Source organism: Ideonella sp., assembly GCF_041287625.1.
Taxonomy (GTDB): domain Bacteria; phylum Pseudomonadota; class Gammaproteobacteria; order Burkholderiales; family Burkholderiaceae_C; genus Ideonella.
Window position 1 is genome coordinate 225,870 of the sequence record NZ_JBGGNH010000015.1, and the last position, 99,184, is coordinate 325,053.

The 99,184-nt window shown below is 68.4% G+C and carries 103 protein-coding genes and 3 pseudogenes (1 of these 106 running past the window's edge); 52 read left to right on the forward strand and 54 right to left on the reverse strand.

Features of this window, described 5'->3' with window-relative positions:
- Window positions 1–168, forward strand: the 3' end of a protein-coding gene (locus tag ACAH41_RS05265) for a GNAT family N-acetyltransferase (protein ID WP_325652964.1). 291 nt of this gene lie to the left of the window's left edge; the window shows 168 of its 459 coding nt (coding positions 292–459); the start codon falls outside the window, past its left edge; its stop codon occupies window positions 166–168.
- A 139-nt stretch (window positions 169–307) separates the two neighbouring features.
- Here the strand turns inward: ACAH41_RS05265 and ACAH41_RS05270 are convergent, their stop codons facing one another.
- The 3 genes from ACAH41_RS05270 to ACAH41_RS05280 form a co-directional block, all read right to left on the reverse strand.
- Window positions 308–1,981 (reverse strand): thiamine pyrophosphate-binding protein, encoded by a 1,674-nt coding sequence (locus ACAH41_RS05270; RefSeq protein ID WP_325652962.1) that lies wholly within the window; start codon window positions 1,979–1,981, stop codon window positions 308–310.
- 3 nt (window positions 1,982–1,984) lie between these two features.
- The gene (locus ACAH41_RS05275; RefSeq protein ID WP_325652960.1) at window positions 1,985–3,139 is read right to left on the reverse strand and encodes a HAMP domain-containing sensor histidine kinase; all 1,155 of its coding nucleotides are present in this window, start codon (window positions 3,137–3,139) and stop codon (window positions 1,985–1,987) included.
- A gap of 182 nt (window positions 3,140–3,321) precedes the next feature.
- On the reverse strand, window positions 3,322–4,266 hold the full coding sequence (locus ACAH41_RS05280) for a Ku protein (RefSeq protein ID WP_325652958.1): 945 nt from the start codon (window positions 4,264–4,266) through the stop codon (window positions 3,322–3,324).
- A 198-nt stretch (window positions 4,267–4,464) separates the two neighbouring features.
- Between ACAH41_RS05280 and ACAH41_RS05285 the strand changes: the two genes are divergently transcribed.
- The 8 genes from ACAH41_RS05285 (at window position 4,465) to ACAH41_RS05320 (ending at window position 12,043) form a co-directional block, all read left to right on the forward strand.
- Entirely contained in the window at window positions 4,465–5,682 is a 1,218-nt protein-coding gene (locus ACAH41_RS05285; RefSeq protein ID WP_325652957.1) for a M23 family metallopeptidase, read from the forward strand.
- Between the two features lie 121 nt (window positions 5,683–5,803).
- Window positions 5,804–6,229, forward strand: a complete 426-nt coding sequence (locus ACAH41_RS05290; protein ID WP_325652956.1) for a response regulator — start codon at window positions 5,804–5,806, stop codon at window positions 6,227–6,229.
- Between the two features lie 105 nt (window positions 6,230–6,334).
- The gene (locus ACAH41_RS05295; protein ID WP_370538206.1) at window positions 6,335–7,228 is read left to right on the forward strand and encodes an STAS domain-containing protein; all 894 of its coding nucleotides are present in this window, start codon (window positions 6,335–6,337) and stop codon (window positions 7,226–7,228) included.
- Window positions 7,229–7,235: 7 nt separating this feature from the next.
- Window positions 7,236–7,658, forward strand: a complete 423-nt coding sequence (locus ACAH41_RS05300; RefSeq protein WP_325652952.1) for an STAS domain-containing protein — start codon at window positions 7,236–7,238, stop codon at window positions 7,656–7,658.
- Window positions 7,651–8,043: an anti-sigma regulatory factor gene (locus tag ACAH41_RS05305; protein ID WP_325652951.1), complete on the forward strand. Its 393-nt coding sequence runs from the start codon at window positions 7,651–7,653 to the stop codon at window positions 8,041–8,043. Before ACAH41_RS05300 ends, ACAH41_RS05305 begins: the two co-directional genes overlap by 8 nt.
- 19 nt (window positions 8,044–8,062) lie before the next feature.
- On the forward strand, window positions 8,063–9,085 hold the full coding sequence (locus tag ACAH41_RS05310; RefSeq protein WP_325652949.1) for an ATP-binding protein: 1,023 nt from the start codon (window positions 8,063–8,065) through the stop codon (window positions 9,083–9,085).
- Window positions 9,086–9,089: 4 nt separating this feature from the next.
- Window positions 9,090–10,838, forward strand: coding sequence for an ATP-binding protein (locus ACAH41_RS05315; protein WP_325652946.1), 1,749 nt, complete (start codon window positions 9,090–9,092; stop codon window positions 10,836–10,838).
- Window positions 10,835–12,043, forward strand: a complete 1,209-nt coding sequence (locus ACAH41_RS05320; RefSeq protein ID WP_325652945.1) for a response regulator — start codon at window positions 10,835–10,837, stop codon at window positions 12,041–12,043. Before ACAH41_RS05315 ends, ACAH41_RS05320 begins: the two co-directional genes overlap by 4 nt.
- Here ACAH41_RS05320 and ACAH41_RS05325 read toward each other — a convergent pair whose 3' ends face one another.
- The 4 genes from ACAH41_RS05325 to ACAH41_RS05340 all read right to left on the reverse strand — a co-directional run bounded on the left by ACAH41_RS05325 (window position 12,044) and on the right by ACAH41_RS05340 (window position 15,193).
- Complete coding sequence (locus ACAH41_RS05325) at window positions 12,044–12,895, reverse strand: anti-sigma factor (RefSeq protein WP_325652943.1); 852 nt, start codon at window positions 12,893–12,895, stop codon at window positions 12,044–12,046. It lies immediately after the preceding gene.
- Window positions 12,892–13,440 (reverse strand): RNA polymerase sigma factor, encoded by a 549-nt coding sequence (locus ACAH41_RS05330; RefSeq protein ID WP_325652941.1) that lies wholly within the window; start codon window positions 13,438–13,440, stop codon window positions 12,892–12,894. The genes ACAH41_RS05325 and ACAH41_RS05330 overlap by 4 nt, the downstream gene beginning before the upstream one ends.
- A gap of 18 nt (window positions 13,441–13,458) precedes the next feature.
- Window positions 13,459–13,857, reverse strand: coding sequence for a hypothetical protein (locus ACAH41_RS05335; protein WP_370538207.1), 399 nt, complete (start codon window positions 13,855–13,857; stop codon window positions 13,459–13,461).
- 88 nt (window positions 13,858–13,945) lie between these two features.
- Window positions 13,946–15,193 (reverse strand): catalase family protein, encoded by a 1,248-nt coding sequence (locus ACAH41_RS05340; RefSeq protein WP_325652940.1) that lies wholly within the window; start codon window positions 15,191–15,193, stop codon window positions 13,946–13,948.
- 300 nt (window positions 15,194–15,493) lie between these two features.
- Between ACAH41_RS05340 and ACAH41_RS05345 the strand changes: the two genes are divergently transcribed.
- On the forward strand, window positions 15,494–16,036 hold the full coding sequence (locus ACAH41_RS05345; protein ID WP_325652938.1) for a CAP domain-containing protein: 543 nt from the start codon (window positions 15,494–15,496) through the stop codon (window positions 16,034–16,036).
- A gap of 24 nt (window positions 16,037–16,060) precedes the next feature.
- Here the strand turns inward: ACAH41_RS05345 and ACAH41_RS05350 are convergent, their stop codons facing one another.
- From ACAH41_RS05350 to ACAH41_RS05365, 4 genes are all read right to left on the reverse strand, one after another.
- Entirely contained in the window at window positions 16,061–16,564 is a 504-nt protein-coding gene (locus ACAH41_RS05350) for a hypothetical protein (protein WP_325652936.1), read from the reverse strand.
- A 24-nt stretch (window positions 16,565–16,588) separates the two neighbouring features.
- Window positions 16,589–16,909, reverse strand: coding sequence for a hypothetical protein (locus ACAH41_RS05355; RefSeq protein WP_325652934.1), 321 nt, complete (start codon window positions 16,907–16,909; stop codon window positions 16,589–16,591).
- A 311-nt stretch (window positions 16,910–17,220) separates the two neighbouring features.
- Window positions 17,221–17,520 carry a hypothetical protein gene (locus tag ACAH41_RS05360; protein ID WP_325652932.1) on the reverse strand — a complete coding sequence of 100 codons (300 nt, stop codon included), beginning with the start codon at window positions 17,518–17,520 and terminating at the stop codon, window positions 17,221–17,223.
- 59 nt (window positions 17,521–17,579) lie between these two features.
- A complete protein-coding gene (locus ACAH41_RS05365) occupies window positions 17,580–17,912 on the reverse strand; it encodes a hypothetical protein (protein WP_325652930.1) in 333 nt (110 codons plus the stop codon).
- Between the two features lie 111 nt (window positions 17,913–18,023).
- Here ACAH41_RS05365 and aqpZ point away from each other — a divergent pair, with 111 nt between their 5' ends.
- A complete protein-coding gene (gene aqpZ, locus ACAH41_RS05370) occupies window positions 18,024–18,707 on the forward strand; it encodes an aquaporin Z (protein ID WP_325652928.1) in 684 nt (227 codons plus the stop codon).
- Window positions 18,708–18,771: 64 nt separating this feature from the next.
- On the opposite strand, the gene ACAH41_RS05375 is transcribed toward aqpZ, so the two are convergent.
- The 4 genes from ACAH41_RS05375 to ACAH41_RS05390 all read right to left on the reverse strand — a co-directional run bounded on the left by ACAH41_RS05375 (window position 18,772) and on the right by ACAH41_RS05390 (window position 21,197).
- Window positions 18,772–18,903, reverse strand: a complete 132-nt coding sequence (locus tag ACAH41_RS05375) for a hypothetical protein (RefSeq protein ID WP_325652926.1) — start codon at window positions 18,901–18,903, stop codon at window positions 18,772–18,774.
- Complete coding sequence (locus tag ACAH41_RS05380; RefSeq protein WP_325652924.1) at window positions 18,900–19,343, reverse strand: VOC family protein; 444 nt, start codon at window positions 19,341–19,343, stop codon at window positions 18,900–18,902. The genes ACAH41_RS05375 and ACAH41_RS05380 overlap by 4 nt, the downstream gene beginning before the upstream one ends.
- A 171-nt stretch (window positions 19,344–19,514) precedes the next feature.
- Window positions 19,515–20,270, reverse strand: coding sequence for a GNAT family N-acetyltransferase (locus ACAH41_RS05385; protein ID WP_325652923.1), 756 nt, complete (start codon window positions 20,268–20,270; stop codon window positions 19,515–19,517).
- Between the two features lie 33 nt (window positions 20,271–20,303).
- Window positions 20,304–21,197, reverse strand: coding sequence for a LysR family transcriptional regulator (locus tag ACAH41_RS05390; RefSeq protein WP_325652921.1), 894 nt, complete (start codon window positions 21,195–21,197; stop codon window positions 20,304–20,306).
- Between the two features lie 95 nt (window positions 21,198–21,292).
- Here ACAH41_RS05390 and ACAH41_RS05395 point away from each other — a divergent pair, with 95 nt between their 5' ends.
- Window positions 21,293–21,724, forward strand: a complete 432-nt coding sequence (locus ACAH41_RS05395; RefSeq protein WP_325652919.1) for a PACE efflux transporter — start codon at window positions 21,293–21,295, stop codon at window positions 21,722–21,724.
- A gap of 110 nt (window positions 21,725–21,834) precedes the next feature.
- On the forward strand, window positions 21,835–23,535 hold the full coding sequence (locus ACAH41_RS05400; protein ID WP_325652917.1) for a methyl-accepting chemotaxis protein: 1,701 nt from the start codon (window positions 21,835–21,837) through the stop codon (window positions 23,533–23,535).
- Here ACAH41_RS05400 and ACAH41_RS05405 read toward each other — a convergent pair.
- Window positions 23,519–24,193 (reverse strand): hypothetical protein, encoded by a 675-nt coding sequence (locus tag ACAH41_RS05405; RefSeq protein WP_325652915.1) that lies wholly within the window; start codon window positions 24,191–24,193, stop codon window positions 23,519–23,521. The genes ACAH41_RS05400 and ACAH41_RS05405 overlap by 17 nt on opposite strands.
- 302 nt (window positions 24,194–24,495) lie before the next feature.
- Here ACAH41_RS05405 and ACAH41_RS05410 point away from each other — a divergent pair, with 302 nt between their 5' ends.
- The 5 genes from ACAH41_RS05410 to ACAH41_RS05430 all read left to right on the forward strand — a co-directional run bounded on the left by ACAH41_RS05410 (window position 24,496) and on the right by ACAH41_RS05430 (window position 32,152).
- Window positions 24,496–24,714 carry a hypothetical protein gene (locus ACAH41_RS05410; protein WP_325652913.1) on the forward strand — a complete coding sequence of 73 codons (219 nt, stop codon included), beginning with the start codon at window positions 24,496–24,498 and terminating at the stop codon, window positions 24,712–24,714.
- Window positions 24,715–24,846: 132 nt separating this feature from the next.
- Window positions 24,847–25,257 carry a hypothetical protein gene (locus tag ACAH41_RS05415; RefSeq protein ID WP_325652912.1) on the forward strand — a complete coding sequence of 137 codons (411 nt, stop codon included), beginning with the start codon at window positions 24,847–24,849 and terminating at the stop codon, window positions 25,255–25,257.
- Between the two features lie 68 nt (window positions 25,258–25,325).
- The gene (locus ACAH41_RS05420) at window positions 25,326–27,401 is read left to right on the forward strand and encodes a maltotransferase domain-containing protein (protein WP_370538208.1); all 2,076 of its coding nucleotides are present in this window, start codon (window positions 25,326–25,328) and stop codon (window positions 27,399–27,401) included.
- Between the two features lie 82 nt (window positions 27,402–27,483).
- The gene (gene treS / locus ACAH41_RS05425) at window positions 27,484–30,891 is read left to right on the forward strand and encodes a maltose alpha-D-glucosyltransferase (protein ID WP_370538211.1); all 3,408 of its coding nucleotides are present in this window, start codon (window positions 27,484–27,486) and stop codon (window positions 30,889–30,891) included.
- Window positions 30,892–30,919: 28 nt separating this feature from the next.
- A complete protein-coding gene (locus ACAH41_RS05430) occupies window positions 30,920–32,152 on the forward strand; it encodes a glycoside hydrolase 100 family protein (RefSeq protein ID WP_325653721.1) in 1,233 nt (410 codons plus the stop codon).
- 18 nt (window positions 32,153–32,170) lie between these two features.
- On the opposite strand, the gene ACAH41_RS05435 is transcribed toward ACAH41_RS05430, so the two are convergent.
- Together ACAH41_RS05435 and ACAH41_RS05440 are read right to left on the reverse strand one after the other, a co-directional pair.
- Window positions 32,171–32,584 carry a DUF86 domain-containing protein gene (locus tag ACAH41_RS05435; RefSeq protein ID WP_370538209.1) on the reverse strand — a complete coding sequence of 138 codons (414 nt, stop codon included), beginning with the start codon at window positions 32,582–32,584 and terminating at the stop codon, window positions 32,171–32,173.
- Complete coding sequence (locus ACAH41_RS05440; protein WP_325653714.1) at window positions 32,581–32,883, reverse strand: nucleotidyltransferase family protein; 303 nt, start codon at window positions 32,881–32,883, stop codon at window positions 32,581–32,583. Before ACAH41_RS05440 ends, ACAH41_RS05435 begins: the two co-directional genes overlap by 4 nt.
- Before the next feature lie 123 nt (window positions 32,884–33,006).
- On the opposite strand from ACAH41_RS05440, the pseudogene ACAH41_RS05445 reads away from it, so the two are divergent.
- The 3 genes and pseudogenes from ACAH41_RS05445 to treY form a co-directional block, all read left to right on the forward strand.
- Window positions 33,007–34,212 (forward strand): annotated as a pseudogene (locus ACAH41_RS05445) (glucose-1-phosphate adenylyltransferase); the annotation flags it as partial.
- 8 nt (window positions 34,213–34,220) lie between these two features.
- Window positions 34,221–36,155, forward strand: coding sequence for a malto-oligosyltrehalose trehalohydrolase (gene treZ / locus ACAH41_RS05450; RefSeq protein ID WP_370538210.1), 1,935 nt, complete (start codon window positions 34,221–34,223; stop codon window positions 36,153–36,155).
- A gap of 112 nt (window positions 36,156–36,267) precedes the next feature.
- A complete protein-coding gene (gene treY, locus ACAH41_RS05455; protein WP_325653710.1) occupies window positions 36,268–41,358 on the forward strand; it encodes a malto-oligosyltrehalose synthase in 5,091 nt (1,696 codons plus the stop codon).
- 19 nt (window positions 41,359–41,377) lie between these two features.
- Here treY and ACAH41_RS05460 read toward each other — a convergent pair whose 3' ends face one another.
- Entirely contained in the window at window positions 41,378–42,484 is a 1,107-nt protein-coding gene (locus tag ACAH41_RS05460; RefSeq protein WP_325653708.1) for a serine hydrolase domain-containing protein, read from the reverse strand.
- 81 nt (window positions 42,485–42,565) lie between these two features.
- Here ACAH41_RS05460 and ACAH41_RS05465 point away from each other — a divergent pair, with 81 nt between their 5' ends.
- Complete coding sequence (locus ACAH41_RS05465) at window positions 42,566–43,366, forward strand: nucleotidyltransferase domain-containing protein (protein WP_325653706.1); 801 nt, start codon at window positions 42,566–42,568, stop codon at window positions 43,364–43,366.
- A 75-nt stretch (window positions 43,367–43,441) separates the two neighbouring features.
- Here the strand turns inward: ACAH41_RS05465 and ACAH41_RS05470 are convergent, their stop codons facing one another.
- Window positions 43,442–44,467, reverse strand: coding sequence for a hypothetical protein (locus ACAH41_RS05470; RefSeq protein WP_325653704.1), 1,026 nt, complete (start codon window positions 44,465–44,467; stop codon window positions 43,442–43,444).
- A gap of 226 nt (window positions 44,468–44,693) precedes the next feature.
- Between ACAH41_RS05470 and ACAH41_RS05475 the strand changes: the two genes are divergently transcribed.
- From ACAH41_RS05475 to infA, 3 genes are all read left to right on the forward strand, one after another.
- Window positions 44,694–46,874, forward strand: a complete 2,181-nt coding sequence (locus ACAH41_RS05475; RefSeq protein WP_325653702.1) for a TonB-dependent receptor — start codon at window positions 44,694–44,696, stop codon at window positions 46,872–46,874.
- Window positions 46,875–47,420: 546 nt separating this feature from the next.
- Window positions 47,421–47,549: a hypothetical protein gene (locus tag ACAH41_RS05480; RefSeq protein WP_325653700.1), complete on the forward strand. Its 129-nt coding sequence runs from the start codon at window positions 47,421–47,423 to the stop codon at window positions 47,547–47,549.
- 11 nt (window positions 47,550–47,560) lie between these two features.
- Window positions 47,561–47,821 carry a translation initiation factor IF-1 gene (infA, locus tag ACAH41_RS05485; RefSeq protein WP_141289654.1) on the forward strand — a complete coding sequence of 87 codons (261 nt, stop codon included), beginning with the start codon at window positions 47,561–47,563 and terminating at the stop codon, window positions 47,819–47,821.
- A gap of 32 nt (window positions 47,822–47,853) precedes the next feature.
- Here the strand turns inward: infA and ACAH41_RS05490 are convergent, their stop codons facing one another.
- A complete protein-coding gene (locus ACAH41_RS05490; RefSeq protein WP_325653697.1) occupies window positions 47,854–48,558 on the reverse strand; it encodes a hypothetical protein in 705 nt (234 codons plus the stop codon).
- Here ACAH41_RS05490 and ACAH41_RS05495 point away from each other — a divergent pair.
- Window positions 48,551–48,757: a hypothetical protein gene (locus tag ACAH41_RS05495; protein WP_325653695.1), complete on the forward strand. Its 207-nt coding sequence runs from the start codon at window positions 48,551–48,553 to the stop codon at window positions 48,755–48,757. The genes ACAH41_RS05490 and ACAH41_RS05495 overlap by 8 nt on opposite strands.
- A gap of 158 nt (window positions 48,758–48,915) precedes the next feature.
- Here the strand turns inward: ACAH41_RS05495 and ACAH41_RS05500 are convergent, their stop codons facing one another.
- The 3 genes from ACAH41_RS05500 to ACAH41_RS05510 form a co-directional block, all read right to left on the reverse strand.
- Window positions 48,916–50,181 carry a cytochrome c gene (locus ACAH41_RS05500; RefSeq protein WP_325653694.1) on the reverse strand — a complete coding sequence of 422 codons (1,266 nt, stop codon included), beginning with the start codon at window positions 50,179–50,181 and terminating at the stop codon, window positions 48,916–48,918.
- A complete protein-coding gene (locus ACAH41_RS05505; protein ID WP_325653692.1) occupies window positions 50,178–50,870 on the reverse strand; it encodes a c-type cytochrome in 693 nt (230 codons plus the stop codon). The genes ACAH41_RS05500 and ACAH41_RS05505 overlap by 4 nt, the downstream gene beginning before the upstream one ends.
- 98 nt (window positions 50,871–50,968) lie before the next feature.
- Window positions 50,969–51,679, reverse strand: a complete 711-nt coding sequence (locus tag ACAH41_RS05510) for a glutathione binding-like protein (RefSeq protein WP_325653690.1) — start codon at window positions 51,677–51,679, stop codon at window positions 50,969–50,971.
- A gap of 243 nt (window positions 51,680–51,922) precedes the next feature.
- On the opposite strand from ACAH41_RS05510, the gene ACAH41_RS05515 reads away from it, so the two are divergent.
- The 6 genes from ACAH41_RS05515 to ACAH41_RS05540 all read left to right on the forward strand — a co-directional run bounded on the left by ACAH41_RS05515 (window position 51,923) and on the right by ACAH41_RS05540 (window position 55,570).
- Window positions 51,923–52,591, forward strand: coding sequence for a phosphoribosyltransferase (locus ACAH41_RS05515; protein ID WP_325653689.1), 669 nt, complete (start codon window positions 51,923–51,925; stop codon window positions 52,589–52,591).
- A gap of 79 nt (window positions 52,592–52,670) precedes the next feature.
- Complete coding sequence (locus ACAH41_RS05520) at window positions 52,671–52,844, forward strand: AbrB family transcriptional regulator (RefSeq protein WP_325653686.1); 174 nt, start codon at window positions 52,671–52,673, stop codon at window positions 52,842–52,844.
- Window positions 52,841–53,236 (forward strand): PIN domain-containing protein, encoded by a 396-nt coding sequence (locus ACAH41_RS05525; protein ID WP_325653684.1) that lies wholly within the window; start codon window positions 52,841–52,843, stop codon window positions 53,234–53,236. The genes ACAH41_RS05520 and ACAH41_RS05525 overlap by 4 nt, the downstream gene beginning before the upstream one ends.
- 46 nt (window positions 53,237–53,282) lie before the next feature.
- Window positions 53,283–53,642, forward strand: coding sequence for a hypothetical protein (locus tag ACAH41_RS05530; RefSeq protein ID WP_325653682.1), 360 nt, complete (start codon window positions 53,283–53,285; stop codon window positions 53,640–53,642).
- 191 nt (window positions 53,643–53,833) lie between these two features.
- Window positions 53,834–54,502: a glutathione S-transferase gene (locus ACAH41_RS05535; protein WP_325653680.1), complete on the forward strand. Its 669-nt coding sequence runs from the start codon at window positions 53,834–53,836 to the stop codon at window positions 54,500–54,502.
- A gap of 54 nt (window positions 54,503–54,556) precedes the next feature.
- The gene (locus ACAH41_RS05540) at window positions 54,557–55,570 is read left to right on the forward strand and encodes a DUF72 domain-containing protein (RefSeq protein ID WP_325653678.1); all 1,014 of its coding nucleotides are present in this window, start codon (window positions 54,557–54,559) and stop codon (window positions 55,568–55,570) included.
- Between the two features lie 20 nt (window positions 55,571–55,590).
- Here the strand turns inward: ACAH41_RS05540 and ACAH41_RS05545 are convergent, their stop codons facing one another.
- Entirely contained in the window at window positions 55,591–56,520 is a 930-nt protein-coding gene (locus tag ACAH41_RS05545) for a LysR family transcriptional regulator (RefSeq protein WP_325653676.1), read from the reverse strand.
- 90 nt (window positions 56,521–56,610) lie between these two features.
- Here ACAH41_RS05545 and ACAH41_RS05550 point away from each other — a divergent pair, with 90 nt between their 5' ends.
- A complete protein-coding gene (locus ACAH41_RS05550; protein ID WP_325653674.1) occupies window positions 56,611–57,414 on the forward strand; it encodes an NAD(P)H-dependent oxidoreductase in 804 nt (267 codons plus the stop codon).
- Window positions 57,415–57,548: 134 nt separating this feature from the next.
- Entirely contained in the window at window positions 57,549–58,109 is a 561-nt protein-coding gene (locus tag ACAH41_RS05555) for a flavodoxin family protein (RefSeq protein WP_325653672.1), read from the forward strand.
- A gap of 70 nt (window positions 58,110–58,179) precedes the next feature.
- On the opposite strand, the gene ACAH41_RS05560 is transcribed toward ACAH41_RS05555, so the two are convergent.
- The gene (locus ACAH41_RS05560) at window positions 58,180–58,893 is read right to left on the reverse strand and encodes an NUDIX domain-containing protein (RefSeq protein WP_325653671.1); all 714 of its coding nucleotides are present in this window, start codon (window positions 58,891–58,893) and stop codon (window positions 58,180–58,182) included.
- 142 nt (window positions 58,894–59,035) lie between these two features.
- Here ACAH41_RS05560 and ACAH41_RS05565 point away from each other — a divergent pair, with 142 nt between their 5' ends.
- The 7 genes from ACAH41_RS05565 (at window position 59,036) to ACAH41_RS05595 (ending at window position 65,750) form a co-directional block, all read left to right on the forward strand.
- Window positions 59,036–59,902 (forward strand): cysteine hydrolase, encoded by an 867-nt coding sequence (locus tag ACAH41_RS05565; protein ID WP_325653670.1) that lies wholly within the window; start codon window positions 59,036–59,038, stop codon window positions 59,900–59,902.
- A 12-nt stretch (window positions 59,903–59,914) separates the two neighbouring features.
- Complete coding sequence (pncB, locus tag ACAH41_RS05570) at window positions 59,915–61,114, forward strand: nicotinate phosphoribosyltransferase (RefSeq protein WP_325653669.1); 1,200 nt, start codon at window positions 59,915–59,917, stop codon at window positions 61,112–61,114.
- Window positions 61,114–62,814, forward strand: a complete 1,701-nt coding sequence (locus ACAH41_RS05575; RefSeq protein WP_325653748.1) for an NAD+ synthase — start codon at window positions 61,114–61,116, stop codon at window positions 62,812–62,814. Before pncB ends, ACAH41_RS05575 begins: the two co-directional genes overlap by 1 nt.
- 4 nt (window positions 62,815–62,818) lie before the next feature.
- Window positions 62,819–63,922: a bifunctional nicotinamide-nucleotide adenylyltransferase/Nudix hydroxylase gene (locus ACAH41_RS05580; RefSeq protein ID WP_325653667.1), complete on the forward strand. Its 1,104-nt coding sequence runs from the start codon at window positions 62,819–62,821 to the stop codon at window positions 63,920–63,922.
- Window positions 63,923–64,077: 155 nt separating this feature from the next.
- On the forward strand, window positions 64,078–64,398 hold the full coding sequence (locus tag ACAH41_RS05585; RefSeq protein ID WP_325653665.1) for a YbjQ family protein: 321 nt from the start codon (window positions 64,078–64,080) through the stop codon (window positions 64,396–64,398).
- A 4-nt stretch (window positions 64,399–64,402) separates the two neighbouring features.
- Window positions 64,403–64,861, forward strand: coding sequence for a heavy metal-binding domain-containing protein (locus tag ACAH41_RS05590; RefSeq protein ID WP_325653663.1), 459 nt, complete (start codon window positions 64,403–64,405; stop codon window positions 64,859–64,861).
- Window positions 64,862–64,868: 7 nt separating this feature from the next.
- A complete protein-coding gene (locus ACAH41_RS05595) occupies window positions 64,869–65,750 on the forward strand; it encodes a M48 family metallopeptidase (RefSeq protein ID WP_325653662.1) in 882 nt (293 codons plus the stop codon).
- Window positions 65,751–65,874: 124 nt separating this feature from the next.
- Here ACAH41_RS05595 and ACAH41_RS05600 read toward each other — a convergent pair whose 3' ends face one another.
- From ACAH41_RS05600 to ACAH41_RS05610, 3 genes and pseudogenes are all read right to left on the reverse strand, one after another.
- Window positions 65,875–66,786 (reverse strand): bestrophin family ion channel, encoded by a 912-nt coding sequence (locus ACAH41_RS05600; protein ID WP_325653661.1) that lies wholly within the window; start codon window positions 66,784–66,786, stop codon window positions 65,875–65,877.
- A 37-nt stretch (window positions 66,787–66,823) separates the two neighbouring features.
- Window positions 66,824–67,074: pseudogene (locus ACAH41_RS05605) on the reverse strand (acetyl-CoA hydrolase/transferase C-terminal domain-containing protein); the annotation flags it as partial.
- A 6-nt stretch (window positions 67,075–67,080) separates the two neighbouring features.
- A complete protein-coding gene (locus tag ACAH41_RS05610; protein ID WP_325653746.1) occupies window positions 67,081–67,689 on the reverse strand; it encodes an NUDIX domain-containing protein in 609 nt (202 codons plus the stop codon).
- A 93-nt stretch (window positions 67,690–67,782) separates the two neighbouring features.
- On the opposite strand from ACAH41_RS05610, the gene ACAH41_RS05615 reads away from it, so the two are divergent.
- On the forward strand, window positions 67,783–68,541 hold the full coding sequence (locus ACAH41_RS05615; RefSeq protein WP_325653660.1) for a DeoR/GlpR family DNA-binding transcription regulator: 759 nt from the start codon (window positions 67,783–67,785) through the stop codon (window positions 68,539–68,541).
- A gap of 37 nt (window positions 68,542–68,578) precedes the next feature.
- On the opposite strand, the gene ACAH41_RS05620 is transcribed toward ACAH41_RS05615, so the two are convergent.
- The 4 genes from ACAH41_RS05620 to ACAH41_RS05635 all read right to left on the reverse strand — a co-directional run bounded on the left by ACAH41_RS05620 (window position 68,579) and on the right by ACAH41_RS05635 (window position 71,298).
- Window positions 68,579–68,851, reverse strand: a complete 273-nt coding sequence (locus tag ACAH41_RS05620) for a hypothetical protein (RefSeq protein WP_325653658.1) — start codon at window positions 68,849–68,851, stop codon at window positions 68,579–68,581.
- Between the two features lie 99 nt (window positions 68,852–68,950).
- Window positions 68,951–69,811 (reverse strand): helix-turn-helix transcriptional regulator, encoded by an 861-nt coding sequence (locus ACAH41_RS05625; protein WP_325653656.1) that lies wholly within the window; start codon window positions 69,809–69,811, stop codon window positions 68,951–68,953.
- 66 nt (window positions 69,812–69,877) lie between these two features.
- Window positions 69,878–70,531 (reverse strand): peroxiredoxin, encoded by a 654-nt coding sequence (locus tag ACAH41_RS05630; protein WP_325653654.1) that lies wholly within the window; start codon window positions 70,529–70,531, stop codon window positions 69,878–69,880.
- 101 nt (window positions 70,532–70,632) lie between these two features.
- Window positions 70,633–71,298 carry a Crp/Fnr family transcriptional regulator gene (locus ACAH41_RS05635; protein WP_325653652.1) on the reverse strand — a complete coding sequence of 222 codons (666 nt, stop codon included), beginning with the start codon at window positions 71,296–71,298 and terminating at the stop codon, window positions 70,633–70,635.
- Between the two features lie 315 nt (window positions 71,299–71,613).
- Between ACAH41_RS05635 and ACAH41_RS05640 the strand changes: the two genes are divergently transcribed.
- The 4 genes from ACAH41_RS05640 to ACAH41_RS05655 all read left to right on the forward strand — a co-directional run bounded on the left by ACAH41_RS05640 (window position 71,614) and on the right by ACAH41_RS05655 (window position 76,125).
- On the forward strand, window positions 71,614–72,513 hold the full coding sequence (locus ACAH41_RS05640; protein WP_325653651.1) for a restriction endonuclease: 900 nt from the start codon (window positions 71,614–71,616) through the stop codon (window positions 72,511–72,513).
- Between the two features lie 111 nt (window positions 72,514–72,624).
- Window positions 72,625–73,182 (forward strand): DUF805 domain-containing protein, encoded by a 558-nt coding sequence (locus ACAH41_RS05645; protein ID WP_325653649.1) that lies wholly within the window; start codon window positions 72,625–72,627, stop codon window positions 73,180–73,182.
- 46 nt (window positions 73,183–73,228) lie between these two features.
- Window positions 73,229–74,512 carry a hypothetical protein gene (locus ACAH41_RS05650; protein ID WP_325653647.1) on the forward strand — a complete coding sequence of 428 codons (1,284 nt, stop codon included), beginning with the start codon at window positions 73,229–73,231 and terminating at the stop codon, window positions 74,510–74,512.
- Between the two features lie 74 nt (window positions 74,513–74,586).
- Window positions 74,587–76,125, forward strand: a complete 1,539-nt coding sequence (locus tag ACAH41_RS05655; protein WP_325653646.1) for an alpha/beta hydrolase — start codon at window positions 74,587–74,589, stop codon at window positions 76,123–76,125.
- Between the two features lie 98 nt (window positions 76,126–76,223).
- Here the strand turns inward: ACAH41_RS05655 and ACAH41_RS05660 are convergent, their stop codons facing one another.
- The 5 genes from ACAH41_RS05660 to ACAH41_RS05680 form a co-directional block, all read right to left on the reverse strand.
- Window positions 76,224–77,234, reverse strand: a complete 1,011-nt coding sequence (locus ACAH41_RS05660; protein ID WP_325653645.1) for a hypothetical protein — start codon at window positions 77,232–77,234, stop codon at window positions 76,224–76,226.
- A gap of 268 nt (window positions 77,235–77,502) precedes the next feature.
- Window positions 77,503–77,655: a hypothetical protein gene (locus ACAH41_RS05665; RefSeq protein WP_325653643.1), complete on the reverse strand. Its 153-nt coding sequence runs from the start codon at window positions 77,653–77,655 to the stop codon at window positions 77,503–77,505.
- Between the two features lie 5 nt (window positions 77,656–77,660).
- Entirely contained in the window at window positions 77,661–77,927 is a 267-nt protein-coding gene (locus ACAH41_RS05670) for a zf-TFIIB domain-containing protein (protein ID WP_325653641.1), read from the reverse strand.
- A 40-nt stretch (window positions 77,928–77,967) separates the two neighbouring features.
- Complete coding sequence (locus ACAH41_RS05675) at window positions 77,968–78,327, reverse strand: HPF/RaiA family ribosome-associated protein (protein ID WP_325653639.1); 360 nt, start codon at window positions 78,325–78,327, stop codon at window positions 77,968–77,970.
- A 107-nt stretch (window positions 78,328–78,434) separates the two neighbouring features.
- Window positions 78,435–79,316 carry a LysR family transcriptional regulator gene (locus ACAH41_RS05680; RefSeq protein ID WP_325653637.1) on the reverse strand — a complete coding sequence of 294 codons (882 nt, stop codon included), beginning with the start codon at window positions 79,314–79,316 and terminating at the stop codon, window positions 78,435–78,437.
- Between the two features lie 279 nt (window positions 79,317–79,595).
- On the opposite strand from ACAH41_RS05680, the gene ACAH41_RS05685 reads away from it, so the two are divergent.
- Window positions 79,596–82,133 (forward strand): winged helix-turn-helix domain-containing protein, encoded by a 2,538-nt coding sequence (locus ACAH41_RS05685; protein WP_325653635.1) that lies wholly within the window; start codon window positions 79,596–79,598, stop codon window positions 82,131–82,133.
- Window positions 82,134–82,153: 20 nt separating this feature from the next.
- Here ACAH41_RS05685 and ACAH41_RS05690 read toward each other — a convergent pair whose 3' ends face one another.
- The 9 genes from ACAH41_RS05690 to ACAH41_RS05730 all read right to left on the reverse strand — a co-directional run bounded on the left by ACAH41_RS05690 (window position 82,154) and on the right by ACAH41_RS05730 (window position 92,182).
- Window positions 82,154–82,780, reverse strand: a complete 627-nt coding sequence (locus ACAH41_RS05690; protein ID WP_325653633.1) for a LysE family translocator — start codon at window positions 82,778–82,780, stop codon at window positions 82,154–82,156.
- A 26-nt stretch (window positions 82,781–82,806) separates the two neighbouring features.
- Complete coding sequence (locus tag ACAH41_RS05695) at window positions 82,807–83,247, reverse strand: DsrE family protein (protein ID WP_325653631.1); 441 nt, start codon at window positions 83,245–83,247, stop codon at window positions 82,807–82,809.
- A gap of 419 nt (window positions 83,248–83,666) precedes the next feature.
- Window positions 83,667–84,020, reverse strand: coding sequence for a hypothetical protein (locus ACAH41_RS05700; protein WP_325653630.1), 354 nt, complete (start codon window positions 84,018–84,020; stop codon window positions 83,667–83,669).
- A gap of 226 nt (window positions 84,021–84,246) precedes the next feature.
- Window positions 84,247–85,164, reverse strand: coding sequence for a proline iminopeptidase-family hydrolase (locus ACAH41_RS05705; RefSeq protein ID WP_325653628.1), 918 nt, complete (start codon window positions 85,162–85,164; stop codon window positions 84,247–84,249).
- Window positions 85,165–85,178: 14 nt separating this feature from the next.
- Complete coding sequence (locus ACAH41_RS05710) at window positions 85,179–85,337, reverse strand: hypothetical protein (protein WP_325653626.1); 159 nt, start codon at window positions 85,335–85,337, stop codon at window positions 85,179–85,181.
- A 367-nt stretch (window positions 85,338–85,704) separates the two neighbouring features.
- Window positions 85,705–86,472, reverse strand: coding sequence for a MipA/OmpV family protein (locus ACAH41_RS05715; protein WP_325653624.1), 768 nt, complete (start codon window positions 86,470–86,472; stop codon window positions 85,705–85,707).
- The gene (locus ACAH41_RS05720) at window positions 86,469–89,594 is read right to left on the reverse strand and encodes an efflux RND transporter permease subunit (RefSeq protein WP_325653623.1); all 3,126 of its coding nucleotides are present in this window, start codon (window positions 89,592–89,594) and stop codon (window positions 86,469–86,471) included. The genes ACAH41_RS05715 and ACAH41_RS05720 overlap by 4 nt, the downstream gene beginning before the upstream one ends.
- Window positions 89,591–90,751: an efflux RND transporter periplasmic adaptor subunit gene (locus ACAH41_RS05725; protein ID WP_325653622.1), complete on the reverse strand. Its 1,161-nt coding sequence runs from the start codon at window positions 90,749–90,751 to the stop codon at window positions 89,591–89,593. Before ACAH41_RS05725 ends, ACAH41_RS05720 begins: the two co-directional genes overlap by 4 nt.
- 9 nt (window positions 90,752–90,760) lie before the next feature.
- Complete coding sequence (locus ACAH41_RS05730) at window positions 90,761–92,182, reverse strand: efflux transporter outer membrane subunit (RefSeq protein ID WP_325653620.1); 1,422 nt, start codon at window positions 92,180–92,182, stop codon at window positions 90,761–90,763.
- Between the two features lie 264 nt (window positions 92,183–92,446).
- On the opposite strand from ACAH41_RS05730, the gene ACAH41_RS05735 reads away from it, so the two are divergent.
- From ACAH41_RS05735 to ACAH41_RS05745, 3 genes are read left to right on the forward strand one after another with little or no spacing between them, the layout of a single operon-like run.
- Complete coding sequence (locus ACAH41_RS05735; RefSeq protein ID WP_325653618.1) at window positions 92,447–93,139, forward strand: response regulator transcription factor; 693 nt, start codon at window positions 92,447–92,449, stop codon at window positions 93,137–93,139.
- Window positions 93,140–93,143: 4 nt separating this feature from the next.
- Window positions 93,144–94,538 carry an ATP-binding protein gene (locus ACAH41_RS05740; protein ID WP_325653617.1) on the forward strand — a complete coding sequence of 465 codons (1,395 nt, stop codon included), beginning with the start codon at window positions 93,144–93,146 and terminating at the stop codon, window positions 94,536–94,538.
- 51 nt (window positions 94,539–94,589) lie between these two features.
- Entirely contained in the window at window positions 94,590–95,126 is a 537-nt protein-coding gene (locus tag ACAH41_RS05745; RefSeq protein WP_325653615.1) for a GrpB family protein, read from the forward strand.
- A gap of 180 nt (window positions 95,127–95,306) precedes the next feature.
- Here the strand turns inward: ACAH41_RS05745 and ACAH41_RS05750 are convergent, their stop codons facing one another.
- The 3 genes from ACAH41_RS05750 to ACAH41_RS05760 form a co-directional block, all read right to left on the reverse strand.
- On the reverse strand, window positions 95,307–95,519 hold the full coding sequence (locus ACAH41_RS05750) for a hypothetical protein (protein WP_325653614.1): 213 nt from the start codon (window positions 95,517–95,519) through the stop codon (window positions 95,307–95,309).
- 127 nt (window positions 95,520–95,646) lie between these two features.
- Entirely contained in the window at window positions 95,647–96,048 is a 402-nt protein-coding gene (locus ACAH41_RS05755; RefSeq protein ID WP_325653612.1) for a PIN domain nuclease, read from the reverse strand.
- Window positions 96,045–96,239, reverse strand: coding sequence for a type II toxin-antitoxin system VapB family antitoxin (locus ACAH41_RS05760; RefSeq protein WP_325653610.1), 195 nt, complete (start codon window positions 96,237–96,239; stop codon window positions 96,045–96,047). Before ACAH41_RS05760 ends, ACAH41_RS05755 begins: the two co-directional genes overlap by 4 nt.
- Window positions 96,240–96,438: 199 nt before the next feature.
- Between ACAH41_RS05760 and ACAH41_RS05765 the strand changes: the two genes are divergently transcribed.
- Window positions 96,439–97,020 (forward strand): TetR/AcrR family transcriptional regulator, encoded by a 582-nt coding sequence (locus ACAH41_RS05765; RefSeq protein WP_325653608.1) that lies wholly within the window; start codon window positions 96,439–96,441, stop codon window positions 97,018–97,020.
- A 27-nt stretch (window positions 97,021–97,047) separates the two neighbouring features.
- Entirely contained in the window at window positions 97,048–97,626 is a 579-nt protein-coding gene (locus ACAH41_RS05770) for a DUF308 domain-containing protein (RefSeq protein ID WP_325653606.1), read from the forward strand.
- A 17-nt stretch (window positions 97,627–97,643) separates the two neighbouring features.
- Here ACAH41_RS05770 and ACAH41_RS05775 read toward each other — a convergent pair whose 3' ends face one another.
- From ACAH41_RS05775 to ACAH41_RS05790, 4 genes and pseudogenes are all read right to left on the reverse strand, one after another.
- A complete protein-coding gene (locus ACAH41_RS05775; protein ID WP_325653603.1) occupies window positions 97,644–97,784 on the reverse strand; it encodes a hypothetical protein in 141 nt (46 codons plus the stop codon).
- A gap of 1 nt (window position 97,785) precedes the next feature.
- Window positions 97,786–98,157: an SRPBCC domain-containing protein gene (locus ACAH41_RS05780; RefSeq protein WP_325653744.1), complete on the reverse strand. Its 372-nt coding sequence runs from the start codon at window positions 98,155–98,157 to the stop codon at window positions 97,786–97,788.
- Window positions 98,154–98,657, reverse strand: a complete 504-nt coding sequence (locus tag ACAH41_RS05785) for a helix-turn-helix transcriptional regulator (protein WP_325653742.1) — start codon at window positions 98,655–98,657, stop codon at window positions 98,154–98,156. The genes ACAH41_RS05780 and ACAH41_RS05785 overlap by 4 nt, the downstream gene beginning before the upstream one ends.
- Before the next feature lie 62 nt (window positions 98,658–98,719).
- Window positions 98,720–99,184, reverse strand: a pseudogene (locus tag ACAH41_RS05790) (TetR/AcrR family transcriptional regulator); the annotation flags it as partial.

Below are 99,184 nucleotides of genomic sequence, written 5' to 3' on the forward strand. Positions count from 1 at the left end.
CTGGAAGCGCAAGCCAGCCGGCACGGCCTGGATCGACTCGTCATCGACGCCACGCTGAATGCCGTGCCGTTCTATGCGCATGCCGGCTACCGGGTGCAGGCCCGCGTGGTTCATCGCCTGGCGGGTGGCATCGACTTCACCTGCATGGCCATGGAGAAAGTCCTTTGACCGTCAGCCCTCGCGATCCCCACGCTTGAATCGCAAACACCGCGAAAACACTGGTGCCGTCCACGCACAGCGCGGTGCCGGCGCGGGCACTTCGACGGGCTCAGTGCGAACGGATCGAAAACCGTCCCGACCCGCGACCTCAGCCCTGAGCCTGCATGCGTGACTGCGGCCCGAGTTGCAGCGGGTCGGTCACCAGCTCGATCACCGCAGCCTTGCCCGAGGCCCTGGCGCGCTCGAACGCCGCGGGGAAATCCGCCTCGTGCTCGACGCGTTCGGCGTGCGCGCCAAAGGCGTGGGCGAAGGCCACGAAGTCCGGGTTGACCAGCTGGGTGCCGGACACCCTTCCGGGGTATTCGCGCTCCTGGTGCATGCGGATCGTGCCCAGCATGCCGTTGTTGACCAACAGCACGATGACGGCCGCGCCGAACTGCATGGCCGTGGCCAGTTCCTGTGGGTACATCATGAAGCAGCCATCACCCGCGAAGCACACCACCGTGCGCGCCGGTTCGGCCAGCTTGGCGGCGATGGCAGCCGGGAAGCCGTAGCCCATCGCGCCATTGGTCGGCGCCAGCTCGGTGCCGAGCGATCGGTAGCGGTAGAAGCGGTGCAGCCAGACGGTGTAGTTGCCGGCGCCGTTGCTCAGCACCGCGTCGTCCGGCAGCACCTCGTTCAGGTGGGCCACCACGGCCGACATCTCCACACCGACCTGGCCCTCCGCCCGGCCCACCGGCGTGTTGTGCTTCAGGTACGCGGCGCGGGCCTGCCGGGTCCAGTCGGCCCATGCGCAGGCGGCTGGCGCAGGCAGCGCGGCAAGCCCGCGCGCCATCGGCACCGCGGCAGCCTGGATCGGCAGGTCGGCCTGGTAGACGCGGCCCAGCTCCGCTGCATCCACATGCACATGCACCAGGCATTGCACCGGGCGCGGGGGCTGGATCAGCTCATAGCCGCCCGAGGTGATTTCCGAGAGCCGGCTGCCGAGCACGATCAGCAGGTCCGACTGGCGCACGCTCTCGGCCAGTGCGGGTGACACGCCCAGGCCCAGCTGGCCGACGTAATGCGGATCGCGGTTGTCCAGCACGTCCTGGCGGCGGAACGAGGCCGCCACGGGCAACTCGAAATGCGACACGAACGTCTTCAGGTCCCGCTGCGCGGCTGGCGTCCAACCGGTGCCGCCGACGATGACCAGCGGCCTCTTGGCCGACGCCAGCAGCGTGGCCAGTTCGTCCACCGCTGCAGCGTCCGGCGACGGCGCGGCCACGCGCACCGGCGGTGCGTCCGCCACCTCGGCCAGGCCGAACAGCACGTCCTCAGGCAGCGCCACGACCACCGGCCCCTTGCGGCCGGACATCGCGCAGGCAAAGGCGCGGCTGACGATCTCCGGGATGCGCGCGATGTGCTCGACCTCGGTGGCCCACTTGGCCAGGCCGCCGAACATGCGGCGGTAGTCCACCTCCTGGAAGCCTTCGCGCTCCTTGGTCTCGGTCGCCACCTGGCCGATGAACAGGATCATCGGCGTGGCGTCCTGCATCGCCGTGTGCACGCCGTTGGCCGCGTGTGTCGCGCCCGGGCCGCGGGTCACAAAGACCACGCCAGGCCGGCCGGTGAGCTTGCCGTAGGCGTCGCCCATGTTGGAGGCCGCGCCTTCGTGGCGGGTGACGATGGTGCGGATGTCGGCGCGGCCCTGCAGCGCGTCCAGCACCGGCAGGTAGCTTTCGCCGGGCACGCAGTACACCTGGTCCACGCCGTTCTGGCGCAGCGCCTGCACGAGGATCTGGCCGCCGTTGCGCGAGGTCGAGCATGGCCCTTTGCGCATGGCTCACTGCCCCGGACTGCTCACGCGCGCAGACACGCGCGGCAGCCGCAGCGCGAAGCGTGTGGCGTTCTCGTTCGACGTCACTTCGACGGTGCCGCCGTGCGCGGTGGCGATTTCGCGCACCACGTAGAGGCCCAGGCCGAGGTTGGCGCCGGCCACGGGGGAGTCGGCCTCCCAGTCTTCGCCTGCCGCGCGGACGAGGGGGTCGAAGAGGGTTGGCAACAGTCGTTTCGGGATGGGTTTGCCGGTGTTTTCCACGGCCAGGATCACCTCGTCCGCGCGCGTGCCGTCCAGGCAGATGCGGATGGGGGCGTCCGGCAGGCCGTATTTCAATGCGTTGACGACCAGGTTCGAGAGGACCTGGTGCAGGCGCCGCGCGTCCCATTCCCCACGCAGGTCGCCCCGCACTTCCAGCGCCAGTTCGCGCCCGCCGCTGATGGCCGCGATCTCGTCCAGGGTTTCGCGGGCGAACTGGTCGAGCTGGAGGTCAGCCGGATCGATCGGCAGGCCGGAGCCCAGCCGGTGCCGGGTGTATTCGACCAGGTCATCCAGCAGCGCCTTCATCTGCGCAACGCTGCGCAGCAGGACAGGCGTGTGCGGCGAATCGTTGGGCCGGCTGCGCCGGTGCAGGTTGGCGCAGCTGGCAATCGTGCTCAGCGGGCCGCGCAGGTCGTGGCCCAGCATGCCGAGGAAAAGGTCACGTGCCTTGTCGACCTCCGCCACAAAGACTTGCAATGACTCTGCGATGGCCTGGTCGACCGCTTCGTTGAAGCGGGCGAATTCTTCCAGGTCCTCGCGCTGCGCAGGGCCCGATGAGGCACTCCAGAGTCGGAAGACCGTCGCGCGCAGGGCCCTGTATTCGGCCACCAATTGCTCGATGTGGAACCCCTGCCGCTCGCGCTGCCGGGCATGGCTGCGGGACGGCACGTCGGCCGATTCAGAAGCGGTTGCACTGTTGCCTTCCGACTTGGCCTGCCGCTCGTCCTCCTGCAGTGGGCGCCCCATGTCGGCAACGATTTCCTCAAGGATCAGCTTGCCGTGATCCAGCAAGGCCGCGTCGTCCAGGTTTGCCGCAGCAGGCAGCTGGCAGCGCGCAAACGCCACCCATTCGACCAGGATCTCGTCAAGGTGGCTGATGATGAAGTTGGAGAGGCGCATGCGCCATTTTGCAGCGGGCGGAGGCCACCACCGAGACCATTCGTGCAGAGCGGGTTCGGGCGGCCCTGGTACGGCGCTCGTCAGCCTGCCGGTGCCGCCTCGCATCGACAAAGGCGCGCGTCATCTCGATGGCCTCGAACACCGGCGAACCGACGCCCACCACGGCGCGCTTGAGCGGCGCCTCACGCGGCCTTGCGCCGCGCGGGCTTGGCGGCGGTGGGCTTGGCGACCGACTTGACGGAGGGCTTGGCAGTGGCGCTGCGCCTCGATTTGGGCTTGGCCTCGGGCGCTGCGTCGTCTTGCGTGTCCCGGGACTTGGCGCCGGACTTGCCGCGTCCGCCCAGGCTGCGCTTGAGCAGCTCGGTCAGGTCGACCACGTTGCTGGGCGCGCTGCTGTCGGCGGCGGCTTCCAGCGGCGTGACACGCTCGGTGTCGCCGGCTTCGGACTTCTTGTGGATCAGCGCCATGATGGCGGCGCGGAACTGGTCTGCGTAGTCCTCGGCCCGCCACTTCATCGTCATGTCGGCGATCAAGGCTTCTGCCATCTTCATCTCGCCGGGCGCCAGCTTGTTGGCCGCGGCGCCCTCGGGCGGAAAGCTCAGTTCCTCGGCCGGGCGGATCTCGTTGGGCCAGCGCAGCGTGTTGAGCAGCAGCGCCTCGCCGGACGGAATCAGCGCCGCCAGGTGTTCCTTCGCGTGCATGACCACCCGCGCGATGCCGATGCAGCCGGCCTTCAGCATGGCCTCGCGCAGCAGTGCGTAGACCTTGCCTGCCTTGCCGATGGGCGCCAGGTAATACGGCTTTTCCAGGTACAGGAAAGGGATCTCGGTCGCGGTGACAAAGGCCTCGATGGCAATCGTCTGCGTGCTCTGCGGGTACGCGGCCTGGATCTCCTCGTCGGACATCAGCACGTAGTCGCCATCTTCGAGCTTCACGCCACGCACGATGTCGTCCTTCTGGATCTCGCGCCCCGTGCGCTTGTTGACGCGCTTGTAGCCCACCGGATCCATGCTGCGCTTGTCCAGCCAGTCGAAGTCGATGTCGTCTTCTCGCGAGGCGGGGTACAGCCCCACCGGTACATGCACCAGCCCGAAGCTGATGGCGCCCTTCCAGATGACCCGTGCCATGCCAAGCTCCTCAAGGCCCGCGGGGGCCGTGCAGCGGCCACTGCAGCCGCAGAGCCTGCATGCTGGCCAAGGCCTGCGCCACACGCCAGCGGTCGAGCGGCAGAGCTGGCGTAGGCCGGGACCTACGGAGGAGCATGGCTAAACTTCTCACCGAAGACTGCGCGGCGCCGCCGATGCGCTCACACCCGAAAGGATCGAATGAGAAGCTCCCACCCCGGCGCCCACCCGGTGCGGACCTGGCGACGCCGGATGTCGGTCGTGATGGCCTGGAGTTCGTTGCTGCTGTTGGCGGCAGCCGCAAGGGCAGCGGAGGAGCCGGCGCCGATTGAGGCGCATGCCGTGTTCACACCGCAGGCAGTGCCGGGCAGCGATGGCTTTCTGCACCTGGCCTATGAGCTGGACGTTACGAACTTCTATGCCGGCACCGGCCCGCTGAATCTCGGCCAGCTGGAGGTCTTTGCCAACGGGGCCAGCAAGCCCCTGGCCAGCTTCAGCGGCACAGCGCTGGCCGCGCTGCTGGGTCCGGGCAAGGCACTGGACGCCGACAACAGCCTGCCCATAGAGGCCGGCATGCATGCCGTGCTTTTCGTCTGGCTCACCTTGCCCAAGACGCAAGCCCTGCCGGCGCTGCTGCATCACCGCCTGGTGTTCAAGACTGCAAAAGGCCAGACGCAGGTGGCCACGGACGTGCCGGTGGCAGTCGACTCGACGCGGCCCGTGGTGATCGCTGCGCCGCTGCGATCCAACGCAAAGGCCGTGCAGTGGCTGGTCGATGAAGGCCCGGGCCATGCGCAGTCGCACCACTGGGGCAGCCTGGTGGCGGAAAACGGGCGCCTGACGGTTCCCCAGCGCCATGCCATCGACTTCTTCGGCCTGGATGCCAAGGGCCACGCCGTCACCGTCCCGTCAGACAAGCTGGCGAGCAGCCTGCCCAGCGACTGGACCGGCTTCGATGCGGAGGTTGTGGCGGTGGCAGACGGTGTGGTGCGCAGCGCGCGCGACGGCGTGCCGGACAACAAGCCCTTGGCGCCGATGGCGCAGCCCACCGAGATGACGGCCGAGGCGCTCTACGGCAATTTCGTGATCCTCGAGATTGCGCCTCACGTCTTCGTGCACTACGCGCACCTGCGCCAGGGCAGCCTGCGCGTGAAGACCGGCGAGCGCATCAAGCGAGGCGCCCCACTGGCACGGCTGGGCGTGTCCGGCAGTGCCGGCGCGCCCCATCTGCATTTCCAGGTGTCCGACTCGGCGGAATTTGCCCCGTCACAAGGGTTGCCGTTTGTCTTCGAGCGCCTCACCTTGACAGGCCGCGGCAGCGAAAGCGACATGCTGGACCTGTCGAAAGACGCCTCACCCGACCGCCCGGTCGGCATGCGAGCTGTGATGCCGCTGCACGGCGACCTGATCGGCTTCTGACCCGGTTCATCGCCGCGTCAGACAAGTCCTACGCCAAGCCGGGGCGGCGATCCCTGGCAAGCCGCCTGCCCGATTGCCACACTGGCAACAGGGTGCCGCGGAGCAGCCTGTCCTGCCCACCATGCCCCACACCCTGAACGCCTACCTGGTCGAGGACAGTCGACTGATCCGCGACAACCTGACGGCCGCCCTCGAAGAAATGGCCTCGGTGAAGATCGTCGGCTGGGCGGACGGCGAGCACGAGGCCGTGGCGCACCTGGCGGCGCTCACGCCACCCATGGCGCAAGCGCCACTGGACCTGGTGCTGATCGACCTGATGCTCGCGCAAGGCTCCGGCCTGGGCGTGCTGCGCTCAGCCTGCGGCCATGGCCATGGCCACGGCGCGCGAGCACGCTGCGTGGTGCTCACCAACTACGCCACGCCCGACATGCGGCGCGAATGCCTGAAGCTGGGCGCTGACCGCGTCTTCGACAAGTCCAACGAGATCGATGCCTTGATTGACTACTGCCTGGCGCTGGCCGAAGACCGGCCCCCGCCGCCACGCTGACATTCCGGCAGCTTTCACCCACCAGGGCACCGCGCCCTGCTTTGCCACTGTGTTGCAGGCAACGGGAACAGGCCTGGCAACGACCCCTTTGCGGAGGAATTCCCCATGACCCAAACCGGAAGGACCGTCGTGTCGACCCTGTTGAACGATCACGAAAAGCAGATCTTTGCCGCTTGGTTGCAAGCCCTGAAGGCCGATGGTGCGCTGAGCAGCGGCCGCATCCAGGAGGGTGAACTGCAGACCCAGTGCGCAGCCTTCCTGCGCCTGTTGCGCGACGCCCTGCAGAGCGGCAGCCTGAACGTCGACGCACCCTCTTTCGGGCCGGTGCGCGACTTCCTCACCGATCTCTCCGCCAGCCGCGGCATGCAGGGTTTCTCGCCGCGCGAAACCGCCATCTTCGTCTTCTCGCTGAAACAGCCGCTGTTCGACGCCTCCGCACACGTGGACACGGCCGACGAGCTTGGCCGGCTGCGCTCGAACTGGGAGATCGGCCTGCTGCTGGACCGCCTGGGCCTGCTGACGATGGAGACCTTCCAGAAGACCCGCGAAGGCGTGATCGTGCGCCAGCAGCAGGAGCTGGCCGAGCTGTCCACGCCGGTGATCAAGCTCTGGGACGGCATCCTCGCGCTGCCGCTGATCGGCACGCTGGACAGCGAACGCACCCAGTCGGTGATGGAGAACCTGCTCGAAGCCATCGTCCAGCAGAGTGCCGAGATCGCCATCATCGACATCACCGGCGTGCCGATGGTGGACACGCTGACCGCGCAGCACTTGCTCAAGACCATTGCCGCCGCCCGGCTGATGGGCGCGGACTGCATCATCAGCGGCATCCGCCCGCAGATTGCGCAGACCATGGTGCACCTGGGCGTGGAACTCACCGTGGTCTCCAAGGCCACGCTGGCCGACGCCTTCCTGCTGGCGCTGACCCGCCAGGGCCGCAGCGTGGTGCGCAACCGGAGCAAGTACGACGTCGCGGCCGCCTCGCCGCAGAAGGCCTGAGGTCGACATGGAACGGATTCCCATCCTCCGGCTCGGCAACGCGCTGCTGGTGAGCATCCAGGTCGACATGCACGACCAGATCGCCCAGGCGTTGGAAGAAGACCTGAGCCACAAGGTGGTGGCCACCGGCGCGCGCGGCGTGCTGATCGACATCTCCGCGCTGGAGATCGTCGACAGCTTCATGGGCCGCATGCTGGACAACATCGCCGCCGTCTCGCGCATGCTGGACGCCGACACGGTGGTCGTCGGCATGCGCCCGGCAGTCGCCATCACGCTGGTGGAACTCGGCCTCTCGCTGACCGGCGTGAAGACCGCGCTGAACGTGGACCGCGGCATTGCCATGATCCGCGCACACGCCAATGTCTACCGCGACGAAGCCGCCGACGGGGACGACGACGACGACGGCCAGCAGGACCAAGCCGGTGCCTGAACGGCTGGACATTCGGAGTTCTGAAGACGTGGTGCGCGTGCGGCAACGGGTTCGCGGGCTGGCGATCGAGGCCGGCTTCGGCCTGGTGGACCAGACCAAGTTCGTCACCGCCGCCAGCGAGATCGCCCGCAACACGCTGGACTACGGCGGTGGCGGCTGGGTCGAGATGGAGCTGGTCGCCCTGCCGCCGCGAAATGGCGTCCGGCTGTGCTTCATTGACGAAGGCCCCGGCATTGCCGACCTGGCCGCCGCGCTGCGGGACGGCTACACCACCGGCAAGGGCATGGGCCTGGGCCTGGGCGGTGCCAGGCGCCTGTCCAGCGAGTTCGAGATTCAAACCGCCCCCGGGCAAGGCACGCGCATCACCATGACGCGATGGAAATGATGATGAAAGCGCGACCGCGATGAAGATGACCGAATGGCCGCTGGCCGACGTGACGCAGATCGCCGGCGCGCGGCGCCACGCCCAGTCGCTGGCGCAGGAGGCCGGCTTCGACCCGGCCCGCGCGGCCGCGGTGGCGCTGGTGGCGACCGAGCTGTCGACCAACCTGATCAAGCACGGCGGCGGTGGCCGGCTGCTGGTGGGCCACCATGACCACAGCCTGCACCTGCTGGCCATGGACAAGGGCCAGGGCATGGTCGACATCGCCGCCTGCATGGCCGACGGCTACTCCACCGCCGGCACCCGCGGCAACGGCCTGGGCGCGGTGCGGCGGGCCTCGGCCGCGCTGCACGTGGCCTCCTGGCCCGGCCAGGGCACGGTCATCCATGCACGGTTGCCGCGCGATGAACCGGCCGCCTCTGCCACCTCGGCCAACGCCACCTCGGCCAGCGCCACCAGCCAGCAGCAGCTCGGTGCGGTGATGGTGGCCAAGCACGGCGAGACCGTGTGCGGCGATGCCTGGAGCGTGCACGAGGACGGCGCCAGCCGCACCGTGTTCGTCGCCGACGGGCTGGGCCACGGCACCCAGGCCGCCATTGCCTCCACCGAGGCGGTGCAGGTCTTCCAGCGGCACCGCACCGGCGGGCCGGTGGAGATCATCGAGGCGGTGCATGCGGGGCTGCGCCACACCCGCGGTGCCGCCGTGGCGGCAGCCCGCGTGCAGTGGGGCAGCGGCACCACCGTCTTCGCCGGCCTGGGCAACATTGCCGGCACCGTCTGGGGGCCGGGCGGGCAGATGCGCCGCATGGTCTCGCACAACGGCACGGCCGGGCACAACGCACGCAAGGTCCAGGGCTTCGAATACCCCAGCGCAGACGGCCTGCTGATCATGCACTCCGACGGCATTGGCAGCAGCTGGTCACTGGAACCCTACCCTGGCCTCTCGCGCCAGCACCCGATGCTGGTGGCCGGCGTGCTGTACCGCGATTTCGCCCGCGGGCACGACGACGCCACCATCGTCGTCGTCAAGACCGGCCGGCGCTGATGCCATGAGCCTGCGCCTCGCCACCCTGTCCTTCACCAGCGCCGCCGACGTGGCCGCGGCGCGCCTGCAGGTGCGCCGCGCGGCCGAGCTGCTGGGCTTCGACCGACCAGCCCAGACCCGCCTGGCCACCGCCGCCTCCGAGATCGCCCGCAATGCGTCCGACCATGCCGGCGGCGGCGTGCTGAGCCTGGCGGTGGACCAGCCGGTCGGCCCGCGGCAATTCCTCGTCGTCATCGAAGACCGGGGCGGCGGCATTGGCGAACTGGACGCCATCCTGGCCGGCCGCAAGGCCTTCGCACCCAACCATGGGCAGGGCTTGCTGAATGCGCGCCGGCTGGTTGACGGTTTCGACATCCGGACCGGCCTGGACGGCACGCGGGTGCAGCTGTCGCAGGCCTTGCCTGCCAGCGCGCAGGCCCGGCTCAACCCGGTGGTGCTGGACGAGATTGCCGCCGCCATGCCGCAACGCCGCGCCGACCCGGTCACCGCGCTGCACGAACAGAACCGCGAGCTGGCCGAAAGCCTGCACCAGCTGGGCGAGCGCCAGGCTGACAGCCTGCGCCTGAACCGCGAGCTGGAGGAGACCAACCGCGGCGTGGTCGCGCTGTACGCAGAGCTGGAGGAAAAAGCCGAGCAGCTCAAGGCGGCCAGCGACACCAAGTCGCGCTTCCTCTCGCAGATGAGCCATGAATTCCGCACGCCGCTGAACTCGATCCTGGCGCTCTCGCGGCTGCTGATCGACGGTGTGGACGGCCCGCTGAACGCCGAGCAGACGCGCCAGGTCGGCTACATCCGCTCGTCGGCGCAGACGCTGCTGGAAATGGTCAACGACCTGCTGGACCTGTCCAAGATCGAGGCCGGCAAGCTGGACGTGAAGCCGGCCGCGTTCACCGCCACCGAACTCTTCGCCTCGCTGCGCGGCGCGCTGCGCCCGCTGCACCAGAACCCCGCCGTGCGGCTGGTGTTCGACGAGCCCACCGGCCTGCCCGCCCTGTTCGGCGACGAGCCCAAGGTGGCCCAGGTGCTGCGCAACCTGATCCACAACGCGCTGAAGTTCACCGAACAAGGCCAGGTGCGCGTGACCGCCCGGCACGACAGTGCGCGCCGCCGCATGGTCTTCAGCGTGGCCGACACCGGCGTGGGCATCTCGGCCGAGGACCAGGCCCGCATCTTCGAGGAGTTCTCGCAGGTGGACGGCCGGCTGCAGCGCGGCGGCACCGGCCTGGGCCTGCCGCTGTCGCGCCGGCTGGCCATGCTGATGGGCGGCGACATCACGCTGCGCAGCCAGCCTGGCGAGGGCTCCACTTTCGAGCTGTTCCTGCCGGTGCGCCTGGGCCAGCCGCTGCAACCCTCGCCCAGCGCCGCCGGCCACGCCGCCCGCCGCATGCTGGTGATCGACGACGAAGAGGCCTTCCGCTACGTGGTGCGCCACATCGCGCAGGACGCCGACTTCGAGGTGATGGAGGCGGCCGATGGCCAGGCCGGCCTGGAGGCTGCGCTGCAGCACCGGCCGGAACTCATCATGCTGGACCTGCACATGCCGCGCATGGATGGCTTCACCGTGATGCGCCGGCTGGCCGAGTCCGGGCTGCGCACCACGCCGGTGGTCATCTGCTCGTCCTACCCACTGTCGATGGAGCAGAAGCGCTCGCTGTCCAGCGCCTATGCCATCCTGCCCAAGCAAGACGTGTCGCGCGACGGCCTGACGTCCCTGATCAACACAGCGGTCTTCGGGCCAGGAGGTGTCCCATGAGTCTCGAAACCGCCATCATCCTGAACGTCGAAGACACCGAGGCCGCGCGCTACACCAAGCACCGCACGCTGCGGCATGCCGGCTTCGAAGTGGTGGACGCGCACAACGGTGCCGAAGCGCTGCGGTGCATGGAAAACCTGCGGCCCGCGCTGGCCCTGCTGGACGTGCACCTGCCCGACATGAGCGGCCTGGAAGTCTGCAAGCAGATCAAGCAGCGCTGGCCCAGCACCATGGTGCTGCAGACCTCCGCCACGATGATCTCCTCGCGCGACCGCACCCAAGGCCTGGAAGGTGGGGCCGATGCCTACCTGATCCAGCCGACAGAACCGCAGGAACTGGTGGCCGCCGTGCGCGCGCTGCTGCGCCTGCACGCGGCCGAGGCCGCCACCCGCACGCTGAACGCCACGCTGGAAGCCCGGGTGGAAGAGCGCACTCGCGAGCTGCGCCGTGCCAATGTGCAGCTGCTGGAGCAGATCGCCCAGCGCGAGCGGGCGGAATACGCGCTGATCCAGTCACAGAAACTCGAAACCGTGGGCCAGCTGTCCGACGTGATGGTGCACGACTTCAAGAACATCCTCTCCGGTGTGGCGGCGCAGGTGCGCGGCGCCCGCGGCCAGGTGGAAGGCCAGCCGGTGCAGCCGCTGCTCGACGACGCGCTGCTCGCTGCCGAACGGGGCCAGCGCCTGACCGAACGTTTCCTCGCCTTCTCCCGCCCCGGCGAGATGCTGGCCAGCGCGGTGGACGTGCGCGCGCTGCTGCTGCAGCTGAACGAATGGCTGCAGCAGACGGCCGGCCACGGCAACCCCGTCACGCTGGCGCTGCCCGAGCACCCCGTGCTGGCGCAGACCGACAGCCCCCAGCTCGAACTGGCGCTGCTGAACCTGGTGATGAACGCCCGCGATGCAATGCCCGACGGCGGCCGCATCACCATCGCCGCGACCCAGCGGCAATTGCTCGCCGCCGACGCCGAACTCGCCCCCGGCCGCTACACCGTCGTCAGCGTGCAGGACACCGGCAGCGGCATGCCCCCCGAAGTCGCCGCCCGCGCCTTCGAGCCCTTCTTCACCACCAAGCTGCCCTCCGCCGGCACCGGGCTTGGCCTGCTGCAAGTGAGCAACCTCTGCCGCTTCTCGCAAGGCAGCGCACGGCTGCAAAGCGAACCCGGCGTTGGCACGACCGTGGCGCTGTGGCTGGCTGCGGCTTGATCATTCGCTGACCAACTGCCGATACACCTCGTTCGACACATCTGCCAGCACCTGCCGGCTGGCGTCGGCGGTGATCGCGTAGCCGTAGGCGCCGTCCACCCAGTAGAAGACGTTGACCTTGCCTTCGCGGGCGAAGCGGAAGGCGGTGGCCGGCATCGCGCTGGCGGGCACGCCCGCGTGGACTGGCGCTGAAGCGGCACCGGCAGGGCCGAGTTCGTTGGAGACGTAGACGGTGAGCTTGCGGCCCTCGCTGTCCCGGTACATGAACTGCGCGACCGGGCCCTGGCCGCCGGGCAGCAGCCGGCCGCCTTCGAGCGCATAGCCCTGGGCCTGCAAATGCGGCGGCTTCATCGCCGCGCCCATGCGGCGCGAAAGCCAGGTGCTGAGCTGTTCCTCGTGCGCAGCGTCCAGCTCCACGGCGCGGCGCTGGTCCGGGCTGAAGACGGCATGCGCCACCGCGGCGCTGCGGGCAAAGCCTTCGGGCGAACGGGCGGCGGCCAACGCCAGCGCGGTCGCATCGCCACCTGCCGGCAGCGCGCTGTGCAGGCCCCAGCCGGTGCCGGTGCCCAGCAGCAGCAGCGCCAGGCCGGCGACCCAGCGCTGCGCGTACCAGGGCTGGCGCGGCGCCGCGGCGCGCAGCAGCCGGGCGGGGGCGGCTTCGTCCAGCACCGGGTCGAACAAGGCGCGCAAGGCCGCCTTCTGGCCGCGGTAGTCGGCCAGCCGCTCAGCCTCTTGCGGCCGCTCGGCCAGGTAGGCGCCGATCTCCTGCTGGCGTGCGGCTGGCAGCTGGCCGTCCAGCCAGCCGTGCAGCTCGGCTTCGGTGACCGGTGTGTCCGCGTCTTCGGGCCTCATTTGATGACCTTCAAGGTGGGCCGGCCGGCGACGGCGGCGGCCGTTGCGGTGGCCGGCAGCACCGGTTCGTTCATCAGCTGCCGCAGCCGCTCGCGGCTCCGCGACAGGCGCGACATCACGGTGCCCATCGGCAGGCCCAGCGCCTGCGCCACGTCGGCATAGGCCATGTCTTCCAGCGCCACCAGCAGCAGCACCTCGCGCTGCTCGGCCGGCAGCTGGGCCAGCGCGCCCGCCAGGTCCCGCAGCGCCAGGCCTTCGGTTTGACGCGCCGGCTCGGCCTGCTCCGGCAGCGGCTCACCTTCGGCCAGCGCCACGATGTTCAACCGGCCGCGGCGGTGGCCGTCCACGTGCAGGTGGTGCATCAGGCTGAACAGCCAGGCCCGCATGTCGGCCACGCCGCGCCACAGCCCGGCCTTGGCCCAGGCACGCTCCAGCGTGTCCTGCACCAGGTCGTCGGCATCGTCCCGGTTGCCGGCCAGCGCGCGCGCATAGCGGCGCAGGCGCGGCAGCCAGGTCAGCAGTTGCTGCGGGTCGTCGTGCTGCACGTGCGGGCTCGGCCAGGTTCATTCCGGAATGATGTGCCAGACGTCCTTGAACTTGTCACCGCTGCGCTCGCCGGCCGCCTTGTCGGCCTCGTAGTAGTACAGCGGCTTGCCCTTGAAGGCCCATTGCTTGGCGCCGTCGTCACGCGTCAGCAGCGTGTAGTCGCCGCTGGGCGTGTCACCTGCTGTGGCCACCAGCGGCGGCCAGAGCTTGGCGCAAGGGCCGTTGCAGACGCTCTTGCCGCTGCCGGCAGTGTCCTTGTCGAAGGTGTAGAGCGTCATGCCGTTCGGGCCGACCAGCGCACCCTTGCTGAACGCGGGTGCGGCGGCCTGGGCCAGGCCGGCCACGGCCATCAGGCCGGTCATCACGCCAGTGGTCAGCGCCAGGCGCCAGCCGGTGTGCATGCGAATCTGCGTCATCGAGATGTCTCCCCATCGGTGAGCGAGCCGCCCCGCCCCCATGGCGCGGCAGCTGCTCACTGTGACGCAGACGGGCGCGGCGTGCCGTTTATTCCATCGGCCGCGAAAAATTGTGCGAATCGGTGAGCGCCATGCCCTCGGCGGGCCAGGCCAGCTCGCCCGCCCGGCCCAGCAGGGCTTTCAGCGCCGCCAGCGAGCGCGGCTCGACGACCGGCGTCGGGTTGTGCGCCGCGCGAAATTCGGCCGCCATGCGGTAGGCCGCCTGGCGGATGCGCATGATCGCGCCCAGCGGCCGGTGCGCCGCCAGCGCATGCCAGGGGCTGAAGGCCATGCCGTCGTCGATCACCACCGACAGCGCCCGGCTCCAGCCCGGCTGCGGTGCCGCGCGCAGCCGCGCCACCGCCACATACGGGCTCAGCGCCTCGGACCACGGCTCGGACGGGTCTTCCAGCGGCATGTGGGCCAGGTCGGTGCACAGCTGCACGCGCAGCTCCCAGGCGCCGCCCTCGCGCGCGAAATGCGCCTCCACGGCCAGGCGCAGCGCGTCATGGTGGGCGTCCAGGTCGACCGGATGCTGGCGCAACGCGAGCAGAGAATCGTCCACCGGCACCAGGCAGAACTTGGCCATGTACGGGCCCCACAGCAACGGCAACTGGCCGTAGTAGCGGTCACCCAGCGGGTGGGTGGGCGGATGCGCGCCCAGCGCCTTGAGCGAGTTGAGCTCGGTGTCGGCCTTCTCGGCCCAGCGCTCCAGCCCGCGCAACACCACCGAGAGCGCCTGCTTCAGGCTGGGCAGCCTGTCGGTCGTGGCTGCCACCAGCTTCACGCTGCGCAGGAACTGGCGCGCACTCTTGGCGCTGAAGTTCGGGCTGTCGACCATCACGAAGTCCTGCGTGCTGTCGCCCTCCGAGCCCGGCACCCGGTCACCCGGCACACCCACCAGCTTCAGCGCAAAGCCGCGCGGCGTGGACACCGCGTCATGCAGCAGGTCACCCGGAATGGTCGACAGCCGCATCACCGCCGGGTAACGCCCGGGCTGCGCAAACACCCCTTGTGCATAGGCCGGCGGCAGGTCGTCCAGCACCTCCAGCTCGCCCAGCAACAACCCGTGGCTCTTGGCATGCACCGAGCGATAGGCATGGCCTTCATCCTTCAGCACCTTCTCGCTGATGCCCCGCATCGCCGCAACCAGTGCATCGCCGGTCTGTGCCTCGTCTTCTTCGAGGAATTCAAAGGAAGGCTGGTAACGCAGTGGTTGCAGCGTGAACGGATCCGGCAGGCTCGGGTCGTCCAGCGTGGCATCGTGTGTGGCATGCGCAGCGGCAGGCGAAGTCATGCGCGGCTCCTCGGCAGTGAAACTGCTTCAGCCTAGGCTTGCGCCAAAGGGCCGGACGTAGGACGGCGCCGCGATCGCGCCAACGCCGCTTACATCCTTCTCGAACCGCAACACTTGCCCGGCGCCGGGGGAATCGACAATCGCCCCGCACTCGCACCCGAAGTCACCCCAGCCCGTCCCATGCGCCTCCATCCCAGCCTCCTTGCCACCGCGGCATTCACCCTCTGTGCCGCCCTCGCCGCCCCGGCCCAAGCCCAGGACATCACCGTCAGCTGTGCAGAAAGAGGAAAGCCCGGCCCCATGGCGCAGCCGCTGCTCGAAGAGGTGAACCTGCTGCGCACCAACCCAAGGGAATACGCCAAATTCGTCGAGGAGCGATTCCGCAACATGGACGCGCAAGGCTTCTACAAATCGGAGGGCATGTCCTACGCCAGTGTGGAAGGCCGCGCCGCCGTGGCGGAAACCATCGCGTTCCTCAGGGAGGCACAGCCGGTGAAGCCGCTGGCGCTGTCGAACTGCCTGTCCAACGCCGCACAGGGCCACGTGGCCGAACAAGGCCCCGAAGGCGCCACCGGCCACTACAGCGCCAACGGCGCCAGCCCCTCCGACCGCGCCACCCGCCACCTGTCCGGCACCGCCTATTGCGGCGAAAACATCAGCTACGGCATGCCCACGCCCCGCGACGTCGTGATCCAGCTCGTGGTGGACGACGGCGTGCCCACCCGCGGCCACCGCGACAACCTGTTCAAGGACGACTACAAGACCGTCGGCTTCGGCTTCGGCCCGCACAAGAAGTTCGGCTTCATGGCGGTGGAATTGATGTGCATGAATGCCATCCGGTAGCAGAGCTTTTGAATGGGTTGGGCATCAAAAGACTGACGACACTTCGCCTGCAGGCGGAACCGGAACAGCGATCTCCATCAGCGCGCTTTTTGCAGCGCCGCCGATGGCCGCGCAAAGTTGGCGTTGGGCGGCTGGGCACGCGGAGGCAGCGTCGACCTGAATTGCTCGAAGCTGGGTCGGATCAGTCGAGGCATCGATGTGCCTGAGCACGAATTTCAGGAAGGCAGGCCTTCGCCGAGTGACCTCGGCAAGCACCGGCAGCGTGTCCCAACGCGAAGCAAGCGTGTGGACAATCAGATCGGAGTAGCCCTCCGAGTAGTAGCCGTCATCAAGACACTGCGGAAAGTGCTTGCGATGAAAGGCGTCGATCGTTCGCCAGTCACCAACCCGACGAAGCACGGAGTCGAAAGCCTCGTCAGTCAAGCGGCACTGAGCCTGCGGCTTTGCCTGGCTTGCAGCATGACCCACCGCAATGGTTGTCATGGTGAGAAGCAGCGGCAGGATATGACGCATGCCGAGGTAGTTCAACGTCCGGGTCACCTCAACAAGCGCTCATCGCGGCTGGCCAGGCAATCTGTATTTGGCCTTCAGGACCAGCTTTGCGCGCGCCTGAGTCAGATGCTTGACGTAGGGGCGGCCGTCCGTCGTCTTCAGCAGGAAATACTCGCCATGGAGGTTTCGAACGATCTGCGTGAGATAGAAGGCGTCAACCCGCCATTCATCATGCTGGACGGTTTCGGATTGGTCCATGACCTCGGCACGATTTGCATCGAGTGTCAACCGTTCATCCGCGCATTGAATGCGAACGGACTTCAGGTCTCCAATCGCCCGGTCGCGAATTGAGCGGATTCGTTCATGATTGAAGTTGAACAAGGCAGGCCCTCGACACTTTCGTTCCGGTGCATTGGCTCGGCAGACCCCACAGCGGCTACGCGGGACGTCGCCTCCAGATTTCAACGCGACAGGCGACCTTACCCGCAGTTTCACACTGCGCCTCAAACCCATCCCGTTTTCGCCAGAACAACGTGGACCGACCCACTTGAGGCGCCAGGGACCAACCGCGCGCCTGCAGGTCTTGTTGCAACTTGGTCATCGCCAGCGGGCCGGCTTGGCATCTGAGCAGGAGGCTCTTCGACAACCACCTGCAGTTGGCCGCATCAGCGCTCGATGTCAACGCTTCGATCTCACTCCGTAAGCTCACCTCCAGTGGCAACGGAGCAGGAGGGGATGGGTGGCCGAACGTGGCAGAGCGTCCCACAGCACCAGCGCGATGCTACCCGAGCACAAGCATCAAAAAGCTCGTCCCGGGCTTCCATGTGCACCTGCGGCATGCCGGCCAACGCGCGGATCACGGCCACCACATCCTTGCGGCCCAGCTCGTAGAAGCCCCGAAGCACCCTTTCGAATTCCAGCACGACGGTGAGGCTGACGAAGACCTGGCCCGTCATCGCGCGCACCGCCGCGGGCCGCTGCTTCGGCGTCATCCGGGTCGTTGACGAAGAAGCGCGCGAGCACGTTGGTGTCGACGGCTTTCATCGGCGTTTCAACGGCGCGCCTTGGTCGTCGGCGCGGCAGGATCGAAATCGGCCAGCTTGCGCGGCTTGCCACGCGACGGTGCCGTGACCATGCCGGCCAGTTCGCTGACGGCGCTCTGCGGCACGGCACGCTGCACACGCAGCCGGAGTCCGTCGGCCTCCTCCGTCACTTCCAACCGGGCACCAGGATTGAGCCCGAGCCCGCGACGCAACTCCACCCATCCCGGCGGGCGCCTCGATGCGGCGCGCACAGTGGGCGGAGAGCGGCGCCAGCCCGTGAACTGGTTCACGGTCTTGTTGCCCTGCTTCCAATGGGTGACGGCGATCGTGCGGTGGGTCACGCAACTGCTTTTTGAACCCCCAAGCGCAGGCGGCCTGCAGCTACAAACCGCACCCTTGCTGCCCATTCGGGTTGCGGCAAGTCATCCGTGAAATTCATTGAGGAGGTCGATATGCAAAGGTATGCCGCAGAGTTTGTGGGCACGTTCTGGCTGGTGCTGGGCGGTTGTGGAAGTGCAGTGCTGGCTGCCGCGTTTCCAGGGGTGGGCATTGGGCTCCTGGGGGTGTCGCTGGCCTTCGGTTTGACGGTGTTGACGATGGCCTATGCGATCGGCCACATCAGCGGCTGCCACCTGAATCCGGCCGTCTCCATCGGGCTGTGGGCGGGCGGCCGATTCTCGGCGCGCGAGCTGGTGCCTTACATCGTGGCCCAGGTGCTGGGCGCCGTGGCCGCAGGGGGCGTGCTGTTCCTCATCGCGTCCGGTAAGGCCGGCTTCGACGTCGCTGGCGGGTTCGCATCCAACGGGTTCGGCGAGCACTCGCCAGGTAGCTACTCCCTGTTCGCCGCGCTGGTGTGCGAAGTGGTCATGACGGCCCTGTTCCTGATCGTCATCCTCGGCGCCACCGACGAGCGTGCACCTAAGGGATTCGCACCCATCGCCATCGGCCTGTGCCTGACCTTGATCCACCTCATCAGCATCCCGGTGACCAACACCTCGGTCAACCCTGCGCGCAGCACCGGCGTGGCGCTCTTCGTCGGCGGCTGGGCAGTCGAACAGCTGTGGGCCTTCTGGCTCGCCCCAATCGTCGGCGCACTGATCGGGGCCGGTGTGTACCGTGTCATCGGCAAGCGCTGAGCATCCCCTCAGGCCAGAAGCTTCACGCCTGGCTTTTCAAGAGCCGCCCGGCAGCGCAGCAGCATCACCAACGACTCGCAGAACCAGTGCCTACGAGCAGCCGGGCATGCTCGCGTTGACTCGCGATCGCAAGAATCCACAAGGCAATCGCGGCAAAAACAGCCACCAGGCCCGACATGATGGCGAGCAAAGTCATTGGCGTGTCTCCGGCTCCACGTACTCCCCACCCCAGGACGCCGGATGCACGTCCTCCACCGATTCGGTCAGGGTCCAGACGTGGCCGCCGGGGTCCGCCACGGTGCATTGCCGCTCGCCATACACATGCGTCTCGGGCGATTGCAACACCCGGGCCCCCGCCGCGAAGGCGGCGTGGAACAAGGCGTCGATGTCGACGACACGAAGCATCACCGAGACCGAGGCGGCGTGGCCTGAGGCCTCGCCGCGATCCGCCACTACCACCGCGCCCGAGCCCATAGGCGCATTCAATTGCACGCGATGCGTGCCGATCCGCAGCCGCTCGGTGAACCCGAAACAGCCGCACAGCCAGGCCACGGCCTCCGGCACGCTGGGATAGTGCAGCACAGGGATCACCGCGGCGTCGGGGATGGAGCGATTGGGTGGCAACGTTCTGGGCATGACCTGTCTCCAGTAAACGAGCGCATGAGGCCCCGCGCCCAGTCAGACACTCAGCGTACGCCCCGCAATGCTGGCACATCCAGAAAAGGCCATGACAGCGAAGGCGAGCAGCGATTGGATGAAGTGATGTTTCACGATGCCAGAAGCTCTGGGCTGAATCCGAGCCCGCGGTCACACCCTCACCCGATACCAGTAGTGATAAGCCCGCCGAAACCCCATGGTTTCGTACAGGCGGATGGCGCCGGCGTTCGCGCCCACCACTTGCAGGTAAGCCCCCTGAGCGCCGCGCTCGCGGCCCCAGGCCAGCAGCGAATGGCAGAGCGCCTTCGCCAGGCCCTGGCGGCGGTGCTCCGAGTGGGTGGCAATGTCGAACAAGCCGACCTGCCCGGCCACGAGCACAGCAAGGCCACAACAGACCGGTTTGCCAGCCGCATCGGTCTGCACGGCGAAGGCGCAGGGATGCCGGATGGCTTGCAGCATCTGCAGGTGCACGGCCTGGTCGGGGCCGAGCTTGCCGGAGATTTGCTGGAAGGCGGTGAGCCAGGTGGCGGGGTCGGTGAACGTGAGTGGTGCGGCCGTGAATGGTGCGGCCTCGTGGGGCGCGGGCAACTGCTCACCGGCAAGGCGCATGACCAGTGACAGGTCCAGGAACTGGTAGCCCAGGCCGGCCAGGCGCGAATCCGTGCCTTCAGGTGCGGCAAACGAGGCGAGCCGGAAGATGGGGCGCAGGCCGCGTTCTGTGAACCTGGCCTCGATGGCTGCGATCTGCGCGGGTGAGAGGTCTTGCGCCACCGCTGTCGCATTCGCCGAATTCGCGCGCTTGGTGTAGCCCTGGGCGTAGCGCAAATGCCAGCCGAAGAGGTCCTCGTGTTCGAGGCTGGGCCAGGCGGCGAAGGCGGCGGTTTCGAGGGCGTGCAGCGGCGACATCAGGCGGACCGGTGAAGCGACGGAAGCGCCGCATCATAGGGGCGGCTGGCCGCGCAGGCCCTCCCGCAGCAGCGCCAGGTAGCGCTGCGCCACGGTGCCCAGCGGGCGCTCGCGGTGCCACACCACGTCCACCCACAGCGAGACCTGGTTGCTCATGTTGTCGAAGGCCAGCTCGACCAGCTCGCCCTGGCCGGACGGCGGCAGCATGGCGCGCGGCAGGAAGGCCCAGCCGAGGCCGGCTTCGACCAGGCGCATCGCCGCCATGTGGCTGCCGGCTTCCCAGCGGTTGGCCGAATGGATGAGGCGGGGGTTGTGTTCACCGGCCCGGCTGCCGACCAGGATCTGCCGGGTTTCCTGCAGGGTTTCGCTGCGCAGCGGCGCGTTGCCGGCGACCTGGGCCAGCCAGGCGCGCGAGGCCACGGCCACCAGCAGTTCGCAGCCCACTTCCTCGAAGCCTTCCCAGGCTTCCAGCGCATGCCGCTCGAAGACCAGCGCCAGCTGCACCTCGCCTTCGCGCAGCAGCGCCATCGCCTCGGCCTGCGGCAGCACGCGCACGTCCAGCGCCAGCGGCGGGAAGGCCTCGGCCAATGCGGCCAGCGGGGCGCTCCATCCGGCGCCTTCCAGCTCGGGCGCCAGCGCGAGGGACAGCCTCGGCTGCGGCGCCTCATGCAGCGCCAGCGCCTGCGCGCCCAGGCGCTGCAGGTGGCTGGCGGCCAGCCGCGCCTGCGGCAGCAGCGCCAGGCCGGCGGGCGTGAGCACGGTGCTGCGGGCCTGGCGCTCGAACAGCTGCAGGTCCAGCTCGGCTTCCAGCTGGCCGACCGCCATGCTGACGGCCGACGGCATGCGCCCCAGCGCGCGGGCCGCAGCCGAAAACGAGCCGTGGTCGACCACGGCCAGGAACACGCGCACGGCTTCGCTGCTGAACATGCCATCAGCTTAGCTGACAGCAGTTGACTGGCAGCCTTCAGTTGCCAACGTTAGTCTCCGGGCTTCTTTCTGACTTTCCCGGACGAGGTGCCCCGATGAATGGGCCTGGACTGCAAGGGCTGCGCCGACGCGTGCTGTACGTGACCATCTTCGAGGCCGGCGCCATCGGGGCCAACAGCCTGATCATGCAGGCGCTGGGCCATCCGATGCAGGCCGCGGGCGCGGTGGCGGTGGCGGCTTCGGTGGCCGCGGTGCTGTGGAACGCACTGTTCAACACGCTGTTCGAGCGCTGGGAAGCGCGGCAGGCCAGGCGTGGCCGCAGCTTTGCGCGCCGGGCGGTGCATGCGCTGCTGTTCGAGGGCGGGCTGACGCTGCTGCTGGTGCCGGTGATGATGTGGCTGCTGCAGGTTGGCTTCTGGCATGCGGTGACGCTGGAGATGGGCCTGATCGCCTTTTTCCTGGTCTTCACCTACCTCTTCAACTGGGCCTTCGACTCGGTGTTCGGCCTGCCGGCCTCGGCGGCCTGAGCGACGAAGGAACAGGCCAGTCAACTTTGCCGCGGGCGTTCCGATATCACTGCCGAGGGCTCACCCAAGCGTGAGTGTGTGCATTCCTGACGTCACAAGGCAGAACCAGAATGAGATCCATCAAGCAGTTGTTCGGAACCGCACTGATCAGCACGGCCATCGCGGCGCTGTTGCTCGTCGTGTCGATCTACCAGGTTGGCGCGGCAAGCGACAGGCTGTCCGTCGCGCATGAGTCGCGCCATGTCTCTGCGCTGCTGGCCGACGAATTGCGACAGAGCTCCGATGACCTGACCCGCCTGGCGCGCACCTACGTCGTCAGCGGCGACCCCATGTGGGAACAGCAGTACTTCGAGGTGCTGGACATCCGCAACGGCAAGAAGCCGCGCCCGCCCGGCTACGAAAGAATCTACTGGGACTTTCGCGCCGCCGGCACCGTGCCCTCCGGGCCTGGCCACGAAGGCAGCAGCACCAGCGTGTCCCTGCTGGACAGCATGAAGGCCGCCGGCTTCACGGAAGCCGAATTTGCCAAGCTCAAGGAAGCCGCGGCGAACTCTGACGATCTGGTCAAGACGGAGACCGTCGCGATGAACATGGTCAAGGGCCTGTACGCGGACGGCAACGGCGGCTTCAGCAAGAAGGGCGAGCCCGACTTGGCTCAAGCCCAGGCCATGATGCACAACGCCGACTACCACCGCTACAAGGCCAAGATCATGAAGCCGGTCGACGAGTTCTTCGGCATGCTCGACGAGCGCACAGCAGCGGCGGTGACGCTTGCCAACACCTCGCGCCAGCGCTGGTATGCGGCGGCGCTGGTCAGCCTTGCACTGATGTTCGCGTCGGCGATCGGTTCCTTGTTCTACGCGCAATCGTGGATCCGGCGCCGCCTGGGCGCGGAGCCGGACGCCGTCGTCGCCACGATGCGCAGCATTGCGCAAGGCGATCTGATCGTGAGCCCCGCCGCGGGAGGCGCGGACAAGGCGGATGCGAGCAGCGTGATGGGCGCACTGGGGCAGCTGGCCGCCAGTTTTGCGAACTCCGTGGCGTTGGTGCGCAGCTCGGCCGAAGGCGTGGCCACGGCCAGTGCACAGATTGCGCAGGGCAACCATGATTTGTCAGGCCGCACGGAACAACAAGCCAGCGCGCTGCAGCAGACCGCGGCCACCATGGACGAGCTGGGTGGCACCGTGCGCAGCAACGCCGACAGCGCCAGGCAGGCCCATCAGCTGGCGCACAGCGCCTGTGCCGTGGCCGAGCGGGGCGGCAGCGTCGTGGGCCAGGTCGTCACAACGATGCAGGGCATCAACGACAGCAGCCGCAGGATCGGCGACATCACCGGCGTGATCGACGGCATCGCCTTCCAGACCAACATCCTTGCGTTGAATGCGGCGGTGGAAGCCGCGCGCGCGGGTGAGCAAGGCCGGGGCTTCGCAGTGGTGGCTTCCGAAGTCCGCAGCCTGGCGCAGCGCAGCGCCGAGGCGGCCAAGGAGATCAAGTCCTTGATCGGTCGCAGCATGGCGCAGGTCGAGCAGGGCAATGTCCAGGTCGATCAGGCGGGCAAGACCATGGGCGAGATCGTCAGCGCCATTCAGCATGTCAGCACCATCGTGGCCGAGATCACATCGGCCAGCACGCAGCAGAGCCATGGCGTGCAGCAGGTGGGCACGGCCGTCAGCCAGATGGACCAGGCCACGCAGCAGAACGCCGCGCTGGTGGAAGAGAGCGCCGCTGCCGCGGAGAGCCTGAACGCCCAGGCTCAACAGCTGGTACAGGCCGTGGCGCTGTTCAAGCTCCCGGTCACGGCTCAGCGCTGAGGCCGTCTTCCCAGATCGCCACTGGCGCCGCGAAGATCGAGCGATCGGCCGGGCCGGCGCCCTGGCTGGCCAGGCGCAGCCAGGCGACGGTGTCGTGGTGGGTGCCGGGCATGCGGTCGATGCTGCGCTCGGCCATCAGCCAAGCGTGCAGCGCGGCGTATGCCGCCGGGTGGTGCTGCTGGGTCCAGGCCAGGCCGACCAGGTCTGCGTAGCCCTCCTCGCGGCGCACCGCCTTCATCTCGCGGTAATCGGCCTGCAGCTCCGGGGCGAGGCCTTGGGGCTCTTGCCAGGACAGGCCTGCCGGCAGTCCGTACCAGGCGCCGTCCAGGTGGCGCCGGCAGTGGGCCAGCTCGTGCGCGGCCATCAGTTCCAGCGCAGGGTTCTGCAGCTCGGGCGCCAGGCCCGCCAGCGTGGCCTGGGCTTCGGGGTTGCCGCGCAGCGTGAAGACCAGCTTGCAGCGGCCTTCGACAAACGCCATCGCGATCGGCGCTGCGCCGGCAGCGGGCTGCGGCTGCACCACGATGTCCAGCGGCAGCCGGCTTTCCCTGGCAAAGGCCACCACCGGCCAGACGGCTTTCAGCCAGCTGGTTTCCAGGGCGGTCACCTCCGCTGCAGCGACCGGCAAACCTGCCAGGTTCAGCCCAAGACCGAGGCTCAAGATGGCCCATCCCTGGGCCCACAAAGATTGCTTCACAGGCATCTCCGGCATTCCACGACGCATTGCACGCAACCTTAGGGCCCGCCTGCACCTGGTCTTTGGCGGAAATGAGGGGTGGCATGCCGCCTGTTACATCCTCGGCAGCCATGGGCCGGGATGGTCAGCCCTGCGGCAATTTCTGCCGCTGGCGACGGTGCCGCAGCGAGGTGCGGCCGACCGGCTTGGGCACAGGGATTGCCGAACCTGAAGCGTCGGCACACCGTCGGCGTTTGGACCGAACCACATCGTCTTAGGAGACCATGATGAATCAGCAAAACCGAAGTCAGGAACAGCAAAAGCAGCAGCAACAGGATGCGGGCCAGCAAGGTCAGCGCAGCGACCAGAAGAAGCCGCAGGACCAGCAACAGCAACAACAGCGCAGCGGCTCCCAGAGCCAGCAGGGCGGCAAGGACTCGCAGCGCAGCCAGAGCAACGTCGGCCAGCAAGGCGGCAAGCAGTCGGGTTCTGACCAGCAGCGCTGAGGAGGAAGGTGCGCGGGCCGGCGGCACGCCGTTTGCCCCGGCCGGGCTGGTGGCCCGCTGTGCCGAGTTTCGGCCGGCGGGCCGGTTGTCCCTGTGTTGCCCATGCTGCTGTGCGGGCAGGAAAGCGCCTTGATGATGGACCTGTCTCTTCCCGCTGCTGCAGCGATGCCGCCGGCCGCGCCGCGCGCGCAGCTGCGGCCGCTGCAGCACCTTGAGGCGCCTGTCGCGATGGAAGCCCGGAGAACTCGCCGGCCGCCCAGCATCAAGGCCCAGCTCACCCGCAGCCTGGGCCTGGAGGAGCGGACGGGCCAGGAGATGCTGCGGATCCCTGCCGGACCGTGCACGCTGGAGCGCACCCAGCGCCGTGTGCTGCTGCGCTGGGTGGGCGACGCCGGACCGGGCGTGGTGAGCTTGTCCCCTTCGCTGATGCGCAGCCTGCTGGCGCGGGGCGTCTTGAAAAAGGATCCGCCCAAGCGCAACGCCGCCGGGAAGAGGGATCCGGGTGCCAGCGCAGCGAGCACCTCCAGGGTCGTGGCCGCCTGAGCGCCGAACCCTGGGCGCTGCGCCCGTCCGTGCGCCGCATCGGCATGCCGTTTGCCAACTCCGGCAGCATGTCCGATGCCTCCGTACCAGCCCGTGTCCACGAAGCCCAAGAAACTCGCGAGCTGCCACCCAATGGCCGCGTGCGGGTCGTCATCGACACGGTGCAGCCCGGCATCGACAACGGCCGCTTCGCCGCCAAGTGCGTGGCCGGTGAGCCATTCGAGGTCTGCGCCCATGTCTTCACCGACGGCCACGACCAGGTGCGGGCCAAGCTGCAGTGGCGCCCGGAACGAACGGCACGATTGCAAGACACCAGCGCCTGGCGTGAAGTGGAAATGAGCGCCGCCGGCAACGACGTGTGGACCGCCTGCTTCGTGCCGCCCGCGCCCGGCCGCTACCGCTACCGCGTGGCCGCCTGGGTGGACGGCCTGCAGTCCTGGCGCCGCGAGCTGGCCCGGCGCGTGGAGCCGGAAGACATCCAGGCCGCCGCCCGTGTCGGCGCCCGGCTGCTGGCGGACGCCGCAGAGCGCGCCGGCCCGGGGCCGGACGTGGCGCCCTTGCTCGCCAGCGCGCAGGCGCTGCAGGCCGGCGGTGCCGCGCCCAGCGACCCGGTCGCGCTGAAGGCACTGGCGCTGGACGCCACGCTGGCCCAGCTGGCCGACCGCCACCCCGACCGTTCGCTGCAACTGGTGCATCCGCCCGAGCCTTTGCCACTGGTGGCCGACCGGCTGCGCGCCCGCTACAGCAGCTGGTACGAACTGTTCCCGCGCTCGGCCTCGCCGGAGCCCGGCCGGCACGGCACCTTCGCCGACGTTGAAGCCCGCCTGCCCTACATCGCCGAGATGGGCTTCAACGTGCTGTACCTGCCGCCCATCCACCCGATTGGCCGCGAGCGCCGCAAGGGGCGCAACAACACGCTGCAGGCCGAGGACGGCGACGTGGGCAGCCCCTGGGCCATCGGCGCGGCCGAAGGCGGGCACGAGGCCATCCTGCCCGCGCTGGGCACGGCGGACGACTTCCGCCGCCTGGTCAACGCCGCCAGGGAGCGTGGCATCGACCTGGCGATGGACATCGCCTTCCAGTGCGCACCGGACCACCCCTGGGTGGCCGAACACCCGGACTGGTTCCGCCACCGGCCGGACGGCAGCGTGCAATACGCCGAGAACCCGCCCAAGAAGTACCAGGACATCTACCCCTTCGACTTCGAGTGCCAGGACTGGCGCGGCCTGTGGCAGGCGCTCAAAGGCGTGTTCGAGCACTGGATCGCCGAAGGCGTGACGATCTTCCGCGTCGACAACCCGCACACCAAGTCGTTTGCCTTCTGGGAATGGGTGATCGGCGAGCTGCGCCAGGACCGCCCCGAGCTGATCTTCCTGGCCGAGGCCTTCACCCGGCCCAAGGTCATGCACCGGCTGGCCAAGCTCGGCTTCAGCCAGTCCTACACCTACTTCACCTGGCGCCACACCCGCCAGGAGTTGACCGACTACTTCACCGAGCTGTCCCAGGGCCCGGGCCGGCACTACTTCCGTCCCAACGTCTGGCCCAACACGCCCGACATCCTCAACGAGCAGCTGCACGGTGCCAACCGGGCCATGTTCTCGCTGCGCCTGGTGCTGGCCGGGCTGCTGGCCGCCAGCTACGGCATCTACGGCCCGGCCTACGAGCTGCTGGAAAACCGGCCCGCCAAACCGGGCAGCGAGGAGTACCTGGACTCCGAGAAATACCAGCTGCGCCACTGGCAGCTGGACGCACCCGACAGCCTGCGCAACCTGATCGCCCGCATCAACCGCCTGCGCCGCGAGCACCCCGCGCTGCAGGACAACGCCGGCCTGCGCTTCCACCGCAGCGACAACGACCAGCTGCTCGTCTGGTCCAAGCACGACCACGCGCGCCGCGACCTGATGCTGGTGGTGCTGAACCTGGACCCGCAGCAGATCCAGGTCGGCTGGGTGGACCTGGACCTGGCGGCGATGCGGCTGGCGGCGGACACGCCGTTCCGCGTCGACGACCTGCTCAACGACCAGCACTTCCTGTGGCAAGGGCCGCGCAACTTCGTGATCCTCGACCCGGCGCGCACGCCGGCCCACGTGTTCCACGTGCGCACGCACCCGCGCAACGAGCAGGACTTCAAGGACTTCGCCTGAAAGGGCCCGCACGATGAACGCGCCACAAACGCCCAAGCTCGACACGCCCGACGCATCGCTGCAGGCCGCGCAGTCGCCGGCCATGGTGCCCGCCGGCACCGCCACGCTGGACGCCGGCGCCGTCGCCCCGGTGCCGACCGACCCTGCGCTTTGGTACAAGGACGCGGTCGTCTACCAGCTCAACGTCAAGGCCTTCGTGGACTCCAACGAAGATGGCGTGGGCGACTTCCTCGGCCTGGCCAGCCGGCTGGACTATGTGAAGGAGCTGGGCGTCAACACCATCTGGCTGATGCCCTTCTACCCTTCGCCGCTGCGCGACGACGGCTACGACATCGCCTATTACACCGATGTGCACCCGCAATACGGCACGCTGGACGACTTCAAGCTGATGCTGGAAGAGGCCCACAAGAGGGACCTCAAGGTCATCACCGAGCTGGTCATCAACCACACCTCGGACCAGCACCCCTGGTTCCAGGCCGCGCGCCGCGCCCCGCCCGGCTCGCCCGAGCGGGACTTCTACGTCTGGAGCGAGACCAACCAGAAGTACCTCGGCACGCGCATCATCTTCACCGACACCGAGACCTCCAACTGGACCTGGGACCCGGTGGCCGGCGCCTATTTCTGGCACCGCTTCTTCAGCCACCAGCCGGACCTGAACTACGACAACCCGGCCGTGCTGGAAGCCATCCTGCAGATCATGCGCTTCTGGCTGGACCTGGGCGTGGACGGCTTCCGGCTGGACGCGATTCCCTACCTGGTCGAGCGCGAAGGCAGCACCAGCGAGAACCTGCCCGAGACGCACGCCATCATCAAGCAGCTGCGCGCGGCGATCGACCGCGAATACCCCGGCCGCTTCCTGCTGGCCGAGGCCAACCAGTGGCCCGAGGATGTGCGCGAATACTTCGGCGACGGCGACGAATGCCATGCGGCCTATCACTTCCCGCTGATGCCGCGCATGTACATGGCCATCGCCCAGGAAGACCGTTTCCCGGTCGTCGAGATCATGCAGCAGACACCGGACATCCCCGACAGCTGCCAGTGGGCCATCTTCCTGCGCAACCACGACGAGCTGACGCTGGAGATGGTGACCAGCAAGGAACGCGACTACATGTACAGCACCTACGCGGCCGACCCGCGGGCGCGCATCAACGTCGGCATCCGCCGGCGCCTGGCGCCGCTGCTGGACAACGACCAGGAGCGCATCAAGCTGATGAACAGCCTGCTGCTGTCGATGCGCGGCTCGCCCATCATCTACTACGGCGACGAGCTGGGCATGGGCGACAACGTCTACGTCGGCGACCGCAACGGCGTGCGCACCCCCATGCAATGGAGCCCGGACCGCAACGCCGGCTTCAGCCGCGCCGACCCGCAGCGCCTGTACCTGCCGCCCATCATGGACGCGATCTACGGCTACCAGGCGGTCAACGTCGAGTCGCAGACCCGCGACCCCTCCTCGCTGCTGAACTGGATGCGCCGCCTGCTCAGCGTGCGCCAGGGCACCCGCGCCTTCGGCCGCGGCGAGCTGGTCTTCCTCACGCCGGGCAACCGCAAGGTGCTGGCCTACCTGCGCGAGTACGAAGGCGAAACCATCCTCTGCGTGGCCAACCTGGCGCGCAGTGCGCAGCCGGTGGAGCTGGACCTGTCGAAGTACCGCGGCCGCGTGCTGGTGGAAATGATCGGCCGCACGCCGTTCCCGCCGGTCTCGGACCTGCCCTACCTGCTGACGCTGCCGGCCTACGGCTTCTTCTGGTTCCGCCTGGCCGAGAACGCGCAGGTGCCCGCCTGGCACACCACGCCGCTGCCGGACGACCGGCCGGTGCTGGTCCTGTTCGACGGCTGGCGCAGCCTGTTTCCCGAGCGTGTGCTGCCCTCGCGCACCGGCCTCGCATTGAAGATCCGCGCGCGGCTGGAAAACGAGACGCTGCCGCGCCACATCGAAGGCCAGCGCTGGTATGCCGCGCACGGCGAGGGCATTGCCAGCGCAAAGCTGGCCGAGCGCTGCGTCTGGGCGCCCGGCCCGGCGGATGGCGTGGCCGGCCTGGTCGCGCACGGGGAGAGCTGGCTGCTGCCTCTGGTGACGGCAGAGGGCAGCGCCGCGCAGCCGGCCACCGAAGCCGAGCCACCGCGCTACTTCGTGCCGCTGGCACTCGCCTGGGAAGACGGTGGCGACGAAGACCGCTGGCGCCAGCTGTCACCCGCCGCCATCACCCGCGTGCGCCAGCAAGGCCGCGTCGGCGTGATGGCCGATGCATACGCCGACGAAGGCTTCTGCCGCGCCGTCGTCGCGGCCATGGGCGCCGGGCTGGACGCGGCCGGCGAAGCGGGCGAGTTCCGCTTCCGCGCCACACGCGCCTTTGCCGAACTGGGCGGCGAGGAGGTCGGCAACCTGGCGGTCACCCGTGTGAAGGCGCAGACCAGCAACACCATCGTCACGCTGGGCGACAAGCTGTTCCTCAAAGGCTACCGCCGCGCCCGTGCCGGGTTGAACCCCGAAGTCGAGATGGGCCGCTTCCTGACCGAGGTCGCGCAGTTCCCGAACTGCGTGCCGCTGGCCGGCACGCTGGAGCACGTGGACGCCGAAGGCCGCAGCACCACGCTGGCCTGCCTGCAGGCCTATGTGGTCAACCAGGGCGACGGCTGGGCCTACAGCACCCATTACCTGCAGCGCTACCTGGAGCTGTGCATGGCCAGCGGCGAGCCGCCGCAAGGCCACGCCGGCTACCTGGCGCTGATCCGCACACTGGGCCAGCGCACGGCCGAACTGCACCAGGCCCTGGCGAAACCGACCGGCGACCCGGCCTTCGACCCCGAGCCGCTGACCGCCGCGGACCTGCAGGCCCATGTGCAGCGCGTGGCCGCCGATGGCGAAGCGGTGCTGGACAAGCTGCAGTCACGCCAGGGCGAGCTCACCGGCGCCTGCGGCGACGAGGTGGCCGGCGTGCTGGCACTGCGCGAGCACCTGCTGGAGCGCCTCACGGCCCACGCCGCCCGGCCGCCCGCCGCCTGGAAAAGCCGCTACCACGGTGACTACCACCTGGCCCAGGTGCTGCTGACCAAGGACGACTTCGTCATCACCGACCTGGAGGGCGAGCCCGGCCGCAGCGTGCACGAGCGCCGCGCCAAGGACTCGCCGCTGCGCGACGTGGCCGGCATGCTGCGCTCGTTCAGCTACGCCCGCCTGGCCGCGCTGCGCGCTGCAGCCACCACCGGCGAACACATGGCCCAGCTGGCGCCGCTTTCGCAACAATGGGAAAGCGAAGCCCGCGCAGCCTTCCTGGCCGGCTACGATGAAGCGGCGCGCTCCAGCACCTCGGCCGGCGGCCTGGCCCTGTACGACCATGCGCTGGTGCCCGGCCAGGGCCTGCTCGGCCTGTACGAGCTGGAGAAGGCCTTCTACGAACTGCGCTACGAACTGGACCACCGGCCCGACTGGGCCTGCATCCCTTTGCAGGGCATGCTGGGTCTGGTCGAACAAGCCTCGGCCGGCTAGACAGGCCGCTCAACGAAAGGACCGCCTTGTGTTGCTCACGACCAGCCCGTCCCCGCCACTCACCGGCCACGCACTGATCGATGAAGGCGCGCGCCGCTCGTGGCAACTGCTGGAACGCAATCTGTCGCCGCAAGGCGTGCTGGCGGCCACCCGCACCGCCGCGGCCGAGGCACGCAGCTACACCCGCATCTTCGGCCGGGACGCCGCCATTTGCGTGCTGGCCATGGCCGGCAGCGGCCTGCCGGCGCTGGAGCGCGCCGCGGTGGACAGCCTGGCCTCGCTGGTGCAGTTCCAGGCGCCCAACGGGCAGATCCCGAAGTACGTGGACCCGGAAGGCCGCGACGCCGACTTCTGGTACCTCGGCTGCATCGACGCCACGCTGTGGTGGCTGATCGCACTGCAGCACGTGCGACAGGCCAGCCCGCTGGCCCACGAGACCGAGGCCTGGGCACCGCAGGTCGCGCTGGCCATCCAGTGGCTGCAGGCGCAGGAGCACCAGCGCTTTTTCCTGCTGCAGCAGAACGAAGCCAGCGACTGGGCCGACATCATGCCGCGCTCCGGTTTTGTGCTGTACACCAACGCGCTGTGGTTCCAGGTCAAGACGCTGTACGGTTTGCCGCAACTGAGTGAAACCCGCTACCACTTCAACCACCTGTTCCACCCGCAGCAGGGCGACCTGCCGGACTACCGCCGCGCCCGGCTGCTGAGCCACTACGCCCGGCGCGAGCGCCAGCATCCCGAGCTGTACCTGAGCTTCGTCAACCTCTCGTTTGCCGGTGACGAAGGTGACGTGTTCGGCAACCTGCTGGCCGTGCTCTACGGCCTGGCCAACCGGCCGATGGCGCAGCAGATCCTGCGCGCGCTGCAGCAAGCCGGCGTGGCCGATCCGCACCCTGTGCGCGTGGTCACCACGCCCATCGCCGAAGACGACGAACTCTGGCGCGCCTACATGGGCCGCCACCAGCAGAACCATCCGCACCAGTACCACAACGGCGGCATCTGGCCCTTCGTCGGCGGCTTCTGGGTCATGGCCCTGGCCAAGCTCGGCCAGGCCTCTGCCGCCCGCGACGCGCTGCTCCGCCTGGCCGAGGTCAACCGGCTGGACCAGTGGCGCTTCACCGAATGGCTGCATGGCCAGACCTTGGCGCCCATGGGCATGCTTGGCCAGAGCTGGAATGCCGCGACCTACCTGCTGGCACAACGCGCGCTGAGTGCCACGCTCACCCCGGCGCCGAGCCCATTGCCGCCGACCGAGGGCTGACGGCCCGCGCCGTCATCATCAGGGCTTCGGGCGGTAGGCTGGCTGGCTTGAAGGCGGCTCCAGCTTTTCGGCATGCGAACGAAGCGCAGGCAGTTGCGCCTGCAGGATGGGCATGAAGTGCTTCACCGCATCCCAGATCAACTGATAGTCCACGGCGAAATACTCATGCGCCAGGAAGTTGCGCATGTCGCCGATCTTGGCCCATTCAACTTCGGGATGAGCATCCTCGAAGGCGCGATATCGCTTGTGAATGGAGATCGCTGCTTCGCCAATCTGCAGGATCGCGGCACGCACCCCGAAAGCAATCAGGCGAACACTGGCATGTTCGTTGACGAAGACGTTCTCTTCAACGTCAGCCAGCGCCTGGGTCGCCACCTCCAGCCCTTCCTCCATGTGCTCGAGGTAATCCAGCAAGCGCGGCTGATAACTCATACCGGCTTGGCCTCGCTGAGGATCTGCTCGCGTGCCCGCTTGGGCAGCGCGCGCGGGGTGGCCAAGTCCACTTTGATTCGGTAAGGGCCGAAGAGGCCCTGCAAGTCCAACCGCAACCCAGCCAGGTCCAGCAAGGTGGTGTGGGGCGCGGGGTCCACCACAAAGTCGATGTCGCTGGCATCGGTGTCCTCACCACGCGCCACCGAACCAAACACGCGCAGGTTCGACAGTCGCGCATGCTCGCGCATGATCGCCACGATCCGGTCGTGCTGCTCTTGGAGGACTTGCGAGGGCTTCATGAGCACAAATCATAGACCGCCTGTCGCCAATCCCCACAACCCAGGTGCGTGCCATCTGACACGGCACGCCGATTGCCGTCTCCGTTGAAACCCTCTTCCTTCAACGGCCCTCGCAGGAGCGACATGGCATCGATACACAAAACGTTGGGCATTGTCCTGGCTGGCGGCCAGGGCACGCGGCTGCACGCCTTGACGCATGAACGCTGCAAACCGGCGGTGCCGTTCAATGGCAAGCACCGGCTGGTGGACTTCGTGCTCAGCAACCTGCTGAATTCCGGGCTCAGCTCGGTGCAGCTGCTGGTGCAGTACCAGGCCCAGTCGCTGGCCGAGCATGTGCGACAAGCGTGGACCTCGGCGCCCTACCTGCCGGCGAATTTCGTGCACGTGGTGCCGCCCGCGCCGACCAGCGAACACGGCTACCTCGGCACCGCGGACGCGGTGTGGCAGAACATCCACCTGATCGAGCAGATGGCGCCGGAATACGTCGCCGTCTTCGGTGCCGATCATGTCTACCGCATGGACCTGCGCCAGATGCTGGACGCGCATGTGCGCGACCGGGCCGACGTGACCGTCGCCACCGTGCCGGTGCCTTGCGAGCGCTGCAGCGGCTTTGGCATCGTCGAGACCGACGCGCAGCTGCGCATCGTCGACTTCCGCGAGAAGCCGGCCCAGACGCGCGGCATGGCCTCGCGGCCCACGCACGCGCTGGCCTCGATGGGCAACTACCTGTTTTCCACCGAGGTGCTGCTGCGTGAACTGCGCCGCGGCGCCGAGGCCGGCGAAACCGACTTCGGCAGCCACCTGCTGCCGCGCCTGGTCAAAAGCCACCGCCTGCTGGCCTACGACTTCGCCGAGAACCAGGTGCCCGGCACCCATGCCTACGAAGAGCCGGCCTACTGGCGCGACGTGGGCACCATCGACGCCTACTTCGAAGCCCACCTGGACACGCTGGGCGTGCAGCCGCGCTTTCGCATGACCAACCCGCAGTGGCCCATCTACGGCTCGCAGGATGCGTCTGAATCGGCGCAGATCGAGGCCGGCCTGATCCGCCGCTCGGTGGTCGGCTCGGGCTGCGTGGTCGACGGCGCGCGGCTGGACCATGCCACGCTGCGCCGCGCGGTGCAGCTGCAACCGGGCGCGGAGTTGGACCATTGCATCGTGATGGACCGCTGCGTGATCGGCGCTGGTGCGTCGCTGCGGCGGGTCATCGTCGACCAGGACAACCACATCCCGCCGGGCGAACGCATCGGCCATGACGAAGCCTTCGACCGCATGCGCTTCCACGTCAGCCCCGGGGGCGTGGTCGTCGTGCCGCGCGGCCATTTCCGGCGCCCGGCATGATCGACGAGCAGGCCCGGGTCGGCACGACAGCTGAGGCGGCGGTGCAGCCCCGCCGCCTCGGGTTTGAACACAGCATGCCGTTCGGCGCCTCCCTGCTGCCGGACGGCGGGGCGCGCTTTCGCCTCTGGGCACCGGCACCGCTGGAAGTCTCGCTGCGCCTGGAAGGCCAGGCCGCGGCGCTGCGTGTGGCCGCACCGGTCAGCGCCGACGGCTGGCGCGAGCTGGTGCTGCCCGAAGCCCGGGCCGGCGACCGTTACCAGTGGCTGGTGCGTGGCGACGACGGCGAGCAGGCGGTGCCCGACCCGGCCTCGCGCAGCAACCCGCAAGGCGTGTTCGAGCCCTCGGTGCTATGCGACTCCCTGGCCTTCGAATGGCCCGCCACCGAGGCCGCCTGGCGAGGCAGGCCCTGGCATGAAGCCGTCTGCTACGAACTGCACCCCGGCTGCTTCACGCCCGAGGGCACGCTGGACGCCGCAGCGGCACAGTTGCCACGGCTGCAGGCATTGGGCGTCACCTGCGTGCAGCTGATGCCGCTGGCCAGCGCGCCCGGCCGCTTCGGCTGGGGCTACGACGGCGTGTTGCCGTATGCGCCGCACCCGGCCTATGGCGAGCCGGAAGCGCTGAAGCGCTTCGTCGCCAGTGCGCATGCGCTGGGGCTGATGGTGATGCTGGACGTGGTCTACAACCACTTCGGCCCGTCCGGCAATTTCCTGCCGCTGTACGCGCCCGGCTTCTTCACCGAGCGCCACCACAACGCCTGGGGCAAGGCCATCAACTTCGATGGCGAGCACAGCGCTGCGGTGCGCGCGTTTTTCATCCACAACGCGCTCTACTGGCTGGAAGAATTCCGCCTCGACGGCCTGCGCCTGGACGCCGTGCATGCGATGAAGGACAACAGCTCGCCCGACATCCTCGAAGAAATCTCGCTGCGCGTGCGCGAGCAGGTCACCGGCCGCCACGTCCACCTGGTGCTGGAGAACGACAGCAACGACCTGCGCCGCCTGCCCGGCCAGCCGCAGCCCGGCGCCTACGACGGCCAGTGGAGCGGCGACTTCCACCACGCGCTGCACGTGCTGCTGACCGGCGAAACCGAAGGCTATTACGCCGAATACAAGGACCAGCCGCTGGCGCAACTGACGCGTTGCCTGTCGCTGGGCTTCGCGCGCGTGGGCGAGCCGCACCTGAACGCTGATGAGGCCCGCGCCGCCAACCCTCGGCGGGACGCCACCGAGCCGGTGCCGCTGCCCGCCACCGTCAACTTCCTGCAGAACCACGACCAGATCGGCAACCGCGCGTTTGGCGAGCGGCTGGCCACGCTGGTGCCCGACGAAGCCGCGCGCCGCCTGGCCGCCGCGTTGCTGCTGCTGAGCCCGCCCGTGCCGCTGCTGTTCATGGGCGAGGAGTGGGGCAGCGACACGCCGTTCCTCTACTTCGCCGACTGGCAGGGCGAGCTGCAGGACATCGTGCGCGAAGGCCGGCGGCGCGAGTTTGCCCACTTCTCGGCCTTTGCCGACGCCGCCACCCGCGCCCGCATCCCCGACCCCTGCGACGAAGCCACGCCACTCCGCTGCAAGCTGGACCCGGCTGCCGTGCCGCAACAACCCGCTGCACAAGCCTGGTGGCTGTTCCACCAGCGCCTGCTGGCCTGGCGCGCCCGCGTGCTCATGCCGCGCCTGCCGCAGTTGCGCCACGGTAACCATGAAGCCAAGCTGATCGGCGGCTGCGGCCTGCTGCTTCGCTGGCGCTTCGACGATGGTGCCGAACTGCTGATGGCGGCCAACCTCGGCCCGGCCCCGCTGGCGCTGCCGCCACTGGGCGCGCTGGCTGACAGCCAGTACGCCGGCGACGGCTTCACGCTGGGCGAACAGACCGAAAGCCTGCTTGGGCCCTGGGCCGGGCGTTGGCGCTGGACGCACGACGAGACCGAATGAATCATCCACCCTTGAAGACACTGAGCGGGCCGAGCGCCGGGCCGCTCCCAAGCCGGCCCGCATCCCCTCGGGGGACAGTCTGCGGTAACCCGCAGGCGAGGGGCTGCCTGACATGAGCGAAACTTTGTTGGCCCTCTGCGAGCGCGCGGGTCTGGCGACGTCCTATCAAGACTATTGGCACAAGACACAAGCGCTGGACGACGCCGCGTTGCGCGCGCTGCTCGCCGCGATGGGCCTGCCCGCGGCGGACGACACGCAGGCCGAGGCCACGCGACAGCGGCTTGCCGACGAAGCGGCGCGCCAGGTGCTGCCGGCCATGCATGTGGTGCAGCAATCGGCGCCGGCCCCGCTGCCGCTGCGCCAGCCCAACTGCGTGGGCATGGGCTGGCAGCTGCTGGCCGAAGACGGGCAGCATTTCCGCGGCGTGGTGCTGGCCGGCAGCTCGCCAGAGCACGGGCTGATCGCACTGCCACCCGAGCTGCCGCTGGGCTACCACCGGCTGCGGCTGCGCGGCCTGCCGGCCGGCGAGACGACCGTGGCCGTCTGCCCGCCGCGCTGTTTCGCGCCCGCCGGTCTCACACAGGGCGAGCGCTGGTGGGGCGTGACGCTGCAGCTCTATGCGCTGCGCTCCGCCGGCAACTGGGGCATCGGCGACTTCAGCGACCTGATGCACGCGGTGTCGCTGGCCGCTGCGCAAGGCGCGGCCTTTGTCGGCCTGAACCCGCTGCATGCGCTGTTCCCGCACCAGCCCGAACGCGCCAGCCCGTACGGCCCTTCGAGCCGGCGCTGGCTGAACCCGCTGTACCTGGACGTGCAGGCCGTGCCGGACTTCGCCCACTGCAGCGCCGCGCGCGAACTGGTGCGCGGGGCCGATTTCCAGCTGCGGCTGCAGCAGTTGCGCGATGCGCCGCTGGTCGACTACCGCGGCGTGGCGGCAGCCAAGCGCGAGGTGCTGGGCCTGCTGTACCAGCGCTTCCGCTCGCAGGAGTTGGCGCGCGCCACCGCGCGTGCACTGGCCTTCCGCGCGTTCCAGCGCGGCAGCGGCGCCGCGCTGCGCCAGCACGCGGTGCACGAGGTGTGGACCGCGCAGCCGGACGCACCGCCGCTGCCGCCACCCGGCAGCCCGGAGATGGCCCTGTTCGCGGCCGAGCAGATCGAGGCGGTGGAGCAGGCCGAGTACCTGCAGTGGCTGGCCGACCAGCAGCTGGGCGCCGCCGCGGCACGCGCCCGCGCACTCGGCATGCCGCTGGGCCTGTACCGCGACCTGGCGGTCGGCGCGCCAGCGGACTCGGCCGAGGTGTGGGCCGCGGGCGAGCTGCACAGCCGCGCCGCCAGCATCGGTGCGCCGCCGGAAGACCAGTACCCGGGCGGGCAGAGCTGGGGCCTGGCGCCGCCGCTGCCGGCGCAGCTGCAGCAGCAGGGCTACGCCAGCTTCATCGCGCTGCTGCGCGCCAACATGCGCCACGCCGGCGCACTGCGGCTGGACCATGCCATGGCGCTGCAACGCCTGTTCTGGGCGCTGCCTACCACCTCGCCAGCGGCAGTACCGGTGGGCAGCTATGTGGCCTACCCGCTGGACGACCTGCTGAACCTGCTGGCGCTGGAAAGCGTGCGCCAGCGCTGCCTGGTGATCGCCGAAGACCTGGGCATCGTGCCCGACGGCTTGCGCGAACGGCTGCAGGCCGGCGGCGTGCTGTCGTACCGGCCGATGTATTTTGATTTCGACGAGCGAACCGGCCTGCCGCCGCCTGACAGTGGCATGCAGCAGGCGCTGGCCGTCGTCGGCACACACGACCTGCCGACGCTGCGCGCCTGGTGGCGCGGCGAAGACCTGAAGGCGCAGGCCGAGCTGGGCCTGTCGCCCACGCCCGCGCTGGCCGAAGCTGCCCAGCAGCGCCGCGTGTTGCAACGCCGCCAGCTGCTGGCCGCGCTGGCCGATGCCGGGCTGTTGCCCACGCGCCTGTCGCCCACCGACCTGGCCGACGACGACACCCGCCTGCTCGAAGCCGTCTACGCCTGGCTGGCCCGCAGCCGCACGCAGCTGGTAGGGGTGGCCTGGGAAGATGTGATGCAGCAGCTGCAGGCCGTCAACGTGCCTGGCAGCACCGAGGACCAGCGGCCGAACTGGCGCGTGAAGCTGCCGCTGACGCTGGAGCAGCTGGCACACGACACGGCCTGGCAGGCCGTGGCCAGGCTGCTGCGCCAGGCCCGGCCGCTGCAGCCCGCCAGCACAGCGCCGGCCGCTGTGCAAGACCTCGCGCTGCCGCCGCTGGACAGCGCCGAGATCCCGCGCGCGACCTACCGCATCCAGTTCCATGCCGGCATGCGCTTCAGCGAGGTGGCGCGCCGCGTGCCGTACCTGAAGGCGCTGGGCATCAGCCACCTCTATGCCTCGCCTTACCTGAAGGCGCGCGCCGGCAGCACCCATGGCTACGACGTGATCGACCATGGCGCACTGAACCCCGAGATCGGCAGCCCGCAGGAGTTCGACCAGCTCTGCACGGCCCTGCGCAACCACGGCCTGCAGCAGCTGCTGGACATCGTGCCGAACCACATGGGCGTGCTCACGGGAGTGCCGGGGTCGGAAAACGCCTGGTGGCAGGACGTGCTGGAGTGCGGCGGCGCCTCGCCGCACGCGCAGGCCTTCGACATCGACTGGAACCCGCAAGCGCCCGAGCTGGCCGGCAAGCTGCTGCTGCCGGTGCTGGGCGACCATTACGGCCGGGTGCTGGAAGCCGGCGAGCTGCAACTGCAGTTCGACGCCGCGCACGGCCGCTTCGAACTGGCTTACTTCGACCATCGCTTCCCGCTGGACCCGCGCACCTACCCGCAGGTGCTGGGCCATGCCGCACCGCCGGCAGACGCGATGCCGGCCGCCGCTGCCAGCATGCTGAGCGGCCTGCTGGACGACCTGGCCCGGCTGCCGCCGCGCGACGTGCGCGAGCCGGCGCGCATCGCCATCCGCCGGCGCGAGAAGCTGCTTTATCAGCAGCAACTGGCCGGTGCCGCGGCACGCCATCCGGGGCTGTCGACCTGGATCCAGCACCAGCTGCAGCGCCTCAACGGCAAGCCCGGCGAGCCGGCCAGCTTCGACGCGCTGGACCTGCTGATCCGGCAGCAACCGTGGCGCCTGGCCTTCTGGCGCGTGGCCGGCGACGAGATCAACTACCGCCGCTTCTTCGACATCAGCACGCTGGCCGCCTTGCGCATGGAGCGCGAGGACGTGTTCGAGGCCACGCATGCGCTGATACTGCGCTGGCTGGGCGAGGGCCGGCTCTCCGGCCTGCGCGTGGACCACCCGGACGGCCTGAGCGACCCGCGCGGCTACTTCGAACGCCTGCAGCGCCGCTACCAGCAACTGCGCCTGCAGCAGGGCCTGCCGCCACGCGCGCTGTACCTGTCGGTCGAGAAGATCCTCGCCGAACACGAGCACCTGCCGGACGACTGGCGCGTGCACGGCGGCACCGGTTACCGCTTTGCCAACCAGGTCCACCAGCTGGCGGTGGACAGCCGCCACGAAGCCGCCTTCACGCAGCTCTATGACAAGTTCACCGGCGAGACACAGGACTTCGAGCGCACGCTGCGCGAGGCCAAGCGCCTGGTGATGACCACCTCGCTGGCCAGCGACCTGCAATGGCTCACCGAAGCCCTGCACCGCATCGCCCGGGCCGACCGGCGCAGCTGCGACTTCACCCGCAACGGCTTGCGCCAGGCGCTGATCGCGGTGGCCGCCGGTTTCCCGGTCTACCGCACCTACATCGGCCCCTCGCTCGGTCAGGATGCGCCCAGCGATGCAGACCGCCAACACCTGGACTGGGCCTGCGCCGACGCGCGCCGCCACAGTCCTTCGGCTGAACAGAACGCGATCGATTTCCTGCGCCAGGTGCTGCTCGATGCGGCCACGCTGCCGGACCCGGCGCGCCGCACGCAGGCGCTGGCCTTTGCCGCACGCTTCCAGCAATTCACCGCGCCGGTGATGGCCAAGGCGATGGAAGACACCGCGTTCTACCGCTACCACCGGCTGGTCTCGCTGAACGACGTGGGCGGCGACCCTCGCCACTTCGGCAGTTCCGTCGCTGCCTTCCACGCCGCCAACCAGGCCCGCGCGCGCCACCATCCGCACACGCTGCTGGGCACCTCCACGCACGACACCAAGCGCTCGGAAGACGTGCGCGCGCGGCTGGCCGTGCTGTCCGAAATGCCCGCCGGCTGGGGCGCCGCCGCCGAGCGCTGGGCGGCGCTGAACCGCCCGCGCGCCGAGCGTGCGGACGCGACGATCTCGCGCAACGACGAGTACCTGCTGTACCAGACGCTGGTCGGCATCTGGCCGCTGCAGGCGGTGCAGGAAGACGCCACGCTGGCCGAGCTGCAGGCGCGTGTGCAGGCCTACATGCAGAAGGCCATGCGCGAGGCCAAGCAGCACAGCAGCTGGATGCAACCCGACGAGGCCTACGAGGCGCGGCTGTCGCGTTTTGTGTCGCTGCTGCTGGGCAATCGCGAGCCCAATCCTTTCCTCAGCGACTTCCAGGCCTGGCTCGCGCCGGTGCAGGTCTTCGGCTGCTGGAACAGCCTCGCCCAGCTGCTGCTCAAGCTCACCTCACCCGGCGTGCCGGACATCTACCAAGGCCAGGAACGCTGGGACTTCAGCCTCGTCGACCCGGACAACCGCCGCCCGGTCGACTTCGACGCGCTGCAGGCCCTGCTGACCCAAGTCCGCGAAGCCTTCACCGCCGACGGCCAACTCCCGCCCGCCACCGCCGCAGCGATGCGCCATACGCTGCCCGACGGTCGCCTGAAGATGCTGCTGACCCAGCGCCTGCTCGCGCTGCGCGACGCCCGCCCGCTGCTCTTCGAGCGCGGCCACTACCAACCCCTGGAAGCCACCGGCCCGGCCGCCGCCCACGTCACCGCCTTCGCCCGCCAACTCGACGGCGACACCCTGATCGTGCTCGCGCCGCGGCTGCTCTGCGGGTTGGCCGGCGAAGACCCGGCGAAGCTGGCGCCAGCCCTCTGGCAAGCCACCACCGTCCGCCTGCCCGCCACGCTGAAACCCCCTGCCACCTGGCAAGACGCCATCACCGGCCGCCTGATTCCGGACGCCACGTTGACCGCACCGTCACCCGACGACGGGCCCGCAGCGATCCAGTTGCCGGCGGCTTTTGGAGACTGGCCGCTGGCCGTGCTGATGCCTTCGGCGTTGTGAGTCTTCTGGCGCCGTGGCCTCAAGGCGCCACCGCATAGCTCTGCGCCAGCAGTTCGTCGGCCATCTGTCCCAGCAACAGGTGGTCGTCGCTGCTGTTGTTGAGCACGACCACGCTGTGGCCGTCGGCGAGGACGCGGCGGGCCACGGCGCGGAAGCCGCCGTTGGAGCCGTCTTCCCAGGCGATTTCGCGGGGCTGGCCGGCGATGGTTTCGGTGCGGATGCGGCCGCCGAGCGCGTAGTGCTGGTCGGGCATCTGGGTGGTCATCAGCGTACGGCGTGCTTCAGGGCTGAGCAACGGGCCGGCGAGCACGCCTTGCAGCAGGCGCAGCAGGTCCGGCGCGGTGCTGTAGAAACCGCCGGCCATGGCCATGTAGGCGGGAATCGGGTTGATGCGCGCCAGCGGCGCGGGCTTCAAGGCGCTGTAGCCGCGGGCCATGCCGGGTACGAGCGCCGAGTCGCCGGAGAAGACGCCGCTGTCCCGCATGCCCAGCGGCGCGGTGAGTTCGTCATGCACCAGCTGCGGGTACGGCTTGCCGCCGACCTGCTCGGCAATCGCCTGCACGATCAGCCAATTCGAATGCGAATAGTCCCACTGGGTGCCGGGCGCAAAGGCCAGGTCGCCACTGGCGTAGCGGCGCACCGCCTCGGCTTGCGGCAGGACCTGCGAGACGACGGACGGATCGGCCTTGCGCGCGGCCCCGATGCCGTTCGGCACGCCGCTGCTGTGGCTCATCAGATGGCGCAGCGTGAGCCGCGCGCCGGTGTCGGCACGGTAGTCCGGCAGGTAGCGGGTGATCGGTGCGGCCAGCGACAACAGGCCACGGTCCACCAGCCGCATCACGACGATGGCCGCGACCCACTTGGACATCGAGCCGGTCTCGAAGCGGGTCTGTGCCGTGACCGGCAGGCCGGCTTCCGCGTCAGCGACACCCGTGCTCACCAGCGCCAGCACCTGCTCGCCCTGCCCCACCAGCACCACGCCGTTGAAGCCATGGGAGACGCGATGGCGCTCGACGATGGCGGTGTAGGCCGGTGGTGCTGGCGCCACGCCCTGCGCTTGGGGAGCGCTGCCGCAGCCTCCCAACATCACCGCCGCCAGCGTTGCCATCAAAATCGGTTTGATCATGCCGCTCCCTGGAAGCCTGCCGGCACATGCCGCGGCCAGTCTCCCACAGCGCCGCGCTACATCAACCAAGTCCCCACGACCATGCCTTTGCCCCTACCCGACGACGCCCACCCCATCGACCCGTTGATCCGCCAGCAGATCATGGCCAAGCTGGCCGCGGTCGAAGTCGAGCATGGCGTGCGAGTGCTGTACGCCTGCGAATCAGGCAGCCGGGGCTGGGGCTTCGCCTCGCCGGACTCGGACTACGACGTGCGCTTTGTCTATGCGCGGCCGGCACGCGACTACCTGCAGCTGGCGCAACCGCGGGATGTGATCGAGGAGGTGCCCGGGCCGGTGTTCGATGTCAACGGCTGGGACTTGCGCAAGGCCTTGCAGCTGCTGGCCAAAGGCAATGCGACGCTGGTCGAGTGGCTGAGTTCGCCGGTGGTGTACCGGCAGGATGACGTGTTTGTGCAGCGGCTGCGCGAGGCGGCGACCGCGGTCTACCAGCCGGTGCGCTCCTTCCACCACTATCACGCTATGGCACGCGGCAACTACCGCGAGTACCTGCATGGCGACCAGGTACGCGCCAAGAAATACCTGTATGTGCTGCGGCCGCTGCTGGCTGCGCAATGGGTACTGACCCACGAGGATGCGCCGCCCATGGCCTTCGAGTCCCTCGTAGGCGCGCTGGTGGACGACGCTGCAGTGCGGAACGACATCGCCGAGTTGCTGATGCTCAAGCGCCAGGCCGGCGAGCAGGATTGGCTGCAGGCGCGGCCAGTGCTGAACGCTTTCATGGACCGAGTGCTGGCCAGCATGGCCGAACTCCAACCCGCGCTGGTGCAACGCTCGCTGGCACCGCTGGATGCGCTGTTGGCGGACACGCTGCTGGGTGCCTGAGCAGCACACGCGCTGGCGGTTCATCGGCCGCGGTGCCCGCAGCCCGCTCGACGCCCGCCCAAGCGACGGGATCAATCAATCCGGATTCGGGACCAGCAACAGCGCGCGCGTGCCGTCCATCGGACTGTGGCCCTTCACGAGGATGACGCCTTTGTCGGAAATGCCAACCAGGCTGTCGAGGGTCCAGTCGCCAGCGGTGGCTGGGTCGATGAGCGTCTTGAGGTCGACCATGCTCCCATCGGTCCACAGGAACGGATGCAAGGTCTGCAGGTCGGACAACAGAGAGGTCCCGATGACCTGGTCTTTGCCGTTGATGGCGATGGCCGTGCTGGAACCGCCTCCCAAGGAGCCAAGGCTTTTCATCTTTCCTTTGCGATAGATGAAAGCGTTGTAGGAAGTGGGCGGGCCAGAGCCTGGATCCAGCGTTGTCGCCGTGCCCACGACGTGGCCTGCGTCGTTGATGGTAACGGCTTCGCTGATGTTGCCACCCAGGGTGCCGAGCACGGTGGTCGTGACGCCGTCGGTGACAAAACCACGCCTGTCCGAGTTGGCAGGCACGAAGCTGCCAACGATCTGGCCAGCATTGTTGATGTCACTGGCCTGGCTCCATGCAGCATCGGGCAGCAACCGGCTCGTCACGCCGTCAACGAATTTCCAGGCGGCGGCTGGCGACTGGCCACTGGATGTGCCGATGATGACGCCGCCGTCGTTGATGCCATTCAGCACGTCGTCGAGGTCACCCAGGCCGGGGATCTTGTGGCGCTTGCCATCCTGGTACCAGAACATCTTCGACGTGCCCGCCAGCATGTTCCAGCTGGCGACCAGCATCTGCGCGCTCTTGTTGACGCGTCTTCCCGCGTAGCTGGTCTGTGGGTTCTCGTCGGCCACGTCGATCATGGCGCCGCCCTTGTACAGAAAGGCGTGCGCGTACTGTGCGCCATTGGGAAAGTACATGCCCGACATGTTGCCCTTCGCATCGATGCCCAACGGCGTCACGCTGCGACTACCGAATACGTTGAGTACCTGGAGCTTGTAGGTCGTTGCGCCAGAAGCGGTTGAGCAGGCGAAGGCGGCGACGGCCGCATACAGCAAGGTTTTCATGCGTTCCTGATCGTCTCGTGTTGTGAACGTCGGCCGAGTCCTTCCAGTGCCCTCCGACCGACCCTCCCTCCAGAGAAATCCGCGCCGCCGACGTCTGGATTCTGACCCACGGGGACGGAACGATCGGATCGCGCTCGACGGGAAAGGCTACCGACCGGACCGCTGGCGCCGCTGGATGCGCTGTTGGCTGACACCTTGCTGGGCGGCTGAGTGGCACACTGCCGGCATGCCTCGTTCTTTGCATGCGGGCCGTGGCGCCCTGCGTCCGAATTTCCGTCGACATGCGGGTTGGCTGCTGGCCACCGCGCCCGGTTTCGCGCTGGCGCAGCAGGTGGCCGATGCCGGCCCCGCCATGCCGGCCGAGACGGTGGTCATCACCGCGACGCGCACTGCGCAGCGGCCGTTCGACGTGCCGGCTTCGATCGACCGCATCGAGGGCGATGACGTGCGGCTGGGCCGTGCGCAGGTGAACCTGTCGGAGGGCCTGGGCGCCGTGCCGGGGCTGCAGGCGCGGGACCGGCAGAACTACGCGCAGGACACGCAGATCTCGATGCGCGGCTTTGGCGCGCGTTCGACCTTCGGCATCCGCGGCGTGCGGCTGTACGTGGACGGCATTCCGGCCACGCTGCCCGACGGGCAGGGCCAGATCAGCAATGTGGAGCTGGGCTCGGTGGGCCACATCGAGGTGCTGCGCGGGCCGTTTTCGGCGCTGTACGGCAACTCGGCCGGCGGCGTGATCAATGTCTTCACCGACGACGGCGCCGGGCCGCCTCGCGTGGGCTTCAGCGCCGGTGCAGGCAGCGACGGCGCGCGGCGCGTGGGCGTGTCGGCCAGCGGTTCCGAAGGCACGCTGGGCTACGTGCTGGGCGTCAGCCGCTTCACGACCGACGGCTACCGCGATCACAGCGCCACCGAGCGGCTGCTGGGCAATGCCAAGCTGAGCTGGAAGCCGGACCAGGACCGCAAGCTGACGCTGGTGCTCAACAGCGTGGCCCTGCCGCAAGCGCAGGACCCGCTCGGGCTGACCCGCGCCCAGTACGAGGCCGACCCGCGCGGCGTGGACCCGGTGGCGCTCAGCTTCGACACCCGCAAGCGCATGAACCAGACCCAGGGCGGTGTGACCTACGAACAGCGCGTGGACCCGGCCAACACCCTGCAGCTGATGGCCTACCTGGGCCACCGCGGCACCGAGCAGTTCCAGTCCATTCCCGTGGCCACGCAGGCCAACCCGCTGCACCCCGGCGGCGTGATCCAGCTCGGCCGCGACTACCGCGGCGGCGACCTGCGCTGGACCCACCAGACCGACGCGCCGGGCGGGCCGCTGAGCCTGGTGGCCGGCGTGGCCTACGACACGCTGGCCGAGCACCGCCGGGGCTACCAGAACTTCACCGGCAGTGGCGATGACACCGTGACCGGCGTGCAGGGCGCGCTGCGGCGCGACGAACATAACGACGTGAACAACCTGGACGAATACCTGCAGGCCAGCTGGCGCTTTGCACCGCGCTGGACGCTGAACGCCGGCCTGCGCCACAGCCGCGTGCGTTTCGAGTCGAACGACGACTACATCGTGGGCGCCAACCCGGATGACAGCGGCGGCGCCAGCTACTCGGCCACGCTGCCGGTGCTGGGCCTGATGTTCGCGGCCAGCGAGCAGCTGCACTTCTACGCCACGGCCGGCCGCGGCTTCGAGACGCCCACGCTCAACGAGCTGGCCTACCGCAGCGGCGGCCAGACCGGGTTGAACTTCGGCCTGGGTGCTGCGCGAAGCAGCAGCGTGGAGGCAGGCATGAAGGCGCGCGTGGACGGGCTGGGCGAATTCACCGCTGCGCTGTTCCGCACTGGCACCTCGAACGAGATCGTCACGCAGACCAACCAGGGCGGCCGGGCCACCTACCAGAACGCCGGCGCCACGCGCCGCCGCGGGCTGGAGCTGGGCTGGTCGCAGCGCTTCTTCGGCGACCTGCGCGCGCAGGTGGCGCTGAGCACGCTGGACGCCCGCTACCGCGACGGCTTCGCCACCTGCGCCGCCACGCCCTGCAGCAGCGCCACGCTGCAGATTCCCGCTGGCAACAGGCTGCCCGGACTGGCACGCAACACCGCGTTTGCCAGCTTGAGCTGGGCGCCGCTGCAGGGCTGGCACGGCGGCGCCGAGGCGCGCTACGTGAGCCGCGTGTTCGTCAACGACGCCAACAGCGACACCGCGCCGGGCTACGCGACAGCCGCGGTCAACGCCGGCTACGCGCTGACAGCGGGGCCGTGGCAGCTGGACGGCTTTGCGCGCATCGACAACCTGTTTGCCCGCCGCTACGTGGGCTCGGTGATCGTCAATGAGGGCAACAGCCGCTTCTTCGAACCCGCGCCGGGGCGCACCTGGTGGGCCGGCGTGTCGGGCAGCATGCGGTTTTGACGGCTTGCGCGGGCCGGCAGCACTTTTGCTGCGCAGCTCGCCCGAACTTGAAGCCGCCTTGGCCGGCCTCATCTGTGGTTTCGAGGCCCGGGCTGCCGAGGTGTTCAGAACGGCGCCACCGCGGACTTTTGACCGCCTCTCGTCGCGCCCTGCAGACCTGGAAAAGGCAGGGCCACGCACAAAAGCTGTACCATGTAGGTTGCGGACGGTCCACGAGACACTGGCTTGGCCTGCGCCCGCCACCTGTCTTTTGACCTTTTGACCTCCGTTTCCTGCCCGCGGCGCACCCATGGTGAGCCGGCCGGCAGGCCCCGGCGCCCTGCTCACCAGTGTGGCAGGCGCCCTCTCCCGGCCTGGCCTCGCGCCTCCAAGGCCACCCGGCCTTCTCAGTTTCGGCCGGACCTGAAAGTCTGTATCAATCGTTCCACTTCCTCGCTCGAGATCGGCAAATACCTCGTATCGCCTCTGAGCAAGCGCACGCCTGACGCGCGCTATACCGCATCCGTTTCCATCCGCAGCGGCCAGGGCCGCGCCACGCACGACCGCGTGCTGCGCCTGCTCCCGCTGTTCAACAGCAGCGACGACGCGCTGTCCTATGCCCTCCGCGAAGGCATGGCCTGGGTGCACGAACGCACCCCGGCCGCTTCGCCCTGCATGTCCCACACATCCTCCTGAGAGAACCCCGCATGGCAAAAGAAGAACTGATCGAAATGAAGGGCAAGGTAGACGAAGTGCTGCCGGATTCGCGTTTCCGCGTGACGCTGGAAAACGGCCACCAGCTGGTGGCCTACAGCGCCGGCAAGATGCGCAAGCATCACATCCGCATCCTGGCCGGCGATCAGGTCTCGCTCGAACTGTCGCCTTATGACCTCAGCAAGGGCCGGATCACCTTCCGCCACCTGAACCGTTCGGGCCCGCCGCCCAGCGGTGGCGGCAACCGTCGCTGAATTGAGCTGAGCATGTGAGCAGCGGAGGCGATTCAGTCGCCTCCGCCGCCACATCCTCCGCCGCAACCGCCGTCCCCGCCGCAGCCACCATCGCTGCCGCCGCCATCGCCCCCTCCGCCGTCACTGCTGCCGCAGCCTCCAGAGCCGCAGCTGCCTGACGCGCTGCGGTCGAAGTCGGTGGCGCAGAAGCTGGCATCGCCGGCGAGCGGGGTGCCACCCGGCTTGGTGCAGTCCAGGCTGTAGCGGTACCCGCCTTCGATGGCCAGCAGGCCGTCCAGCGCGAACAGCAGCGGCAGCCTGCCCGGCTTGAGCGGGTTCAGCGACTCATCCAGGCAGGCCCAGCGCCAGGCGCGCCGCAGGCCGTGGAAACGTGTGCCCTGGCGCTGCGCCTCGGGCGGCATCGCCTCGGCCGGCGTGTGGTGCAGCGTCTTGCCGAAAACCTCTTGGCAGAAGCGCTCGTAGCCGCGGGTGTAGAGGATGAACTCGTGCCACAAGGCGTCCACCGCCTTGGACGGCATGGCCACGTGCAAGCCCCTGGCCTTCAGGCAGGCCTTAAAAAACTGCTTCAGCCCGCGTTCCACGTCCACCAGCTGGCTGTCGTTCAGGTGGGGGTAATGGGTGTGCAGCTTGCGCCTCAGGAAGCTGGGCAGGGGCTGCGCCAGCACCAGGGCCAGGCGCTGTTGCTGGCGGCGCTTGTGCCAGGCATGCAATGCGAAAGTGCTGAGCAGGATGATCACGGCCCAGCTCACATGGCGGCCGAGCACCCAGGCGGCAATGGTCGCCGGGAAACCCAGGGCAAGGATGAGCCCTGGCGGGAATCGCAGCCCGAAAGGCCGGCCGGATGGCGAGAAACTCGCCGGCTCAGGACTGCGCCTGCTGGCCGGCTGGAAAGAACTTGAACTGCTTGACGAACTGCGCGAATCGCGCGGGTTCTGATTTCGGATGTTTGCCTCCTTCGGTTGTGTTGAGTGTGAATCCTCTCTTCCTGTTGCGCAATGTGCGACGGTTTGATGACGAACGCATGACAGCGGCGCCGTCGCCGCAAATGTGGACCGCTCCAGCATTCGGCTGGTCCCCCGCGGGGTGTGTGTGGATCAGCGTGCCCGCTGCACGTCCAGCAGCGAAACCGCAGCCGCCTGGTGGCCCCAGGCCTGGCGCAGGTAGCTGAGCAGCGCGGCCAGCTCGGCATCGTTCAGCTGCTGGGCAAACGGTGGCATGCCGTAAGGCCGCGGGTTGCCCGCAGTGGCCGGCGCAAAGCCGCCATGCAGCACGCTCTTGACCAGGTTGACCGAGGCAGGCAGCGTGACCGCGCGGTTACCGGCCAGCGGCGGGTAGATGCCGGCCACGCCCTGCCCCTGCTCGCCATGGCACTTGGCGCAATGCTGGCCATACAGCTGCTCGCCTTGCCGCAGCACGGCGGGCTCCGCGGCCGGCGCGCGCGCCTGCGCAGGCGGCAGCTGAGGCAAGGCCTGCAGATAGCCGGCCATGGCTTTCAAGTCCGGCTCGCTCAGGTACTGGGTGCTGCGGTAGACCACCTCGGCCATCGGCCCGGTGGCCATGCCATGCGGCGCCACGCCGGTTTGCAGCAGCGCCACCACGTCGGCCGCGGGCCATGCGGCCACGCTGGTTTCGCCGGCCGCGGCCAGCGACGGCGCGTACCAGTTCTCCATCGGGATCAGCCCGCCACCCAGTTCGAACCCGCCGCGACTGGCGCCCAGCACGTTGCGGGCAGCATGGCAGGCCACGCAGTGGCCCAGGCCGCGAACCAGGTAGGCGCCACGGTTCCATTCGGCGCTGCGGTTCGGGTCGGGCTGGAAGTCCTCGGCGCGGAAGTACAGCGCGCGCCACACGGCCAGCGCGGCCTGCTGGTTGTACGGAAAGCGCAGCACATGCGGTGTGTTTGCGCGGCGCACCGGCGGCAGGCTTTGCAGGTAGGCCCACAGCGCATCGCTGTCCTCGCGCGTCACCTGCGTGTAGCTGGGGTATGGGAAGGCCGGGTAGAGCAAGCGGCCGTCTCGCCCGCGGCCATGGTGCAGCGCGCGCCAGAACTCGGAGGGCGACCAACTGCCCAGGCCGGTCTGCGCGTCGGGCGTAAGGTTGGGCGCGTAGAGCGCACCGAACGGCGTGTCCATGCGGCGGCCACCGGCGTAGCCCACGCCACCGCGTTCGGTGTGGCAGCCCACGCAGTTGCCGGCGCGCGCCAGGTAGGCGCCACGGGCGACGGCGGCGGCGTCCAGCGAGGCCGGGCGCTGGTCTGAAACAGGGGACTCGCCGCGCAGGTTCAGCCATGCGACGAGCGCCGCGCCGGCCGCGGCCAACACCAACACTGCCAGCAGGCCACGCCACACCGTGCGCCTCATGGCGCCGCGCTCCCGCAGCGCAGCGGCATCGCCGCGGGCAATGTCGCAGCCGGCCTGGCATGCGCTGGCGGGCTTTGCGCCGCCAGCCAGGACGAGACGGCGTTCAGGTCATCGGCACTGAGCTTGCGCGCCACGCTGGCCATGCAGTCTGGCGCCAGCGCCTGGCGCTGGCCGGTCTGCCAGGCACCGAGCTGGGCGACCAGGTAGTCGCGCGGCAGGCCGATCAGGCCCGGCGTGGCCGGCTGCACGCCGGTGAGCTGCGCGCCATGGCAGGCCGCACACGCTGGCAGCCCGCGCGCCGCGTCCCCTTGCGTGGCCAGGGTGGCGCCGCGGCTCAGCACCACGGCCGTGGCCGGACTGCTGGGCGCGGGCGGGTACGGCAGGTCCAGCGACGCGAAGTGGCCGGCGATCTCGCGCAGGTAGTCGTCGGACAGCTGGGCCAGCAGGTAGCCCATGGCCTCGTTGTGGCGCGTGCCGGCGCGAAAGGCCAGCAGCTGGTGGTAAAGGTAGCCTGCCGGTTTGCCGGCAATGCGCGGGAAGTAGCCCTGGCGCGTGGCCTGGCCTTGCGCGCCGTGGCAGCCGGTGCAGGCCTGCACGCGCTGGGCCATGCTGTCTTCCACCGGTGCGGCGAAGGCGCCTGCCGTGGCCCACAGCGCCACGGCACACAGCAGACGGGAAAACAATGGCATGCAGGACCCGACGGGCGACAAGAGGCCACGATTGTGACCAGCGCCGCCGCCCTGGCCATGCAATCAAACCCGATCAGCCAAAAGGCTGATCAAGAGGCTCAGGCCGCTGGACGTGCGGGGATGTGCAGGCCGCGCGCCACGGCCGGGCGGGCCACAAAGGTCTTCAGCACGCGCTGCACTTCGGTGAACTCGTCGAAGCCCACCAGTTCGCCGGCGCCGTAGAAGCCGACCAGGTTGTTGATCCACGGGAAGGTGGCGATGTCGGCAATGGTGAACTCATCGCCCATGAGCCATTCGCGGCCGGCCAGGTGGTGGTTCAGCACGCCCAGCAGGCGCTTGCTCTCGGCCACGTACCGGTCGCGCGGTCGCTTGTCTTCATAGTCCTTGCCGGCGAACTTGTGGAAGAAGCCGAGCTGGCCAAACATCGGGCCGATGCCGCCCATCTGGAACATCACCCACTGCAGTGTCTGGTAGCGGCCATGCGCATCGGCGGGAATGAAGCGGCCGGTCTTCTCGGCCAGGTAGACCAGGATCGCGCCGGACTCGAACAGCGCCAGCGGCTGGCCGCCGGGGCCGTCCGGGTCGATGATGGCCGGGATCTTGTTGTTCGGGTTCAACGACATGAACTCCGGCGTCAGCTGGTCGTTGGTCGCGAAGTTGACCAGGTGCGGCTCGTAGGGCAGGCCCAGCTCTTCGAGCAGGATCGAAACCTTCACGCCATTGGGCGTGGGCAGCGAATACAGCTGCAGCCGCTCGGGGTGCTGGGCGGGCCACTTGCGGGTGATCTGGTAGTCGGCGAGTGCGGTCATGGCGGTCTGAAGTGAAAGATGAAGGCGGCACCAGACAAGGCCGGTGCCGAGCAAAAAACTGGGCCGATTCTGGGTCCAGTGCCGCGGCTGGCCGAGGCCACGCCGCAAAGGCCTTGATCCGCATGGGACCAACCGGCTGACATGCCCAGCCACACCTGCCGGCCCACCCCGGGTTTGTCTGCTGGCAGCGGTACGTCGCTTGCCGCAGTCTGCATCGACCACTCACCCCAAAAGGAGCGTGCGATGGAGACCGTGTTCAAGAACCGCCGCGAGGCCGGCCTGGCCCTTGCCGAGTTGCTGTATGCCTACCACCAGCGCAGCGACGTGACCGTGCTGGCGCTGCCGCGCGGCGGCGTGCCGGTGGGCTTCGAGGTGGCGCAGGCCCTGGGCGCGCCGCTGGACGTGCTGGTCGTGCGCAAGCTCGGCCTGCCGGGCCGGCCCGAGTACGCGATGGGCGCGCTGGCCAGCGGCCCCGCCGGCCCGGTGCAGGTGCTGGACCGCCGCATCCTGCAGCTGATGAACGTCAAGGACCAGGCCGTGGCCGAAGTCATCGACGCCGAGCAGCGCGAACTCGCCCGCCGCGAAACCCTCTACCGCGGTGGCCGCCCCCTGCCCTCGCTCGCCGGCCGCACCGTGATCGTTGTCGACGACGGCCTGGCCACCGGCAGCAGCATGCTCGCCGCCGTGCAAACGCTGGCCGCCCAGCAACCCCCGCCCAGTCGCATCATCGTCGCCGTCCCGGTCGGCTCCGAAGAAGCCGTGACCGCCCTGCGCCAGCGCGCCGACGAAGTCCTCTGCCTGAACATTCCGCCAGACTTCCAGAGCGTGAGCCGTTGGTATGAGGACTTTGCACAGGTGGAGGACGAGGAGGTGCGCGGCCTGCTGCAGCAGGCGCATCCCGGCATCGGCTGAAAGCAGCAAACATGACCAGCGCAACCATCTCCAGCAAGGGCCAGATCACCATCCCGCAGCAGTACGCCAGGCGCTCGCAGTGGAAGCAGGCGACCGGGTGGAATTCGTGGAGATTGAGCCAGGCCAGTACCTGTTCGTCGCGGCCAACCGTTCCGTCACCGAGCTCAAGGGCATGCTCGGTACCTTCAAGCGCGCGGTGTCAATCGAAGAGATGAATCAGGTGATCGCGGCACGCGGCGCCTCGGCACGATGATCGGCCTGGATACCAATGTGCTGGTACGCTACATCACACAGGACGACGTCAAGCAGTCCTTGCTGGCCACGGCGTTGATGGAGAGCCTGACCGCTGAGGCGCCAGGCTTTGTGACGCTGGTATCCGTGGTGGAACTGGTCTCGGTGCTTTCATCGAGTTTCAGTCAAGGCCGGGACCAAGTAGCTCAGGTGCTCGAAGTGCTGCTGCGCTCGCCGCAGTTGATCGTCGATCGGGCGGACCAGGTTCTGCGCGCGCTGCGCACCTATCGGACGGGCAACGCCGACTTCGCGGATTGCTTGAGCGAGCGCATGGCCAATGCGGCCGGCTGCGAGCGCACCATGACCTTCGATGTTGGCGCGTCCAAGACCGCAGGCATGACGCTGTTGGCGTGAGGGCCCAGGCCACCCTTTCGTCGGCACCGCGTGGGTCGGCCGCACCGTGATCATCGTGGACGACGGCCTGGCAACAGGCAGCAGCATGCTCGCCGCCGTGCAGACCCTCGCCGCCCAGCGACACCCGCACCAGCCGCATCATCGTCGCCGTCCCGGTCGGCTCCGAAGCGTCTTCCGCGACCTCGTGCGAACGGCACACGGCAGCGCCGAATGGCAGCACATCGCCGAAGCATGCTGGGACGCCCGGGTCGAGTTGCTCGCTGCACAGACGACCCATCAGCAGCAAAACACCGAAACCGTGTCCGGCATCCAGGTGCTGCAAGAGCCACGGGCGGTGCTGACCGCTGGCTGCTTGGTCGTCCAAGTGGCCGAGGGGAGATTCCTGGTGGAGCACCGGCCAGCTTAGGTACAGAGCGCAGGATATCGACCCGGGGCTTGCGCAAGCTGCCGACGATCACGGCAATCTGCAATGGGCTCCGGCTCATGCCGGTGGGCTCCCTGGACGATTGAAACGCGGTGGAGATGTCCGGCACCATACTGCGAAGCGCGCCACCGCGCAGCCAGCGTCCGCCTACACGCCAACCCCTCTTTGGCCAGATGACACCACCATCCCTGCCACTGCTCTACAGCTACCGCCGCTGCCCTTATGCGATGCGCGCCCGCATGGCGCTGCTGCAGGCCGGGCAGCCGTTCGAGGTCTTCGAAGTGGTGCTGCGCGACAAGCCGGCCGCGCTGCTGCAGTTGTCGCCCAAGGGCACGGTGCCGGTGCTGAGGCTGCCGGGCGGCGAGGTGCTGGAGGAGAGCTGGGACATCATGCGCCGGGCCTTCGCGACTGCGGACGAGCCGCACTGGTGGCAGGCCGCCCAGTCGCCAGCGAATCTCGCGCTGCTGCAGCGCAATGACGGCGCGTTCAAGCGCGACCTGGACCGCTACAAATATCCGGGCCGCGACCCGGACGAAAACCGCTCGCGGGAGACCGTTCGTGCAGACGCCGAGGCCGCCTTGCTGCTGCCGCTGGAAGCGCGGCTGCAGGCTGAGCGCTGGCTCGGCGGCGAGCGGCCCTGCGCGACCGATCTGGCGATCTTCCCGTTTGTGCGGCAGTTCGCAGCGGTCGAGCCGCAGTGGTTCGGCACGCAGCCTTTGCCGGCGCTGCAGGCCTGGCTCGATGCATGGCTGGCCACCCCTCTTTTCGCCGCCTGCATGGCCAAGCTGCCGAGTCAGGAAGTCGTGCGCTTCCCCATGCTGCCGGCCTTGTCCCTGCGTTGACCGGCCACGCCGAGGACAGCCGGCGCACAGGCGCGTCATTTGCCTCGCAAAGGCATGAGCCCGTCCTCTGCCGCCGCACGCCGCAGCCAGCCAGGCGGCCAGCTGCGCATCGGCATCTCTGGCTGGCGCTACGCACCCTGGCGCGGCAAGTTTTACCCGCCCGGGCTGGCGCAGCGCCAGGAGCTGGCGTTTGCCTCGCGCATGCTGGGCAGCATCGAGCTGAACGGCTCCTTCTACTCGCTGCAGCGGCCGGCATCCTGGCAAGCCTGGCATGACGAGACGCCGGAGGATTTCATGTTTGCCGTCAAGGGCCCGCGTTATGTCACGCACCTGCGCCGACTGAAGGACGTGCGTGTGCCGGTGGCGAATTTCTTCGCCTCCGGCCTGCTTGCGCTGGGTCGCAAGCTGGGGCCGCTGCTGTGGCAGTTCCCGCCGCAGATGGCCTTCGACGCCGAGCGTTTCGAAGCTTTTTTCGAGCTGCTGCCGCGCGACACCGAGGCCGCACTGGCGCTGGCCCGCGAGCATGACGCGCGGCTCGCAGGCCGCAGCTGGCTGCAGGTGGCGCATGCGCAAAAGCTGCGGCATGCGGTGGAGATCCGCGATGAAAGCTTCGCCACGCCCGAGTTCATTGCGCTGCTGCGCCGCCACCGCATGGCACTGGTGGTGGCCGACACCGCCGGGCACTTTCCGCTGCTCGAAGACCTGAGCGCCGACTTCGTCTATGTGCGGCTGCATGGTGATGCCGAGCTGTACGCCAGCGGCTATGGCGACGCGGCGCTGGACCGCTGGGCCGATCGCATCACGCACTGGTCCCATGGCGAGCAGGTGGCCGATGCCAGGCTGGCCTCCAGCGTGCCCGCGCCGCGGCGCGTTCGGCGCGATGTGTTCTGCTATTTCGACAACGACGTGAAAGTGCACGCGCCATTCGATGCGGCCCGGCTGGCGCGGCGCCTGGGCGTGGCCCACGGGCTGGACGCCGTCGGCCACTTCACGCCACCGCCAGCGCTGCTGCTGCACGGGCACTCGCCACCGGCAGCGCCACCGGAAACACCAGGCACCGGGCCCTGATCCAGCCGTGCGCAACGCCCTCACCGGGGTGCTGCCGCGCCATCGCCGGCCTGCGCCATGGCCAGCAGGCGCTCGCGCAGCCAGCGCTGGCCGCTGTGGCCATGGCCGCGCTCGTGCCACAGCATCAGCACGCGGAAGCCTTCGACCGGCAACGGGCAGTCCAGCAGTTGCAGCCGGTCCTCCATGCGGCCGCGCACCAGCCGCTCGGGCACCAGCGCGACGAAGTCCGACTGCGCGACCAGTTCCGGCACGAACAGGAACGAAGCGGCCGACAGCACCACGCGCCGCGCGTGCCCAAGGGCGGCCAGCGCGTCGTCCACCGGCGTGTTGAAGCCACCACCCTGCGGCGACACGACCACGTGCTCGAGCTTCGCAAACGCCGCAGCCGACAGGCCGCGCCGCAGCTTCGGATGGCCGCGCCGGCCGATCAGCACATAACGCTCGTCGAACAGCGGCCGGCCGCGCAGGCCGGGCGGCGCGCTCTGCTGCGTCATCAGCGCCAGGTCCACCTCGCCGCGCGCCATCTGCGCTTCGAGCTGCGGCGCGTCCAGCTGGCGCAGCGCAATGCGCACGCCCGGCGCCTGCGCGCGCAGCGCCACGGCCAGCGGCATCACCACCGCGGCCTGCATGTAGTCGGTGCAGGCAATGGCCAGCGTGAGCTGCGCGGTGGCCGGGTCGAAATGGCGGTGGCTGACCACGGTGTTGCGCACCTGGTCCAGCGCCTGGCGCAGCGGCGCCACCAGTTCCAGCGCCTTGGCGGTGGGCGTCATGCCGCGTGGCGCGGGGATCAGCAGCGGGTCGTCGAACATTGCACGAAGCCGGCTCAGCTGCGCGCTGACCGCCGGCTGGCTCAGGCGCAGCCGCGCGGCCGCGCGCGTCACGTTCTGCTCGGCCAGCAAGGCCTCCAGCGTGACGAGCAGGTTCAGGTCGAGTCGCTTGTCGCCATCCATTGCGTGGATGGTAGCCAATCGATCTGGTGATTTCACGGATGGCTCGCCGCCAGCCAGACTGGCGGCTTTCCCGCTTCAGGAGCCTGCCCCATGAACCGCCGCGTGCTGATCGTCCATGCCCATCCCGAGCCCCGCTCGCTGAACCGCCAACTGGTGGACGAGGCGGTGTCGGCGCTGCAGCAGCAAGGCCATGAAGTGATGCTGTCCGACCTGCATGCCATGGGCTGGAAAGCGGTGTTCGACGCAGCGGATTTCCCGAGCCGGGCGAATGCCGAGCGGCTGGACTTCATCGCCGAGTCCGGCCACGCGTTTGCGAACGGGCTGCAGACGGCGGACGTCGAAGAAGAGCAGCGCAAGCTGCTGGCGGCCGACGCGCTGATCCTGCAGTTCCCGCTGTGGTGGTTCGGCATGCCGGCCATCCTCAAGGGCTGGGTGGACCGCGTGTTCGCCTACGGCCTGGCCTACGGCTGGCAGGGCGCGGGCAACCGCTACCGCTACGGCGAAGGCGGGCTGCAGGGCAAGCGGGCGCTGCTGTCAGTGACCGCGGGCGGACCGGCGGAGGATTACGCGCCGCGCGGCATCAACGGCCCGCTGGAACAGCTGCTGTTCCCCATCACCCACGGCACGCTGTTTTTCCCCGGCATGATGGTGCTGCCCACGCATGCGGTCTACGGCACCGGGCGGATGGACGAGGCGCGTGTCGCCGCAGCCCGCATCGCCTGGCGCCGGCGGCTCGAAGGCCTGTTCACCGACGCCCCCATCGCCTTTCGCCCACAGAACGGCGGCGACTATCCGGACGGCCATCAGCTGGCCGAGCACATCGCGCCGGGACAGCAGGGTTTGCCGGCCCACATTGGCGAACCGTTGACCATTCCTGACGCGATACACCGCTGACCATTCGAATCCGCAGAACGATGCGGTCGAAGCGCATGAACCACGCGGCAGGCGGGGCTTCTCAGAATCGAGCCCAATCCAGGCGGCTTCCGCAAAGCCGCCCGGCCTCTTCAACCCCTGCCTCAAGGTCACCCATGTCTGCATCCATCGTCATCGTCTATCACAGCGGCTACGGCCACACCAAGAAGATCGCCGAGGCCGTCGCCGAAGGCGCCGGCAGTGCCGCCAGCCTTCTGGCCATCGATGCCGAAGGCAACCTGCCCGAAGGCGGCTGGGAACAGCTGGCCGCGGCCACCACCATCGTCTTCGGCTCGCCGACCTACATGGGCTCGGTCAGCTGGCAGTTCAAGAAGTTCGCCGACGCCAGTTCCAAGGTCTGGTTCACGCAAGGCTGGAAGGACAAGCTGTTCGCCGGCTTCACCAACTCGGCCTCGATGAACGGCGACAAGCTCAGCACGCTGCACTACCTCACCACGCTGGCGATGCAGCACAGCGGCCTGTGGGTCGGCACCGGCATGATGCCGTCCAACAGCAAGGCCGCCACGCGCAACGACATCAACTACGTCGCCTCCTTCGGCGGCCTGATGACTGCCACGCCGTCGGACGCCTCGGCCGACGAAATGGTCCCGGGCGACATCGCCACCGCCAAGGCCTTCGGCCAGCGCCTGGCCACCACCACCGCCCGCTTCGCCTGAAACGACTGACCGTTTCGCGACGACACAAGGCCGGCAACACGCCGGCCTTTTTCATGTGCCGACGAAAGTTCTAGCCGAGCGCGTTGATGCCACGCGGCACCACCGAGAGCTTGCGCAGGTATTCCGGCCGCAGCTGGTAGACCTGGGCCGGCCGGTGCGCACCGGCCATCGTCGTCTCGCCGGCAATCGGCTCCAGCATGCCCAGCTCCTCGATCTTGCGGCGAAAGCTCACCTTGTTGATGGGCTCGCCCAGCACCGCCTCGTAGACCGCCTGCAGCTGCGGCAGCGTCACGCGCTCGCCGCACAGGTAGATCGGCAGCGACGAATACTGGCTCTTGGTGCGCACCCGCGCCACCGCGGTGGCGACCATCTCGCCATGGTCGAACGGCAGGCTGGGCAGGCTGTCGATGGGCGCCGTGCGCAGCCCTGTCCGGCTGGACGGCAGCAAGTCGAATGCGACCACCGCGTAGTAGACGATGGAGACCGACCAGCCGCGCGAATCGCGCTTCGCGCCGGACCAGGTCGCCAGCTGCTCCAGGTACGGGCTGACGATGCCGGCCTTCTCGCGCAGCGCACGCGCCGCCGCATGCCAGGCGGTCGCGTCCTCCTGCACGTGCACGAAGCCGCCCGGCAAGGCCGGCACGCCGGCAAACGGCGGCCGGTCGCGGTCCACCAGCACCACGTGCAGGGCCTGGTCCTTCAGCGTCAACAGCACCACGTCAACGGTGCAGATCACGGCGGGGAACTCGGCGTTGGATGCAGTGGAAGTTGGCTTGGCGGCCATGGAATGAAGCGAGCGGTCGGTGCAGTGGGAAGGACTTTGTTCAGTCTAGCAACCAAGTTCCGGCGCGGGAATTCCGGCAGATAGTTGCAGAGTTAAACAAAGTCTTCTACATTGCGCTTCATCGGATGTTTGGAGGAAGTCCATGAACCGCAAGATCCAGCTGCTCATCATCGATCCGCAGAACGACTTCTGCGACCTGCCTCAGGACTGGTGGCCGCTCGACCCGGCCAGCGGCCAGCGCACCGCGCCGGCCCTGCCCGTCACCGGCGCGCATGCCGACCTGCAGCGCGTCGCGGCGCTGGTCCGCGCCGGCGGCCGGGGCATCGGCCAGGTCACCGTGACGCTGGACTCGCACCACCGCATCGACATCGCCCACCCCGGCTTCTGGCAGCAAGGCGACGGCAGCGCCGTCTCGCCGTTCACGCCCATCACCGCCGCGCAGGTGCGCGCCGGCGACTTCGCGCCGCGCGACCCGGCCGCGCTGCCGCGCACCCTCGCCTACCTGGACGAACTCGAAGCCCGCGGCCGCTACACGCTGATGGTCTGGCCGGTGCACTGCGAGATCGGCACCTGGGGCCACAACCTGCATGCCGACCTGAAGGCCGCGCTGGGCGACTGGGAAACCGCGCAGCTGGCCCAGCTGCACGTGGTGCTCAAGGGCAGCAACCCCTGGACCGAACACTACAGCGCGATGCAGGCCGAAGTGCCGGACGGCACCGACCCTGCCACCGAGCTGAACCGCTCGCTGCTGGCCGAGCTCGCACAGGCCGACCTGCTGCTGATCGCCGGCCAGGCCAGCAGCCACTGCGTGAAGGCGACCACCGAACACATCGTGGCCAACCTGCCCGCCGAGGCCGCATCGCGTGTCATGCTGCTGACCGATGCAATGAGCCCGGTGGGCGGCTTCGAGGCGAACGCCCAGGCCTTCCTGACCGACATGCGGTCCCGCGGCGTGCAACTGGCCACCTGCGACCAAGCGCTGCCACAGCTCACCGCCAACATCCAGTGAAGGCCTGAACCCATGCTCCCCGTGATCACCAGCCTGCTCGACACCGACCTCTACAAGTTCACAATGTGGCAGGCCATGCTGCACCGGCACCCGAGCACGCAGGCCGAATACCGCTTCGTCTGCCGCAACGTACCGGCCTATCCGCTGGCCGAGCTGGCCCGCGAAGTGGGCGAGCAACTGGACGCGCTGTGCCAGCTGCGCTTCGCGCCCGAAGAGCTGGCCTATCTGCGCGGCCTGCGCTTCATGAAGTCGGATTTCATCGACTTCCTGCGCATCTTCCAGTTCCAGCGCGCGTTCATCGAGGTCCGCACCGAAGGCGACACGCTGCACATCGTCGCCCGCGGCCCGCAGGTGCACGTGATGGGTTTCGAGATCTTCGTGCTGGCCATCGTCAACGCGCTGTATTTCCGCCGCTTCGACGCCGAAGCCGCGCTGGCCGAAGGCCGCCAGCGGCTGCAGGCCAAGATCGCCGCGGTGAAGGCCTTTGGCGCGGAGCCAGCCGGCACCAACCCCTTCGAGTTCTTTGACTTCGGCGTGCGACGCCGCTACTCCGGCGCCTGGCAGCGCGAGGTCGTCAGCGCCTTCCAGCGCGAGCTGCCGCAATGGTTCAAGGGCACGTCCAATGTGATGCTGGCGCGCGAGTTGGGCCTGGTGCCCATCGGCACCATGGCCCACGAATACCTGCAGACCTACCAGGCCCACGAGGTGCGGCTGAAGCACTTCCAGCGCGCCGCGCTGGAAGACTGGGTGCAGGAGTACCGCGGCGACCTGGGCATCGCGCTGACCGACGTGGTCGGCATGGACGCCTTCCTGGCCGACTTCGACCTGTATTTCGCCAAGCTCTTCGACGGCCTGCGCCACGACTCGGGCGACCCCGTCGCCTGGGGCGAGAAGGCCCTGGCCCACTACGCGAAGCTGCGCATCGACGCGCACACCAAGCGCCTGGTCTTCTCCGACGGCCTGGACATGCCGACCGCGTTTGCGCTCTACCGGCATTTCGCGGACCGCACGCAGCTGGGCTTTGGCATCGGCACGCACCTGACCAACGACGTGGGCCTCACGCCAATCAACATCGTGATGAAGCTGACCGCGGCCAACGGCCAGCCGGTGGCCAAGCTGTCGGACTCACCGGGCAAGACGCTGTGCGACGACGAGACCTTCCTCGCCTACCTGCGCCAGGTCTTCCACATCACGCCCGAGGTGCGCGGATGATGCTCACGCTCACGCTGGCCCAGCTGAACCCGACGCTGGGCGACATCGAAGGCAACGTCGCCGCGATGCGCCGCGCCGCCCGCCAGGCCCGGGACGAAGGTGCGCAGCTGGTGGTCTTCCCCGAGCTGTCGCTCACCGGCTATTTCCCCGGCGACCTGCTGGCCGAGCCGGCCTTCCTGCAGCAGGTGGCCGACGGCCTCGAAGCGCTGCGCCAGGCCTCGCGCGAGTTGCCGCAGTTGGCCTGGGTCATTGGGGCACCTGTTCCACGGTCTGGCACTGGCAAGCCTTTGCACAACCAGCTGCTGGTGCTGCGCAACGGCGAGGTGCTGCTGCGCTATGCCAAGCAATTGCTGCCGACCTACGGCATCTTCGACGACAGGCGCCACTTCGAGCCCGGGCCGGACGCCGCGCCGGTGCTGCACGTGGGCGACGCACGCGTCGGTTTCCTGATCTGCGAAGACGGCTGGAACGACGAGGGCCAGGCCTACGCGGTCAACCCGTTTGCCCGCATGCGCGAGGCGGCGCCGGACCTGGTGGTGGCCATCAATGCCAGCCCCTCGGACCTGGGGCAACGCCAGCGCCGCCACGCCGTGGTCGCCGCCGCGGCGCAGCGCCACGGCCTGCCGCTGGTCTATGTGAACCAGGTCGGCGGACATGACGAGCTGGTCTACGACGGCGCTTCGTTTTGCGCCGAGCCGCAGCGCGGCGTCTGTTTCGAGGCCCGCCGTTTCGCCGAGGACCTCTGCACGCTCGGCTTCGACCAGGGCCGTTTCTGCGCGGCCGATGGCGGCGCGCTGCCACCCGTTGCCGAGGCTCTCTCCGCGCCCGCCTTCCACCGCGCGCAAATCGTGCTCGGCCTGCGGGACTACGCGCGCCGCTGCGGCTTCCGCCAGGCCATCGTCGGCGCGTCCGGCGGCATCGACAGTGCCGTCACGCTGGCGCTCGCCGCCGAAGCGCTGGGACAGGAGAACGTGCTGGCGATCACGATGCCATCGCGGCATTCATCCACCGGTTCGGTGGCCGATTCGGCCACGCTGTGCGCGAACCTGGGCCTGAAGCTGCTCACGCATCCCATTCAAGCAACCGTGGACCAGCACGCCGCGCAGTTCGAGGCCAGCACAGGCCAGCCCTTGCAAGGCCTGGCGCTGGAGAACCTGCAAGCGCGCATCCGCGGCACGGTGCTGATGGCGCACTCGAACCAGTTCGGCCAGCTGCTGCTGACGACCGGCAACAAGTCCGAGATCGCCGTTGGCTACTGCACGCTGTATGGCGACACCAACGGCGGCCTGGGCCTGATCGGCGACCTCTACAAGACCGAAGTCTTCGCGCTGGCGCGGCACCTCAACGAAGCCGCCGGCCGCGCGCTGATCCCGCAGGCCATCATCGACAAACCGCCCTCTGCCGAACTCGCGCCCGGCCAGCAGGACAGCGACAGCCTGCCGCCCTACCCGCTGCTGGACAAGGTCCTGAAGCTGATGATCGAAGGCGAGCGGCTCGCGCCTGAAGAACACGCACGGGCCAGTGCCGTGGTCGCCTCGATGCTGCAGCAGCCCGAAGGCCAGACACTGGTCGCCCGCATCCGCCGCATGGTCTGGCGCAACGAGTACAAGCGCCGCCAGGCACCGCCCATCATCCGCCTGCGCGCCCAGGCTTTTGGGAGCGGCCACCGCATGCCCATCGCCGCTCATCATCCTGATTGACCTCATGCGAACCCAACCCGAATCCCCCGCCGCCACACACGACGCCGCGCTCTTCATCGGCCGCTTCCAGCCGCTGCACAACGGCCACCTCGCGCTGCTGCGCCAGGCGCTGGCCACCGCGCCGCAAGTCATCGTCGTGCTCGGCTCCAGCTTCCAGGCGCGCACGCCCAAGAACCCATTCACCTGGGAGGAGCGCGCCGAGCTGATCCGCCTGGCGGTGGGCGAGGCGGATGCCGCGCGCATCCAGTTCCTGCCGCTGCGCGACTTCTATGACGAGACGCGCTGGGTCGCCGCAGTCAAGGCCGGTGTGGCCAGGCTGCTGGCAACCGCAGAGGACCGCAAGTCACCGTCCATCGCACTGATCGGCCACTTCAAGGACGCCACCAGCAGCTACCTGCGCCGCTTCGAGCCCTGGCAGCTGATTGCCGCCGAGCGCGCGCCCGGCACGCCGGACGCCAAGCAGGTGCGCGACGCCTTCTTCGCCAGCGCCGACAGCGCCAGCGACGCCGACCGGAACGCCGCACTCGGCGCGCTCACCGCCGTGCTGCCCGCCAGCACGCTGGCCTTCCTGCGCAGCTGGACGGCGTTGCCGTTTTTCGCCGCGTTGGCCGGCGAATGGACCGCGCTGAAGCGCTACCACGAGGCCTGGTCCAAGGCCCCGTACCCGCCGGTCTTCGTCACGGTGGACGCCGTGGTCCAGTGCGCTGACCACGTGCTGCTGATCCGCCGCGCCCACCCGCCCGGCGTCGGCCTGCTGGCCGTGCCCGGCGGCTTCATCGAACAACGCGAAACCGCCTATCAGTCCACGCTGCGCGAACTCACCGAAGAGACGCACCTGCACCTGCTGGACACCACGATGCAGCAAGCCCTGAAAGCCAGCGCCGTCTTCGACCACCCCGACCGCAGCCAGCGCGGCCGCACGATCACCCACGCCCACCACTTCGACCTCGGCGACCGAGAGCTGCCCGAAGTCTGCGCCGACGATGACGCCCAATCCGTCGCCTGGGTCCCCATCGCCGACCTCATCTCAATGGAAGACCAGTTCCACGACGACCACTTCCACATGCTGGATCACTTCCTGGGGTTGACCGACGCGGACCAAGCCTAGAAGCGCAACGGCACGCAGGCCTGCCCCCGCCCCACCCAAGACGCCATCCCCCGGAACCCAACGCCGCCGGGCCAGGAGGCCAGCGTCATCCGGGATGTGGAATGATGGCGCCGATTCCAATCCAAACACATCAGCAGCAAAGAGGGAGAAGTCGGATGTTGGTCAGCAATCTGGAAATGGCGCCAGGGCACCGTGTGGTCGCCCACCTGGGGCTGGCGCAGGGCAGCACGGTGCGGGCCAAGCACGCGGGCCGGGACCTGATGGCGGGGCTGAAGAACATCGTGGGCGGGGAGCTGAAGGGTTACACCGAGCTGATGCAGGAAGCGCGGGAAGAGGCCATCAAGCGCATGACCGACGAAGCCCGAAGCATGGGCGCCAACGCGGTGCTGAACGTGCGCTTCGTCACCACCGCCATCACCACCGGCGCGGCCGAGATCCTGGCCTACGGCTCGGCGGTGAAGATCGAACGGATCTGAGCCCATGCCGCTCGACCTCATCCTCAACCTGGGGCTGCCGATCGTGCTGATCGTGATCGGCTACCTCGTTGGCAGGGCGCTGGAGCAACGCCACTATGCGTCGATCCGGGAACGCGAGCGCGCGCTGCAAGGCGTGATCGCGCTGAACACGCGCTTCGTGCCGGTAGGCGTCAAGGCCCATGGCTCGCAGCTTGTGAGCGGTGGCGTGGTCGTTTCGTCCGACCATTTCAAGACCTTCGTGGCCGGCTTTCGCAACCTGGTGGGTGGGCGCATGCGCGGCTACGAGTCGCTGCTGAAACGCGGGCGGCGCGAAGCCTTGCTGCGCATGAAGCAGCAAGCCCGTGACGCCGGTTGCACGCTGGTCATTGGCGTGCGCTTCCACACCACGCGCGTGGCCGGCAAGCAGACCCCGGCGATGGAAGTGATGGCCTACGGCACGGCGCTGGACACGCGCGCCGAGTGAGCTGCCGATGACCGAGTCTTCGGAACCACCGCGCCCTGCCGGCCCCACGCTGGAGAACCGGCTGCCCGCCGAAGGCATCAACAGCAGCGCCGAGCACCCGCTGCGCGAGTTCGCCTGGGTGGTCGGCGCCAGCCTCGCCGCGCTGGTGCTGGTGGTGCTGCTGCTGGGCTGGGCCTCGCGCTGGCTGGCGCCGCATGTGCCGTTTTTGGCCGAGCTGGCCTTGGCAGACCGCTTGCCCGAGCCACCCGAAAAAGACACTGGCCGGGCCGCACGCTCCGCCGCGCTGCAAGCCTTGGCCGAGCGGGTGGCAAGGCAGATGGGCCTGCCGGCGGGCATGCCGCTGCAGGTGCGCAGCGACGCCAGCGAGCTGGTCAACGCCTATGCCACGTTGGGCGGCCGGATCCGCGTGCACGAGGGGCTGCTGCGGCAGTTGCGCAGCGAAGACGAGCTGGCCGCGCTGCTGGCCCACGAGATCGCCCATGTGCAGCACCGCCACGTGGCGGCCAACCTGGGCCAGGGCTTGTCGATGGCCTTGCTGCTGAGCCTGCTGTCATCCGACGCCGGCGCCCGTGCCGTGCAGGCCATGCTGGGCCAGACGGCCGGCGTGGTGATGCTGGGCTACAACCGCGAGCAGGAGGCGCAGGCCGATGCCGACGCGCTGAAGGCCGTGGCCGGGCTGTACGGGCACACCGCAGGCGTGAAGGCTTTGTTCGACCGGCTGCATGACAGCGCCGAGGCCGATGCCGCGCCGCTGACCCTGCTGCGCAGCCATCCGTTGACCGACGCCAGGCTGCAGGCCGTGCAAGCCGGCTCACTGGCCGCCGGCTGGGCCACCCACGGCCCGCTGACGCCGCTGCCGGCCGTGCTGGTGCTGCCCGCCAAGCCCTGAGAAGCCAAGGCCTCTCAGCCTCTCAGCCCGGGCGCCGCGCGAGCAAGCCATCCATGCCTTGGAAAACAGCGGCGTCTTGAACGATGTCGACACGGCCAGGCTTCGGCTCGCGCCGGATCCAGGCTCAGCGCAGCTGGTAGTTGGCGTCCGGCACGGGCAGCGGCGGGTGGGCTTCGCCCAGCATCTCGCGCAGGCTGCCTTCGATGCCGGCGGCCATCGCGTCCAGCGCCAGGTCATTGGGCATCAGGCCAAAAGGCTGCTCGATCTCGTCGCTCAGCGCCTCCAGCGCGAAGAAGGTGTACGAGACGAAGGCCACCACCAGCGGCGTCATCCAGCCGATGGTGTCGACCAGGCCAAACGGCAGCAGCATGCAGTAGCCGTACACGCTGCGGTGCAGGATCACCGAGTAGGTGAAAGGCAGCGGCGTGTTGGCAATGCGCTCGCAGCCGCCGAGTGCTGCCATCAGCTGGTCCAGCGACTGCTCCATGCGCTCGGCCAGCTGCGGACCCAGGCGGTCCTGCACGCGCCACTCGCGCATCAGCCCGCCCAGCCACAGCGCGATGGCCACCGGCACGCAACGCCGCTGCGTGACCTGCGCCAGGACCTCCGCCGGCAGCAGCCCGGCCAGACCGGTTTCCGGTGCCTGGTCGCGCAGCTGGTTGCGCGTGGCGGCCGAGAACGCCGCCAGGCCGAGCACGAAGGGTCGCACCTCGGTGCCGGGCGCCGTCAGCGTGAGGGCCTGGCGCGCCAGGTTGCGTGAGTCCACCAGCAGCGCGCCCCACAGCTTGCGGCCTTCCCAGTAGCGGTCGTAGCTGGCGTTGATGCGAAAGCCCAGGAAGATGGCCAGCGACACGCCCATCAGCGAAAACGGGCTGGCCGTCAGCGTCACCTTCCAGTGGAACAGCTGGCCGTGTGCCAGCACCACCAGGCAGGCCAGGCCGACGGTGAAGAGCTGCTGCGGCAGGATGAGCCGCAGCAGCGAGCCGCGCCGCACGAACAAGAGGCGCAGCCAGTGCGGCCGGGGGCGGACGATCATCGCTTCAGGCTTGCGCCCCCATGTTGCCGCTGCGCAGTTAGCGCACATGCCAGGCCAGCGCCTCCTCCAGCAGGTGCGGCATGTGCTTGCCGGGCGGGCCGGCCAGCGCGCGTGACAACCACCTGCACGTCGTGCTCGGTGTGGTCCACGTGCGGCGTCATCGGCACGATGCAGGAGATGCTGCCGCCCTTGGCAGTGGAAGGCGTGGGTGGAATTGGTGTTGCCATGGAGGTCGGCCTCGATGATGCCATTCATCGCGATCACGTCCGGCCGCCGCGGCGTTCCGGGCCTGGCTCATCGCAGCAGCCCGGCCAGCGCCACATGCTGCAGCAGCATGATGGTCTTGCCGTCCTGGATGCGGCCGTCGGCCATCGCCTGCAGCGCATCGGCCAGCGGCCATTCCTGCACCTCGATGTCCTCGCCTTCGGCCACGTCACCGCCGCCGTTGGAGATGCGGTCGGCGTCCTCGTATTCGGCGACGAAAAAGTGCAGCTTCTCGGTCACCGAGCCCGGGCTCATGTAGGCCTCGAAGACCTTGCGCGGCGCGCGCACCGCAAAGCCGGTTTCCTCCTGCGCCTCGCGGCGGATGCAGGCTTCGGCGTCCTCGCCGTCCAGCAGGCCGGCGCAAGCCTCGACCAGCAGGCCGTCGGCGCAGCCGTTCACATAGGCCGGGAAGCGGAACTGGCGCGTGAGCACCACGGTGCCGCGCTCGGCGTTGAACAGCAGCAGCGCCGCGCCGTTGCCGCGGTCATAGGTCTCGCGGTTCAGCAGCTGGGTGCTGCCGTCGCGCCGGCGGTATTCGAAGCTGGTTTTCTTCAGCACGAACCAGTCGTCGGCCAGCACGCGCTGTTCGACGATGCGGACCTGCGCGCTGTCGGGCGGGCGGCTGGTGGCGGAGAGCATCGGGTTCATTCGGGCCTTTCTCGATTCGTGCAATTTCGTTCAGTATCATGCAAACATCCGAATGCTCGCAAGCCCCTGCAGAATCCCGCCCACATGCTCACCACGCACCGCAAGCAGCTGCTGCTGGCCCGCCTCGCGGCCGACGGCCATCTGGTCGCCAAGGACCTGGCAGCCGAGCTCGGCACCTCGGAAGACACCATCCGCCGCGACCTGCGCGAGCTGGCCCAGGCCGGCCAGCTGCAGCGGGTGCACGGCGGCGCGCTGCCGGCCTCGCCCGCGATGGGCGACCTGCAGGCGCGCGCCGCGCTGTCGCCGGACGACAAGGTGGCGCTGGGCAAGGCCGGCGCCGCGCTGATCCAGCCCGGCCAGCTGGTGATCCTCGACGGCGGCACCACCGCGCTGCAGCTCGCCCGCCACCTGCCGCCCACGCTGCGCGCCACCCTCGTCACGCACAGCCCGGCCGTGGCGCTGGAAGCCGCGAAGCAGCCGCTGGTGGATATCCTGATGCTGGGCGGCAGGCTGTTCCGCCACTCGGGCGTGAACGTGGGCGCCACGGTGATCGAGGCCGCGTCCCGGCTGCGGGCCGACCTCTATTTCATGGGCGTGACCGGCGTGCACCCCGAGACCGGCCTGAGCACCGGCGATGACGAGGAAGCCGCCGTCAAGCGCGCACTGCATGCCCGCGCGGCCGAAACCGTGGTGCTGGCCTCCAGCGAAAAGCTGATGGCCGCATCACCGTTCCTGGTCGCGCCGCTGGCCGACATCAGCCAGCTGCTGGTGCCGGCCAACACGCCGGCGCGCGTGCTCAAGGCGCTCGCTGCCAGTGGCGTGTCGATCAAAAAGGTGGCTTGATCGAGAACCGCCAGCGGCCTGGGCGGCGAACAACAGTTCAGCGCCCGTAGGTCGCCTCCAGCGTGGCGCTGCCCAGCCGGTTGGCCTGGATCATGTAGCCGACCATGGCGGAAGACGCGTCGGCCGGCAGCGCCAGCCTGGGCACGCCCAGTGCGTGCACGGTGAAGATGTACCAGCCGGAACCGGTGGGCGCGTCCGGGTCATAGACGGTGACGGCAAAGCTCTGCGTGCCGGCCGGCGCGCCGCGCCAGTTCAGTGCGGGCGAGCGGTTGCCACCGTCGCAGCCCTCAAACGCCTGGGCTTCGGCCACGGTGATGGCGGGGCGAAGGTGAGTTGATGGGGATGTTTCACGGCACCGCGCCAGTTCGTTTGCAATGCCTGCATGGTCCCCGCGCAGGGGCTTGGCGCGTTAGCCGCCCTGCGTCATTCGTTGCGCGCTTTGCGTCATGCCGGCGCGCAGCACCGAAGGCACGAAGCCCCAGCGTTCCTGGAAGTTGGCCGAGAAACGGCTGTGCGACTCCCAGCCGCAGCGTTGCGCAATCTCGCCGATCGGCAGCTTGGTGGTCTGCAGCAGGCCCAGCGCGGTTTCCAGCCGCACCTCGCGCACCAGCGCCGCAAGAGAAGGGTCGCCTTCGGCTTCGCTGAGGCGGCGGCGCAGCGTCGAAGCGCTCATGTGAAAGGCCGAGGCCACCGCTTCCACGCTCCAGTCGGCATGCGGGCGCTGCGCCACCAGCCGGCGCACCCGCTCGTCCCAGCCCAGTTCGTCGACCGCGCTGAAATGATGGCCGCGCTCGGCCAGCAGCAGCAGGACCTCCAGCAGCCGGTGCCGCTGCACCGCGACCGACACCGCCTTGGCCTGCAGGAACGAGGCTGCGCGCTGCATCGCCTCCCGCAGCTCCTCGTCCACCACCAGCAGTTGCGCGGCCGGCACCGCAGCGCCGGCCGGCGTGGCCTGGGCCTGGTGCTCGCGCACCAGCTCGTCGCCGAAGAACAGCGCCAGCGATTCGTAGCGGCCATGTCCCGCGGGGTCGTTGATCACGTCCCAATGCGTGCCGCGCGCCACCAGCATGCCGTCGCCGCGCTCGGCCACCACGCTCTCGGCGCCGGCCGCCAGCAGCGTCTTGCGACCCTGCTTGACGACGACCACCGCGTCGTCGCGCATGGTCAAGGTGCTCACGCGGTGGCAGGCCACGGCTGTCACGTGGGCGCACTGCCCGGGGCTGGGCTTGGGCGCGGCGGAGGCGCCGCCACGCGGTTTGGCGTTGATCATCGGGCGAGTTTAGGCCGGCCCAAACCCAAGGCCTCGCCCACCGAAGCCACCCGGCCGCAACCGGCCTTACTTCGGCTGCGGCGTCGTGCGCAGGTAGGGCTTGATGGTCTTGAAGCCTGGGAAGGCTTTCTCGGCGTCTTCGTTCGAGACGGCCGGCGTGATGATCACGTCGTCGCCATGCTGCCAGTTCACCGGCGTGGCGACCTTGTGCTTTGCGGTGAGCTGCATCGAGTCCAGCACGCGCAGGATCTCGTCGAAGTTGCGGCCCGTCGTCATCGGGTAGGTCAGCATCAGCTTGATCTTCTTGTCCGGGCCGATGATGAAGACCGAACGCACGGTGGCGTTGTTGGCCGCGGTGCGGCCGTCGGCGCCCACTTCGTCGGCCGGCAGCATGTTGTAGAGCTTGGCCACCGCCAGGTCACTGTCGCCAATCATCGGGTACTTGACCGCGGCACCCTGGGTTTCCTCGATGTCCTTGGCCCATTCGCCATGGCGGTCCACCGTGTCGGCGCTCAGGCCGATCAGCTTGGCGTTGCGCTTGGTGAATTCCGGCTCGATCTTGGCCATGTAGCCCAGCTCGGTGGTGCAGACCGGCGTGAAGTCCTTGGGGTGCGAAAACAGGATGGCCCAGCTGTCGCCGATCCACTGGTGGAAGTCGATGACGCCCTGGGTCGTCAGCGCGCTGAAGTTGGGGGCGGTGTCGTTGATGCGAAGAGACATGGCAAGCTCCTGATGGGTTGTGCGAGGAGGCCAGTGTCCGGACTGCGCGCCGCGATGTCTGTGAGGAAGGTTACAGAGGCGTTCGGGAGCATCCGCAGCCTTCAGGATGTCGAGAGCTGGCGCAGCGCGTTGGTGTCCAGCACGTCGATCTGCTGCCGGCCCAGTTCCACCCAGCCCTGCTCGGCGAAGTTCTTCAGCACGCGGCTGACGATCTCGCGCAGGCTGCCCAGGTCGTCGGCCAGCGCCTGGTGCGTGATGTGGATGGGGCTGGGCCGCGCGGCCAGCCAGGCCGCCAGGCGCTGGTCCAGCTTCTGGAAGGCCACGGCCGAGACCAGCTGCAGCAAGTCTGAGATGCGCTCGGAGTAGCGGCTGAACACGTACTCGCGGAAGGCCTCGCTGGCCGAGAACAGCAGCTTGAAGGTGGCCGGCGGCAGCACCACCAGCTCGGCCGGCTGCAGCACCGTGCAACGCGCCCGGTAGGCCGAGCGGCCCAGCAGGCAGCTGCTGGTGAGGATGCAGGCCTCGCCCGGCGTCACGTCGTAGAGGTGCAGCTCGCGCCCATTGGGTGCCGCCTTCACCACCCTCGCGCTGCCCGAGAGCAGCAGCGCAAAGCCCATGCAGGGCTGGTTCTCGTCGAACATCATCGCGCCGGCCGGCACGCTCATGCGCGTGGCGCTGGCCATCAGCACGTCCAGCATGTCGCTGGAGGTTTCGCGCAACACGGGGTACTGCTGCAACACCAGTTCGTGGGTGATCGAGTCAATCATGGTGGCCGCTCCTGGGGTCGGTCAGGTCAGTGTTGAAAAGCTGGGCAGCCGTGGACGCACCGACGACGAGTCATGCGCTGCAGCCGCGCTGTCGCGCGGCCGGCCATGTTAATGAAGCCGCCAGCAGCCCGCGAGGCAAGGCGTGCGCTGCCGCAAAGCCGCACCAGGTCAGCGCGCCGCCTCGCACCAGTTGCCAACAATGTCACACCTGACCGGACCACGCCGGCCAGCGTGCATAAGTCACAGTGGGCCGCAGGCCGCCCCCGTCAAGAATCGACCCGAACCACACGCAGTCTTTGGGAAAGGTCGCTTGGCATGGGCCGGAGAAAAGGCAAGCAATCCAGCGCGGCAAACGCCTGGGTCGAACTCATTTCGTTGATGCCCTGGTGGGCCGGCGTGGCCGCTGCGCTGGGCTTCTACCTCGTGCTGCACACGCTGGCGCAGCCCGGCCCTGCAGCCGCCGCCCCGCTCAGGCCGGGCGACATCGGCCATGTGGTCACGGGCACTTTGTGGCGAACGCTGGCCATGGTCGGCCAATACCTGCTGCCGTTCCTGTGCCTCATCGGGGCAGCCGCCTCAGCCTGGCGCCAACGCGAACGCCGCCAGCTCGTCAGCCTGGTCACCACCAGCAAAGCCGCCAGTGCGCTAGACGGCATGAGCTGGCAGCAGTTCGAACGCCTGGTCGGCGAAGCCTTCCGCCTGCAAGGCTTCAACGTGCAGGAAACCGGCCGCGGCGGCCCGGACGGCGGCGTGGACCTGGTGCTGCGCCGCAGCGGCGAGAAGCACCTGGTGCAGTGCAAGCAATGGAAAGCCTACAAGGTCGGCGTGGACGTGGTGCGCGAGCTCTACGGCGTGATGGCCGCCCAGGGCGCCGCCGGCGGCTTCGTCGTCACGTCCGGCCACTTCAGCCGCGAGGCGGAGGCATTTGCCGAAGGGCGGAATGTTCGGCTGGTCGACGGGCTGCAGCTGCAAGGCTTGATTCGGCAGGTGGAGCGGGCGCGGAAGGAGGCATGTGCGGGGCGTGGGGCGCCGGGTGCTCGCGGCCTCGCATCGCCGACGCCTCAATCGCAGCCGCAACAGTTGCCTGCCACACCGCCCTGCCCCGTCTGCACAAAGCCGATGCTCAGGCGCACCGCGCGCAAGGGGGTGAATGCGGGGCGGGAGTTTTGGGGGTGTGAAGCCTACCCGGCTTGCAAGGGCGTGCGCAGCGTCTGAGGAAGCTGTTTAGTTCGTCAACCGCTGGGCGCGACTCAGCAGGTTTTCGCCGAAGGACGATCATCCTTCGGCAGCACCATAATTTGGACAAAACACAGAGGGAGTTTCTGCATGGCAATCAGCAATCCGTACACCGCGCCACAGGCCGAGGTGGCCGACGTCGACAACGCCTATCACGGTGCCTTCCAGGAGATGAAGATTTGGGCGTGGCGTGGTCGCTTGGGGCGGCTGCGTTTTCTGGCGTATGGCGCAGTGGCGTATTTGATCTACATGGTGCTGACCGTCGCCTTCACGATACCGGCGGCCATGTTCCGTACCAACGCTGCCACCATGCTGCTTGGTTTCCTCATCATGCTGATGATGATTCCGTATTTTGTGTTTTCCGCATTGGTCCTGATCCGGCGTTCGCACGACATGGGCTGGTCCGGCTGGATGTCGCTGCTGGCGATCATCCCGCTGGTGGGACTGATCTGGATCTTCAAGGCTGGCAGCCCTGGTGCGAACGCCTATGGCGCGCCGCCGCCGCCGAACACCACCGGCGTCAAGGTTGCGGCGTTCGGCATCTTCGGGGTGGTGATCCTGATCGGCATCTTGGCTGCCATCGCGCTGCCGGCGTACCAGCAATACGTTCAGCGAGCCCAGGCGGCAAGGCAAGTGCAGTCCAAGTAACGAATTCGGCAAGACGCCCGAAGTCCAGTTTCAATTTCAGGATTCCATGAACAAGTTGTTGTCGCTCCGCGGTCTTTCTCGCAATCTGTTTTTCGTGTTTTTGCAGCTCGCGTGTCTGGCCGGGTTTTCTCCGGCACACGCCGAGTCAAGCGACCCGTATGAAGTGAAGGCCTCGCTGGGGTTTGCAGAGGGTCTCGATCAGTACCTCATGGTCTACAGCAGCAACGAGGCGACGAGTGGCCCGAACATCTATGGCCGGGCGCTGAGGTCGGACGGCTCGCCAGTGGGGCGCGATTTCCGCTTGTCCACGCAGACGGGCAAGATGACCAAGCCGGTGCTGGCCTATGGCGCCAGGACGGAGCGGTTCTTGATCGTGTGGGGCCGCAAGTCCTATGACGGGAGCAAGGCGGAAATCGTCGGGCTGAGCGCGAAGCCCAACGGTGCAGTCGGCCACGAGGAATTCCACATTTCCGTTTCGGACCTGTACGACCAACGGCCGGCAGTCGCCTATTGCCCTGGCCGTGATAGCTTCCTGGTCACCTGGTCACGAGGACCCAAATACGACTACGAGAACGGAAGCTCCGACGTTTACGGGCAGTTCGTCGCAGGCGACGGCAGCAGCCTGCAAGGCAGCAACTTCCTGATTGCGTCCGATTCGAAGAACCAGTTCAAGCAGGACGTCGACTGCGATCTGGTCAACGACCGTTTCCTGGTCGTCTGGGAAGATCAGCGCCAAACTGCGACCAAGGGTGACATCTACGGCCAGCTCATCTCGTCCGACGGCGGCATGCTGGGAAAGAACTTCCTCATTGCCGGCACCGGGAACAACGAGCGCCGGCCAGTGCTCGCGGCGAACAGCACGGACGGCACGCACCTCGTGGTGTGGGAAACCGAGATGGCAGACGGCACGACGCGCCTGTTCAGCCACACGATCGATCCGAATGGTGGCTTGCTGCGCGGGCCGACGCCCATCGGCCCGGAACTGGGCGGAGACCGGGGACGGGCTTCGGTTGCCTACCTGAAGCCGCAGGACGTGTTCCTCGTGGCCTTCGACAATTCCGCCATCGGCGATGTGTCCGACGGCGTCTATGGCCAGTTCGTGAACAGCAGTGGCAAGCTGCGTCAAACCGCCTTCCCGTTGACGACGGCAAAACTGGCGCAGTACCGGCCGGACGTTGCTGCCGCCAAGAACACATTCCTGGTCGTCTGGACCGACTATCGAAGCACCGACAAGGACCCGGGCAAACACAATGTCTACGAGTACTACGGCCGCGTCATCGGCAGCGACATGGCATTGTCGTCACGCTGGAAGAATCCGGAGAGCAGGTAACTCCGGCATTGCCACCGCAACGCCACGGTGATGGCCCGTGCTGCCTTGCGCAAGCCCTTTCAGGAGGTTGGTTCATGCCCCAGGCTTCACTCGTTCGTCGGTTCGCGTTCCTTGTTGCCCCGGTCTTGCCGACGCTGGTCTGCGCAGCTTCGGCTGCGCCTGAAGATCCTGCGCGCCACGCGGGCGAGATCGTGGTCAGCGCTGGCGTGGCGACAGCCAGCGATGGCTCGACCATGCCTTACGAGATTGGCACGCTGCACGTGCCGGAGAACCGCGACAAGCCCGACTCACGGCTGATCGCCATCGGCTTCGCGCGGGTGAAGGCCGTGAGGCCGACGCAGGCGCCGCCCATCTTCCTGCTGGCGGGCGGGCCGGGCATCACGATGCTGGACATCGTGCTGGACCATGATGACGCGGCGAAGCGGCGAGTGAAGGCCTGGCAGGCCTATGCGGAGGTGGCCGATCTGGTGGTGATCGAGCAGCGCGGCTACACGCTGCGCGGCGAGTTGATGAACCTGCGCACGCCGCCGGAGCCGCTAGACCAGCCCTCGACCATCGAGCGGGACATCGAAGGCACGCGGGCGCTGGCCCGCGGTGCGCAAGCGGCTTTTCCGCAGGCCGACCTTTCGGGCTACAGCATCACGCAGATGGCCGATGACGTGAACGACCTGCGCCGGGCACTGGGCTACCAGCAGATCAGCCTGGTGGCGGCCAGCTTCGGCTCGCAGTGGGCCTTTGCGGTGATGAAGCGGCACCCGAGCCTGGCGGCGCGCGCGCTGATCTCTGCCGCCGAGCCTCTGGACCACGGTTATGACATGCCTTCTCAGGTGTTCGCCGCCATGCAGCGCATCGCGCTGGAGGCCGACGAAGACCCGGCCCTGAAGCCTTACCTGCCGCGAGGCGGCTTGATCGCCGCCATCCAGGCAACGCTGGCACAGCGCTTTGCACCGGGGCAGACGGTGGTGGTGAACGTGAGCACCGAAGGCGGCAAGCCACAAGCCATCACGCTGGGCCGGGGCGACTACCAACAGGCGCTGGTGAACCGCGCGGGCGATGCCAGCGGCTTCCCGGAGTTCGTCATCTCGGCCTTCCACGGTCGGCACGAAGGGTGGGCGCGCGAGGCCCTGGCGTGGCGGCAGGCCGGCGAGCGCTCGCTCATCAATCCGCTGATCAACATCGGGCTGGACATGAGCACCGAGCGCAAGCACCTGCTGTGGAGCGACCCGGCCCTGCCCATCATCGGCGCCTGGAATTTCGCGGCCTACCTGGCCACCAAGGGCGAATGGGCCACACCGGACCCTGGGGACGCCTTCCGCCACCCGGTGCTGGACACCACGCCCGTGCTCTTCGTACAAGGAGATTGGGACGTTTCCACCCCGATCGAGAACACGCTGGCGATGGGCCCCTTTTTCCCCAACAGCCGCACGGTGATCGTGCACCGCGCGCAGCACAACGGCACCTTCGCGCTACTGCGCAGCCGGCCGGAGATGGCGGCCAAGGTTCAGGCGTTCCTTCGCACAGGTGAGACACAAGCCCTGCCGGCCGAAATCACCCTGGACCCGGTGCGCTTTGTGAAGCCAAGCTTCACAGCACCGGGCACGCTGCCGGGTTGACCGAGTGGGTTTTTGCCCATATCAGCCACGCCTTGCGTGAAGGCGCGATGCGCCGGCATGTCACTGCCGTGCCCGGGGCCTTGCGCATCGAAGGCGGCTCAGCTCGGCTTGCGTGCCGCTCGCGCCGCGCGTCGGCGTTCCATCCACGCTTCCCGCTTCAGGCCCAGCACCGCGGCAAGGAGCGGGAAGGTCAGGCAGCCCGAGACGATGCCGCCGACCAGGTTCGCGTAGGTCCAGTTGAAGGCCGGGTCGGCTTCGGTCGGCCGGCCGGCTTGCGACGCGACCGCGGTCACCAGCACCGCGTTGTCGGCGACCGGCAAGCCATTGCGCTCGAAGACGGGCAGCGTCGCGGCGGGAACTGCGCCGTTGACACGCACCAACACGGTGGCGCTGGTGACGTCTGTGGCGCCGGAGTTGCGCTGAAAGTCGTAGAGCTGCTGGGTGCTGTCGAATTGCGCGACGAAGTGCACCGGGTCGCCCTGGTGCCAGTCGACGGCGGCCACCGGCACGAAGATCGCCTGGACCGCGCCGCCGCTTTTGGTGGAGTGGCGCGTCAACGCGTGATCCCACAGCAGCCCCCCTTGAAGCGCAAGGTGGCTGCCGCTCTCCGGGTGCACCGGCGCCACGCCGCGGCTCAGTTGCAACGGGGCGTACGTGCTCACCACGTCGGCCCGGCGCAAGTGCCAGTCCCAGCCGTACCAGGCGAAGACGCATAGCCAGGTCAACGCCATGCAGGCGGCCCACACCGTCAAGCCCACGCGCCATCCCGAGGGCGCTGGTTTCGGCGCGATGGGCGCGGCGGCGGGAGCAGCAGGAAATGCCGCGGGCGCGACGGCGATCCGGACCGGAGCAGGCACCGCAGGCGGCGCGGCCTGGCCACTGCGGCCGCGCCAGAGGTTCTGGAAGAAGGTCAGCACCTGCAGCACGCCCAGGACGACGAGGCAGATCCCCAGCAGCAGGACGATGGCGCTGATGGCGCGCGAATAGCTGCCGTCACGGCTCGCCTGCGCGGCGTTGAGCCAGCCGATGGGCCCGGTCTCACCGAAGGTGGCGTAGCCCGAGAAGGCCAGGACCGCGACCACCAGCAACATGACGATGAATCCACGCATCTCGAATCCTCTGTTCGGTGAATCGAAGGACGCGGCCCGCCGCTGGCGGAAGGTCCTTGATTCAACGTACGGATTCGCGTGGGCAAACCAGACAAGCGCTGCGCGAGCACCCCATCCTGAGAGCGCTCGCAAAAGCACCCTCAACCGTTCGCCCTGAGCCTGTCGAAGGGTCCGTCGCTGCGCGGCAGGAACGGTCGTTGAGTTAGGCAAGAAGGCTTCGACAGGCTCAGCCCGAACGGGAGCTTGCCTCAGCTCGAAAAGGAGGTCCTCAGTCCATGCGGGTGCAGCGGTCCAACAGTTCCAGTTCGGAGCTGCCGATGTCCCTGTCTGCCAGGACGGTCAATGCCACGATGCGGGCTGCCGCCTGCGGGCTGTCAGGGCGATAGAAGCGCATGTTGTTCATCCGGGGGTGAGAGGGCATGACGCTCAGTCGAAGAAGTCGCTGAGCCACGACTTCCTTCGGGCGGGGCTGCGGCCTCGGCCATGCGAATGGTCCGAGTCGACGAATCGCGGCTGTCTCTCGTGGTCGACCCCGGCGCTTCTGGCAGGTGCCGCGTGGACCGAACGCTCGATCAGTTTGTCGAGCTCGCCTCGATCGAGCCAGACGCCCCGGCAGTGGGGGCAATGATCGATCTCGATGCCTTGGCGGTCGCTCATCAGCAGCGTGGATTCAGGACAGACAGGGCACTTCATGCTTTCTCCTTCACGGTTTCGTGGCGTCGTTCACAGCTTCTCAGCCGTGCTGCTCTTCAGCGGGGTTCAACGTAATGGCGCGTGGGCGCAGCGCCCGCTTGTCATTGCCGCGTCGCCACTGGCGCACGAGAAAGCGCAAGGCGCGCGACAAGGCGTTGTCCAGGGCGGTACGCCAGTCATGCGCTACGGATGCCACCACCACGGTGCCGGCGACCCCGCTCCTGATTTCGACCTGGCAGCGCTTGTCGATGCCGCCGCGCGGGCCGTTCACATCCGACAACTGCACGATGGCTTTTGGTGCCAGCCAGCCGAGGCGACGGAACACGAATCGCGCACGGCGTTGCGCCACATCCCGCAGTTCGTCGGCTTGCGGGTCACGGGATTTGAATAAAACCTGCATCACAGCGCTCCTTTGGTTCAGGTGTGAACCGAAGATAGGGCGCATTGCCATCCAGAAAAAGCAGCAAATCAGTGACACGAAGATCGGAAAAACCGAACCTGGCGCCGTCAGCCGCGCGCGCTGTCCAGCAACTGCATGACAAGCGGGTGGTGTTGGCCGCGACGCGACCGGATCGCGTGGATCTCCTCGGACACGCCAGGAGAGTGGCCAAGCAAGCGCAAGCCGTGCATCAGGGCCAGGTCCGAGGCGCCGAGCTGGCTGACCGGAAACACACCCAGCCCGCGGGCTGCAAAGACGGCCATCAGTGCGCTGTCTTCGAATTCGCCCACGATCCGGGGCCGCAGGCCCTCGGTTTCAAACCAGCGATCCAGGCTGAACCGCAGCGCCGAGTGGCTGGTGGGCAAGAGCACCGGCAGCCGGCCGAGTGACTTCGGAAACTCGGCCACTTCGGCTTTTCGAACCAGCGCGACAGGCCCGTACCAGGCCACCGGCGATTGCACGAGGCGTTCGCTCGTCAAGCGCAAGTTCGAGCTGTTGGGGGCGGACTGGCCGGCCAGCACCAGATCCAGGTGGTGCATCGCCAGTTCGGCCAGCAACTGCTTCACCTCCCCTTCGTGGCAGACCAGCCGCAGCGACGGCGTGGCCAGGATCGGCGCGAGCATCGCATGCGCCGCCAGCTTGGAGATGCCGTCCGAGAAGCCGACGGACAGGCGCACCACCTTGTGATTGGCCGCCTCACGCACTTCTTCGGCAATCGCTTGCCCGATCTGGAAGACCGCCTCGGCGCGCGCGAAGGCGACCTCGCCCGCCTCGGTCAAAGCGACGCCTCGCCCGGCGGGCTTGAGCAGTTGATGGCCCAGCGCCTTCTCCAGTTCGCGCACCTGGGCGCTGATGGTCTGCACTGCCATTTCAAGCCGCTCCGCGGCGCGGGCGAAACCGCCTTCTTTGGTGACGACCCAGAAGTAGTACAGATGGCGGAAATTCAGCATGCAGACCTCACTTCGTTAAAGCCGCACCCGAGTGCACTTCAACGCTGTTTTTTCAAATCACAAGAACACCGAATGTCGCCCCTCTTTTGCACCGCCACTGCCATGGCCATGGACACTCTGCTCCAGTTCCCTGCCCTCGACCTCCTGCCTGCCGGCGCGCGCAGCCGATGTCGACATGTCGCGCGCCTGGGCGCAATGGGACCTTGCGGTTAAGCTCCCACTCCCTGGGACCCGTGCGCCGTTCGTGTGTCCTGCATGCGCCTTCAGATCGCCCCAACCTTGGCCCCCACCGAACCCGCCGCATCGCCTGTGGCAGCACCATTGCGCTTCGGCCCGGCGGAGCGCTTCGAACTGCAGCCCGCAGAGCGCCGCCTGCTCGTCGACGGCGAGCCCGTCGCGCTCGGCAGGCGCGCGCTCGACCTGCTGGTGGTGCTGGCCGCACAGCCCGACCACCTGCTGACGAAGAACGAGCTGCTCGATCGCGTCTGGCCCGGCCTGGTGGTCGAAGAGGCGAATCTGCAGATGCAGATCAGCAAGCTGCGCAAGGTGCTGGGCGGCGAGATCATCGCCACGGTGCCGGGGCGCGGCTATCGCTTCACGGCCGCAGTCCGCAACGCGGACGCGGCCACTGCGCCGGCCCCATCACCGGCATCGCCGCCGCCAACCCTCGCCGCGGCCATTCGCCTGATCGGTCGGGATGAGGATTTGGCCCGCGTCGAAGCCTTGCTGCTGCGAGGCGGCGGCTGCGTCACGCTGGTCGGCAGTTCGGGCGTGGGCAAGACGAGTCTGGCACGCGCAGCTGCGGCGCGCTCGCCCAGGCGCATCGCGTGGGTTGACCTCGCAGCCCTGACGAAGGGCGGCCAGGTGGCGGACGCGGTGGCGCGCGCCCTGGAACTGCAGCTGAGCGGCAGCGACGAAGGCGCTGCGCAGCTGGTGGCCGCTTTGCAGGGCCAGGCGCTGCTGCTGGTGCTGGACAACGCCGAGCATCTGGTCCAGACCTGCGCCGAGCTGGCCACGCTGCTGCGCCCGCTGGGCGACACCTTGCTGCTCGTGACAAGCCAGGTGCCGCTGGCTGTGGCCGGCGAACAGGTACTTCGGCTCGAGCCGTTGGCATTGCCCGGGCCTGAGAGCAGCATCGCCGGTCCCGGGCAGGATGCGCTGGCGCTGCTGGTCGAACGCATCGTCGCTGCAGATCACCGTTTTGTCGCCACGCCGGCACAGCTGCCCTTGTTGCGCGCCATCTGCACCCAGCTCGATGGCCTGCCGCTCGCACTCGAGATGGTGGCCGCGCGCGTGCCGCTGCTCGGCCTGCAAGGTGTGCACGATGCGTTGGCCGAGCGCTTCGCCTTGCTGACGCGCGGGCACCGCGACGCGGCGCCGCGCCACCGCACGCTGCACAACGCGCTTGAGTGGAGCTACCGCCTGCTCGGCACCGCCGAGCAGCGGCTGTTTCGCGCGCTGGGCGTGTTTGCGGGCGGTTTCACGCTCGAACTCGCGGTGGCGCTGATGACCGACGACGGCGGCGCACGTTGGGACGTCATCGACGGCCTGGCCGCGCTGGCCGACCGTTCGCTGGTCGTCGTCGGCAACGAAGATCCGCCGCGCTACCGCCTGCTCGAAACGATGCGGGCCTTCGCGCTCGAGCAGCTCGCGCAGTCGACAGCGCCAGTGGACGAAGAAGGCACGGCACGGCGGCGCCACGCCGGCGCGTTGCAGGCCCTCTTTGCAGGCTACACGCCGGGCGACACCACGGCCAGAGCGAGGTGCGTCGCCGAGATGGTGAACGCGCGGGAGGCCATCGCCTGGGCAAGCGAACATGATCTGGGCACGGCGGCGCAGTTGACAACCAGCGTCACCTCCATCACCACCTTCACGGCCTGGCGCCACGAGTCAGGCAACTGGTTGCTGGCACTGGAGAGCCTGATGGAACAGGCGGCGGGCCTGGCGCTGCCTGCGCCCGTGCAGGCCGCCTGGTGGACCGAGCGTGCGCGGGTCGGTTCGATCCGCCGCGATACCAGTGCGCTGGCCGCTGCGCGGCGTGCGGTGGCGCTGTGGTCCCCCTTGCAGCAGCCGCGGCAGTCGCTGATCGCCAAGCTCATCTTTGTGCGAAGCATCTCGCGGGCAGGCCCCGAACTCGAGCAGGCCTGCGCCGATCTGCGGGCCCAGGCGGCAGCGATACCCGACCTGCCGCTGCGCCAGCGCTTTTTGGTGCAAGGCGCGTTGACCCGTGCCGCAGGCATCCGCCACGACATGGCCGCCCTGCTGGCCGGGCGCGAAGCCGAAGCGACGCTCGCGCGGCAGCTTGGTGACCAGGACGCGGTCGACGCTGCTGAGTCGGACATGCTCAATGCGCTGTGTGGCCTGGCGCGGCACGCCGAGGCCGTGCAGCGCGGCCATGTTCTGCTGGCACGTGTCGATGCTGACGGCAGCGGCCGCAACGGCAACCTGCCGTGGGTGATCAGTCCACTGCTCGTGGCGCTGCTGGCCCTGAACCAGCTCGACGAGGCGCGGGCCTTGCTGCCGCGCGCCTTCGCCGCCGGCCACCGCTTCGCCACCCCCGCGATGTGGCCGCAGTTCTGCTCGCTGGCCGTGGCCGAGCAGCGGTGGCCGGCGGCGGCACAACTGCTGGGCTACACGCGGCAGTGTTACGACGTCCGCGGCATGCAGTTCGAGCCCGGCGAAGAGGGCAGCATGCAACGCGCCGAGGCCAGCGCAGCAGCGGCGCTGGGTCCGGAGCAGTTGCAGGCGTGGATGCGGCATGGCCGCACGCTCGACGACGTGGCCGCCGAAGCGCTGGCTGCCGGCGCGATGCCGTAGCCCCGGCCGCTTGCCACCCGTCACAGCGGCCGCTGCACGACCATCTGCAGCGCCAGACCCAGCAGCACAAGCCCGCTCACGCGAAACAGCCACACCAGCGACTGCGGGTGCGCACGCAGCCACTGGGTGAGCGACGCGGCACCCCACCCCAGCGGTGCCTTGACCAGCCACGCGAGCACGGCGAACACGAGCCCGAGCACGAACAGCGACAACCCGGCGTGGCTGGCACCCGGCGCCACGAACTGCGGCAGGAACGCGAGGTAGAAGACGATGATCTTCGGGTTGCACAGGTTGGACAGCGCGCCGTCAAAGAACATCTGCGCCAGCCTCTTCGGCGTCGCACCGGCCATGGCGAGCGGCGCTTGGGGCGCGCGCAGCAACTGCAGGCCCAAGTAGGCCAGGTAGGCCGCGCCGGCGAACTGGAGCGCAAGGTACAGCGGCTCCGAGGCACGGACCAGCGCACCAAGCCCCAGTGCAGCAACGACGGTGTGGACGATGAGCGCTGAACACACCCCCGTGGCCGTGGCCAGGCCCGCCGCCGCGCCCTGGGTGATGGAACGCGACATGACGAGGATCATGTCCTGCCCCGGCGTGACGATGAGCACCAGCGATGTGGCGACGAAGAGCAGCCAATTGACTTCGATCATGAGAAGCGCCTCTTGCGGTGGTGACGTCAGAACGTCAGCGCACTGCCGTCGGCAGAGTGCGCGAGCACCGAGGGCATGCCCTGCAGGCGAACCCCGGGCAGCCGGGCGAGCGGCTGGGCCGAGCCCCCGGCCGGCAGGCTGCGCGCACCATCGCAAGGCGGGCACAGGCCGATCTGCCCACCCGCCTCGACGAACGATTCGATCAAGTCAGCGAGTGCGGGAAAGCCGCTCATGCGCACGCCGTCCGCGCGGCCTTCATAGCCCCAGTGCGCGCCGTCGCCGGCCAGGAAGACGAGCGTGGGCTGCTCCATCGAGGCCGCGGTGAATGCGGCCGTGAAAGCCAGCGTGGCGCGCATGCCGCCGTCATCGGCACCGGTGACAAGGATCACCGTGCAGTGGCGGCGTTCGAGCACGCGGTACATGGGCGGGACCGGCGTCGTGACGACGGGTGAGGTGGCGACTTGCATGTTCAGGCGTCCTTGGTTGGTGCCTGCACTGTCGGCCGCCGACCCCGGAGCCGTCCTCAACCGGCCCCAAAACTTCCCCAAATTCCGCCGTACGCCGAGCCTAGGCACGGCACCAACGCCGTCACCTCCGCGCTGACCCGGCGGCGGGATGTGTGCGCAGCACCCCGAACTCCGCGCAGCCGCTGGCCTTCCTGCTGAGCGAGCAGCCGCAATGGGACCTCACCGTGCACGGCCCCGACATGGCCGCGCTGCGCACGCCGTGTTCAGCGAAAGGCTGTTCGCGTAGTACGGAGGCTGGTCAGCATCTACTGCATGGCGAGCGGCTTGACGAATGCGCGGGGCCGGCCCATGGCGTGGGCTACTGGCTGAGGACCGAAAGCCAATGCCGGCTTTTCGGCCCTTTGTCGACGCCAAACGGCCTACTGCGCTTGGGTCTGCAACTCCGCCCACCGTGCCTCTGCGATCAGGAATCTGCGGTCGCCGAGACGGTTCCAGACCGCCGATCGCTCGTGCTCATCCACAGCCTGCCGCCAATCGTCGGGGTCGGAAAGCAGATCCGCCCAGATGTCGCGCACAGATGACGAAAGGCGATACGTGAAGCCGAACAGTTCGGGGATTTTCCAGTAGCGCGCTGGCGCCGCTGTCGCAACGGGGTCATAGAAGGAGAGCACCAACTCCAGGGCCTGGGCCAACCTCCTGGCTTCATCGCCATCCTGGCAGTCCGCGTAGATCCTCAAAAAGGCTTGATTCACTGTGTCGCTGGTTTGAGTCATGACCCCGCGATCTTGCCCAACGGCAGCCGCATGCAACTGCCCGCCCCCCGGGCCAACCGCATTGCTGCGACGCGCTGATGGGCCTCTCTTATCTGGTTGCCGTGCTCTTGGGCCGACACCTGAGACAGAAGCGACGGTCGCGCTCAGGAGATGGGATCGCCGAATGATCGGGTGACGGTGAGCGTGAGCCGTGGAAGTGCCGACCACCGCCTTGCGGCGGGCGGTTTCATTCGTGGCGAACAAGGAACTCGTCGAGAACCGTCATGTAGCGGTCGGCTTCCTCGACGTGGGCCATGTGTGAACTGTTCTCGAAAATCACCCACTCCGAACCGCGAATGCCCCGGTGCACCGTCTCGGCAATCAACGGGGTGGCCTCGTCGTGTCGACCGGAGGTCACCAGCGTCGGCGCATTGATCTCCGGCAGCCGGGACACGATGTCCCAGTTCTTCAGCTTGCCAACCACATGGAACTCGCTCGGACCGTTCATCGTGTGATAGACCTGCGGATTGCGCTCCAGCTTGGCGAAGGTGCGGGCGACAGCCTCTGGCATCGGGTCCACGCGGATGACGTGGCGGCGATAGAACGCCATCATTGCCGACTGGTATTCCGCTGAGTCGGTGGTCCCGGCGGCCTCATGGCGCTGCAAGATCGCCTGCACCTCGCCGGGCAAGTCTTCCCGCAAGCGGTTTGCCTCGGCGACCCACTGGATCATGCTCGCCGGTGACGAGGCAACCGTGAGCGATGCCACGCCGACCGGCTGCGTCAAGGCGTATTCCATCGCGAGCATCCCGCCCCAGGATTGGCCGAGCAAATGCAATCGGTCCAGACCGAGGGCCTGCCGCACGGCGTCGACCTCCTCGACAAACAGCTGCACGTTCCACAGGGAAGGATCGTCCGGCTGATCCGAATTCCCACAGCCGAGTTGGTCGTAGAAGATCACGCGGCGCCCGCGCTTGGCCATCACCCCCAGGGTTTCGAGATAGTCGTGGCCAACGCCCGGGCCGCCATGCAGGCACAGCAGCGGCAGCCTGCCTGGAAGCTCGTCGCCTTCACCTACGCAGGCGTACCAGACCCGGTATCCGCGGAAATCAATCGTCCCCTCGCGCGCACGCAGGGAAGGGTCGATGGTGGGCAGGTCAGGCATGGTCTTGCTCCGATTCAAGCGCTGATGCGCCTGAGGATGATTGGACGCCGGCGGCTTTGCTGCAGACCATTATGGCCACGACTGTCGGGCTTGGCGTTGGTGCGGATCACCAGGCCGTCGCCTGTTTCGACCGGGTCGGCGAAGCGGCCGGCGGCCGTCGCTTCCAGCTGCACCTCGGGGGCGGGCAGCGTGTGGCGACATCGTCAGCACGGCGGCGCGCGACGTGGTGGCCGGGCACCGGCCGGCCAGCGCGCATCGGCCGGGCATGCGCCGGGGAAGATGGGGGGCAAGCTTTGGATTGCGCGCCTGCGCCAAAGCGCGTGAACCCGCACCGTTCGGCCTGAGCTTGTCGAAGGGTGCTCGCGCTGCTCGCGCTGAGCTGTTGTGGGGCATGGCAAGACGGCTTCGACAGGCTCAGCCCGAACGGGGAAGTGAGGTCACCCGAACGGGGAGGTGAGCTCACCCGAACGGGTGAGATGGGCTCACCCGAACGGAAAGTGGGCTCAGCTCGAACGGGAAGGAGAGCCTGCCGCGCGTCGCTCAAAACCGATAGAGGTATCCAAATCTCGCGCGCGCAATGTTGTCGCGGCCGACCAGCGGGCTGTCGGTGATGCCGCTGCCCAGGTGGGTGCCGCCCAGGTCCAGCGTCAGGATCTGGTGCGGGGCCAGCAGGTAGCTGGTGCGCAGGTTCAGGTCCAGGTTGACGGTGCCTTTGCCATCGTATTGCGGGCGGTTGGCCAAGGCTTCTTCGGCGGTCACGCCGTAGTAGTAGTCGACCTGCTTCTTGTCCAGCCAGGTGGCGCCGACGCCGGGCGTGAACATGAAGCGGCCGGCGCGGAATTCCCTGGTCAGCATCAGCTTGGCCTGCAGGCCTTCGCTGTGGCCGGACACATCCCGCAGCAGCTCGGCCTGCAGGTCGAACTCCGGTGCATGCCAGCGCATCGAGCCGCCCAGCAACACGCCACCCTTGCGGTCTGCCATGCCTGCGAGGATGGGGGCGTCGCCGCTTTCGTAGCCGTCGCCCTGGTAGCGGGTACTGAGCGCAAACGAGACGGGGCCGACCTCGGGCAGCTTCAGGTCCAGGCCCAGGCCGGCAAAGCGCACGTAGCGGTTCTCGAAGAACAGGATGGGCAGCGCGCGGACCTTGCGGTCCGCGCCTTCGTAGGCACGGTTTTCGACGCCCACGCCCAGGCCCAGGCCCCATTGCGTGGCGTTCGGGTCGCGGTTTTCGGGCATGCCTTGGGCGAAAGCGGCGTGCAGCGGCGTGGCAAGGCCAAGGACGGCGGCGAGACAGATCAAAGGTTTCATGAGGTGACGGTAGCAGGGTGGGAAGAAGCAACGGTGACGGAGGAGGGTGCGTCCGCGCTGATGAGGTGCAGCCGGACTGCCTGGCGCTTGAGCCACAGCAGGAAGTCGTCCACATAGGTGAAGACGACCGGGACCACCAGCAGGCTGAGCACGGTGGAGGTGATCAGGCCGCCAATGACGACGATGGCCATCGGGCCGCGGAAGCTGTTGTCGTTGCCAATGCCCAGCGCCACCGGCAGCATGCCGACAGCCATCGCGATGGTGGTCATCAGGATGGGCTGGGCACGCTTGTGGCAGGCGTCCATCAGGGCATCCAGCCGGCTCATGCCCTGCTGGCGGTAGGCCACCACCGCGTACTCCACCAGCAGGATGGAGTTCTTGGTGACGATGCCCATCAGCATCAACAGGCCGATCACCGAAGGCAGCGAGAAGCCGCTGCGGGTGATCCACAGCGCCAGGAAGGCGCCGCCGGTGGACAGCGGCAGGGCAGCCAGGATGGTGGCCGGCTGCATGAAGTCATGGAACAGCAGCACCAGCACGCAGTAGATGCGCAACACGCCAATCGCCATCGCGATGCCGAAGCTGGTGAACAGCTCGCCCATGCGCTGGGCGTCGCCCGTCTGCAGCTGCTGCACGCTGGCCGGCAACGCGCGCATCGAAGGCAGGGCCTGCACGCGCTTGTTCAGGTCGCCGGTGGCGTACTTGCCCAGCTCGATGCTCAGCGTGACATTGCGCATGCGGTCCAGCCGGCCGATCTGCGCCAGCCCGCCGCCCATGGTCAGCTCTGCCACCGAAGACAGCGGCACTGCGCCATTGCGCCCGGCCACGCGCAGCTGGCCCAGTGCTTCCAGGCTGTCGCGCGTGCCCTCGCCCACCTGCACGCGGATGGCGATCTGCCGCTGCGCGAGGTTGAACTTTGCCGTCTGCGCCGCGTAGTCGCCATGCGTGGCCACGCGCATCACCTTGCCGATGGCCTCGGTGGTGACGCCCTGCTCGGCCATGCGCACCGGGTCCGGATGCACCTGCACCTCGGGCCGCTGCAGCGCCGAGCTGTCGGACACATTGCCGATGCCCGGGATGCCGCGCAGCTCCTTCAGCACGGCCTGCGTGGTCTTGGTGAGCGCCGCGGCATCGTCGCTGGCCAGCGTGATGTCCAGCGTCTGGCCGTTGCCCATGCCCAGGACCGAGACCCGCGTGCCCGGCAAGCCCTTGAGCAGCGTGCGCAGCTGCTGCTCGATCTCGGGTTGTTTCCGACTGCGCTCGTCGCGCGGCAGCAGGCTCAGCACGAGCGTGGCCTTGTTGACCTCGCTGCTGCTGGCGTCGCTCTCGGCATCGCCGATCACCGTGAACACCTGCCGCACCTCGGGCAGCTGGCGCGCCAGCCAGGTGGCCCGCTCGGCGATGTCGCGCGTGGTTTCCAGCCGCGTGCCGGGTTCCAGCGTCAGCGCGATGGTGGTCAGGCTGCGGTCGGCCGCGGGCACGAAAGACGTGGGCAACAGCGCGATCAGGCCCAGCGTGGAGACGAAGAAGGCCAGCGCCAGCGCGACCGTGGTCTTGCGGTGCTGCTGGCACCAGTGCGCGGCCTTCAAGTAGCTGCGCATCACTCGACCGTCCTCGCCGGCCGCGTGACGGTCAACATGCGGCCTCAGGATGTACGCCGCCATCATCGGCGTGAGCAGGCGCGCGACCAGCAGCGAGATCAGCACTGCCACCGAGGCGGTGATGCCAAAGGGTTTGAAGAACTTGCCCGGCACGCCGGCCATGAAGGCCGTGGGCAGGAAGACCGCGACCAGCGTGAAGGTGGTGGCGATGACGGCCAGGCCGATCTCGTCGGCCGCCTCCAGCGCGGCCTGCATGGGGCTCTTGCCCATGCGCAGGTGGCGCACGATGTTCTCGACCTCGACGATGGCGTCGTCCACCAGCACGCCCACCACCAGCGACAGCGCCAGCAGCGTGATCAGGTTCAACGAATAGCCCAACAGGCTCATCACCGCGAAGGTCGGGATGATGGACAGCGGCAGCGCCACGGCCGAGACGAGCGTGGCACGCCAGTCGCGCAGGAAGGCCCACACCACGATGATGGCCAGCAGCGCGCCCTCGAACAGCAGGTGCATGGACGCGTCGTAGTTGTCCTGCGTGGGCTGCACCGAGTTGTAGGCCTCCGTCAGCTTGACCTGCGGGTGCGCGGCGGCAAAGGCCTGCACGGCGGCGCGCACGTCGCGCCGCACCGAGACTTCGCTGGCGCCGCGCAGCCGCTCGATGCGAAAACCCACGGCCGGCGTGCCGTTCAGCGCGGCGTAGGCGAAGCGGGTCTCTGTCGTGTCGCTCACGCGGGCGATCTGGTCCAACCGGACCGAGGACTTGTGGCCGCCGGCCGAGGTGACCGGAATGGCCAGCGCGCCGAGCTGGTCCGGCGTTTCGAGCCGACCGATGGTGCGCATGCTCTGGTTGCTGCGGCCGATCTCGCCGCGGCCGCCAGAGGCATCGGTCTGCACCGCGGCGATCTGCGCCGAAACGTCAGCCGGGCTCAGGCCCATGCCGGCCAGCGCAGCCGGATCCAGCTGCACATGCACCTCGCGCTCCACGCCCCCCAGCCGCGTGAACGCGCCCACGCCCTTGACGCCGCGCAGCGCCTTGCCGATGTCGTTGTCGACGAACCAGGACAGGTCGGCCTCGCTGAGGTGTGGGGCCCGCACGGTGTAGGTGATCAGCGGGTCACCCGCGCGCACGACCTTGGCGATGACCGGCGGCGCGACCTCGCTGGGCAGGTCGGCACGCGCGCTGTCCACCGCATTGCGCACCGCGCTCAGGTCTTCTTCGGGGTCGGTGTCGGCCTCGAAGTTGATGGTGATGCTCACCGCGCCATCGGTGACCGTGGTGCTGATGTGCTCCACGTGACCCAGCGTGGCCAGCTTGTCTTCCAGCTTGCGCGCGACCTCGGTTTCCAGCTGGCTGGGCGCGGCACCTTCCAGTGTGGCGGTGACCGAGATGGTGGGCGTGTCGAAGTCCGGGAAGTTCTGGATCGGAAGCTGGCGCAGGCCCAGCATGCCGGCCACGCACAACACCAGGAACAGCAGCAGCGCGGGGACGGGATTGCGGATGGACCAGGCGGAGAAGTTCATGGTGCGCTCCCGGCCGGGGCGGCGGCTTCGGCGCGGGCGGCAGCGGCCGTGCGCACCGCCACCACGTCGCCGTCCTTCAGGAAGCCGCCGCCGCCATTGACAAAGCGTGCCCCGGCCGGCAGCGCGTCCAGCACCTGCACCAGGTCGCCCAGGCGTTGGCCGGTCTGCACCTGGCGCTGCTGCACGCGGGCCTCGGCGCCAATCTCGAAGAGGTAGCTGTTGCCATCGCGCAGCGTGATGGCCGAAGACGGCAGCACGTTGGCCCGCGCGGCGCCGGTGTGGATCTCGCCGGGCACGTAGAGGCCGGCCGCGGCGCCGGTCTTCATCGCGTCGGCCGGCAGGTCGAAATAGGCCAGGCCGATGCGCGAGCTGGCGTCCAGCGTTGGCGCCACCAGTCGCAGCCTGGCCTCCACCGGCTGACCATTGGGAAGGTGCAGCACCGCGCGCTGGCCCGCGCGCAGCGGCGCCAGCTGGCGCCCGCTCAGCTCGGCGCGCCACTCCAGGCGCTGCTGACGCACCAGCTGGAACAGCTCGGTACCGGTGCTGACGACCTGGCCCAGCGAGGCGCTGCGCGTGCTGATCACACCATCGTCCGGCGCAACGATGCGGGTGTCTTCGAACTGGATGCGCTGGCTGTCCAGCGTAGCCAGCGCCACGTCCAGCGCGGCCTTGGCGGTTTGCGCGCTGACCTGGTAGTCCAGCACCTTTTGCTCGGACAGCGTGCCGTTGTCCTTCAGCTGGCGCGCGCGCTCGGCCTCGGCTTCGGCCTGGGCCAGCTTGGCGCGCGCCTCGGCCACGCTGGCCTGCTGCGCACGCAGCTGGGCGCCCAGGCTGTCGCTGGCGAGCCGGGCCAGCAGCTGGCCCTTGCGCACCACGCTGCCCACGTCGACCAGCAAGGCTTCGATGCGGGGCCCACTCACCTCGCTGGCCACGCTGGCGCCCTGCCAAGCGAAGATGCCACCCGAGGCGTTCAACTCCACAGGCCAGTCACGGGCCTGGGCCTGCACCGCGTCCACCGCCAGCACCGGCACCGCGGCGCCGGGCGCGTTGGCGGCTTCGGCCTGGGTGGCATAGGGCCACAGCGTGATCGCTGTGGCAACCAGGGCCAGCGCCAGCGTGGCGCCGGTGATCGAGAGGTGTCGTCTTGTGAACTGCATGGGAATCGATCAACGGGGGAGGGTTGCCGTGGCGGCTTGCAGCTCGGGCGGGCTGGTGTCCCAGCCGCCGCCCACGGCCTTGTAGAGCGCCACGCCGTAAAGCAGGCGGTCGCGCTGCACGGCGAGCAGCGCCTGCTCGGCCGAGATCGCGTCGCGCCGGGTCTGTTCCAGCGTCAGCAGGCTTTCGCTGCCGGCGCGCCAGGCGGTTTCGGTTGCGGTGGCCACGCGGCGATAGCCTTCGGCACTGCGCCGCAGGTCGGCCTCGCGGGCTTCGGCGCTGCCCAGCCGCACGAGGCCTTGCTCGACTTCCTTGACCGCGGTGCCCACGGCATCCCGGTAGGTCGCCAATGCCATCTCGTAGCTCGCCTCGGCCGAGCGCACGTTGGCCCGCGAGGCGCCGCCGTCGAACACCGGCAGCGACAGGCTGGGGCCGAAGGACCAGGGCGTGCCGAGCAGCGAGGCGCCGCCCAGGTCGGCCCCGCTGCGGCCAATGGCGCCGGCCAGCGACAACCTCGGGTAGCGCCCCGCCTCGGCCACGCCCACGCTGGCACTCGCCGCGGCCAGCGCACGCTCTTTCGAGACCAGGTCCGGCCGCTGACTCAGCAGCGCCAGCGGCAGCCGTTGCACCTCGAAGACCGCCGGCTGCAAGGGCTGCGCAGCACCCTGGTCCAGCAGCTGCCGCAGCTTCGCCTCGGGCAGGTCGACCAGCGGCACCAGGCCTTTCACGTCGATCTGGCATTCGGCCTGTTGCGACAGCACGCCGGCCCGGCCGCTGGCGGCACTGGCGCCGGCCAGCGCCACGTCAGAAGCGGCATTCGCCCCGGCGCGGAAGCTGCCTTCGGTGATGCGGGCGGTGGCTTCGCGCGACGCGGCGTCCGCCCGGGCCAGCTTCAGCGCAGCTTCGCAGGCGCGGTAGTTGATGTAGTCCGTGGCGACTTCTGCCGCCAGCGAAACGCGGGTGTCGTTCCAGTCCGCCAGCCGCGCCTGCGCCGTGGCCTGGCCGGACTCGACGTTGCGCCGCACGCGGCCGAACAGGTCCAGCTCCCAGCTGGCGTCCAGCGCCACGCTGGCACTGTTGGTGATGCTGGTGGCGCCGGTCGCGCCCATGGCCTTGGCGCGCGAGCCGCTGCCGGCCAGCGTCAGGCCGGGCAGCTCGGCCGCTTCGGCATTGGCCAGCGCGGCGCGCGCGGCGCTGATCTGCGCGGCGGCCTTCTGCATTGACGGGCTGTGGCCCAGTGCCTGGGCCTGCAACTCGACCAGCAGCGGGTCGCCCAGGCGCGCCCACCAGCCTTCCAGCGCCGCGGTGCTGCCGCCGTGCGGCAACGCGGCCTGCCAGTCGGCCGGCACGGAAAGGTCGTCCGGCGACGGCGCCAGGTAGTCCGGCCCCACCGCAGCGCAGGCGGCGAGCAGCAAGGGTGTGAAGCCCGTCACGCTGCGCGCCAACCAGCGGGGGCGGAGGGTCGCAGAAGCAGGGGGAGAAGCTGTGGCCGGGGACATCGGGCGAGGCATGATGACGATGTCGCCATGCTGCAGCGCGGCTCCGACAAGCTCCGTCCGGGAAGTCTAAAGAAACGTAAGGAAGCGCTCGACCAAGCCGGCCCGGCGCGAAGATGCGAGCCCTTGCCAACCTAAGAGGCTGAGAGTCTCTGAGCCCGCCATGTTCCGCCCTGCTCTGCGCCCTTTCTGGATCGTCTCGTGACCCCCAGCGTCTTGCTTGTAGATGACGATGTGGAGCTGGTCAGCCTGCTGGCCGACTACCTGCGGCAGGACGGCTTTCGGACAACGCTGGCGCATGACGGCGAGAGCGCGGTGGCCGCGGCGCTGAGCCAGCAGCACGACATCGTGGTGCTGGACGTGATGATGCCGCGGCTGACCGGCATCGAGGTGCTGCGCCGGCTGCGCGCGCAAAGCCGCATCCCGGTGCTGATGCTCACGGCACGCGGCGACGACATCGACCGCGTGCTGGGCCTGGAACTGGGCGCTGACGACTACGTGCCCAAGCCTTGCTCGCCGCGCGAACTGGCCGCGCGGCTGCGCGCCATCCTGCGGCGGCTGCACCCTGTCGCCGAAGAGGCCGGCGGACCATCTGCGCTGCGCGTGGGCCAGGGCGTGCTGTGGCCCGAGCGGCGCAGCGCCGAATGGGCCGGCCAGGCGCTGAACCTGACCGGCGCCGAGTTCAACCTGCTGGCCGAGCTGATGCGCCAGGCCGGCAGGCTGGTCACCAAGGCCGAGCTTTCGGAGCGCGCGCTGGGCCGCCCGCTGGCGCGATTCGACCGCAGCATCGACGTGCACATCAGCGCCATTCGCCAGAAGCTGGCCACCTGCCAGGCCGGGGCGGACCCGATCAAGACGGTGCGCGGCATGGGCTATCAACTCACACGAGACTGAAGCGATGCGGGTTGCAATGGGGCGCTTGTTCTGGAAGTTCTTCCTGGGCTTCTGGATCGCGCTGGTGACGGTGGCAGGCTCGGTGGCTGCGGGTGTGTGGCTGGCGCGCTGGTTCGACCTGATCCCTGTGTCGGCCTCCGAGGCGCGGCGGGCCGAGGTGGTGCTCAGCGTCACCAACGGGCTGCTGGCCGCCAATGACCTGCATGCGCTCACGCGCGTGGCCGAACTTTTCAAGCGTGCCGACAAGTCGCCCCCCTATCTGCTGGACGCGCAAGGCCACGACCTGCTCGGCCGCACGCTGGACCCGCAGCTGGTGGCCAAGGTGCTGGCCTCGCCCGAACAGACCGACATGAAACTCGGCAGCGAAGGCTTGGGCCTGATCCAGCACACGCCCACCGGGGCCGGCCAGACCATCACCGTCTTCATGCCGGCCGCCATGCTGCGTTCGGCCGGCAAATCGCTGGACCGCACGCCACCGCCGGTGTGGATTCCGGTGCTGGTCACGCTGCTGATCAGCACGCTGTTCGCCACGTTCGCCGCCTGGCATGTGTCGCACCGCATCCACACGCTGCAGGCCGCCTTCCGCCGCCTGGCGGACGGCCAGCTCGACACGCGGGTGCCAATGCCGCAAGGCCGTCGCCATCGCCGCCGCCGCGGTCCTGCGAACGACGACGAAATGGACCAGCTCGGCGCGGACTTCAACCGCATGGCGCAGCAGCTGCAGCTGCTGGTCGGCGCGCAGCAGCGGCTGCTGCACGACGTGTCGCACGAGCTGCGCTCGCCACTGGCGCGCATGCAGGCCGCCATCGGCCTGGCCCGTCAGCAGCCCGAGCGCATGCCGGCCATGCACGAGCGCGTGGAGCGCGAATGCATGCGGCTGGACGCGCTGGTCGGCGAGGTGCTGACGCTGGCCCGCATGGAGAGCACGCAAGCGCAACCGCCGCGCCAGTCCATCGACGTGGTCGCGCTGATGGCCGAAGTCTGCAACGACGCCCGCTTCGAAGCCCGCGCCGCCCACCGCGACCTGCAATTCAGCGCCCAAGGCAGCTTCGTCGCCGAAGTCAACGCCGAGCTGATCTGCCGCGCCTTCGAAAACGTCGTCCGCAACGCCGTCAAGTTCACCCGCGAAGCCACCAGCGTACAAGTCACCGCCGAAGCCAGCGACACCGCCCTGCTCATCACCGTGCGGGACCGCGGACCCGGCGTCCCCGAAGAAGCGCGCACCCGCATGTTCGAACCCTTCGAGCGGCTGGGCGAAGCGGGCGTCGAAGGCTTTGGTTTGGGGTTGACGATTGCCAAGCGGGCGATCGAGTCGCATGGCGGGCGCATTGAGGCGCATGCGCCGGAAGGTGGCGGGTTGGCGGTGGTGATGCGGCTGGGGGCCAGTGATGGGCTTTGACCCATGTCTCACAATGCCCAACACCACGGCAGATCGATCCAAACGCATGCCATGACCGAGGATGAGTCTTTGCTTGCCGCCATCCACGAGGAAGTGAGATTGCAGCCTTACGAGCCATCTTGGCCGGAGAAATTTCTGGCCGAGATGAATCGCCTCGCGTCTCTGCTGCCCGGCGTGTTTTCGGAGATTGCGCACGTCGGAAGCACTGCCATTCCCGGCATGCCCGCGAAGCCCATCATTGACGTTCTCGCAGGTGTTGCGTCCATGGCGCTTGCAAAGTCCCTGGCTGTTCGCATCTGTGCCGCGGGCTATGGCACGTCAGCCGAGTTCAACGACAGCCTCGCTGACCGGCAGTGGTTCATGCGTTGGTCGCAAGGGCATCGCACACATCACCTTCATGTGGTGGTCCACGGCGGTGATGTCTGGCGCGACCACCTCGCCTTTCGCGATGCGCTTCGTGCCAGCAGCGAACTGGCCGCACGGTATGCAGAGCTGAAGTTTCGGTTGGCAGCAAGACACGCCATCGACAGGGAGGCCTACACCGAAGCCAAGGCCGAGTTCATTCGCGCCGCCTTACGCAACGCGTGATGGAGAAGCCCACACCTGCATGCTCGAACGCTTCGGGCTGGGGCTGACGATTGCCACAGGAGCGATTGAATCGCACGGCGGGCGCATCGCATCGCTGAGCCAACACAGAATGGCGCATTGCGACGGAGAGAACCGCATCGTTCCTCCGCGTGGAGTTAACTGGAACGGACGCCCCGAATGTCATCCTTCGTTTGCTCTTGCTGCGGCGGCACCGACGACGGCCTGCCCAATCCGGGCAACTTGGGCCTCTGACACGTTCGCCATGGCTTGCATCTCCTCCGCGTCTAACACGGTATCCGCAACGCCGAGCACTGGCTCCGGCCGAAGCTGCGCCGTCAAGGCCCGCTCGTACACGTCATACAGCGCCGCTGCTGTGTCGCGATCCATTTCCATGATGATCTTGCCTTCGGCAATTTGCGTCCTTCATGATCGCTGCACTGTGCCCGCGCTGGGTGGCGTCTCGAGTCAACTCGCCAGCAACGCCCAGGCACGGCGAAATGTGACGCGGGATCGCAGCGTGTCAGTCCGCGCAATCCACCACCTGCAGCCCGAGATGGGCCTCGAAGGCGTCGAAGTCGCGGTCGCTGTGCAGCAGGCGGAAGCCGTCGTTCAGACATCGGGTTGCAATGATCACGTCGACGGTGCCGCGAATCGTCACGCCGCGGCTGCGCAGCTTCCGGAAGTTTCTCGCAGCTTCCACTGCGAGTTCCTCACCGCCCAATGACACCTGCTGGAGCCTGCCGAGCAAGCGCCTTGCTTCGTTGAAGCCGCGGTCATCCTTGAAGCCGCGCAGCACTTCCGCAAGGATCAGGTCCCCCACGAGCAAGCCCTCCACGCCGAGATTCCTGTCCAGCCATTCCGCCTGCACCGTCGGCTGGTTGCGGAAGAAGTCGATCCAGACACTGGAGTCGACCAGGATCACTTGTCGCGCCTCATGGCGTCAAGGTCGCCTTCCCACTCGTACTTGCCGCGCAGCTTGCGCAGTTCGGTTTGCTGCTTCAAGCGCAGAAGAGTTCGAAGGCCTTGCTCCACGGCCTCGCGCTTGGTCTTGATGCCCGTGGCCTTCAGCGTATCTGCCATCAGCTTGTCGTCAATCACGATGTTCGTGCGCATAAAGGGTCTCTGCAGCAATGTCTACACATTGTATGACGAAATATACACACCCCAGTCAGAAGGAAGCCTCGCACCGGGAGCGATCAGCCCGTTGACGCCGACGTAGATCCGATCAAAGACGAGGCCTTCCGGAGACCATGGGGGCAATCATCCAGCGCAATCGATTGACAGACTACCAACTAGTAGGTAGTCTTCACCCATGGTTGACACTTCCACCAGCGACAAGATCCTGCGTTCCGCGCACCTGCTGATCCTCCAGCGCGGCTTTCACGGTTTCAGTTTTGCCGACATCGCCGCCGATGTCGGCATCCGCAAGGCCAGCATCCACCACCACTTCCCGACCAAGGTCGACCTGGTGCGGACGCTGGTGGTCAATTACCGCCGCGCGGTGGCCGGCGGGCTCGACGGCATCCGCACGCATGAGCCGGATCCACTCGCGCAGCTGAAGGCCTACATCGGGTACTGGGAGCGCTGCGTCGCGACCGACACCGACCCGTTCTGCCTCGCGGCCCTGCTGGCGGCGGAATTGCCGTCGCTGCCGCCGGAAGTGGCCGATGAGATCCGCGGCCACTTCCGGGCCTTGGCGGCCTGGTTCGAAGCGGTGCTGCAGGACGCTGCGGCAGCCGGCAAGGTCGTGCTGGCCCACCCGGCCCAGACCGAGGCCGAAGTGCTGATGGCCGCGGTGCACGGTGCCCTGCTTTCCGCCCGTGCGGCAGGCGATTCCACGCGCTTCGGCATCGTCATGAGCGCCCACCTCCAGCGGCTTGCGCCTTCGGCGTGAGGCCGCCCCTCAACGAGAGAAATCAACATGCAAAACATCGCCACCACGGCCGCCAACCAATGGCTGACCCGCTACAGCTTCACGCGCGCCGCGTTTTCGTTGGCCTGGGTCGCCGCGGCGATTGCGCTGGGGCGTCACGACGCGATGATCGCCGCCGTGCTGCTGTGCCTGTACCCCGCCTGGGATGCGGCGGCGAACTACCTGGACGCCATCCGCAGCGGCGGCCTGAGGCGCAACCCGACGCAGGCGATCAATGTCGCCGTGAGCGCCTTGACGACTGTGCTGGTCATCGTGGCCGTGCAGCACAGCCAGAGCTGGGTGCTGGCGATCTTCGGCGCCTGGGCCATTGGCGCAGGCGTGCTGCAGCTCGCCACCGCGGTTCGCCGCTGGAAGACGCACAGCGGCCAGTGGGCCTCGGTACTCAGCGGCGCGCAATCGGCGCTGGCCGGCGCGTTTTTCATCCAGCAGTCGTTTGCGCTTTCGGCACCGCCCATCGTGACCCTCGCGGGCTACGCGGGCGTGGGTGCCGTCTACTTCCTTATCTCGGCGACTTGGCTCGCCGTCAAGTCCTCGCGGACCCGGGCGCGCCAGGCCGCCGGCGCCTGACGGAGGCGCTCGCAAGCTCACATCGCGCGGCCGTCGTGGTGGGTGACCGGCAGCGCCGCGAGGTCGATGCCTTCGATGCAGCACACGTTGATCGCAGCTTCGGCTTCGAACTTCACGCGGCCACAGTGGCAGCTGCCCTGATAGATCGCGCTGGGCATGTCATGCCTCCTGAGGGTTGCGCTGCAGGAATGCGCCCAGCGCCTCGAAGGCCGGCTGCCAGCCACGCTCGTGGTTGACGGCTGCCTGGGCGTCGAAGAAGCGGTCGTGCACGAAACGCATTTCAGTGCCTGCGCCGCCATCCACCGCGGCCAGCTCGACGCTGACGCGAGAGACACGTTCGGGCGTGCTTTGCCAGGCCCAGGTGAAGACCAGCCGGCTGTGCGGCTCGACCTCCTGGTAGACGCCCGAGACCTGGTTCGTCTCGCCGTTGGCGCCTTCAAACGCGATGCGGTAGCACCCGCCCACGCTGAGGTCGATCTCGGCCACGGTGGGAGCACGTGCTTCACCGGGATGGCCAAACCACTGGCTCAGCGCTTGCGGGTCGGTCCAGGCGCGCCAGACTTTCTCGGGCGGGACGCGGTAGCAGCGGGTGAGGCTGACCTGGCCTGGGGCTTCGCCGAGGACGGCGGAACCGGCTTGCGTGGCTTGGGGACCTTCGGGTTGGGCGTTGGGCATGGTGTCGGCTCTTCCTGTTGGTGGAGAAAACGATCGAGCGCGTCGAACCGTTCGGTCCAGAAGCGCTCGTAGCGGGAGATCCAAAGCGCTGCCGCCTGCATGGGCGCGGCATCCAGTTCGCAGCGCACCACGCGCCCGGCCTTGGCGCGCGCGATCAAGCCGGCGGCTTCGAGCACGGCCAGGTGCTTCATGAAACCCGGCAGCGACATGCCATGCGGCTGCGCCAGCTCGCTGACGCTGCAGCTGACCTCGCCTTGCTGCGCGAGGCGCTCCAGCTGCATCAGCACGCTGCGCCGCGTCGCGTCTGACAACGCGGCGAAGACCAGGTCGAGTTGCGCGGCTTCACTGTTAACCATTTGGTTTAGTTTTGACCAGGAGTTCGGCCTTGTCAAGTCATGGTCTTCGCCAGATCAGCCGTTCACAGGTTGCCCAGGTAGGCGCAGAACATGTCGGCCATGGCGTTGGCATAGGCCTTGATCTGCCTGGGCGTGCGCGGCGACTCGGAGAACTCCTTGCCGACTGCGCCCAGCGTGGTGGTGATGAGCTCGGCCGCCAGCGTGCGCGTGGCCTTCGAAGCGCTTGGCAGCGCCTCGGCCATGAAGCGCTGCACCGTGCGGTCGCCGGAAGCACGGGCCTCGTGCGCCTCCGGTGCGTCGCGGTACAGCGGCGCTGCGGCGGCCAGTGCGGTGCGCACCTCGGCCTCGTCGCACTCCGAGCGGATGAAGGCATGCACCAGCGCGCGCAGCCGGTCCAGCGGCGGCTCTCGCGTGTCTTCCAGGATGCGGCCCAGCATCTCGGTGGTCTGCCGCCATTCGTCGCTCTGCAGGCGAAACAGGATGGCCGCCTTGTTCGGGAAGTATTGGTAGACCGAGCCGATGCTGAC

Bases quoted from the DNA above. Each gene is read 5' to 3' on its own strand.
- ACAH41_RS05270 (WP_325652962.1), bottom strand. From the start codon at position 1,981: ATGCGCAAAGGGCCATGCTCGACCTCGCGCAACGGCGGCCAGATCCTC.
- ACAH41_RS05275 (WP_325652960.1), bottom strand. From the start codon at position 3,139: ATGCGCCTCTCCAACTTCATCATCAGCCACCTTGACGAGATCCTGGTC.
- ACAH41_RS05280 (WP_325652958.1), bottom strand. From the start codon at position 4,266: ATGGCACGGGTCATCTGGAAGGGCGCCATCAGCTTCGGGCTGGTGCAT.
- ACAH41_RS05285 (WP_325652957.1), top strand. From the start codon at position 4,465: ATGAGAAGCTCCCACCCCGGCGCCCACCCGGTGCGGACCTGGCGACGC.
- ACAH41_RS05290 (WP_325652956.1), top strand. From the start codon at position 5,804: ATGCCCCACACCCTGAACGCCTACCTGGTCGAGGACAGTCGACTGATC.
- ACAH41_RS05295 (WP_370538206.1), top strand. From the start codon at position 6,335: ATGACCCAAACCGGAAGGACCGTCGTGTCGACCCTGTTGAACGATCAC.
- ACAH41_RS05300 (WP_325652952.1), top strand. From the start codon at position 7,236: ATGGAACGGATTCCCATCCTCCGGCTCGGCAACGCGCTGCTGGTGAGC.
- ACAH41_RS05310 (WP_325652949.1), top strand. From the start codon at position 8,063: ATGAAGATGACCGAATGGCCGCTGGCCGACGTGACGCAGATCGCCGGC.
- ACAH41_RS05315 (WP_325652946.1), top strand. From the start codon at position 9,090: ATGAGCCTGCGCCTCGCCACCCTGTCCTTCACCAGCGCCGCCGACGTG.
- ACAH41_RS05320 (WP_325652945.1), top strand. From the start codon at position 10,835: ATGAGTCTCGAAACCGCCATCATCCTGAACGTCGAAGACACCGAGGCC.
- ACAH41_RS05325 (WP_325652943.1), bottom strand. From the start codon at position 12,895: ATGAGGCCCGAAGACGCGGACACACCGGTCACCGAAGCCGAGCTGCAC.
- ACAH41_RS05335 (WP_370538207.1), bottom strand. From the start codon at position 13,857: ATGACGCAGATTCGCATGCACACCGGCTGGCGCCTGGCGCTGACCACT.
- ACAH41_RS05340 (WP_325652940.1), bottom strand. From the start codon at position 15,193: ATGACTTCGCCTGCCGCTGCGCATGCCACACACGATGCCACGCTGGAC.
- ACAH41_RS05345 (WP_325652938.1), top strand. From the start codon at position 15,494: ATGGCGCAGCCGCTGCTCGAAGAGGTGAACCTGCTGCGCACCAACCCA.
- ACAH41_RS05360 (WP_325652932.1), bottom strand. From the start codon at position 17,520: ATGACGCCGAAGCAGCGGCCCGCGGCGGTGCGCGCGATGACGGGCCAG.
- aqpZ (WP_325652928.1), top strand. From the start codon at position 18,024: ATGCAAAGGTATGCCGCAGAGTTTGTGGGCACGTTCTGGCTGGTGCTG.
- ACAH41_RS05375 (WP_325652926.1), bottom strand. From the start codon at position 18,903: ATGACTTTGCTCGCCATCATGTCGGGCCTGGTGGCTGTTTTTGCCGCG.
- ACAH41_RS05380 (WP_325652924.1), bottom strand. From the start codon at position 19,343: ATGCCCAGAACGTTGCCACCCAATCGCTCCATCCCCGACGCCGCGGTG.
- ACAH41_RS05385 (WP_325652923.1), bottom strand. From the start codon at position 20,270: ATGTCGCCGCTGCACGCCCTCGAAACCGCCGCCTTCGCCGCCTGGCCC.
- ACAH41_RS05390 (WP_325652921.1), bottom strand. From the start codon at position 21,197: ATGTTCAGCAGCGAAGCCGTGCGCGTGTTCCTGGCCGTGGTCGACCAC.
- ACAH41_RS05395 (WP_325652919.1), top strand. From the start codon at position 21,293: ATGAATGGGCCTGGACTGCAAGGGCTGCGCCGACGCGTGCTGTACGTG.
- ACAH41_RS05400 (WP_325652917.1), top strand. From the start codon at position 21,835: ATGAGATCCATCAAGCAGTTGTTCGGAACCGCACTGATCAGCACGGCC.
- ACAH41_RS05410 (WP_325652913.1), top strand. From the start codon at position 24,496: ATGAATCAGCAAAACCGAAGTCAGGAACAGCAAAAGCAGCAGCAACAG.
- ACAH41_RS05415 (WP_325652912.1), top strand. From the start codon at position 24,847: ATGATGGACCTGTCTCTTCCCGCTGCTGCAGCGATGCCGCCGGCCGCG.
- ACAH41_RS05420 (WP_370538208.1), top strand. From the start codon at position 25,326: ATGTCCGATGCCTCCGTACCAGCCCGTGTCCACGAAGCCCAAGAAACT.
- treS (WP_370538211.1), top strand. From the start codon at position 27,484: ATGGTGCCCGCCGGCACCGCCACGCTGGACGCCGGCGCCGTCGCCCCG.
- ACAH41_RS05435 (WP_370538209.1), bottom strand. From the start codon at position 32,584: ATGAGTTATCAGCCGCGCTTGCTGGATTACCTCGAGCACATGGAGGAA.
- ACAH41_RS05440 (WP_325653714.1), bottom strand. From the start codon at position 32,883: ATGAAGCCCTCGCAAGTCCTCCAAGAGCAGCACGACCGGATCGTGGCG.
- treZ (WP_370538210.1), top strand. From the start codon at position 34,221: ATGATCGACGAGCAGGCCCGGGTCGGCACGACAGCTGAGGCGGCGGTG.
- treY (WP_325653710.1), top strand. From the start codon at position 36,268: ATGAGCGAAACTTTGTTGGCCCTCTGCGAGCGCGCGGGTCTGGCGACG.
- ACAH41_RS05460 (WP_325653708.1), bottom strand. From the start codon at position 42,484: ATGATCAAACCGATTTTGATGGCAACGCTGGCGGCGGTGATGTTGGGA.
- ACAH41_RS05465 (WP_325653706.1), top strand. From the start codon at position 42,566: ATGCCTTTGCCCCTACCCGACGACGCCCACCCCATCGACCCGTTGATC.
- ACAH41_RS05470 (WP_325653704.1), bottom strand. From the start codon at position 44,467: ATGAAAACCTTGCTGTATGCGGCCGTCGCCGCCTTCGCCTGCTCAACC.
- ACAH41_RS05475 (WP_325653702.1), top strand. From the start codon at position 44,694: ATGCCTCGTTCTTTGCATGCGGGCCGTGGCGCCCTGCGTCCGAATTTC.
- infA (WP_141289654.1), top strand. From the start codon at position 47,561: ATGGCAAAAGAAGAACTGATCGAAATGAAGGGCAAGGTAGACGAAGTG.
- ACAH41_RS05495 (WP_325653695.1), top strand. From the start codon at position 48,551: ATGATCACGGCCCAGCTCACATGGCGGCCGAGCACCCAGGCGGCAATG.
- ACAH41_RS05500 (WP_325653694.1), bottom strand. From the start codon at position 50,181: ATGAGGCGCACGGTGTGGCGTGGCCTGCTGGCAGTGTTGGTGTTGGCC.
- ACAH41_RS05505 (WP_325653692.1), bottom strand. From the start codon at position 50,870: ATGCCATTGTTTTCCCGTCTGCTGTGTGCCGTGGCGCTGTGGGCCACG.
- ACAH41_RS05510 (WP_325653690.1), bottom strand. From the start codon at position 51,679: ATGACCGCACTCGCCGACTACCAGATCACCCGCAAGTGGCCCGCCCAG.
- ACAH41_RS05515 (WP_325653689.1), top strand. From the start codon at position 51,923: ATGGAGACCGTGTTCAAGAACCGCCGCGAGGCCGGCCTGGCCCTTGCC.
- ACAH41_RS05525 (WP_325653684.1), top strand. From the start codon at position 52,841: ATGATCGGCCTGGATACCAATGTGCTGGTACGCTACATCACACAGGAC.
- ACAH41_RS05535 (WP_325653680.1), top strand. From the start codon at position 53,834: ATGACACCACCATCCCTGCCACTGCTCTACAGCTACCGCCGCTGCCCT.
- ACAH41_RS05540 (WP_325653678.1), top strand. From the start codon at position 54,557: ATGAGCCCGTCCTCTGCCGCCGCACGCCGCAGCCAGCCAGGCGGCCAG.
- ACAH41_RS05545 (WP_325653676.1), bottom strand. From the start codon at position 56,520: ATGGATGGCGACAAGCGACTCGACCTGAACCTGCTCGTCACGCTGGAG.
- ACAH41_RS05550 (WP_325653674.1), top strand. From the start codon at position 56,611: ATGAACCGCCGCGTGCTGATCGTCCATGCCCATCCCGAGCCCCGCTCG.
- ACAH41_RS05555 (WP_325653672.1), top strand. From the start codon at position 57,549: ATGTCTGCATCCATCGTCATCGTCTATCACAGCGGCTACGGCCACACC.
- ACAH41_RS05560 (WP_325653671.1), bottom strand. From the start codon at position 58,893: ATGGCCGCCAAGCCAACTTCCACTGCATCCAACGCCGAGTTCCCCGCC.
- ACAH41_RS05565 (WP_325653670.1), top strand. From the start codon at position 59,036: ATGAACCGCAAGATCCAGCTGCTCATCATCGATCCGCAGAACGACTTC.
- pncB (WP_325653669.1), top strand. From the start codon at position 59,915: ATGCTCCCCGTGATCACCAGCCTGCTCGACACCGACCTCTACAAGTTC.
- ACAH41_RS05575 (WP_325653748.1), top strand. From the start codon at position 61,114: ATGCTCACGCTCACGCTGGCCCAGCTGAACCCGACGCTGGGCGACATC.
- ACAH41_RS05580 (WP_325653667.1), top strand. From the start codon at position 62,819: ATGCGAACCCAACCCGAATCCCCCGCCGCCACACACGACGCCGCGCTC.
- ACAH41_RS05585 (WP_325653665.1), top strand. From the start codon at position 64,078: ATGTTGGTCAGCAATCTGGAAATGGCGCCAGGGCACCGTGTGGTCGCC.
- ACAH41_RS05590 (WP_325653663.1), top strand. From the start codon at position 64,403: ATGCCGCTCGACCTCATCCTCAACCTGGGGCTGCCGATCGTGCTGATC.
- ACAH41_RS05595 (WP_325653662.1), top strand. From the start codon at position 64,869: ATGACCGAGTCTTCGGAACCACCGCGCCCTGCCGGCCCCACGCTGGAG.
- ACAH41_RS05600 (WP_325653661.1), bottom strand. From the start codon at position 66,786: ATGATCGTCCGCCCCCGGCCGCACTGGCTGCGCCTCTTGTTCGTGCGG.
- ACAH41_RS05610 (WP_325653746.1), bottom strand. From the start codon at position 67,689: ATGCTCTCCGCCACCAGCCGCCCGCCCGACAGCGCGCAGGTCCGCATC.
- ACAH41_RS05615 (WP_325653660.1), top strand. From the start codon at position 67,783: ATGCTCACCACGCACCGCAAGCAGCTGCTGCTGGCCCGCCTCGCGGCC.
- ACAH41_RS05625 (WP_325653656.1), bottom strand. From the start codon at position 69,811: ATGATCAACGCCAAACCGCGTGGCGGCGCCTCCGCCGCGCCCAAGCCC.
- ACAH41_RS05630 (WP_325653654.1), bottom strand. From the start codon at position 70,531: ATGTCTCTTCGCATCAACGACACCGCCCCCAACTTCAGCGCGCTGACG.
- ACAH41_RS05635 (WP_325653652.1), bottom strand. From the start codon at position 71,298: ATGATTGACTCGATCACCCACGAACTGGTGTTGCAGCAGTACCCCGTG.
- ACAH41_RS05640 (WP_325653651.1), top strand. From the start codon at position 71,614: ATGGGCCGGAGAAAAGGCAAGCAATCCAGCGCGGCAAACGCCTGGGTC.
- ACAH41_RS05645 (WP_325653649.1), top strand. From the start codon at position 72,625: ATGGCAATCAGCAATCCGTACACCGCGCCACAGGCCGAGGTGGCCGAC.
- ACAH41_RS05650 (WP_325653647.1), top strand. From the start codon at position 73,229: ATGAACAAGTTGTTGTCGCTCCGCGGTCTTTCTCGCAATCTGTTTTTC.
- ACAH41_RS05655 (WP_325653646.1), top strand. From the start codon at position 74,587: ATGCCCCAGGCTTCACTCGTTCGTCGGTTCGCGTTCCTTGTTGCCCCG.
- ACAH41_RS05660 (WP_325653645.1), bottom strand. From the start codon at position 77,234: ATGCGTGGATTCATCGTCATGTTGCTGGTGGTCGCGGTCCTGGCCTTC.
- ACAH41_RS05665 (WP_325653643.1), bottom strand. From the start codon at position 77,655: ATGCCCTCTCACCCCCGGATGAACAACATGCGCTTCTATCGCCCTGAC.
- ACAH41_RS05670 (WP_325653641.1), bottom strand. From the start codon at position 77,927: ATGAAGTGCCCTGTCTGTCCTGAATCCACGCTGCTGATGAGCGACCGC.
- ACAH41_RS05675 (WP_325653639.1), bottom strand. From the start codon at position 78,327: ATGCAGGTTTTATTCAAATCCCGTGACCCGCAAGCCGACGAACTGCGG.
- ACAH41_RS05680 (WP_325653637.1), bottom strand. From the start codon at position 79,316: ATGCTGAATTTCCGCCATCTGTACTACTTCTGGGTCGTCACCAAAGAA.
- ACAH41_RS05690 (WP_325653633.1), bottom strand. From the start codon at position 82,780: ATGATCGAAGTCAATTGGCTGCTCTTCGTCGCCACATCGCTGGTGCTC.
- ACAH41_RS05695 (WP_325653631.1), bottom strand. From the start codon at position 83,247: ATGCAAGTCGCCACCTCACCCGTCGTCACGACGCCGGTCCCGCCCATG.
- ACAH41_RS05700 (WP_325653630.1), bottom strand. From the start codon at position 84,020: ATGACTCAAACCAGCGACACAGTGAATCAAGCCTTTTTGAGGATCTAC.
- ACAH41_RS05705 (WP_325653628.1), bottom strand. From the start codon at position 85,164: ATGCCTGACCTGCCCACCATCGACCCTTCCCTGCGTGCGCGCGAGGGG.
- ACAH41_RS05715 (WP_325653624.1), bottom strand. From the start codon at position 86,472: ATGAAACCTTTGATCTGTCTCGCCGCCGTCCTTGGCCTTGCCACGCCG.
- ACAH41_RS05720 (WP_325653623.1), bottom strand. From the start codon at position 89,594: ATGAACTTCTCCGCCTGGTCCATCCGCAATCCCGTCCCCGCGCTGCTG.
- ACAH41_RS05725 (WP_325653622.1), bottom strand. From the start codon at position 90,751: ATGCAGTTCACAAGACGACACCTCTCGATCACCGGCGCCACGCTGGCG.
- ACAH41_RS05740 (WP_325653617.1), top strand. From the start codon at position 93,144: ATGCGGGTTGCAATGGGGCGCTTGTTCTGGAAGTTCTTCCTGGGCTTC.
- ACAH41_RS05745 (WP_325653615.1), top strand. From the start codon at position 94,590: ATGACCGAGGATGAGTCTTTGCTTGCCGCCATCCACGAGGAAGTGAGA.
- ACAH41_RS05750 (WP_325653614.1), bottom strand. From the start codon at position 95,519: ATGGAAATGGATCGCGACACAGCAGCGGCGCTGTATGACGTGTACGAG.
- ACAH41_RS05760 (WP_325653610.1), bottom strand. From the start codon at position 96,239: ATGCGCACGAACATCGTGATTGACGACAAGCTGATGGCAGATACGCTG.
- ACAH41_RS05765 (WP_325653608.1), top strand. From the start codon at position 96,439: ATGGTTGACACTTCCACCAGCGACAAGATCCTGCGTTCCGCGCACCTG.
- ACAH41_RS05770 (WP_325653606.1), top strand. From the start codon at position 97,048: ATGCAAAACATCGCCACCACGGCCGCCAACCAATGGCTGACCCGCTAC.
- ACAH41_RS05775 (WP_325653603.1), bottom strand. From the start codon at position 97,784: ATGCCCAGCGCGATCTATCAGGGCAGCTGCCACTGTGGCCGCGTGAAG.
- ACAH41_RS05785 (WP_325653742.1), bottom strand. From the start codon at position 98,657: ATGGTTAACAGTGAAGCCGCGCAACTCGACCTGGTCTTCGCCGCGTTG.